General features: G+C 74.6%; 99 protein-coding genes, 1 tRNA gene and 2 pseudogenes (1 of these 102 only partly in view). 46 read left to right on the forward strand and 56 right to left on the reverse strand.

All coding sequences use genetic code 11. From position 1 onward, the window contains the following. Positions 1-144 precede the first annotated feature (144 nt). The 3 genes and pseudogenes from ABZW10_RS06575 to ABZW10_RS06585 all read right to left on the reverse strand — a co-directional run. A complete protein-coding gene (locus ABZW10_RS06575; protein ID WP_355360947.1) occupies positions 145-6351 on the reverse strand; it encodes a glycosyl hydrolase family 18 protein in 6207 nt (2068 codons plus the stop codon). Between the two features lie 205 nt (positions 6352-6556). Continuing rightward, positions 6557-7510, reverse strand: a pseudogene (locus tag ABZW10_RS06580) (chitinase); the annotation flags it as partial. A gap of 195 nt (positions 7511-7705) precedes the next feature. Then, positions 7706-8239 (reverse strand): annotated as a pseudogene (locus tag ABZW10_RS06585) (carbohydrate binding domain-containing protein); the annotation flags it as partial. A gap of 316 nt (positions 8240-8555) precedes the next feature. On the opposite strand from ABZW10_RS06585, the gene ABZW10_RS06590 reads away from it, so the two are divergent. Next, on the forward strand, positions 8556-9668 hold the full coding sequence (locus tag ABZW10_RS06590; protein ID WP_355360950.1) for a hypothetical protein: 1113 nt from the start codon (positions 8556-8558) through the stop codon (positions 9666-9668). Further along, complete coding sequence (locus tag ABZW10_RS06595; RefSeq protein WP_355360953.1) at positions 9665-10717, forward strand: polysaccharide pyruvyl transferase family protein; 1053 nt, start codon at positions 9665-9667, stop codon at positions 10715-10717. The genes ABZW10_RS06590 and ABZW10_RS06595 overlap by 4 nt, the downstream gene beginning before the upstream one ends. Positions 10718-10778: 61 nt before the next feature. Here the strand turns inward: ABZW10_RS06595 and ABZW10_RS06600 are convergent, their stop codons facing one another. From ABZW10_RS06600 to ABZW10_RS06610, 3 genes are read right to left on the reverse strand one after another with little or no spacing between them, the layout of a single operon-like run. Continuing rightward, entirely contained in the window at positions 10779-11765 is a 987-nt protein-coding gene (locus tag ABZW10_RS06600; protein ID WP_355360956.1) for an ROK family protein, read from the reverse strand. Next, a complete protein-coding gene (locus tag ABZW10_RS06605; RefSeq protein WP_355360959.1) occupies positions 11762-13888 on the reverse strand; it encodes a beta-galactosidase in 2127 nt (708 codons plus the stop codon). Before ABZW10_RS06605 ends, ABZW10_RS06600 begins: the two co-directional genes overlap by 4 nt. Next, on the reverse strand, positions 13885-14922 hold the full coding sequence (locus ABZW10_RS06610; RefSeq protein ID WP_355360962.1) for an alcohol dehydrogenase catalytic domain-containing protein: 1038 nt from the start codon (positions 14920-14922) through the stop codon (positions 13885-13887). The genes ABZW10_RS06605 and ABZW10_RS06610 overlap by 4 nt, the downstream gene beginning before the upstream one ends. A 49-nt stretch (positions 14923-14971) precedes the next feature. Between ABZW10_RS06610 and ABZW10_RS06615 the strand changes: the two genes are divergently transcribed. The 5 genes from ABZW10_RS06615 (at position 14972) to ABZW10_RS06635 (ending at position 20497) form a co-directional block, all read left to right on the forward strand. Further along, complete coding sequence (locus tag ABZW10_RS06615) at positions 14972-15862, forward strand: sugar nucleotide-binding protein (protein ID WP_355360965.1); 891 nt, start codon at positions 14972-14974, stop codon at positions 15860-15862. A 126-nt stretch (positions 15863-15988) separates the two neighbouring features. Continuing rightward, positions 15989-17374, forward strand: coding sequence for a rhodanese-like domain-containing protein (locus ABZW10_RS06620; RefSeq protein ID WP_355361527.1), 1386 nt, complete (start codon positions 15989-15991; stop codon positions 17372-17374). Between the two features lie 32 nt (positions 17375-17406). Then, positions 17407-17688, forward strand: coding sequence for a metal-sensitive transcriptional regulator (locus tag ABZW10_RS06625; protein WP_355360968.1), 282 nt, complete (start codon positions 17407-17409; stop codon positions 17686-17688). A gap of 72 nt (positions 17689-17760) precedes the next feature. After that, on the forward strand, positions 17761-18150 hold the full coding sequence (locus ABZW10_RS06630) for a DUF302 domain-containing protein (protein ID WP_355360971.1): 390 nt from the start codon (positions 17761-17763) through the stop codon (positions 18148-18150). A gap of 151 nt (positions 18151-18301) precedes the next feature. After that, a complete protein-coding gene (locus ABZW10_RS06635) occupies positions 18302-20497 on the forward strand; it encodes an MMPL family transporter (protein ID WP_355360974.1) in 2196 nt (731 codons plus the stop codon). A 175-nt stretch (positions 20498-20672) separates the two neighbouring features. Here the strand turns inward: ABZW10_RS06635 and ABZW10_RS06640 are convergent, their stop codons facing one another. Then, complete coding sequence (locus ABZW10_RS06640; protein ID WP_355360977.1) at positions 20673-20840, reverse strand: hypothetical protein; 168 nt, start codon at positions 20838-20840, stop codon at positions 20673-20675. 343 nt (positions 20841-21183) lie between these two features. Here ABZW10_RS06640 and ABZW10_RS06645 point away from each other — a divergent pair, with 343 nt between their 5' ends. The 4 genes from ABZW10_RS06645 to ABZW10_RS06660 are packed head-to-tail and all read left to right on the forward strand — an operon-like array spanning position 21184 to position 24651. Further along, entirely contained in the window at positions 21184-22020 is an 837-nt protein-coding gene (locus ABZW10_RS06645) for a hypothetical protein (RefSeq protein ID WP_355360980.1), read from the forward strand. Between the two features lie 41 nt (positions 22021-22061). Further along, entirely contained in the window at positions 22062-22862 is an 801-nt protein-coding gene (locus ABZW10_RS06650; RefSeq protein ID WP_355360983.1) for a hypothetical protein, read from the forward strand. Continuing rightward, positions 22859-23692 carry a hypothetical protein gene (locus ABZW10_RS06655; protein ID WP_355360986.1) on the forward strand — a complete coding sequence of 278 codons (834 nt, stop codon included), beginning with the start codon at positions 22859-22861 and terminating at the stop codon, positions 23690-23692. The genes ABZW10_RS06650 and ABZW10_RS06655 overlap by 4 nt, the downstream gene beginning before the upstream one ends. Then, positions 23689-24651, forward strand: a complete 963-nt coding sequence (locus tag ABZW10_RS06660; RefSeq protein ID WP_355360989.1) for a hypothetical protein — start codon at positions 23689-23691, stop codon at positions 24649-24651. The genes ABZW10_RS06655 and ABZW10_RS06660 overlap by 4 nt, the downstream gene beginning before the upstream one ends. Before the next feature lie 246 nt (positions 24652-24897). On the opposite strand, the gene ABZW10_RS06665 is transcribed toward ABZW10_RS06660, so the two are convergent. Beyond that, entirely contained in the window at positions 24898-25935 is a 1038-nt protein-coding gene (locus ABZW10_RS06665; RefSeq protein WP_355360992.1) for an LLM class flavin-dependent oxidoreductase, read from the reverse strand. Positions 25936-25998: 63 nt separating this feature from the next. Here ABZW10_RS06665 and ABZW10_RS06670 point away from each other — a divergent pair, with 63 nt between their 5' ends. After that, positions 25999-26559, forward strand: coding sequence for a GNAT family protein (locus ABZW10_RS06670; RefSeq protein ID WP_355360995.1), 561 nt, complete (start codon positions 25999-26001; stop codon positions 26557-26559). 66 nt (positions 26560-26625) lie between these two features. Here the strand turns inward: ABZW10_RS06670 and ABZW10_RS06675 are convergent, their stop codons facing one another. From ABZW10_RS06675 to ABZW10_RS06690, 4 genes are all read right to left on the reverse strand, one after another. After that, a complete protein-coding gene (locus ABZW10_RS06675) occupies positions 26626-27696 on the reverse strand; it encodes a phosphatidylinositol-specific phospholipase C domain-containing protein (RefSeq protein ID WP_355360998.1) in 1071 nt (356 codons plus the stop codon). Positions 27697-27888: 192 nt separating this feature from the next. Further along, positions 27889-28785 (reverse strand): glutaminase, encoded by an 897-nt coding sequence (locus ABZW10_RS06680; protein ID WP_355361529.1) that lies wholly within the window; start codon positions 28783-28785, stop codon positions 27889-27891. Positions 28786-28966: 181 nt separating this feature from the next. Next, positions 28967-30013, reverse strand: a complete 1047-nt coding sequence (locus ABZW10_RS06685; protein WP_355361001.1) for a cytochrome P450 — start codon at positions 30011-30013, stop codon at positions 28967-28969. 117 nt (positions 30014-30130) lie between these two features. Further along, positions 30131-30208 (reverse strand): tryptorubin family RiPP precursor, encoded by a 78-nt coding sequence (locus ABZW10_RS06690; protein WP_350540985.1) that lies wholly within the window; start codon positions 30206-30208, stop codon positions 30131-30133. 523 nt (positions 30209-30731) lie between these two features. On the opposite strand from ABZW10_RS06690, the gene ABZW10_RS06695 reads away from it, so the two are divergent. Further along, positions 30732-34658, forward strand: coding sequence for a tetratricopeptide repeat protein (locus ABZW10_RS06695; RefSeq protein WP_355361004.1), 3927 nt, complete (start codon positions 30732-30734; stop codon positions 34656-34658). A gap of 44 nt (positions 34659-34702) precedes the next feature. On the opposite strand, the gene ABZW10_RS06700 is transcribed toward ABZW10_RS06695, so the two are convergent. From ABZW10_RS06700 to ABZW10_RS06715, 4 genes are all read right to left on the reverse strand, one after another. After that, positions 34703-35545, reverse strand: a complete 843-nt coding sequence (locus tag ABZW10_RS06700; RefSeq protein WP_355361007.1) for an inositol monophosphatase family protein — start codon at positions 35543-35545, stop codon at positions 34703-34705. Positions 35546-35759: 214 nt separating this feature from the next. Continuing rightward, positions 35760-36110 (reverse strand): hypothetical protein, encoded by a 351-nt coding sequence (locus tag ABZW10_RS06705; RefSeq protein WP_355361010.1) that lies wholly within the window; start codon positions 36108-36110, stop codon positions 35760-35762. Positions 36111-36165: 55 nt separating this feature from the next. Continuing rightward, entirely contained in the window at positions 36166-36639 is a 474-nt protein-coding gene (locus ABZW10_RS06710; RefSeq protein WP_355361013.1) for a DUF3093 family protein, read from the reverse strand. An 84-nt stretch (positions 36640-36723) separates the two neighbouring features. Next, complete coding sequence (locus ABZW10_RS06715) at positions 36724-37122, reverse strand: nuclear transport factor 2 family protein (RefSeq protein ID WP_355361016.1); 399 nt, start codon at positions 37120-37122, stop codon at positions 36724-36726. Positions 37123-37313: 191 nt separating this feature from the next. Here ABZW10_RS06715 and ABZW10_RS06720 point away from each other — a divergent pair, with 191 nt between their 5' ends. The 4 genes from ABZW10_RS06720 (at position 37314) to ABZW10_RS06735 (ending at position 41383) form a co-directional block, all read left to right on the forward strand. Beyond that, on the forward strand, positions 37314-37481 hold the full coding sequence (locus ABZW10_RS06720; protein WP_355361019.1) for an SflA family class IV lanthipeptide: 168 nt from the start codon (positions 37314-37316) through the stop codon (positions 37479-37481). A gap of 93 nt (positions 37482-37574) precedes the next feature. Continuing rightward, on the forward strand, positions 37575-40247 hold the full coding sequence (lanL, locus tag ABZW10_RS06725) for a class IV lanthionine synthetase LanL (RefSeq protein WP_355361022.1): 2673 nt from the start codon (positions 37575-37577) through the stop codon (positions 40245-40247). Between the two features lie 70 nt (positions 40248-40317). Beyond that, positions 40318-40389 (forward strand) — tRNA-Glu (locus ABZW10_RS06730). Positions 40390-40471: 82 nt separating this feature from the next. Further along, on the forward strand, positions 40472-41383 hold the full coding sequence (locus tag ABZW10_RS06735) for an ornithine cyclodeaminase family protein (RefSeq protein ID WP_355361025.1): 912 nt from the start codon (positions 40472-40474) through the stop codon (positions 41381-41383). Between the two features lie 143 nt (positions 41384-41526). On the opposite strand, the gene ABZW10_RS06740 is transcribed toward ABZW10_RS06735, so the two are convergent. Next, the gene (locus ABZW10_RS06740; protein ID WP_355361028.1) at positions 41527-41880 is read right to left on the reverse strand and encodes a VOC family protein; all 354 of its coding nucleotides are present in this window, start codon (positions 41878-41880) and stop codon (positions 41527-41529) included. Between the two features lie 241 nt (positions 41881-42121). Here ABZW10_RS06740 and ABZW10_RS06745 point away from each other — a divergent pair, with 241 nt between their 5' ends. The 3 genes from ABZW10_RS06745 (at position 42122) to ABZW10_RS06755 (ending at position 45950) form a co-directional block, all read left to right on the forward strand. Beyond that, positions 42122-42850 (forward strand): 2OG-Fe(II) oxygenase, encoded by a 729-nt coding sequence (locus ABZW10_RS06745; protein WP_355361031.1) that lies wholly within the window; start codon positions 42122-42124, stop codon positions 42848-42850. Then, the gene (locus ABZW10_RS06750; protein ID WP_355361034.1) at positions 42840-43361 is read left to right on the forward strand and encodes a hypothetical protein; all 522 of its coding nucleotides are present in this window, start codon (positions 42840-42842) and stop codon (positions 43359-43361) included. The genes ABZW10_RS06745 and ABZW10_RS06750 overlap by 11 nt, the downstream gene beginning before the upstream one ends. Before the next feature lie 384 nt (positions 43362-43745). Continuing rightward, the gene (locus ABZW10_RS06755) at positions 43746-45950 is read left to right on the forward strand and encodes a hypothetical protein (RefSeq protein ID WP_355361037.1); all 2205 of its coding nucleotides are present in this window, start codon (positions 43746-43748) and stop codon (positions 45948-45950) included. Between the two features lie 95 nt (positions 45951-46045). On the opposite strand, the gene ABZW10_RS06760 is transcribed toward ABZW10_RS06755, so the two are convergent. Then, positions 46046-46252, reverse strand: coding sequence for a hypothetical protein (locus tag ABZW10_RS06760; protein ID WP_355361040.1), 207 nt, complete (start codon positions 46250-46252; stop codon positions 46046-46048). 285 nt (positions 46253-46537) lie between these two features. On the opposite strand from ABZW10_RS06760, the gene ABZW10_RS06765 reads away from it, so the two are divergent. Beyond that, entirely contained in the window at positions 46538-47689 is a 1152-nt protein-coding gene (locus tag ABZW10_RS06765; RefSeq protein WP_355361043.1) for an N-acetylmuramoyl-L-alanine amidase, read from the forward strand. 48 nt (positions 47690-47737) lie between these two features. Here the strand turns inward: ABZW10_RS06765 and ABZW10_RS06770 are convergent, their stop codons facing one another. Beyond that, positions 47738-49399, reverse strand: coding sequence for an AMP-binding protein (locus tag ABZW10_RS06770; RefSeq protein WP_355361046.1), 1662 nt, complete (start codon positions 49397-49399; stop codon positions 47738-47740). A 165-nt stretch (positions 49400-49564) separates the two neighbouring features. Continuing rightward, entirely contained in the window at positions 49565-51031 is a 1467-nt protein-coding gene (locus ABZW10_RS06775) for an MFS transporter (RefSeq protein ID WP_355361049.1), read from the reverse strand. A 157-nt stretch (positions 51032-51188) separates the two neighbouring features. Between ABZW10_RS06775 and ABZW10_RS06780 the strand changes: the two genes are divergently transcribed. Then, complete coding sequence (locus tag ABZW10_RS06780) at positions 51189-51644, forward strand: MarR family transcriptional regulator (RefSeq protein WP_355361052.1); 456 nt, start codon at positions 51189-51191, stop codon at positions 51642-51644. Between the two features lie 66 nt (positions 51645-51710). Next, entirely contained in the window at positions 51711-52778 is a 1068-nt protein-coding gene (locus tag ABZW10_RS06785) for a TIGR03617 family F420-dependent LLM class oxidoreductase (protein ID WP_355361055.1), read from the forward strand. A gap of 134 nt (positions 52779-52912) precedes the next feature. Here ABZW10_RS06785 and ABZW10_RS06790 read toward each other — a convergent pair whose 3' ends face one another. Then, positions 52913-53617 carry a ScbR family autoregulator-binding transcription factor gene (locus ABZW10_RS06790; RefSeq protein ID WP_355361058.1) on the reverse strand — a complete coding sequence of 235 codons (705 nt, stop codon included), beginning with the start codon at positions 53615-53617 and terminating at the stop codon, positions 52913-52915. A gap of 205 nt (positions 53618-53822) precedes the next feature. Further along, positions 53823-54227, reverse strand: coding sequence for a RidA family protein (locus ABZW10_RS06795; RefSeq protein WP_355361061.1), 405 nt, complete (start codon positions 54225-54227; stop codon positions 53823-53825). 211 nt (positions 54228-54438) lie between these two features. Here ABZW10_RS06795 and ABZW10_RS06800 point away from each other — a divergent pair, with 211 nt between their 5' ends. Continuing rightward, positions 54439-55035 (forward strand): NlpC/P60 family protein, encoded by a 597-nt coding sequence (locus ABZW10_RS06800; protein WP_355361064.1) that lies wholly within the window; start codon positions 54439-54441, stop codon positions 55033-55035. A 21-nt stretch (positions 55036-55056) separates the two neighbouring features. Here the strand turns inward: ABZW10_RS06800 and thrS are convergent, their stop codons facing one another. The 6 genes from thrS to ABZW10_RS06830 form a co-directional block, all read right to left on the reverse strand. After that, on the reverse strand, positions 55057-56313 hold the full coding sequence (gene thrS / locus ABZW10_RS06805; RefSeq protein ID WP_355361067.1) for a threonine--tRNA ligase: 1257 nt from the start codon (positions 56311-56313) through the stop codon (positions 55057-55059). 217 nt (positions 56314-56530) lie between these two features. Next, the gene (locus ABZW10_RS06810) at positions 56531-57262 is read right to left on the reverse strand and encodes a leucine-rich repeat domain-containing protein (protein ID WP_355361070.1); all 732 of its coding nucleotides are present in this window, start codon (positions 57260-57262) and stop codon (positions 56531-56533) included. 121 nt (positions 57263-57383) lie between these two features. Continuing rightward, positions 57384-58721: a hypothetical protein gene (locus tag ABZW10_RS06815; RefSeq protein WP_355361073.1), complete on the reverse strand. Its 1338-nt coding sequence runs from the start codon at positions 58719-58721 to the stop codon at positions 57384-57386. 170 nt (positions 58722-58891) lie between these two features. After that, complete coding sequence (locus ABZW10_RS06820; RefSeq protein WP_355361076.1) at positions 58892-59047, reverse strand: hypothetical protein; 156 nt, start codon at positions 59045-59047, stop codon at positions 58892-58894. Between the two features lie 259 nt (positions 59048-59306). Then, a complete protein-coding gene (gene lpdA / locus ABZW10_RS06825) occupies positions 59307-60719 on the reverse strand; it encodes a dihydrolipoyl dehydrogenase (RefSeq protein WP_355361079.1) in 1413 nt (470 codons plus the stop codon). A 163-nt stretch (positions 60720-60882) separates the two neighbouring features. Then, positions 60883-62367 carry a M28 family metallopeptidase gene (locus ABZW10_RS06830; protein ID WP_355361531.1) on the reverse strand — a complete coding sequence of 495 codons (1485 nt, stop codon included), beginning with the start codon at positions 62365-62367 and terminating at the stop codon, positions 60883-60885. Between the two features lie 235 nt (positions 62368-62602). On the opposite strand from ABZW10_RS06830, the gene ABZW10_RS06835 reads away from it, so the two are divergent. The 3 genes from ABZW10_RS06835 to ABZW10_RS06845 all read left to right on the forward strand — a co-directional run bounded on the left by ABZW10_RS06835 (position 62603) and on the right by ABZW10_RS06845 (position 64813). Then, positions 62603-62782 carry an antitoxin gene (locus tag ABZW10_RS06835; protein ID WP_355361082.1) on the forward strand — a complete coding sequence of 60 codons (180 nt, stop codon included), beginning with the start codon at positions 62603-62605 and terminating at the stop codon, positions 62780-62782. Between the two features lie 236 nt (positions 62783-63018). Continuing rightward, positions 63019-63504, forward strand: a complete 486-nt coding sequence (locus ABZW10_RS06840; protein ID WP_355361085.1) for a TrkA C-terminal domain-containing protein — start codon at positions 63019-63021, stop codon at positions 63502-63504. A 7-nt stretch (positions 63505-63511) separates the two neighbouring features. Beyond that, positions 63512-64813 (forward strand): cation:proton antiporter, encoded by a 1302-nt coding sequence (locus tag ABZW10_RS06845; RefSeq protein WP_355361088.1) that lies wholly within the window; start codon positions 63512-63514, stop codon positions 64811-64813. 55 nt (positions 64814-64868) lie between these two features. On the opposite strand, the gene ABZW10_RS06850 is transcribed toward ABZW10_RS06845, so the two are convergent. Further along, the gene (locus ABZW10_RS06850) at positions 64869-65072 is read right to left on the reverse strand and encodes a hypothetical protein (RefSeq protein WP_355361091.1); all 204 of its coding nucleotides are present in this window, start codon (positions 65070-65072) and stop codon (positions 64869-64871) included. Between the two features lie 74 nt (positions 65073-65146). Here ABZW10_RS06850 and ABZW10_RS06855 point away from each other — a divergent pair, with 74 nt between their 5' ends. Both ABZW10_RS06855 and ABZW10_RS06860 read left to right on the forward strand, forming a co-directional pair. Beyond that, positions 65147-65770 (forward strand): TetR/AcrR family transcriptional regulator, encoded by a 624-nt coding sequence (locus ABZW10_RS06855; RefSeq protein ID WP_355361094.1) that lies wholly within the window; start codon positions 65147-65149, stop codon positions 65768-65770. Then, positions 65767-67185, forward strand: coding sequence for an MFS transporter (locus ABZW10_RS06860; protein ID WP_355361097.1), 1419 nt, complete (start codon positions 65767-65769; stop codon positions 67183-67185). Before ABZW10_RS06855 ends, ABZW10_RS06860 begins: the two co-directional genes overlap by 4 nt. A 156-nt stretch (positions 67186-67341) precedes the next feature. On the opposite strand, the gene ABZW10_RS06865 is transcribed toward ABZW10_RS06860, so the two are convergent. The 4 genes from ABZW10_RS06865 to ABZW10_RS06880 form a co-directional block, all read right to left on the reverse strand. Next, positions 67342-67671 carry a hypothetical protein gene (locus ABZW10_RS06865; RefSeq protein WP_355361100.1) on the reverse strand — a complete coding sequence of 110 codons (330 nt, stop codon included), beginning with the start codon at positions 67669-67671 and terminating at the stop codon, positions 67342-67344. Between the two features lie 221 nt (positions 67672-67892). Continuing rightward, positions 67893-68399 carry a DUF4240 domain-containing protein gene (locus ABZW10_RS06870; protein ID WP_355361103.1) on the reverse strand — a complete coding sequence of 169 codons (507 nt, stop codon included), beginning with the start codon at positions 68397-68399 and terminating at the stop codon, positions 67893-67895. A gap of 166 nt (positions 68400-68565) precedes the next feature. Continuing rightward, positions 68566-69411, reverse strand: a complete 846-nt coding sequence (locus ABZW10_RS06875) for a class I SAM-dependent methyltransferase (protein WP_355361106.1) — start codon at positions 69409-69411, stop codon at positions 68566-68568. 20 nt (positions 69412-69431) lie between these two features. After that, positions 69432-69632 (reverse strand): hypothetical protein, encoded by a 201-nt coding sequence (locus ABZW10_RS06880; protein ID WP_355361109.1) that lies wholly within the window; start codon positions 69630-69632, stop codon positions 69432-69434. 436 nt (positions 69633-70068) lie between these two features. Here ABZW10_RS06880 and ABZW10_RS06885 point away from each other — a divergent pair, with 436 nt between their 5' ends. Together ABZW10_RS06885 and ABZW10_RS06890 are read left to right on the forward strand one after the other, a co-directional pair. Then, on the forward strand, positions 70069-71004 hold the full coding sequence (locus ABZW10_RS06885) for a class I SAM-dependent methyltransferase (RefSeq protein WP_355361112.1): 936 nt from the start codon (positions 70069-70071) through the stop codon (positions 71002-71004). Between the two features lie 146 nt (positions 71005-71150). After that, positions 71151-72107 (forward strand): acyltransferase domain-containing protein, encoded by a 957-nt coding sequence (locus ABZW10_RS06890; protein WP_355361115.1) that lies wholly within the window; start codon positions 71151-71153, stop codon positions 72105-72107. A gap of 44 nt (positions 72108-72151) precedes the next feature. Here the strand turns inward: ABZW10_RS06890 and ABZW10_RS06895 are convergent, their stop codons facing one another. Continuing rightward, positions 72152-72982, reverse strand: a complete 831-nt coding sequence (locus ABZW10_RS06895) for an oxidoreductase (protein WP_355361118.1) — start codon at positions 72980-72982, stop codon at positions 72152-72154. 114 nt (positions 72983-73096) lie between these two features. Here ABZW10_RS06895 and ABZW10_RS06900 point away from each other — a divergent pair, with 114 nt between their 5' ends. From ABZW10_RS06900 to ABZW10_RS06920, 5 genes are all read left to right on the forward strand, one after another. After that, positions 73097-74107 (forward strand): LysR family transcriptional regulator, encoded by a 1011-nt coding sequence (locus ABZW10_RS06900; RefSeq protein ID WP_355361121.1) that lies wholly within the window; start codon positions 73097-73099, stop codon positions 74105-74107. A 97-nt stretch (positions 74108-74204) separates the two neighbouring features. After that, positions 74205-75095 carry an isocitrate lyase/PEP mutase family protein gene (locus ABZW10_RS06905; RefSeq protein ID WP_355361124.1) on the forward strand — a complete coding sequence of 297 codons (891 nt, stop codon included), beginning with the start codon at positions 74205-74207 and terminating at the stop codon, positions 75093-75095. After that, a complete protein-coding gene (locus ABZW10_RS06910) occupies positions 75092-75388 on the forward strand; it encodes a hypothetical protein (RefSeq protein ID WP_355361127.1) in 297 nt (98 codons plus the stop codon). The genes ABZW10_RS06905 and ABZW10_RS06910 overlap by 4 nt, the downstream gene beginning before the upstream one ends. Next, complete coding sequence (locus ABZW10_RS06915) at positions 75385-76476, forward strand: bile acid:sodium symporter family protein (RefSeq protein WP_355361129.1); 1092 nt, start codon at positions 75385-75387, stop codon at positions 76474-76476. Before ABZW10_RS06910 ends, ABZW10_RS06915 begins: the two co-directional genes overlap by 4 nt. 142 nt (positions 76477-76618) lie before the next feature. Then, on the forward strand, positions 76619-77143 hold the full coding sequence (locus ABZW10_RS06920) for an AAA family ATPase (protein ID WP_355361131.1): 525 nt from the start codon (positions 76619-76621) through the stop codon (positions 77141-77143). A 187-nt stretch (positions 77144-77330) separates the two neighbouring features. Here ABZW10_RS06920 and ABZW10_RS06925 read toward each other — a convergent pair whose 3' ends face one another. From ABZW10_RS06925 to ABZW10_RS06965, 9 genes are all read right to left on the reverse strand, one after another. Further along, positions 77331-79307, reverse strand: a complete 1977-nt coding sequence (locus ABZW10_RS06925; protein WP_355361133.1) for a glycerophosphodiester phosphodiesterase family protein — start codon at positions 79305-79307, stop codon at positions 77331-77333. 278 nt (positions 79308-79585) lie between these two features. Next, positions 79586-80287, reverse strand: coding sequence for a type 1 glutamine amidotransferase domain-containing protein (locus ABZW10_RS06930; protein ID WP_355361135.1), 702 nt, complete (start codon positions 80285-80287; stop codon positions 79586-79588). Positions 80288-80386: 99 nt separating this feature from the next. Continuing rightward, positions 80387-81271 carry an SAM-dependent methyltransferase gene (locus ABZW10_RS06935; protein WP_355361533.1) on the reverse strand — a complete coding sequence of 295 codons (885 nt, stop codon included), beginning with the start codon at positions 81269-81271 and terminating at the stop codon, positions 80387-80389. 92 nt (positions 81272-81363) lie between these two features. Beyond that, positions 81364-81984, reverse strand: coding sequence for a cysteine hydrolase (locus tag ABZW10_RS06940; protein ID WP_355361137.1), 621 nt, complete (start codon positions 81982-81984; stop codon positions 81364-81366). Next, positions 81981-83150 carry an isocitrate/isopropylmalate family dehydrogenase gene (locus ABZW10_RS06945; protein WP_355361139.1) on the reverse strand — a complete coding sequence of 390 codons (1170 nt, stop codon included), beginning with the start codon at positions 83148-83150 and terminating at the stop codon, positions 81981-81983. Before ABZW10_RS06945 ends, ABZW10_RS06940 begins: the two co-directional genes overlap by 4 nt. A gap of 60 nt (positions 83151-83210) precedes the next feature. Then, the gene (locus ABZW10_RS06950) at positions 83211-83744 is read right to left on the reverse strand and encodes an EF-hand domain-containing protein (protein ID WP_355361141.1); all 534 of its coding nucleotides are present in this window, start codon (positions 83742-83744) and stop codon (positions 83211-83213) included. 159 nt (positions 83745-83903) lie between these two features. After that, entirely contained in the window at positions 83904-84797 is an 894-nt protein-coding gene (locus ABZW10_RS06955; RefSeq protein ID WP_355361143.1) for a hypothetical protein, read from the reverse strand. Beyond that, positions 84794-86728 carry a GMC family oxidoreductase gene (locus ABZW10_RS06960; RefSeq protein WP_355361145.1) on the reverse strand — a complete coding sequence of 645 codons (1935 nt, stop codon included), beginning with the start codon at positions 86726-86728 and terminating at the stop codon, positions 84794-84796. Before ABZW10_RS06960 ends, ABZW10_RS06955 begins: the two co-directional genes overlap by 4 nt. Further along, positions 86725-87114: a hypothetical protein gene (locus tag ABZW10_RS06965; RefSeq protein WP_355361147.1), complete on the reverse strand. Its 390-nt coding sequence runs from the start codon at positions 87112-87114 to the stop codon at positions 86725-86727. The genes ABZW10_RS06960 and ABZW10_RS06965 overlap by 4 nt, the downstream gene beginning before the upstream one ends. Positions 87115-87441: 327 nt before the next feature. On the opposite strand from ABZW10_RS06965, the gene ABZW10_RS06970 reads away from it, so the two are divergent. Then, positions 87442-88242, forward strand: coding sequence for a DUF4389 domain-containing protein (locus ABZW10_RS06970; RefSeq protein ID WP_355361149.1), 801 nt, complete (start codon positions 87442-87444; stop codon positions 88240-88242). On the opposite strand, the gene ABZW10_RS06975 is transcribed toward ABZW10_RS06970, so the two are convergent. The 4 genes from ABZW10_RS06975 to ABZW10_RS06990 all read right to left on the reverse strand — a co-directional run bounded on the left by ABZW10_RS06975 (position 88205) and on the right by ABZW10_RS06990 (position 93993). Further along, positions 88205-89389 (reverse strand): tryptophan 7-halogenase, encoded by a 1185-nt coding sequence (locus ABZW10_RS06975; protein ID WP_355361151.1) that lies wholly within the window; start codon positions 89387-89389, stop codon positions 88205-88207. The genes ABZW10_RS06970 and ABZW10_RS06975 overlap by 38 nt on opposite strands. Next, positions 89386-91368 (reverse strand): LodA/GoxA family CTQ-dependent oxidase, encoded by a 1983-nt coding sequence (locus ABZW10_RS06980; protein ID WP_355361153.1) that lies wholly within the window; start codon positions 91366-91368, stop codon positions 89386-89388. Before ABZW10_RS06980 ends, ABZW10_RS06975 begins: the two co-directional genes overlap by 4 nt. 215 nt (positions 91369-91583) lie before the next feature. Continuing rightward, positions 91584-93410: a S8 family serine peptidase gene (locus ABZW10_RS06985; protein WP_355361155.1), complete on the reverse strand. Its 1827-nt coding sequence runs from the start codon at positions 93408-93410 to the stop codon at positions 91584-91586. 208 nt (positions 93411-93618) lie between these two features. Beyond that, positions 93619-93993 carry a DoxX family protein gene (locus tag ABZW10_RS06990; protein ID WP_355361157.1) on the reverse strand — a complete coding sequence of 125 codons (375 nt, stop codon included), beginning with the start codon at positions 93991-93993 and terminating at the stop codon, positions 93619-93621. Positions 93994-94085: 92 nt separating this feature from the next. Here ABZW10_RS06990 and ABZW10_RS06995 point away from each other — a divergent pair, with 92 nt between their 5' ends. Next, entirely contained in the window at positions 94086-94574 is a 489-nt protein-coding gene (locus ABZW10_RS06995) for a MarR family transcriptional regulator (protein ID WP_355361159.1), read from the forward strand. Positions 94575-94659: 85 nt separating this feature from the next. Here the strand turns inward: ABZW10_RS06995 and ABZW10_RS07000 are convergent, their stop codons facing one another. Further along, a complete protein-coding gene (locus ABZW10_RS07000) occupies positions 94660-95415 on the reverse strand; it encodes an alpha/beta fold hydrolase (protein WP_355361161.1) in 756 nt (251 codons plus the stop codon). A 77-nt stretch (positions 95416-95492) separates the two neighbouring features. Next, positions 95493-96158 (reverse strand): AAA family ATPase, encoded by a 666-nt coding sequence (locus ABZW10_RS07005; RefSeq protein ID WP_355361163.1) that lies wholly within the window; start codon positions 96156-96158, stop codon positions 95493-95495. A 447-nt stretch (positions 96159-96605) separates the two neighbouring features. Between ABZW10_RS07005 and ABZW10_RS07010 the strand changes: the two genes are divergently transcribed. The 5 genes from ABZW10_RS07010 to ABZW10_RS07030 all read left to right on the forward strand — a co-directional run bounded on the left by ABZW10_RS07010 (position 96606) and on the right by ABZW10_RS07030 (position 100689). After that, complete coding sequence (locus ABZW10_RS07010; RefSeq protein WP_355361165.1) at positions 96606-96791, forward strand: hypothetical protein; 186 nt, start codon at positions 96606-96608, stop codon at positions 96789-96791. Between the two features lie 208 nt (positions 96792-96999). Further along, positions 97000-97815, forward strand: coding sequence for an aldolase (locus ABZW10_RS07015; RefSeq protein WP_355361167.1), 816 nt, complete (start codon positions 97000-97002; stop codon positions 97813-97815). A gap of 1 nt (position 97816) precedes the next feature. Then, a complete protein-coding gene (locus ABZW10_RS07020) occupies positions 97817-98707 on the forward strand; it encodes a dihydrodipicolinate synthase family protein (protein ID WP_355361169.1) in 891 nt (296 codons plus the stop codon). 289 nt (positions 98708-98996) lie between these two features. After that, entirely contained in the window at positions 98997-99503 is a 507-nt protein-coding gene (locus ABZW10_RS07025) for a hypothetical protein (RefSeq protein ID WP_355361171.1), read from the forward strand. A gap of 265 nt (positions 99504-99768) precedes the next feature. Next, positions 99769-100689, forward strand: coding sequence for a squalene/phytoene synthase family protein (locus ABZW10_RS07030; protein ID WP_355361173.1), 921 nt, complete (start codon positions 99769-99771; stop codon positions 100687-100689). Positions 100690-100722: 33 nt separating this feature from the next. Here ABZW10_RS07030 and ABZW10_RS07035 read toward each other — a convergent pair whose 3' ends face one another. From ABZW10_RS07035 to ABZW10_RS07050, 4 genes are all read right to left on the reverse strand, one after another. Then, positions 100723-101298 carry an XRE family transcriptional regulator gene (locus ABZW10_RS07035; protein WP_355361175.1) on the reverse strand — a complete coding sequence of 192 codons (576 nt, stop codon included), beginning with the start codon at positions 101296-101298 and terminating at the stop codon, positions 100723-100725. Positions 101299-101391: 93 nt separating this feature from the next. Continuing rightward, entirely contained in the window at positions 101392-102387 is a 996-nt protein-coding gene (locus ABZW10_RS07040; RefSeq protein ID WP_355361177.1) for an ABC transporter ATP-binding protein, read from the reverse strand. 64 nt (positions 102388-102451) lie between these two features. Next, a complete protein-coding gene (locus tag ABZW10_RS07045) occupies positions 102452-105268 on the reverse strand; it encodes an FtsX-like permease family protein (RefSeq protein ID WP_355361179.1) in 2817 nt (938 codons plus the stop codon). Beyond that, the gene (locus ABZW10_RS07050; RefSeq protein WP_355361181.1) at positions 105265-108591 is read right to left on the reverse strand and encodes an FtsX-like permease family protein; all 3327 of its coding nucleotides are present in this window, start codon (positions 108589-108591) and stop codon (positions 105265-105267) included. Before ABZW10_RS07050 ends, ABZW10_RS07045 begins: the two co-directional genes overlap by 4 nt. A 335-nt stretch (positions 108592-108926) precedes the next feature. Between ABZW10_RS07050 and ABZW10_RS07055 the strand changes: the two genes are divergently transcribed. Beyond that, entirely contained in the window at positions 108927-109658 is a 732-nt protein-coding gene (locus tag ABZW10_RS07055; protein WP_355361183.1) for an ABC transporter ATP-binding protein, read from the forward strand. 193 nt (positions 109659-109851) lie between these two features. Continuing rightward, entirely contained in the window at positions 109852-110145 is a 294-nt protein-coding gene (locus ABZW10_RS07060; RefSeq protein ID WP_355361185.1) for a hypothetical protein, read from the forward strand. A 1-nt stretch (position 110146) separates the two neighbouring features. On the opposite strand, the gene ABZW10_RS07065 is transcribed toward ABZW10_RS07060, so the two are convergent. The 3 genes from ABZW10_RS07065 to ABZW10_RS07075 form a co-directional block, all read right to left on the reverse strand. Then, positions 110147-111091, reverse strand: a complete 945-nt coding sequence (locus ABZW10_RS07065) for a DUF5996 family protein (RefSeq protein ID WP_355361187.1) — start codon at positions 111089-111091, stop codon at positions 110147-110149. Positions 111092-111152: 61 nt separating this feature from the next. Beyond that, positions 111153-111944: an AfsR/SARP family transcriptional regulator gene (locus ABZW10_RS07070; protein ID WP_355361189.1), complete on the reverse strand. Its 792-nt coding sequence runs from the start codon at positions 111942-111944 to the stop codon at positions 111153-111155. Between the two features lie 29 nt (positions 111945-111973). Continuing rightward, entirely contained in the window at positions 111974-112804 is an 831-nt protein-coding gene (locus tag ABZW10_RS07075; protein WP_355361191.1) for a mycofactocin-coupled SDR family oxidoreductase, read from the reverse strand. Positions 112805-112981: 177 nt separating this feature from the next. Here ABZW10_RS07075 and ABZW10_RS07080 point away from each other — a divergent pair, with 177 nt between their 5' ends. Beyond that, positions 112982-113217, forward strand: the 5' portion of a protein-coding gene (locus ABZW10_RS07080; RefSeq protein WP_355361193.1) for a PPOX class F420-dependent oxidoreductase. 148 nt of this gene lie beyond the right edge of the window; only the first 236 of its 384 coding nucleotides appear in the window; it begins with the start codon at positions 112982-112984; the stop codon falls past the right edge of the window.

The raw sequence follows: 113217 nt of genomic DNA on the forward strand, positions 1-113217 counted from the left end.
CCCCGCTCCACCTATATAACATGACAGCGCACCCCGGCCCCCACCTGGCAACCGGGCCCCCCCCCCGCCCCTGAGCCGGAGGGGCCGGCGGGGCACCGCACGTGGCGTGCGGCGCCCGGCCGGCCGGTTCTCCCGTGCCCCGGGTTACGGGACCGGGCCGAGCCGCTTCCAGGGCCGGCCGCCGTTGGCTTCGGCGGTGCCGGGGGTGACGGTGGTGTACCACTGGGCGTACCAGTAGGAGCCCTGGTACTTCACGAACGCGGCCGTCGAGGCGGCCGGATCGCCGGTGAGCAGACGGGTTCCCCGGGCGGTGGCTCCGCCGGAGGCCTCGATGTCGTTGCCGCCGGCGGACCGGATCTTGAACAGGCCGTTGTGCCTCGGTGCGCCGGGAGCGCCCTCGCTGCCGTTGTCGGCGACGGGCACGAGCCGCCACTTCTGCTCGCCGCGCCCGTCGCACGGGAGGGAGGCGACGTCCTGCCGGACGGCGGTAGCCGTCAGGCACCTGCCGCCGCTGCCGACGGTGTAGAGGCCGCCGCCCGCGTCCTGGAACTTCCAGTACTGGTTGGGGTTCTGGTCCATCAGCTCCACGAGGTGGGCCCGGGACTGGTCGGGGTAGTTGTCGATCATCATCGGCTTTCCGGCCGGGCTGTCGCCGTACTCGGCCATCCAGCCCTGGGCGCCCTTGTCGTACAGCCGCCACAGCCGTCCGCCGTCGGGCCGGTAGACCTGGCCCGACTGCCAGTCCGGCGCCTGGCAGGAACTGCCGGCCGCGGGGGCGGGCGGGGTGACGGTCCGCACCTCGCGGCGCTGGTCCCCGGTCGAGCCGAACTCGCGTCCGCCGATCCGGAAGGTGACGTTGGCGGGTCCGGTGACCGGCAGGTAGTACTTCAGCTCGATGTCCCGGGACTTGCCCGGCGCCAGGTCCTCGCAGTAGCCGAGGGTGACGGTCAGCCGGTGGAAGTCCCCCTGGAGTCCGCCTGTGTTGGGGCCGGTGTGGCCGGGGACGAGTCCCTTCATCGGCTTGTAGTCGTTGTCCTTGACGACGGGCGGCGTCGAGGTGGGCAGGTCGAGGGAGATCTCGGTGCCCTGGGCGAGGGTGACCCCGCTGTTGTTGGTGATGCGCAGCTTCGGCTGGACGGGGTAGAAGTCGTTCTCCCCGGTGGGGAACTCCACCAGTTCGGCCTTGACGTCGATCACCTCGGCCGGCTGCGGCCGCCCGCCCGCCTTGGTGTTGCCGGTGGCGCCGGCGCCCCGGAAGGCGTTGTCCAGCCGGGTGGTCAGGTCGTAGCCCATCCCCCACTCCCCGCCCGGGCGTTGGGCGTAGTCGCCGGACAGCTCCCAGATCATCGCGCCGCCGATGCCCTTGTCGACGATGTACCGGGCCTTGGCGTCCAGCGACTGCTCGTTCTCGGTGGACAGGAACACCTTCTTGGTGTCGTTCCACAGCCAGGACGCCCGCAGCGCGTCCGAGTACTTCGGCGTGTACGTCCCCGTCAGCACCCCGCTCGGCAGGTTGGTGTCCACCCCGTACGAGCGCAGGTAGCCGGGCGTGCGTCCGTCCTGGAGGTTCTTGGTGTGCCACAGCGGGTTGGAGCCCGCGCCGACCTCGCGCTCGTTCTCCAGGTCGTGCCAGAGGTTGTCGATCCCGACCGCGCCCAGCCCGCAGGACTGCGCGTTCGCGGGGCCGCGGCCGCCGGTGCCCAGCGGGCACTGCGCCTGGTCCGGCATCGCGGCCGTGCCCCACAGTCCGTCCGTGCCGCCCTGGACGCCGCGCCAGCCGCGGGAGTAGTACGGGATGCCGAGGTTGATCCGGCCGGCCGGCAGGGCGCCGCGGTAGTAGTGGTAGGCCCAGTCGACGTTGAAGTAGCCCTCCTTCTGGTAGTCCTTGGTGTCGGGCGCCGTGTCGTTGTAGATCCCGGCGGCCGCCAGCTCGTTGTCCCGCCCGTCGTCGTACAGCGGGGCCTGCGGGCCGACGAACTTGTTCCACGAGCCGTGCAGGTCGTAGGTCATGACGTTGACGTAGTCCTGGTACTGCAGCGCCTGCCCGGCGTCCAGCCCGCGCACCAGGTAGCCGGAGGAGGAGCCCGCCGAGGTCAGCAGGTAGTAGCGGCCCGACGCGGCGCCGGCCCGGTCCAGCCGCTCGCGCAGGGTCTTCATCAGCGCGTTGTAGCCCTGCTGGAGGCCCTTGCGGCGCGGGTTGGAGACGTCCCAGTCCAGCGGGCTGCCGGTGTTGGGCAGCGCGGTCGGGTACTCGTAGTCGATGTCGACGCCGTTGAACCCGTACCGGTCCAGGAACGCGGTGACGGAGTCCGCGAAGGTGTCGATGCCCGCCTGGTTCACCGAACCGTCGGCGTTGGTGGCCATCGCGTAGAAGTTCCGGGTGCCCTCCCAGCCGCCGACCGAGATCAGCGTCTTCACCGCCGGGTGCTGCTTCTTGTAGGTGTTCAGCAGGTTGAAGTTCCCCTTGTACGGCAGCGCGCCGTCCATGGCGTTCTTCGCCCCCGGCCAGGTCAGGCCGGTCGCCGGGTTGGCCGGGTCGTTCGGGTCGCCGATGCTGATCCGGTTGTCCTGCACGCCGGCGAAGGCGTAGTTGATGTGCGAGACCTTCGACCAGGGGATGTTGGACGCCAGGTACTTGGGGTCGCCGCCCGCGCCGGTGCGCCGGCCGTTGAAGTAGCCCACCACGCGCCGGGTGCGGTTGTTGCCGACCCACTCGCGGCCGGCGCCGTCGTACACGTCGCAGTACCGCGCCGACACGCCCGGGGTCGGGGTCATGCCCTCGGGGCGGCAGTCCCCCGCCGAGGCCGGCTTGGTGCCGCGGTCGTCCGGGGAGGCGTCGAACGGGTCACCCGCGTCGCCGCCCTCGGGCTGGCCCACCGGGCGGGCGGACAGCCGCCACTTCTGCGCGGGGCTCCCGGTGCAGTCCGAGATCTGCAGGGGCCGGGTGGTGTCGGCGCCCGGGACGTCCAGGCACTTGCCCGTGGCCGGGTTCTTCAGCTCCTGGCGCGCCGTGTGGATCCACTGCTGGGCGGAGCTCCCGGTGCACGTGTACAGCTGGACGGGCGTGCCGTTGGCGCTCCTTCCGCCGTCGACGTCCAGGCACTTGGCGAGCGACTGCAGCGTGCCGTCGGTTCCCACCGTCCAGGCCTGGCCGTCGGAGCCGGCGCAGTCCGCCAGCCGGACCGGGGTCCGGTCGTCGCGGCTGCCGCCGCGCGGCTCGACGCACTTGTCGCCCAGGCCGCGGATGGTGCCGGTCTCGGTGCCGGTCCCGTTCGCCCGGAACTTCCAGCGCTGGGCCGGGTCGTCGACGCCGCAGGGCGTCACCGCGAGTGCCTCGCCCTTGCCGCGGGCGGTCAGACAGCCGCCGTCGGTACCGCTGACCAGTGTGTACCAGCCGGTACCGGCGCCCTTGATCTGCCACACCTGGTTGGTGTTGCCCTCCTCCGCCCGGACCAGGTGGGTGGTGTGCGGGCCCGGGTTGTGGTCGACGACCATGTCCGGCGCCGCCGCGGCCGCGAGCCGCCAGTTGCCGCCGCCCAGCGAGCGCGTCACCCAGCGCTGTGCGGGCGAGCCGTCGGGGTCCTGCGCCTGGACGCCGGTTCCCGCGGTGGTGTCGCCGCCGCCGAGGGCCATGGCCACGCCGGTGGCCGAGCGCAGCTCCATCTGCTGGCCCTCGCGCGGGTTGGTGCTCCCGTCCGGCTCGCGCGGGGTGATGACGATCTCGTCGGGGTACTCGATGTACCAGGTCTGCATGTCCTTCATGCGGTCCTCGGAGCAGCCGAAGACGCTGACCCACTTCCCGTCCGCTGTGTCCGTCCCCGGGTCCTGCGTGAGGCACTTGGGCGAGTCGCCGATGGTCAGTCTGACCTTCTTGGCGTCCTCCTCCGTCGGAACGACGGTCCAGCCGGCTTCGGCGCCCGCCAGGTACGTCCACTTGGTGACGGAGCTCCGGTCCAGGAACCCGCCGTTGCGCTGGGACTGCAGGGAGATCTTCGAGCCCACGTTGTGGAGCAGCCACCGCTGGCCCGGACCGGCTTCGTCACGGCGGGTCAGGAGGTAGCTGTTCGGCTTCGTCCCTTCGTCGTCCAGCACCTCCCCCGTCGCGGTGTTGACCAGTCGGACGACACCCTCGCGCCGGGCGGACGCGTCGGGGGTGACGCTCATGCCGTCGCCCGAACCGGCGCAGTTGAAGATGTACTGCTTGGGGTCGGACGCCACGCTCCCGAACTCGGTCAGGCAGCGCGACAACGCCTGCTGACCGAACGCGTTCGGGTGGACGGCCTCCTGGACGTCGCCCTGGGCGGTGCCGCTGAGCCACCCGAGGTTGGGAACGTACGGCACCCACCGGACCCACTCGGCCTTCGCCATCGGCAGCGGCGCGCCGTTGCTGTTCGCGTCCGTCGCCTGCTCCGCGGCCTTCGCGCACAACTCGTGCCCGGCGAAGGCGTCCTGCACGTTCAGGAACTTCGCCCCGACCGACCCCGCCGCCTGCCGCAGCATGTCGGTGATGCGGGGCACCACCGAGTTGCGGGCCCACTCCGCGTCCACGTCGAGGAAGGGACAACCGCCCTTCTTGTACCGGTCGCTGAAGAGCACGCCCTGCGGGTAGCGGAAGTCGTCCTTGGCGGGGAGGGGGCTGGGGTACGACTGGAGCACGATCTTGTAGTCCGACTGGCCGGCGGCCGACATGGTGCTGCGGATCGCGTTCAGCGTCTTGGTGACCTCGGCCCGCACGCCGTTCAGCTCCCTGCCGAACCGCTCCTCCTCCAGATGCTTGCAGGAGGCGTCCAGTCCGAAGAAGGCGCGTGCGCACGTCGACATGATGTCGGAGAACCTCAGGTCGTTGCCCCCGATGGAGACGACGACCATCCGGATGTCGTGGCCGGCCGCGAGGTCGGCCAGTTGCTGGATCTGCGGCTTCTCGCCCTTGAACCCGTCCGAGAGGATGTTCTTGGTGGTGGCCCCCGAGCAGGCGATGTTGAACCGCTGCTCGGGCGGGATGTCCTCGAACTCCGTTCCCTTGATCGGGGCCACGTCGGAGCGGTCGCACGTGTTGCCCTTGAAGTCGTAGGACGTCGCGTCGTACACGCAGTCCTGCTCCGGCCGGCAGCGTGACCGCCGGTCGGTCCCCCAGACGTCCCCCTCCGGCTTGGTGAGGGCGTTGCCCGCCCAGCGGCCGCCTTCGCCGGAGATGTAGCTGTCGCCCATGGAGACGATCGCCGAGGGTCTCGGAGCGCAGGAGTCGCCGGCGAGGGCGGTGGCGACGCGGGCCACCGCGCCGGGAGCCGTGTACACCGTCTGGTTGTCCCACGGGGGCACGCACTCCGGGTTCGCTCGGTCCGCGGAGAAGCGCACCGGGAAGTGGTCGGAGCCGCTGTTGTAACGGGTGGTGGCGACGGTGAGCCGGGTGATCGGGTGGTTGGCCACCATGTAGTCCAGCGCCGCGCCGGCCGTGTAGTGGGTGGGCACGGCGGGACCGTCGGCGTTGCCGCCCTCCCTCGCGAAGTACGTGTGCGTATTGCCCCACCCGAAGTTCTCCGCCGTGCTGTTGAAGTCGCCGAGCGCGCGCCACGGCTCGTGGCCGACCGCGGCCTCGATGGCCTCCATCAGGTCCACGGAGTGCGGATTGGGGGTGGTGTTCGTCCGGATCGAGGCCGCGTGGATGTCGAAGTACCAGACGCCGTTCACCTTGATGCCGAGGGCCGGGCGGGACCTGATCCACCTCGTGGGCCGCCGCTGCAGCTGCGGGGTGACGATCCTGATGTCCTGGATCGCATCGACGGCCTCGCCCCGCACCCAGATCGCCATCGACTTCGTGGTGTTGTAGTCCGGGGCGGGCCGGTTGTCGGGGTCCTCCTCGTCGTCGGGGTCCCCGCCCACGGGCGGGTTCACGGCGGGGCCCCACTGGTTCTTGGGAAGGATCTTCAGGTAGTAGAGCTGTCCGCTCGTCCCCTGCCGCGCGGTCCCGCCCCACCGGGTGGTGTAGAGGCGGTACTTCAGGTTCGGCTCACCGTGTCCGTTCCACTGCTGATCCGCCAGGTTGTCCCTGATGGACTGACGGCCCGGCAGGTTCCTCAGCTCGAACGGAGGGGTGCTGACCTCCTGGAGCGCCACCACATCGGCGTCCTTCAGGAGCGCCGCTCGGACGAACTCCCACTTGTTTCCGCCTTGGGAGTTGAAGCTCACCGCCCGCTGCTGCATCGCCGTCTCGGCGACGATCGCCGCAGCCGGCCCGGGTGGCAGCAGCAGCGCCTGCAACAGACCCGCGATCAGGGCCAGCCCCAGTAACTGGCCCCACATCCGGCGTCGGCCCGGGCGGTGGGTCCGCCGGCTCAGCCCTTGCATGGTCATGTACTCCGTTCCTCAATGGGACCGCTCAGGAACGGATCGTCGGCGAAGCCGGTACGCAGCCGGTCGACACGGCGTCAATCGGCGTGGACGGCCACGGTCCGAACCCTCTCGCGCGGAGCGTCTCAACGCGGTCGGCCGGGCGAACGGCGGGGCCCCAGGAGCGGTGAACGCTCCCGGGGCCCCGCGTCGTCGGCTCAGCGGGTCATCAACGGCCCTGGAGGGACTTGACGTTGTCGCCGAAGGACCAGCCCTTCGAGCCGTCCCAGTTGATCGACCAGGTCATCAGGCCCTTCAGCTGGCCGCTGAAGGAGCTCCACGACTGGCTGACCAGGCTCGGCGCCATGTAGCCGCCGCCGGCGCCGGGCTGGGCCGGCAGGCCGGGCACCTGCTTGTCGTAGGGCACCTTGATGGTGGTGCCCTGGATGGTCAGGCCGTTGTTCAGGCAGGTGGTCTGCGCGGTGAAGCCCTGCACGGTGCCGGCCTGGTAGGAGTCACCGGAGCAGCCGTACATGCTGCCGTTGTAGTACTGCATGTTCAGCCACCACAGCTGGCCGTTGTCGACGTACTTCTTGATGATCGGAAGGTAGGAGCCCCAGATCGAGCCGTAGGTGACGCTGCCGCCGGTGACGTACGCGGTCTCGGGCGCCATGGTCAGGCCGAAGCCGGCCGGCATCTGGGCGAGCACGCCGTCGATGATGCGGATCAGGTTGGACTGCGAGGCGGACAGCGTGTTGATGCTGCCGCTGCTGGAGAGGCCGGTCTCGATGTCGATGTCGATGCCGTCGAAGTTGTACTTCTTCAGGATCGGGACGATGGTCGCCACGAACTTGTCGGCGACGGAGCTGGAGCTCAGGTCGATGCCCGCGGCGGCGCCGCCGATCGACATCAGGATCGTCGCGCCGGCGGCCTTGGCCTGGCACATCTCGGCGGGGGTGGAGACCTTCACGTTGGCGTCCATGCCGTCCTCCCAGAGGACGGTGCCGTCGGAGCGGATCACCGGGAAGGCGGCGTTGATGACGTTGTAGCCGTGCGCGGCCATCCGGCTGTCGGTGATGGGGGTCCATCCCATGCCCGGGTGGACGCCGTTGGAGGCGCCGTCCCAGTTCTCCCAGTAGCCCTGCAGCACCTTGCCCGAGGGCTTGGGCTTGGTCGGGCAGGTGGAGCCCGGCGGGGTGGTCGGCGGGGTGGTGGGAGGCGTCGTCGGCGGGGTGGTGGGCGGGGTGGTCGGCGGCGTCGTGGGAGGCGTCGTCGGCGGGGTGGTGGGCGGCGTGGTCGGGGGCGTGGTGGTGCCGCCGGGGCCGGAGAGCACCACGTCGTCCGCGTAGAACGCGGGCTGGCCGTACCAGCCGTGCAGGAAGACGGTCACCGAGGTGGTGGTCGCCCCGGTGGAGAAGTTGACGCTGAGCTGGCTGTACGACGCGCTGTTGCCCGTCCAGGTGGACGTCGTGCCGCCGAGGCCGGTGCCGGTGGCGCCCAGGTAGACGTAGCTGCCCTGGACGAACGCGCTCAGCGTGTACTGCGAGTTGGGCTGCACGCTGATGGTCTGGGTGCACTGGGCGGTGTCCTGGCCGGTCGGCGTGGCCTGGAGCGCCGAGGTGCCGCTGTGCACCGGGCTGCCGACGGTCGCGCCGGAGCCGCCGGAGCAGTTCCAGTCGGAGAGTCCGTTCTCGAAACCGGGGTTGGCCACCAGGTTGGGGGTGGCGGCACCGGCGTTGACCGTGCCGGCCACGGCGAGGCCCGCACCGATCACGGCGGCGGCGCTCACCACCGCGAGGGAGCGCATCAGGACGGTCGATCCGGGCTGGGCGCCGCTGGTCCTGGGCAGCTGCGTTGCGCGCTCCACGACCGCCCGCTGCGGCTGTGGGGTACGCGACCTCCGACGGAACATGCTGTGCTCGCTTCCCGCCGGGCGTCATGGACATGACCGTCGCTGTGGGGGCGCGGCGCCCGGCTCATGGGTGGGGACATGTGGGGATGTGCCGGTCCGGATCGTAGGAGCGACGGCAAGGCCAGTCAATAGGTCTGGACCAATGCCGGGTCGAACCACGGTACTCCCGGCCCGGATCGGCGACCGCCGGCGGTCACCGCGCGGGCGGGTCCGCGCGGGTGAACACCGGGCCCGCGGCGCGGCGGTGGCCGGGCGGACCGCCGCCGTCCTGCTACAAGCGGAGCGTGAACTTCCGACAGCGGGAAGGGCGGCGGGAATGATCGTCGAGGATGTCCGGAACGAACCCGTCGCCGCCGGCCGGCGCCTGTCGGCGGCGGTCCGGGCCACGGCCGAACTGCCTTCGGCGCGGCTCCACTTCACCGTGCCCGGCGGTGCGGACGACTGGCTGCCGGAGCGCGGTGACGCCTTCCTCGCCGCGCTGCTGATGCCGGCCATGAGCCTCGGCGAGGAGCTGGTGGTCGACGCCCCGGTCTCCGCCCGGCTGCTGCGGTCGGCGCGGACCGTGATGGAGATCTACGCGGCCTGGTGGGCCCGGTTGCGGGAGGTCCGGCTGACGGTGGGCGAGCCCGTCGAGGCGACGCGCGGGCAGGACGGCGTGGGGCTGTTCTTCACCCTGGGCGTGGACTCCTTCTACAGCCTGCTCGGGGACCGCGAGCGCCGTGCGGAGCCCGCCCACCGGCCGGTCTCCGAGCTGCTGTTCGTGAACTTCGAGCAGCACACCGGGCCGGACTACGAGCACCTGCTCGGCCGGGTCCGGCTGGTGGCCGGGCGCAGCGGCTGCCGGGCCGTCCCGGTGGAGACCAACCTGCGTGCCCTCACGGCCCCGCTGGTCCGCTGGGAGGACTACCACGGGGCGGCGCTCGCCGCCACCGCGCTGGCCCTGCAGGGCCTGCTCGGCCGCTGCCTGATCGCGGCCAGCTTCGAGTACCGGCATCTCCCCCCGTACGGTTCGCATCCGGTGCTGGACCACCTGTGGTCCACCGAGGCGCTGGACGTCGTGCACGACGGCGCCGGTGCCACCAGGACGCAGAAGGTGGCGCGCCGGCTGGCCCGCTCCGAACTCGCCCTGCGGCAGCTGGCGGTGTGCTGGCGCGGCCGGCCCGGGCAGAACTGCGGGGCATGCGAGAAGTGCCTGCGGACCATGGTCACCCTCGAGCTGGCCGGGGTGCTCGGGCGCTGCGGGACGCTGCCCGGCGTGCTCGACCTCGAGCGGCTGGGCAGCGTCCCGATGCACTCGGCGGACGCCCGGGAGGCGATGCGCGAGGTCGCCCTCGAGGCCCGGGCCGGCGGACGCCCCGAACTCGCCGAGGCGGCCGAGCTGGCGGCGGACCGTCATGGGCCCCTCCCCCGTGCGGCGGTGACGCGGTGACCGGGTTCGGCCGGTGGGCCGGCCTCGGACACCGGCTCGGCGAGGTGCTCGGCGCCCTGGTCGCGCCGTCGAGCCGCTGCGCGCTGCTGGGCTTCCCCGACTACGGAAACGTCGGCGACAGCGCCATCTGGCTGGGTGCGCGCACGCTGCTGGCCGAGCTGGGCGCCGAGGTCGTCTACACCGCCGACCACCACGACTTCGACCCGGCGGCGCTGGCCGAACGGCTGCCGAACGGCACCATCCTGCTCACCGGCGGCGGCAATCTGGGCGACCTGTGGCCGAGCCACCAGCGCATGCGCGAGCAGGTGATCAGCGCCTTCCCCGGGCACCGGATCGTCCAGTTGCCGCAGTCCGTGCACTTCGGCGACCCGGCTGCCCTCGCCCGGGCCCGGGCGGTCTTCGACGCGCACCCCGATCTGGTCCTGCTGCTGCGCGACGGACCGAGCCTGCGCGCGGCCCGCCGGGCCTTCCGCGCCCCCGCCCTGCTCGCCCCGGACTGCGCCTTCGCGATGAACGGCGTGCCCCGCCTCGCCCGGCCCGAGCGGCGGATCCTGTGGCTGCGGCGTGCGGACCACGAGTCGGCCGGCCACCCGGGGCCGGACCCGCACGCCGAGGTGCACCGGACCGACTGGACCGGGCAGGAGGGCGCCGAGCCGGGCTGGGCCGCCGAGGCCCTGGCCGTGCGGCAGCGGATCGCGGCGGCCTCGGCCGAGGTCCGCCGGACGGCGGCCGGCGCGGCGGTCGCCGAACTCGCCGCGGCCCAGGACCGCCATGCCGAACTCCAGCTCCGGCGCGGCTGCCGACTGCTCGGCAGCGCCGAGGCGGTGGTCACCGACCGGCTGCACGGGCACCTGCTGAGTCTGCTGCTCGGTCTGCCGCACGTGGTGCTCGACGACCGGAACGGCAAGGTCGGCGGCTACTGGCGGACCTGGGGGCACGAGCGACACCGGTCCGTCACCCGGCGGGCGCCGGACGCCGACCGGGCGCTGCGGGCCGCCGCCGCGCTGCTCGCCGACCCGGCCACGCCCCGGCCGGCCCGGGAGGGCTGAGCACCGGCCACCGGCGGGGGCTTCAGAGGGGGCGTCAACGGGGGCGTCAGCGGGAAGGGCGTCAGCGGGAGCGGTCGAGCGCCAGCAGCGCCGCGCCGATCGCGCCGGCGTCGTTGGCGAAGCGGGCCGCCAGCACGGGCACCGGCGGGCGGTCGCCGGGCGCGTAGAGCCTGCGGGCGAACTCGGCGCGCGCCGGGGCGAGCAGCAGGTCACCGGCGGCGACCGGGCCGCCTCCGACGATCACCACGGCGGGGTCGAACAGATTGGCCAGGGCGGCCAGGCCGACGCCGGTCAGCGTGCCGATCCGGCCCAGGATCTCCAGCGCCCGGTGGTCGCCGCGGCGGGCGGCCTCCGTGACGGCCTCTCCGGCGTCCGGCCGGCCCTCACCGGCCCGGCCGCGCGCGTCGATCGGGCCGCTCTCGCCGACCAGTCGGGCCAGTGGGGAGCCCGGGAGGTCCGCGGCGGCCTGCCGTCCGAGCCTCGCGATGGCGGCCCCGGAGGCCGCGACACCCCAGCACCCGCGGTTTCCGCACTCGCACCACGGTCCCCCCGGATCGACGGTCAGATGGCTGGCCTCGGCCGCGAAGCCGTGCGCGCCGTGCAGCGGCCGCCCGCCGACCAGCACCCCGCACCCCAGCCCCGTGCCCAGCGTCACCAGCACCAGGTGGTCGTGCCCCCGCCCGGCGCCGAGCCGGTACTCGGCCCACGCGGCGACGTTGGCGTCGTTGTCCGTCACCACCGGCAGCCCCACCGCGTCCGCGATCAGCTCCCGCAGCGGCGCCCGCGCGAACTCCAGGCCGGGCGCGAAGGCCAGCGCGCCGGTCCGGGAATCGACCATCCCCGGCAGCCCGACGCCGACCGCGGTGACCCGCTCGCCGCGCACCCGCGCCACGAGTCCGGCCACGGCGGCGACCAGTTCCTCCGCCGTACGGCGCGGCGTGGCACAGCGGGCCCGCGCCGACACCGCGCCGTCGGCCGTCACCCGCACCGCCGCGGTCTTGGTGGCGCCGACATCGATGCCGACCGCCTCGGCCGGGGAGGCGGTCATGCCGCCTCCGGCAGGACCACCCGGGCCCGGCCCGGCCCCGCGGCGGTCCGCACCTCGAAGCCGCCCGGTCCGCGCAGGGCGGACAGGTCGCACGGCCGATCGGAGGCCAGCAGATCACCGCCCACCCGGACCCGGACCGGCAGCCGGGCACCGCTCCGCTCGTCGATCCCCTTCACGTAGCAGGCCGCGAGCCGTCCGTGGGACACCTGGACGACGGCGCAGCCGCCGCTCACCAGGTCGGCGGTGACCGGGTGTTCCCCGCACACGGTGCGGGCCCGCAGGGGGGAGTCCGTGCGGTTGAAGAGGAAGACGAGCACCTCCTCGGGGTCCGCGGCGGTCCTGCGCAGTTCGAGCCACGGCCCCGGTCGGGCCCGCACGGGGGCGTCGTGGCTCCCGTGCAGCCAGTCCTCGACGGCCGCGCCGAGGGACCGCCCGCCGGGGGCCACCGTGCGCACGCGGCCGTCGCCGTGCCGGCGGACCGCGGCGGCCAGCTCGGTGCAGGAGCGCAGGTCCTCGTCCAGCGCGGGAGGTTCACCCACCAGGAGCAGCGCTCCTCCCCGCTCGGCGAACCGGGCGAGCCGCCGTTGCAGGGCCCGTTCCATGAACCGGCCCGACACGGTGACCAGCGGCCCCGACCCGGGGTCGGGGCCCGCCCGGCCGGTGAGCTCGGCCAGCCGGAAGGGCAGGTTCCGCCGCAGGCAGTGGGCGACGAAGGGCACCAGGGTGCGGGCGGCCGAGGGCACGGGCCGCTCGCCGTCCGCCGTCCCCTCCCACGCCCCGACCGCCGCGTACGGCGGGTGGACGCCCCAGCACACGCCGGGCTCCGGGCGGGAGAGGGCCAGCGGCTCCTGCCGTCCGGCCAGGAAGTGGGTCAGCACCCGCAGCGCGGCGAAGGCCGGGCCGGGGGCGGCGTCGAGGCGGATCGGGGCGGCGTCCCCGTACGGCGGAGAGAACTGCGCGGGGTCACCGGCCGGGCCGCCGAGCCGGGAACCGTCCACCGCGAGGTGCGGGCCCCAGCCCTCGGTGGCGCAGGCCGGGTAGACGCTGATGCCGGTCGCCCCGCAGGCCACGCCGAGCAGGGTCTGATGGATCGGCACCACCGGGAAGGCGCAGCCCGGATCCGCCCAGCGCAGCCCCCAGTTCTCCTCGATGTTGGGGCCGGGCCCGCCCTTGGCCGCCAGCACGTAGTTGACCAGGGCCTCCTCCTCGGAGAGCACCGGGCCGGTCCAGCTGGTGTAGGCGCGGGGCAGCCCGGTCGCCGCGCCCACCCGGTTCCTGGCCAGCCAGGCGTCGTGGCGTCCGGCGGCCCGGCCGGGCACGCGGTCCGCCCTGGCCGGCGGCGAGTAGCTGGTGAAGACGGGGAGGTCCGCGCCGAGCGCCTCGGCCAGCCGCGCCATCCCGGCGGTGAGCGATTCGGCGGACCACCGGCCCCAGCTCACCAGGGAGCGCAGTCCTTCGGCGGAGAGCCGGTCCTCCGCCCGGGTGGGCGCGGCCACGCCGGGGGCGAAGCCGTCGAAGCCGTCGGTGCCCGGCCGCGAGTAGTCGAGCGCGTCGATCGGCAGCGCGGTCTCGCCGTAGTGGCCCTCGTTGCCGATCTGGGCGGCGACGAGGGGTCCGTGCGGATGGGTGAACGGCCGCAGGAACAGGCCGACGGCGCGCAGCCAGTCCAGGGCGTCGGCGAGGAAGCCCGGGTCCAGGGCCGAGGGCAGTGTGTACCGGTCGCAGGGCAGCGGCCGGCCGTCGGCGGAGCGGGCGGCGGACCGCTCCGGGTCGAGCGTCGGGCTGAGCCGGTCGGGCAGCCCGCCGAAGGGCAGTTCGGCGTGCACATAGGGGCCGGGCTTCAGCACCGCGAGCAGCCCGGTCGCCGCGACCAGCTCCAGGAAGCCGGCCAGATCGCGGTTGCCGTCGCCGTCGAAGCACCACCGGCGGCCGTCGCTCCGGGCGATCTCGTGGTGGCGCCAGGGGACGTAGCTGGTCACGACCTCGATGCCGGCCTCGCGCATGGCGCGCAGCTTCGGCGCCCAGCGGCCCGGGCGGTCCCGGTAGTAGGGGTACTCGCCGGTGATCAGGAACCGGGGCCGGCCGTCCAGCCACAGGGTGCCGTCCAGGAAGCGGGGCCTCATGGGGCGGGGCTCCCGTCCGTGCCGAGCAGCACCTTCATGGCGCGGTACCCGTCCGCCTCCGGCCGGGCCGGCCCGGGCGGGACGACGGCCAGCAGCGCGAGGGCCTCGGCGTACCGTTCGAGCGGCAGCACATGGGTCACCAGCGTCTCCAGCGGCAGTTCCCGCGCGAGGTCCACCGCCAGGGCGAAGTCCGCCGGCCGGTACGGTCCCGCCCCCACCAGGCGGATCCCCCTGGTCACCAGGGACCGCAGCGGCACGGTGGCGACGCCGGCCTCCTTCTCGCCCATCACCACGACGGTGCCGCCGGCCGCCACCGTGCCGAGCACGTCCCCGGGCAGCGACCCGGTGGTGTCGACGGCGACGTCGGGCGTGCCCGACGCGGCCGCCTCCGCCGCGGCCAGCACCCGGACCGTGCGCGGCAGCAGCATCCGGGCGAGTTCCACCCGGCCCGGATCGCGCTCGGCCAGCGTGACCCGGGCGCCGCGCCGGGCCAGGACCAGTGCGCACAGCGCGCCGATCGGACCGGCGCCGACCACGAGCACCCGGTCGTCCCAGCGCGGCCGGGCCGCCGCCAGGTTGTTCAGCACGCAGGCGAGCGGTTCCACCAGGGCCCCGCGCCGGTAGGACACCGCGTCGGGCAGCCGGTGGACGAAGCGTTCGGGCGCGACGGCGAAGCCGGCCATCGTGCCGTCCCGGTCGACGCCGAGCTCCCGGCCCTCCTTGGCCCCGCAGTGGGCCGGCATGCCGCGTCGGCAGGGGCGGCACCGGTCGCAGTGGTAGGTCGGGTTGATCACCACCCGGTCGCCCGGCGCCACGGCGGTGACGCCGGCCCCGACCGCGGCCACCGCGCCGACCGCCTCGTGCCCGAGCACCACACCCCGCCGGGCGGGGAACTCGCCCAGCAGGATCGCCCGGTCCGTGCCGCAGATGCCGCTGACCGCCACCTCGACCAGGACCTCGTCCGCCTCGTAGGAGGGGACGGCGCGATCGTGGATGCCGGGCAGGCCCACGTCCTCGAACACGACGGCCTTCATCGCAGCCTCCCACCGGTTCGTCCCCCAACAGTGCCATAGGGTGTCCGATATGAACCGGTACGGGCGGCCGACTGGGTGGGAGGCACCGGCGGGCCCCGGTCCGAGGATCCTGCTGATCGGCGCGTCGGGGTTCGTGGGCGGCGGCCTCTGGAGCCACCTGGCCCCCCGCCACGCGGTGGTCGGCACCTACGCCACCCGGGCGGCCCCGGGCCTGGTCCGGCTGGATCTGCGCGACGAGACCGGGCTGGCGGCGCTCGCGGCCGACGGCTTCGACCTGGTCGTGCACGCGGCCGGCCTGGTCCCCCTGGAGGCGGCCGAGGCCGATCCCGCCCGGGCCCGCCTCCTCAACGTCCGCCCCGTCGAGGTGCTGCTGGACGCCCTGCGCGGCTCGGCGGCGAAGCTCGTCCTGCTGTCCAGCGACAACGTCTTCGACGGCACCCGCCCCCGGTACACCGAGGCCGACCCGCGCTCCCCCGTGAACGTCTACGGGCGGACCAAGGCGGCGGCCGAGGACCTGCTGCTCGCCAAGGGCGGACACCTGATCGTGCGGCTCCCGCTGGTCTTCGGGCGCGGCCCCTGGGCGAACAGCTTCCTGGCCCGTCTGGCCGCACCGACCACCCCCGCCCGCACCGACCTGGTCTGCGCCCCCGTCTACCTCCCCAGCATCGGCCCGGCCCTGGCCCGGCTGTGGCACCGCACGGGGATCCTGCACTACGGCGGCGCCGACGTGGTGACCCGCTTCGAGCTGATGTCCCGGGTCCAGCGGGCCCTGGACCTGCCGACCCGGGTGGTGCCCGCCCACGGCCCGCAGGCCCACGCCGAGTGCCCCCGCCCGCCGCGGCTCGTCCTGCGCAGCACCCGACACCGCCTGCTGGGCCCCACCCTGGACACCGCGCTCGCCCACCTGGCGGCCCTGGGCGGCGGTCCCGGCGCGTCGTGATCGACGGCACCTGGCTCCTCGGGCGTCCCACTTCGCCGAAATTTACCCCCGGGGGTATGGTGGAGAGCGAACGGATACCCCACTGGGTATTTGGAATCGGATCATCGGATGCAGGAGCGACCCACGGTGTTCTTCGCCCAGTACTACCTCGACTGCCTCTCCCAGGCCTCCTACCTGGTCGCCGACGAGACCACCGGCCGCGCCGTGGTGATCGACCCGCGCCGGGACATCGACGAGTACGTCGCCGACGCCGAGGCGCACGGCTTCACCGTCGAGGCGGTCATCAACACCCACTTCCACGCCGACTTCCTGGCCGGGCACCTGGAGCTGGCGGACCGCACCGGCGCGTGGATCGGCTACGGCCACCGGGCGGTGACCGAGTACCCGATCCGCAAGCTCGCCGACGGCGAGCGGATCGGCCTGGGCGAGGTCACCCTGCAGATCATGGAGACCCCCGGACACACCCCCGAGTCGATCAGCGTCCTGGTGTTCGAGCACTCCCGGGACACCGTCCCCTACGGCGTGCTGACCGGCGACGCGCTGTTCATCGGCGACGTCGGGCGCCCCGACCTGCTGGCCTCGGCCGGCACCACCGCCGAGGAGCTCGGCCGGATGCTCCACCACAGCGTCCAGCACAAGCTGATGGGCCTGCCCGACGAGGTCCGGGTCTTCCCCGCCCACGGCGCCGGCTCGTCCTGCGGCAAGAACCTGTCCACCGAGCGCCAGTCCACCATCGGCGCCCAGCGCGCCACCAACTACGCCTGCGCGCCGATGAGCGAGGACGCGTTCGTCGCGATCGTCACGGCCGGCCAGTCCACCGCGCCCGGGTACTTCGGCCACGACGCCGCGCTCAACCGGCAGGACCGCGGCCTGTTCGACCCCGCGCTCGCCCACCGCCCACTGACCGCCGAGGAGTTCGCGGCCCGCCGGCAGGACGGAGCTGTGGTGGTCGACGCCCGCAGCCCGCAGGAGTTCGCCGCCGGACACCTGCGCGGGGCCGTCAACGTGCCCGCCGACGGCCGCTTCGCCGAGCAGGCCGGCGCCGTGCTCCGGCCGGACGCCGCACTGCTCGTCGTCGCGCCGGACGGCCGCGAGGGCGAGATCGTCACCCGCCTCGCCCGCATCGGCTTCGACCGCACCGTCGGCCACCTGGCCGAGCCCGAGGCGAGCCTGCCCGCGCTCGCCGACCAGCTCACCCCCGCCGCCCGCCTCACCGTGGACCAGTTGCGCACCGCCCTCGCCACCGACCGCCCCCCGCTGGTGCTCGACGTCCGCACCTGCGGCGAGCGCGCCGAGGGCGCCGTCGAGGGCTCCGTGCACATCGCGCTCAACGAGCTCCCCTCCCGTCTCGCCGAGATCCCGCGGGACCGTGCGCTGGTCGTCCACTGCGCCGGCGGCCACCGCTCCTCCATCGCCGCCAGCCTGCTGCGCCACCACGGCCTCGACGAGGTCTCCGACCTGCTCGGCGGCTACGCCGCGTGGGACCAGGCGCACCGGCCGACGGCGGTCTGAGCCGCCCGCGCGAAACGATCGAGGAGGACGAGATGGCGGAGGAACCGACCGTACGGGTCGACGACGACGCGGTCGGCGCGGTGCTCAACCGCCTGCGCCGGGCGCAGGGGCAGCTCAGCGGCGTGATCGCGATGATCGAGTCCGGGCGGGACTGCCGGGACATCGTGACGCAGTTGGCCGCGGCCTCCCGCGCCCTGGACCGGGCCGGGTTCAAGATCGTGGCCGGCGGCATGCGCCAGTGCACGGCCGCGGACGGCGAGGCGCCGGCGATGAGTGAGACCGAACTGGAGAAGCTGTTCCTCACCCTCGCCTGACTCGTCCCCCGCCCACCAGGACAGCGGACAGCAGACAGCAGGACACCGAGCCACCCAGGAATGGAGCACCCCATGGAGTACGGGATCCCCGTCACCCTCGACCTGCCCTTCGCCGAGACCGTCGAACGGGTGCGGGCCGCACTCGCCGAGCAGGGCTTCGGCATCCTCACCGAGATCGACGTCCGCGCGACCCTGCGGGCCAAGATCGGCGAGGAGATCGAGGACTACCTGATCCTCGGTGCCTGCAACCCGCCGCTGGCCCACCGCGCCCTCCAGGCGGACCGGCACATCGGACTGCTGCTGCCGTGCAATGTCGTGGTCCGCGCGGACGCCGGGCGCACCGTCGTCGAGGCGATGGACCCGCAGCTGATGGTCCAGGTCACCGGGCAGCCCGCGCTGCAGGCCGTCGCCGACGAGGCCGCCACCCGGCTGCGCGCCGCCCTGGCCGCGCTGACCGGCTGACCGGCTGACCGGCCGACCGGCCGACCGGCCGCCTGACTTCTGAACGACGGGGCCCGCCCGGAGCGGGCCCCTCCCTTTCGGCCTCCCATATACCCCCACCCGTATTTTCGCATCCGCCCCCCGGCGGGGCGCACCAGGAACGGAGCAACCCGTGAAGCACCCGGACACCACCCTCGGCCGGCCGGCCACCGCCGCGCCGACCGAGCCGGCCCCGCCCCCGGGCCTGCTCGGACGGCTCGGCCTCTGGTCCGCCCGCCACTTCAAGGCCGTCCTGGCCGGCTGGCTGCTGGTCGTCGTCGGCCTCGGCGCGTTCGCACCGCAGGTGACCTCGGCGCTCTCCGGGGCCGGCTGGCAGGCCGACGGCTCCGAGTCGGTGAAGGTCCGGCAGGTCGCCGAGCAGCACTTCGCCGGCAACGCCTCCAGCGCGCTGCAGATCGTGGTCGCCGCCGACCGCCCGGTCACCGAGCCGGACGTCCAGCAGGTGATCACCAGGGCGAGCGAGCTCGCCGCGGCCGACCCCCGGGTCTCCACCGTGGTGGCGCCCCAGCCCGGCGCGACCATCGCCCAGGACGGCCGGACCGCCGTCCTGCTCGCCGGCGCCAAGGCCTCCCCCGACGACATGGTCCGCGCGGCCGACGACCTCAAGGGCCCGCTGAACGCCCTCTCCGGCAACGGCGTCGACGTGCACGCCACCGGCGCGTCGGTGCTGTGGAGCGACTTCAACAAGGCCAACCACGACGCCATGATGAAGTCCGAGATCATGTCCTGGCCGGTCACCCTGGCCATCCTGGTGCTCGCCTTCGGCTCCCTGGTCGCCGCCGGGCTCCCGCTGCTGCTCACCATGGCCGGACTCGCCGCCTCCGCCGGCTCGCTCGTCCTGCTCAGCCACCTGTTCCCGATCTCCGTCTGGGCGATGAACTTCGCGATGATGTTCGCGCTCGCCCTCGGCATCGACTACGCGCTCTTCCTGGTGGTCCGCTTCCGCAGCGCCCGGGCCGCCGCCGCCCGCCGGAACCCGGCACCGGGACACCGGCCGGGCAGCAGCGCGGCGGTCGCCGAGACCATGGACACCGCCGGCAAGGCCGTTCTGCTGTCCGGCGCGACCGTCCTGGTCAGCCTCTCGGCCGTGATGCTGGTGCCGTCCCCGGCGTTCCGGTCGATGGCCGGCGGCATCATGCTCGCCGTCCTGTTCGTGCTCGCCGCCACCCTCACCCTGCTTCCCGCCGTGCTCGGCCGGCTCGGCCACCGGGTCGACGCCCTCGCCCTGCCGTGGGTGAAGACCGGCGAGCACCGGTCGGCACGCTTCGCCGCCTGGGGCGAGCGGCTGTGGAAGCACCCGCTGCGCTACGGCGCACTGGCCCTCGCCGCGCTGATCGCGCTCGCCGCGCCCGTCATCGGACTGCGGACCGCCATGCCCTCGATCACCGTGCTGCCCGAGGACGCCAGCGCCCGCGCCGGCTACACCGCCGTCCAGCAGGCCTTCGGCCCCGGGGCGCCCGGCACCCTGCAGATCCTCACCCCGACCCAGGGCGCCGAGGGCGTCGCCGCCGACGTCGCCGCCACACCCGGGATCGCCGGCGTGATGCCCGCGCAGCCGGCCGCCGACGGCTCCGGCTGGTCGATGGTCCAGGCCGTTCCCGCCGTGGACCCCTCCAGCCCCGACCTGGGCCGCACCGTCGACACCCTGCGGGCCGAACTGCCGGCCGACACGCTGGTCGGCGGCGCCGCGGTGGAGAACCTGGACCTCCAGCACCTGCTGACCGAGAAGACCCCGCTGGTCATCGGTGTCGTGATGGGCCTGGGCTTCCTGCTCCTGCTGGTCGCCCTGCGCGCCCCGCTGATCTCGGCGCTCGGCACGGCCGCCAGTCTGCTCTCCACCGGCGCGGCCTTCGGCGTCGCCCGGCTGGTCTTCCAGGACGGCCACGGCGCGGGGCTGCTCGGCTTCACGCCGCAGGGCTTCCTGGACGGCTGGGCACCGGTGTTCTTCTTCGCGATGATCTTCGCCATCGCCATGGACTACACGGTCTTCCTGCTCGCCTCCGCCAAGGAGCACTACGAGCGCACCGGCGACCCGCGCGAGGCCATGGTCGGCGCGCTGGCCCACTCCGGCCGGGTGATCTTCGCGGCGGCGGGCGTGATGGTCGCGGTGTTCTTCACCTTCGCCCTGTCCGGGCCGCTTCCGCCCAAGGAGATGGGCATCGTGCTCGGCGTCGCCGTCCTGCTGGACGCCGCGCTGGTCCGCCTGGTGCTGCTGCCGGTCCTGCTCCGGCTCACCGGCGCCGCCGCCTGGCGCACGCCGACCTGGCTCGACCGCGTGCTGCCGAGGATCTCCTTCTCGCACGACTGAGCCCGGCCCGGTTCCGACGGCCCGGTCCGCCCCCGTGGCGGGCCGGGCCGTCGGCGTCGGTCACGGACGGCGGCCGAGCGCGGAGGCGCAGGCGGGCACGGAGGCGCAGGCGGGCACGAAAACGCGACGGGCCGTGCCGGGGATGTCCGGCACGGCCCGTCGCGGGTCCGTGGATTCAGCGGCGGCCGAGGAGCTTTGCGAAGAAGCCCCCGCCCTTCTGCGCGTTGCGGTCGCAGGCGCAGCGGTCGGCCTTGGCGACGCCGGCCAGCACCTGGTCGACGTGCATGCCGCACCCCGCGTAGGTGGCCTTGCCGCAGCTCCGGCACGTCGTACGTCGACACATCGCAGGACTCCTCACGTCCGGGGGAAACGAGGGATTCTCCCTCTCCTCCACTATACCGGTGGGGGTATCTTTCCGGTGCGAAAGGGACGGCTCCGGCGGCTGGGGAGCGCACACGGGCGCCCTGGGCATCGCTTCAACCCGCAAATCGATTTCGGTTCGATCACGGCGTGTCCCTTTGGTCGGATCTTGGGAGGGAGTGCGGTGATTGATCATGTTGGCGGCGGGAGCGGCGCGCTCTCATAATTCCAGCCATACGCGCGACGGGCGGCCGTGAGAGCCGCCGTGGGGTGCCCCTGAGAGGCCCGAGCGCACACTTCCCGATCCTTCCCTGGGGGGAATCCCTTTGTCCGCGCACGATCACGTGCCGCCCGCCGCCGACCCGGCCGTGGCCGCTCCGGCCGCCGGTGGCCCGCCCGCGGTCGACCCGGCCACCGGTCGCAAGCGTTCGCGTGCCGCCGCCGTCGCACTGGCCACCGCGGGCCTGCTCGCCGTCACGGCGGTCAGCGCCACCGTGACGGTGGCCGTCGGCAAGCCCGACGACCGGCCGGCCGTCACCGCCGCGACGACGGCCGCGCCGTCCTCGGCGAGCCCGACCACGTCGCCCACGCCCTCCGCCTCCGCTCCGGCGACCATCCCGCCGCCCGCGCCCGTCCCCGCTCCGACGAGCACCCTCAAGGGCAGCGTCAGCGGCGGCCGGCACGACGGCGACCTGCGGTACTTCCTGCTCCCGATCCCCGCGGGCGGCGAGTCCTACGGCCCGGCCGACGGCATGCCGTTGACCGACGAGGAGATGATCAAGGAGTTCGACGGCGGGGCGGAGGTCATGCGCGCCCTCCACACGCTCGGCTACAAGGACGCCGCCACCCGGACGTACCGCACGGCGGACGGCAAGGCCGAGGTCACCGTCACCCTGCTGCGCTTCGGGACCGCCGCGCAGGCGGAGTTCTTCGCCAAGAACGACACCAGGGACCTCCCCGCCGTCGAGGTCACCGGCGACCCCGGCGCCCACGGGTACATCAGCAAGCCCAAGCAGCAGGCGTACACCGGATCGCTGAGCGGCATCTCCAGCCAGGGCGACGTGCAGTACACGGTCGACGTCGAGGTGAAGGGCGATCCCGACAAGGCGCTGCTCGGCGAGCTGATGAAGCGCCAGCGCGACTGGCTGACCTCCGGCCGCTGAAGCCGACCGGCCCTCCTCTTTCTTCCTCTCTGGAGCCTTGCGTGACCACCGAACCCGTGGTGCCGTCGCCGGTCGACGGACCGCCACCCCCGCCGGCCGCACCGCCCGCGCCCGAACCCGCCACCGAACCCGCCACCGACCAGGTACCCGCCCGGCGCCCGCGCCGCCCGCGTCCGGTCCTGCTGCTGGTCTCCGGCCTGGTGCTCGGAACCGCCGCCGGCGGAGGCATCGGCTACGCCGTCCAGGCGGGCCGCCCTCCGACGCCGCTGCCGCCGGTCCAGGTGGCGCTGCCGGCGTACCCCTCCGGGGTGCAGGACCCGGCCGCCGCCGCGTCGACGCCCTCGCCGCTCGCCATCGACGGCGACCTGCGGAAGCTGCTGATCACCGCGCCGAGCGGCAGCAAGCCCTGGGACGACTACCCGGACACGCCGAGCTGGATCACGGTCGGCGAACACGCCGACACCTCCGGAAAGGTGGCTTCGGTCTTCACCGAGCTGAACCGGAGCGGATTCCGGCGTGCCGTGGAGGTCGACTGGCAGCAGGGCGACATGAGCGTGCGGGTCTCCCTGGTCCAGTTCGGGCCCGACTCCGCCGTCGAGGTGGAGAAGGCGGCCAAACGCGGCACGACCCGCCTGCAACCGTTCGCCGACCATGCCAACGGCGGCTACGAGGTCAGCGACAAGCCGGTCTACTGGGCCGAGACGACCGAGCAGTACTACCCCGGCGTGGCCGTCGCGCAGCGTGGCACCGTGCTGATGGAGATCGAGGTCTTCGGCGCGAAGCCGGTGGACGCCGAGTTCGTGAAGGGCCTGGCCAAGCAGCAGTGGGAGCGGCTGGTATGACCGACGACAACGTGACCGAGCCCCTGCTCCCCGGCCCGCAGACCGCGCCCGCCGCCACCGGACCCGCCGTCACCGGGGCCCCGGCGGCCTCCGCCACGACCCGCCTTGTCCTGCGCGCCGGCGGCGCGACCGCGGCGGCGGCCCTGGTCGGCGTGGCCATCGGCGTCGGCATCATCGAGGTCCGGTACGACGATCCGGCGCCCGCCGCGGCTCCCGCGCCCTCCACGGCCGCGTCGGCCCCGACAGCGACCGCCACGCCGTTCGGCGCGAAGTCCAACGGCAACCACTTCGGTTCGCTGCTCGACCTGATGCTGCCGGTCCCGGCCGACTTCGAGCCCGGGCCCGACGACGGCCCCGACGGCAACAACACCGAGCTGACGGCCGACCAGCTCACCGCCGCGTTCGACGACGACCTCGGGACGCTCCCCAAGGAAGAACGGGAGAAGCTCCGTCAGGCCTGGAAGGACCTGCACGTCAAGGCCGGTGGCGTGCGGACCTACAAGAGCCAGAAGGGCGACCTCGTCATCGGGATGAAACTGCACCAGTTCAACCAGCAGGAGGTGAAGTCGGCGAACGAGTACACGGCCGTGTTCACCGACACCGGCGTCTTCCGCCTCGGCCCTGCCGTCCCCGGCCACCCCGAGGCGCACTGCTACCTGATGCCCGCGCCGCCGTCCGCGCCGCTCGACCGCATGGAGTGCTCGGCCGCCGAGGGCGACCTCCTGGTGGTGATGAACGCCGAGGGCCTGGCGCCGCTGCCCAAGGACACGATCGTCGCCCTCCTGGCCCAGCAGCTCGACCGCCTCGCCCGCCCGGGAGCCTCCGTATGACCGACAGCAGCGACACCCCCGCCGTGCCAGACGCCCCCGCGGTGCCGGACGTCCCCTTCGCGGCCGACGTCCCCGTCGTGGCGCCCGCGGCCGGAGCACCGACCGAGGAGGAGCGCGCCCGCGGCAGCCGGCGCCGCAAGGCCGCGCTGCGGTGGGGCGCCGCCGCCGTGGTGTGCGCGCTGGCCGGGACGGGCAGCGCGCTCGCCGTCACCGCGCAGGACCGCACCGACCTGCCGGGGCTGGCCACCAGGAGCGACGGGCGCTACACCTTCCCGGCGCTGGTCCTGCCACCGCTGCCCTCCGGCAAGGCCGCGCCCAAGGACAACAAGAGCCGGCACGCGGCGGACCTGCGGCAGCTGCTGCTGCCCGTGCCCAAGGAGGCGGGCGGCTCGCTCACCCCGACGGGCCACCCGGCAGCGCTCGCGGTGAGCGGCGGCGGAACCCCGAGCGCGAGTGCGAGCCCGACCACCTCGGCCTCCCCCTCGGCCACGGCCACCACCGCCTCCCCCGCGCCCGGAGCGGCCGCCGGCCCGGGAGACTGCGACGCCTTCGTCGCCGAGCAGGCGAACCAGGTCGAGGCCCGTGCCCTGCTGCTGCAGTACGCCTGCCGCGCCGCCGTCGTCCGCGAGTGGACCGCCGCCGACGGCACCCGCACGCAGATCCGTCTGCTCTCGTTCGGCTCCTCCGCCGAGGCCTTCTCCGCCTTCGCCGGCCTGCGCGACGGCAAGGGCCCGAAGGACGTTCCCACCGTCGGCGAGGCCACGCCCACGGGCTGGGACGAGGTCTACGGCGTCACTCTCGCGACCCGGACCGCCACGCCCCATGACGCCCCGCCCGTCCGGGTGGCATACCTGGCGGCGGGCGACCTCGTGGGTGTCATCACCCTGTCCAACCCGAAGGGCGTGCCCGCCGCCGCGTTCCGGCAGGTGGTGACGCTCCAGTCGGACCTGCTGGCCTGAAACCCGCCCCTGGACGTGCGCCCGGTCGACAGCTCGGCTCGCGAGGGCTCGCCGCGGCGCCCGGGCGCGGCGGCGAACGTGGACGGGCGGCAGCTGCCGACGGCCCGGGAGCGGTTCCTCGTCGGCACCGGCCGCCGCCCGCCCCAGCGCTACCGCACGCCGCGCTGCGCCGTCCGGGTCCGGGTCGCCGTGCCCGGGCACGGCGGGTCGACGGGTGACCGGGGACGCGGCCGGCGCCGCCGGGGCTCAGGACAGCCCGGCGGCCTCGGCGAGCAGCCGGTAGGAGGCCAGCAGCTCCGCCCGGTCGTAGGTGCTGGTGGTGACCAGGTACTCGTCGGCGCCGGTCCGTTCCATCAGCGCCGCGAGTTCGGCGACGACGCGCCCGGGCGTGCCCGCCAGGTGGCCGGTCAGGGCCTGCTCGAAAGCGGCCCGCTCACGCGGGGTCATCGACCGGGCCAGGACCTCCTCGGCGGGTTCGAGCGGGGAGAACTCCCCGTGGGTCCGGCTGTGGGCGCTCGACCAGGCCTCCGGGACGAGCAGCGCCCGGGCCCGCTCCTCGCTCCCGGCGACGGCGACCGTCCCGGAGACCACCACGTAGGGCCGCCCCGCCCGGGCGGAGGGGCGGAAGCGCTCGCGGTAGCGGTCGATCGCCGCCCGCATCGCCTCCTCCCCGCGCACCGCCGCGATCACCAGCGGCAGCCCCGCCTCGGCGGCCACGTCCGCGCCCGCACCGGTGGCCAGCACGAACGCGGGGACGTCCAGGCCCTCGGCGGGGCGGGCGTGCACGCCCCCGGGACCGCGCGCGGCGGGGTCGAACCAGGAGAGCAGGTCGGCGAGCTGCTCGGGGAAGCGGTCCGCGGCGTCCTTCTCCCGGCCCAGGGCCCGGCGCACTCCGTCGGTGAAGCCCACCGACCGGCCCAGGCCCATGTCGATCCGGCCCGGGAACAGCGCCTCCAGGACGCCGAACTGCTCGGCGACGACGAGGGGCTGGTGGTTGGGGAGCATCACCCCGCCGGTGCCGACCCGGATCCGGGACGTCGCGGCGGCCACGGCGGCGGCCAGCACCGTCGGCGCCGAGCCGGCCACCCCCGGCACGCCGTGGTGCTCGGAGACCCAGAACCGGTGGTAGCCCAGCCGCTCGGCCTCCACCGCGAACGCGACGGTGTCGCGCAGCGCCCGGGCGGGCTGCTCCCCCCGGCGCGTGCGGGAACGGTCCAGGACGGAGAGGCGGAGGGCGGGCGCGGCGGTCACCTCGGTGCCAACGGCCGACCGGCGCACCGTCATTCCCCGGGATTCCGGGCGGAAAATCGGTTGCGGGGCAGCAGTGACCCCTGTTAACCATGTGACATGCTACAGACCTCGCGCATCGCGCTCCGCGCCCGGCACGACGACGACATCCCGCTGCTGCACACCGAGCTCTACGACGACGTCGTCACTCGTTCGCGCGCGGACACCCGCCCCTGGCGCCCCCTCGCGCCCGGCTCCCCGGAGTCCCCGTTCGTCGTGGGCCAGGGCGACGACGGGGTCGCCTTCTTCTCGGTGGTGGAGCTGTCGTCGGGCGAGCTGGCCGGGGAGGCGCTGGTCTGGGGCATCGACGCCCACCAGCGGCGCGCCCACCTCGGCCTCGCGCTGCGGCCCGGGTTCCGCGGGCGCGGCCTGGCCGGTGACCTCGTGCGGCTGCTCTGCCGCTACGGGTTCACGGTGCGCGGGCTGCAGCGGCTCCAGGTGGAGACGATGGCCGGCAATGTGCCGATGATCAAGGCCGCCACGGGGGCGGGCTTCGTGGTCGAGGGCACGCTGCGGCGCGCCGCCTGGGTGTGCGGGGCGTTCGAGGACGAGGTCATCCTCGGGCTGCTCGCCTCGGAGTGGATCGACGAGCCGGAGCCGGCGGCCGACGCCCCGGCCTGAGTCCGCCCGAGCAGAACGCTCGGCCGGGAGCCCCGGCCGAGCGTCCGCGCTGCGGAGTGCCGGGCGTCAGCCGCGGGTGAGGACGAGTGACTGGACGTCGGGCAGCTTGCGCCAGTCGCTGGAGACGATGGTCGCGTGGGCGCGGGCGAGCTGTTCGGTGCGGCCGCGGGCCTGGTCGGCGGTGGGGTCGGTGTTGCTGATCGCGGGGGCGACGTTGTGCGCGTCGGTCATCGTCAGCAGGTAGTGGTTGGTGTCGTACCAGCCGGTGTCGATGCCGTTGAGGTAGGTGGCGGCGTCACCGTCGAAGACCACGAACCAGGGGCGGATCGAGGTCTCGCTGTACCGGGTGCGCGGGTCGCCGGCCGCCGCGCCGAGCGCGGTGGGGAACATCCGGGCCTCGCCGATCCGGCCGGCCGCGGCCAGGTCGCGCAGGTAGCGGCCGTACTCGACGTCGGTGTGCAGGGTGTCGAACGGGTTGTCCAGCTCGACGGTGCCGGGGATCACGTACACCAGGGCGCGCCCGGCCAGCGCCGACCTGGTCGGCCAGTTGCCGGCGCGGACGGCGTCGTCGAGGCTCGGGTAGGAGCCGCCGCCCGGCTTGGCGAGCAGGTCGGCCGGGCGCAGCGCGGCGGAGCCGAGGTGGGCGGCGATCACCGCGTCGAGCTGGGCGGGGCCCATGCCGAGGTTTCCGGAGAAGCCCGGCTTGAGCTCCAGCTTGATCACCAGCGGGCCCGCACCGGGGTGGGCGCCGAGCCAGATCCGCACGTCGTCCAGACAGGCGTCCAGGTTCTTGTTGGTGCCGCCGGAGTAGAGCTGGGCGGCCGAGGTGGCGCTGACGCAGTTGTTGGTATTGCCCAGCGGGTTGGAGTGGCTGACCTTCCACTCCTTGGTGACGACGTTCGGCCAGGTGTCCAGCTCGATCATGCCGGTGCCGGTGTCCAGGCCCTGGGCGAGGTAGCCGAAGGCGGCCGGGTCGTAGGTGTTGTGCAGGCCGACGGTGGTCGCGGAGGCGAACGGGAGCTCGCCCGGGGTGCTGCCGCCGGCGGCCTGCGCGTCGGCGCCGACGGGCAGGACGGCGGCGGCCGCGGCGAGCAGCCCGGCGGCGAGGGTGCCGATGAGGGTACGGCGGACGGTCACGGTGTCAGTCCCCTTGTCAGTGCGCCGGCGGGCCGGCGCGCCTTCGGCGGTGGCTCCCGCCGGTGCAGAGCATGACCCGTCCGGCCGTCGAACCGGTGAAGAGGACATAACAAGTTCGTGACCGTCAGCTTCCGGACCGTCACCGGACGGAGCTGTCCGGGCCGGCTGCCGGGGCCCGCGGCCGTGCCGCCGTCAGAACACCGACCAGCCGGTGGCCGTCGTCAGGGCGTCCAGGGCGGCGACGCCGAGCACCGAGTTGCCCGCGGCGTCCAGACCGGGGCTCCAGGTGCAGACCGCGCCCCGGCCGGGCAGGACCGCGAGGATGCCGCCGCCGACGCCGCTCTTGCCGGGCAGGCCCACCCGGTAGGCGAACTCGCCCGCCGCGTCGTAGGTGCCGCAGGTGAGCAGGACGGCGTTGATCCGCTTGGCCTCGCTGCGCGAGAGCAGGCGCGAGCCGTCGGCGCGCACGCCGTGGCGGGCGAGGAAGAGGCCGGCCAGCGCCAGGTCCCGGCAGTCGGCCTCGATCGCGCAGTGCGCGTAGTAGTGGGCGAGCACGTCCTCGACGGGGTTGCGCAGGTTGCCGTAACTGGCCATGAAGTGCGCCATGGCGGCGTTGCGGTGGCCGTGCTCGGCCTCGGAGGCGGCCACCGACCGGTTGACGTCGACGGTCGGATCGCCGGACTCCGCGCGCAGCAGGTCCAGGACGGCACCGGCCGCGTCGCCGGTGAGGTCGAGCAGCCGGTCGGTCACCACCAGGGCGCCGGCGTTGATGAAGGGGTTGCGCGGGATGCCGTGCTCGGACTCCAGCTGGACGAGCGAGTTGAACGGGTTGCCGGAGGGCTCGCGGCCGACCCCGGTCCACAGGCCGTCACCGCCCTCGGCGAGCGCCAGGGCGAGGGTGAACAGCTTCGACACCGACTGGACGGAGAAGGGCCGCCGCCAGTCCCCCGCCCCGAAGACCCGGCCGTCCACGGTGGCGATCGCCATGCCGAAGGCCGCCGGGTCGGCCTCGGCGAGTGCCGGGATGTAGTCGGCCACCCGGCCGCGCAGCGGCGAGCGCACGGCGGCGGCCATCGCGTCGCGCACCAGCGCCTGGTGGTCCGCACCGGCGCCGTCGGGGTCGTTCGGACCGGTCAGCTCGGTCAGGCCGCTCGTGTCGTTCACCGCGCCATTGTCGTCCTTGCCGCCCGGCGGGCCGCGGGCGGGGTCGGCGGCGCGCCGGGGTGTCGGCCCCGGCGCGCGGTGCGCCCGACGCGCCCCCGGGTTCTCCTCAGCGGCGGACCATCCGGACGCCCGAGACCTCCAGCAGGCCGTCCAGCTCGACCCGGCCGACCCGCTGCTCCGGGCTGACCACCAGCCCGTCGCGGCGGACGATATCGAGGATCCGCTCGGCCAGCGGCATCACCATGTGCCGCCCCCAGCAGCGTTCGTTGGCGTGCCCGAACGGCAGGTAGCCGGGCTGGGTGTCGGGGTCGAGGTCCTTCCAGCGCTCCGGGCGGAAGGTCTCCGGGTCGTCCCACAGCCGGGGGTCACGATGGCTCAGCAGCGGAAGCATCAGGATGTCGTCCTTGCGGCCGATCCGGCCGTCGACGGCGCCGAACTCCGGGGAGGCGACCCGCAGGATGTTCCAGGACGGCGGCAGCAGCCGCAGCGCCTCCAGCAGGACGTCCCGATTGGGCACGTCGTCGTCGAAGGGGGCGCCGAGCCAGACCGCGTTGGTCACCAGCGCGGCCACGGTGAAGCAGATCGGCCCCGCCACCCGCCGGTAGAGGTACATCGCGTAGCGGCGGTCGTCGTACGTCTCGGCGTCCAGCACCCGGGCCGCCAGATTCGACAGCGGAATTTCGGTACCCGGCTTTCCGAGCATCGCCGTTCCGGCCGCGACCGCCATCCAGGTCAATTTCGGGGTGAGTTCCAGCCGGCGGTCGACCAGGACCCGGAATCGGAAACTCTCCCGGCCGAAAACGAGGTCCCGGAGATAGACGTGCGGAGTGTGCGGCCATCTCCCGGAGAGGTCCGTCCGCTCGCCCAGCGGTTTCTTCAGCGCCGCCCGGACATCGGCCGAGACGGCCTGCATGAGCGCGGCGGCGTCGGCCCGGGTGACCGACCGACCCTGCACGGGCTTGAAGGTCGGGCGCTCCTCGGCGTTGGCCGGCCGGCTGCGCAGCAGTCCGTCCATGAGGTCGACGCCGGCGACCCCGACGGTGTCCGCCTCCAGGCGGAACAGGTCCTGACCTCGGTACCTGTGCAGGAGCTCGTCGATCCGCGGCGCGAAGAGGGTGACCCGGGCGCTCCGGCCGGTGCTGGACATGGCCATCCGTTACTCCAAGGGTGAGCGGCTGTGGTGGCCGGCTCGCGGTGAGCGGCCCGTGCCCGGCGAGTGCGGGTGGCACTCGCCGGGCACGTGTCCGACGGCGGAAGAACCGCCGGGGAATTAGATCCAGCCGTACCAGGCGTAGGCCTTCAGGCTCTTCTCCGGCATGACCTTCTTCACGAAGTGAACGAGCTTCATGACAGCACCTCCATATCGACAGGGAACGATGGCGAACAACTGTTCGGCGAGCGGTCGGCGAGGACGGGCCCCGGGGGGTTCCGAAGAATTCGACCCCCCGCTTTCCGCCGCCGGAAAAAGTGAATCCCAGCCGGAAAACCCGGTCAAGTGACGCAGCTCACCCGGAGTACGGCCGACCGGCGGGTTTGGCGTCTCCCGGCCCGCCGGAGCGATCTTGACGCGAGCGCGACAGCGCTGGTCAGAGCCGCGCCCGCCGATGACCCCCAGGTGAACGCGGCCTTCCGCGCGGAGGTCGGGGAGGGGGCGAACGCTCCCGACGAAACGTTCGGTCTGCCCTTTGGGGCAACCCGCCTGCCCCTTCCGTTCCGCACCCCGCCGCACGGGCCCGCGACGGGTCGTCACCGCGCACTTCGCCCCCGGGCGCCCGCCTTCGGTGGCGACGCCGCTACCCTGTGCTCCGCAGCGGAACGGCCGACCGGCCGCCAAGCACTCGCTGGGGGCGATTGTGGTCGAACGTCTGGTGGTGGATCTCCACGCCGACGGCCGGATGTCCGTGACGGAGTGGCTCCCGGGGGCCGACGTCCCGGCGCCCGCCGTCGACGCCGGATGGCTGCGCAGGCCCCTGGACGACACGGCCCTGGAGGACCTCCGCTGGTACCTGGAGGACCACCTGCGCACCCCGTTCGGGGCGTACGGCGAGCGGGGCCCGCACATCGCCCGCCAGCTCCCGGACTGGGGGGCGCGGATGTTCTCCGCGCTGCTCGGCGACGGCCCCGGCCGGGACGCCTATCTGCGGGCACGGGCCCGCGGCGGCCCACTGGAGCTCGTGCTGCGCTCGGACTCCGCGCCGCTGCTCGGCCTGCCCTGGGAGCTGATGGCGGACCCGGGGCGCCGGGCCCCGCTGGTGCTCGACGACGTGACGGTGAGCCGCTGCCCGGCGGACGCCGATCCGCTCCACGTGCTCGACGCGCTCGACCCGCTCACCGCGACCGACGGGTCCCGGCTGCGGGTCCTGCTGGTGGTCACCCGGCCGGACGCCGCCACCGACACCTCCGCGAACGCCGCCGCGGCCGGGACCGCCCTCGACGCCGCCGCACGGACGAGCGCCCTCCCCCTGCTGCGGCGGCTCGGACCGGGACGCGACGCGGTCGAACTCCGGGTGCTGCGCCCGCCGACCCTCGCCGCGCTCGGCGAGACGCTGCGGGAGGCACGCGAGGAGGGCCGCCCGTTCCGGATCGTGCACTTCGACGGACCCGGCGTGCTCTCCGGCACCGGCGACCTCTCCGGTCCCGCCCACGCTCCGCAGGCCTCCCGCGGCCACGACCCCGGCGACGCCCTGGTGTTCGAGCATCCGGACGGGGGCCCGGACCCCGTACCGGTCCAGCGGGTCGCCCGGCTGCTCGCCGCCGCCGCGGTCCCGCTGGTGGTCCTGAGCCCCCACCGGTCGGGGAGCCCGGCCGGACAGGCCGGGGCCGCCGCGGCCCTCCGGCTGCTCCGGGAGGGCGCCGGCGCCGTGCTCGCCCTGCCCTACGGCCCCGGCCCGACGGCCACCACCGCGTTCCTCACCGTGGTCTACGAACGCCTCCGTCGCGGCGAGCGGATCTCCCTTGCGGTGGCGGCCGGCCGTCGGCACCTCGCCGAACAGGACCGGCGCGCCTCCGTCAGGGGCCCGCTGCCGCTGGCCGACTGGACGGTCCCGGCCCTCTACCGCCGCACCGAGGTCGCCTTCCCCGCACTGGCGGCCGAGCGGTCCGCACCGGAGCACGGCGACCTGCCCGACGCCCTCGCGGCCGGACACGGGAGCGCCGTGGACCGCGACGCCCGGGACGGTCTGGAGGGCCTCGCCCCCGTCGGGGCGTTCGTCGGCCGGGACGGCTTGCTGCTCGACCTGGACGCGGGCGCCCGGCGCCACCGGGTGGTCGTCCTGCACGGCCCCGCGGGCGTCGGCAAGACCGAGCTGGCGAAGGCCTTCGGCCGCTGGTGCCGGGACACCGGCGCGGTGGACGGACCGGACGCCGTCGTGCTGCACTCCTTCGAACCCGGCGTGGCCTCGTTCGGACTGGCCGGGGTGGTCGACCGGATCGGCCACCGGCTGCTCGCCGCCGAGGAGTTCGACCCGCTCACGCCCGTCGAGCGCCGGGAGGCCGTCGAGCGGGAGCTCGCCGCCCGGGACGTGCTGCTGATCTGGGACGGCGTGGAGTCCCTGCACACCCTGCACGACCCGGCGGGCGGCACCCCCGCTCCGGGCGAGGAGGAACGCGCCGAACTGCGGGCGTTCCTCGGCCGCGTGGCCGGGCACGGGCGCGGCGCGCTCGTGCTCACCAGCCGGACCCCGGAGGACTGGCTGGGCCCCGAGCCGCTGCGGATCGAGGTGCCGGGCCTGGCCCCGGAGGAGGCCGTCGAGTACGCCGAGAAGTTCCTCCCCGCGGACCCCGAAACCGCCCGCAAACGCGGGCTGCGGGTGTTCGGCCAGTTGCTGGAGTGGCCGGACGGGCACCCGTTGACGCTGCGGCTCGTGCTGGCCTCGCTCGACGCGCACGAACCCTGGCACGCCCTGGACACCCTCACGCGCGACGCCGAGGCGCGGCCGGGAGGAAGCGGGCATCCGGCACTCACGGTGAGCGCCGCCCACGCGCTGGACCGGCTGACCGCCGCCGACCGGCGGGCGCTGGCCGCCGTCACGCTCTTCCGGGGCACCGCCGACGCCACCGTGCTCGCCCTGCTCTCCCGCCAACCGTTGGCGCCCGAGCGCTTCCGGGACCGCGGCACCGAGGAGTGGCAGCGGCTGCTGGAGCGGGCGGCCGGGCTGGGCCTGCTCACCGCCCGCACCGGCACCGCCTTCCTGGTCCACCCGGCGATCGCCGACGTGCTCACTGCCCGGTGGCGGGCCGAGGAACCCGGCTTCGCCGAACAGCGGGCCGCCGCCGAGCAGGCCCTGCTGGGCGCCCAGGTCAACTTCTGCCTCCTGCTCACCCGCGAACTGCAGGGCGGCAGCACCGAGTTCGTCCTGACCGCGCTCGACCTCCAGCGGCGGACCATCGGCGGCCTGCTCGGCCGGGCCGTCGAGCAGGGGCTGTGGCTGCAGGCCCTGGCGCTCGTCCGGCCGCTGCACGCCCACTGGAGCGCCCACGGGCTGGACGCCGAGGCGCGCGGCTGGACCGACCGGGTGCGGACCGCCCTGGAGGCCGTCGACGGCGGACCGCCGGCGGCCGACACCCCGGCCGGCGCGCTCTGGCTGTCCGTGCTCGGCGCCGACGCCCGGCGCCTGGTGCGGGCCGGGCGCACCGAGGAGGCCGAGCGGACCTTCCGGGAGATCCACCACGCCGTCGACCGGCGGACCCCGGCCCCGGACCAGCTCGACGACCTCGCCGACGGCTACCAGCAGCTCGGCCGGATCGCGGTGGACCGCGGCGAGTTCGCCGAGGCCGAGCAGTGGTACCTGCACTCGCTCGCGCTCCTGGAGCGGCTCGACGACGCCCACGGCATCGCCATCGGCCACCACCGGCTGGGGGTGATCGCCCACCGCCTCGACCGCCCGGAGGACGCCGAGCGGCGGACCCGGGAGGCGCTCGACGCCTTCGAGCAGCAGGGCGAGTCCCGGTGGGCCGCCGCCTGCCGGCACCAACTCGGCGTACTGGCCCAGGAACAGGGCCGCTTCGAGGACGCCTACCTGTGGTACGGGCGCGCCCTGGCCGACGCCGACCAGCCGGCCGACCGGACCTTCGCGACGGACCTCCACCACCGGCTCGCCGCCGTCGCCGCCGAACTGGGACGCCTCGCCGCGGCCGAGAAGTGGTGCACGGAGGCGCTGGCCCTCGCCAAGGAGTCGGGCAGCCTGCCCGACACCGCCCGCGGCTACCACCAGCTCGGCGTGCTGGCCACGGCCCAGGAGCGGTTCGAGCAGGCCGAGACCTGGCACCGCAAGGCGCTGGAGATCCGCCAGGACCTCGACGACCGGCCCGGCACGGCCGCCAGCCAGCACCAACTCGGCGTCGTCGCCGCCCGGCTCGGCGACCTGGACGGGGCGGAGGCCTGGCACGCGCGGGCCCTGACGGTCCGGGAGGAGCTGGGCGACCAGGCCGGGGTGGCGGTCAGCTACCACCAGCTCGGGGTGACCGCCCAGACCGGCGGCCGGGCGGCGGACGCCGAGGCCCGGTACCGCAAGGCGCTGGACGTCTCGCACCGGATCGGCGACGCCCCGGGGCTGGCCCGGACCTTCGGGCAGTTCGGGCTGTTCGCCGCGGAGCAGGGGCGGCCCCGCGAGGCGATGGAGTGGCTGGTGCGCAGCATCACCTGCTTCGAGGAGTTCCCGCACCCACTGACCTGGCCGAGCGTGGTCAACCTGGGGCTGCTGGCGCGGGACCTCGGCCCGCGGGCCGTGGAGCGGGCCTGGCGCTCGGTCACCGGCCGCCGGCTGCCCGACGCCGTCCGGGACCACGTCGGCGGCTAGCGTCTGCCTCTCGGATCCTGGCCCGGGAGAGGAGCGGCTCGCGGCTACCGGACGGGACGGTCGCCGAGCAGGAGGCGGCGGACCCGGCCGACAGTGGCCGCGTCGCGGGCCGTGGTGAACGGCAGGAGGTTGCCCCCGGCGAGGCGGAAGGGCGTGCCGTCCAGGGTCGCGTGGGCGCCGCCCGCCTCGGCGACCAGGAGCAGGCCGGCCGCGTGGTCCCAGGCGTTCTCCCAGGCGAACACCGTCGCGTCGAGGGCGCCGCGGGCGATCGCCACGTACTCCAGCCCCGCCGAGCCCGCGCACGGCCGGGTGTGCACGCCCTCGGTCCGCAGGTGGGCCAGCGCGCGCTTCGCCTCGGGCGTGGCCTGGAAGGGGAAGGAGGCGGCGATCTCCAGCGGCGCGCCCTCGGCCGGGGAGCCCGTCCGCAGCGGGACGCCGTCCAGGCGGGCGCCCCCGCCCCGCAGGGCCGTCGCCATCCGGTCGTGGACCGGGGCGTACGTCCAGGAGGCCAGCAGTTCGCCGCGGTGGGCGAGGGCGACCAGCGTGCAGAACCCCTCGTCGCCGCGGACGAAGGTCCGGGTGCCGTCGATCGGGTCGACGATCCAGACCGGGCGGTCGCCGGCCAGCTCCGCGTACAGGCCGGGGTCCGCGTCGACCGCCTCCTCCCCCACCACGACCGAGCCGGGGAGCAGCGCCGTCAGAGCCGCCGTCAGGTGCGCCTCGGCGCCCCGGTCGGCGACGGTCACCAGGTCATACGGGCCGTGCTTCTCGGCCACCTGGTCGGCCGTCAGCGCGCGGAAGCGCGGCATGATCTCGGCGGCGGCGGCCCGCCGGACCGCCTCCTCCACCGGGCCCAGGCAGTCCGCGGCGAATCGTTCGTCGATCATCTGTCCATCACATCACAGCTTGGGCTCTCCGGATCCCGACCGAACAGCCGGACGGTCCTGGCGGCCCGGCCGGTCCGGCCCGTCCGGCGCCCGCGCCGCCGCGGACGGCGTGCGGACGCACGGCGCGGCGCCTCGGACGCGACGGGCGCCCTGCCCCCCGCACATCACTTCGTCGCCACGGCCGGGGGAGCCCCACGTCGTGTCGGGGCCGGGATCAGCGCGGGGTACGGCCCAGGGCCCGGCGCAGCGCGAGGTGGGTCAGCCAGGCCATGCCGAAGGTGAACGGCGCGGCGATGTCGTCGGCGGGTCCGGGGACGAGCGAGCAGAGCACCATGACGGCGAGCGGTATCCAGACGCGCAGCAGCGCCCGGCGGACGACCGGCCGCCCCGGGGCGAGCGCGGCCGCCCACGGCACGAGCAGGCCGAGCACGGCGAGCGGGGCGGTGAGGCCCGCGTGCTTGACCGCCTCGAACACGGTCCAGGCGAGCAGCAGGATCCCGAGCGCTCCCCAGGCGGTCCGTTCGACGGCCAGCGCGGCGGCGCGGTCGGCGGTCCTCCGTGTCATGGCGGCTCTCCCCCTGGATGTCGTGCGCCCGGTCCGGCCCGTACCGTACCGGGCGTCAGCGGCCGGTGGCGGCCGCGAGCGAGCAGTGGTCGCGGGCTTCGGCCAGGGCGGCGGCCAGGGCCTCGGGCCGGCGGGTGGAGAGGTACAGGTAGGGGCAGAGCAGGGAGGGTTCGGCGACCTCGACGCGGACGGCGCGCGGGAGGTAGCTGCGGATCAGCAGACGGGCCCGGGGACCGGCCAGCCGGGTGCGCCAGGCGAAGGCGGCGGCCTGGTCGAGGACTTCGACCGCGCCCGTGTGCTCGCCGCGCAGCACGATCGGCCCGGCCACCAGGACGCCGTCGCAGACCCGGATCCGGACCGCGCCGTAGCCGTTCAGCGCCGGGGCCACCAGCGCCAGCAGCAGGGCGCCGGCGGCCAGCGCGGGCAGCGGACCGAGCGGGGCCAGCGCGCAGGTGAGCGCGGTGGCGGCCGTCAGGGCGGCGAGCCACCAGCGCAGCGGGACGGAGAGTCGTTCGTCGTAGATCACCACATCCGGGATGCTGCCACGCCGCGGCCCGGTCCCGGCAGCCGGGCCGCCCGGCGCGGTGCGGGCGTGGCGCGGCGGCGCCGGGGCTCAGGCCTCGTCGTACCAGGAGAAGGCGGCGATCCGCCAGCCCTCGGGGGTGCGCACGAACTGGAAGGTCTTCGTCCCGCCGCCCCCGTAGGACTCGCCGTCCAGGGTGCCGGACTTGCGGTACTCGCCGGTGCGCGAGGCGACGGCCCCCACGATCTCGGTCCGCTCGGAGGTCTCCCACTCCGAGAAGCCGACCAGCCGGCCGTCGTTCAGCAGGCGCTCGCGCGGCTCGACGAACTCCTCGACGGAGTAGACCGTGAACGTCGGGGCGGTGCAGACGATCACTCCCTGCGGGAGCATCAGCCGCCGGAGCCGGGCCACATCGGCGCCCTGGCCGGCGCGGTTGTCGAAGGCGCCGAAGAACTCGGCGGTCAGCTGGTCGATCTCGGTCTTGGACATGGGCCCGACCGTAGCACCGGGCGGTCCGCCGGTCCGCGCCGCGGTGATCGGTCACGCACCGTCAACGGAGTTCCCGCTTCCGGGTGTTCCGGATGTGACGATGTCGCGCCCCTATGGTGAACGCGGATCGCTGGCTAGCATGAACATGCCGTCGAAAGGTATCCGCCGACCCTCTACAGGAGGAGCCCATCATGAGCGCACAGGTCCTGGAGATCCGCGACGCCGGCCTGCTGGACATCGACGAGGACACCATCGCCTTCGAGGACGAGTTCGACGCGGACCTCGCGCCGGTGGCGTGCATCGACGACCCGTGGGTCACCTACGTCCCCACCCGGTTCGAATGCGGGCTCAACTCCTGACCTCCACCGAGCGGTCCGCGTAACCGGCCGCCGGGCGGGCGCCCGCCCGGCGACCCCAGGGCACGGCGGACCAGGGAGGGAGCGGCGGAGGCCATGGCGACAGCGGCACCACCGGGCCGGGAGCCCGGCCGCGGAACGGCCGAGGACGTGCGCTCCCGGATCGCGGCCCGGCTGGCCGCGCCGGACGGCGCCGCGCACCGCCGGCTGCACGCCGGCGACGGCTGGCTGTATCTGCACGACCCGGAGATGCCGGCCCTCGCCCACGGCTGGAAGCTCCACCTCTCCGCCCGCCCCGAGCACCTGCCCGACCTGGTCGACCTGGTGCTCCCCGTCCTGCTCCGGCACCGCTGCGACGCCAAGTTCGCCGCCGACGCCGCCGTGCTGGGCCGGCTCAACTCCGGGCTGCGCGGCGCCGCCGCCGTCGGCAAGGCGGTCACGGTCTACCCGGCCCCGGGCGGGATCGAGGCGCTGGCGGCCGAGCTGGCCGAGGTGCTGGCGGGCCGCCCCGGCCCCCGGGTGGTCAGCGACCGGCAACTGCGGGCGGACGCCCCCGTCTACTACCGCTACGGGCCGTTCCGGGTCACCGGCGACGACCCGGACCTCGTCATGACCGGCCCCGCCGGGGAGGCCTTCCCCGGCCTCGCCGACGGCGCCTACCGCCAACCGCCCTGGACGGCCGACCCGTTCGCCGCCCGTGCCGCGCGGCGGGAGGCGACCACCCGGGTCGGCGACGGCCGCTACCGGATCACCGGCGGGATCACCCGCTCACCGAACGGGCACGTCTACCGGGCGGTCGAACTCGCCACCGGGCGGGCGGTGGTGGTCAAGCAGGCCCGCGCGTTCGTCGCCGAGGACCCGTCCGGCACCGACGCGCGCGGCCGGCTCCGGCACGAGCGGCGGGTGCTCGACGCGCTCGACGGAGTGCCCGGAGTGCCGCGGGCGGTCGACTACTTCCGGCACGGCGAGGACGAGTATCTGGTGAGCACCGTCCGCGGACCGCACGACCTGCGCCGCGACGTCCTCACCGCGGGCCCGTACCCCGTCGGGACCGGGGACGCGGGCGGCCGGGGCTGGTGGGCGCTGGCGCGCGGACTGTTGGCCGTCCTGGACGCCGTGCACGCGCGCGGCGTGGTGGTGTGCGACCTCAAGCCCGCCAACGTCGTGCTCGACGGCTCGGGCGGCTGCTCGCTCGTCGACTTCGGCGTCAGCGCCCTCGCCGGCGAACGGCCCGAGGGCGCCACCCTGGGCTACGGCCTGCCCGGCGCCGGCGCGGCACGGCCCGCCGACGACTACTACGCGCTCGGCGCCACCCTGCACTGGGCCGCCACCGGACTCGACCCCGTGGTGATCGACCCGGACCCGGCCGTCAACCGCGAGCGCACCCTCGCCTGTCTGGCCGGCGCGCTCCCGGGGCACGCGCCGGCGGACACGGACGCGGACGCGGTGGTGACGGTGGTGGCCGGGCTGCTCGCTCTCGACGCCGGGGCACGGACCGCGGCCGCCGCCGAGCTGCGGCGCAGCGGCACCGTCCGGTCCGGCCTCCGTTCCACCCGCCGGGCCCACCGACCGCCGACGGTGACCGGGAAGCTGCTCGACGAAGCCGTCCGGCACACCCTCGACCGCTGTGTCCGGATGGCCCACGACCTGGTCGACGCCGACCCCCGGGGCGGGCGGCCACGCACCCTGCTGTCGTTCTACGACGGCGCCGCCGGACTCGGCCTCGAACTGCTCCAGCACCCGGACCGGCCGCGGGCCCGCGCGGCCGCCACCGCCCTCGCCCGCTGGACGGCCGCCCACCCCGCGCTCGGCCGGCTCGGCCCGGGGCTGTACGACGGCCGGGCCGGCGTCGAGCTGTTCCTCGCCCACGCGGCCCGGCCGCTCGGCACCGAACGACCCTCCGCGTGGGGCGAACCACTCGGCGACGACCTCCCGGCCGACCAGATCTCCGGGGCCGCCGGGGTCGGCACCGCCCGGCTGCTGCTGGCCCGCGCGGCCCGCGCCGACGGCCGCCCGGAGGAGGCCGAACGGCACCTGGCCGTCGCCGCCGAGTGCGCCCGCCGGCTGACCGACGGCCGCCCCACCGGCCCCCGGGAGACCCCCAACCCGGGTACGGCGGCGCTTGTCGAGGGCTTCGCCCACGGCCGGGCCGGGCCGGCCCACTTCCTCCTCGCCCTGCCCGATGAGTCCAACGAGTCCAACGGGTCCGACGGGTCCAATGAGCCCGACAAGTCCGACAAGCCCGTGGAGGCCGCCCGGCGCCTGGTCGACGGCCTCGCCGCCGACGTCCCCCGGCTCGCGGCGGCCGCCGGCGCCCCCGGAGCGACCCGCCGCTACGGCTCCTGGTGCCGCGGGCTCGCCGGGATCGGCACCGTGCTCGTCCAGGCCGCCCACCGCCTCGGCGACCCGGCGCTGCTCACGCCCGCCGCGGAGGCGGCGCAGGCCTGCCGCGCGCTGGCGCCGAGGATGGGCATGACCGGCCAGTGCTGCGGCCTGGCGGGCGTCGGCGAACTGCTGGTCGACCTGGCCGCGGCCACCGGGGACGAACGCCACCGGCGCGCCGCCGAGGAGGTCGCGGGCCTGATCCTGGCCCGCGCCGGCGGCCCCCGGGGTCGTCCGCTGCTGCCCGGCGCCGATCCCACCGCCGAGTCCCACGCCTGGGCCACCGGCACGCCCGGCGTGCTCGCCTTCCTGCGCCGTCTGCAGCACGGGGGCGGCCCGCGTCCGGGCCGGCTGTTCCCGGCCCGACCCGACGATTTTGGTTTCTGATCATCCGTTGGTAGTTTTTTCCTCGTCGAGAGGGCGGGCCGCGCGAGACGCGGAAAGCCCGGTCGGCCAGGCGTCGGTGGTGCATTGGCAGCACGCCCGCTTTCAGCGGGAAGAGTTCGTTCGATTCGGGCCCGGCGCTCCATCCTCGGGGGTGGCATCCGTATGACGGGTGCCACCCCCGGCCCGTTTCCCACGTCCCCCGTGCCGGGAGGAGACTGCTCCCCGTGACCCTGCTGCTCTCCCGCACGGACATCGAGGCCGCCCTGGACATCCCGGCCGTCCTGGCCGCCCTCGACGCGGGCTTCCGCACGACGGACCGGCTCCCGGCCGCCCAACGGGTGGGCGCCCGCCTGCCCGGCCCCGGAACCGCCATGTGCCTGATCCCGGGGCTGCTCCCCGACGTTCCCGCGTACACCGTGAAGGTCAACGCCAAGTTCCCGGCCGCCACGCCCGCCCTGCGCGGGATCGTCTGCCTGCACGCCCTGGCCGACGGCGAACTGCTCGCACTGCTCGACTCCGCCTCCGTCACCGCCTGGCGCACCGGACTGGCCGCCGCACTGGCCACCCACACACTCGCGCCGCGGCGCGCGCGGACGGTCGCCGTCATCGGCGCCGGCGCGCAGAACCGGACCGCACTCCGGGCCCTGCGCACCCTGCGGCCGATCGACGAGGTGTACGCCTACGACCTGGACCCGGAGCGCGCCGCGGCCGTCGGCACGGTGATGCCCAGCGCACGGGCCGCCGCCACGGCGGCGGACATCGTCCTCACCGCGACCTGGTCACGCGAGCCGCTGCTCGACGCCGACGTCCTGCGGCCGGGCCTGCACCTCACCAGCCTCGGCTTCGACGAGCCCGGCAAGACCGAACTCTCCCCCGCCCTGCTGCGCGCGAGCCGCCTCGTGGTGGACGACCCCACGCTCGCCGCCACCTCCGGCGTCCTGCACGGCACCACCGTCGACCCGGCCCTCGCCACCCCGCTCGCCGACGTCCTGCGCGGCACCGCCCCGGCCCGCCCCGACGACCGCCCCACCGTCTTCGCCCCGGTCGGCCTCCCCTGGCAGGACCTCGCCCTCGCCTGGCCCGTCTACCTCGCCGCCCGGTCCGACGCCGCGTCGCCCTCCTTCACCTTCCACTGACCGGCCGTGCCGGGTCGCCCCCGGGAGGCGCCCCGGCGGCGAAACCGCCTGGCAACTCTCCTGGTCCCCGGTGGCCACCATCCCCCTCACCGCCTGACCCGGCACCCGCCGCGTCCCGCTCGGCGGGCAACCCTGACCAGCCGTCAGGCGGCCTGCCAGAGCTCGATCCGGTGGCCCTCGGGGTCGGTGACCCAGCCGAAGCGGCCGATCCCCGCCAGCTCCTGCGTCCGCTCGTCCACCGCCGCGCCCTTGGCCCGGAGCTGGGCGAGCATCGCGTCCAGGTCGCGGACGCGGAAGTTGAGCATGGTCTGCTGCTCCCGGGAGCCGAAGTAGTCGGTCCCGGAGTCGAAGGCGGCGAACACCGTCGGGCCGGCGTCCTGCCGCCAGAGGCCGTTGTCGTCGGCGTCCAGGCCGAGGCAGTCGCGGTACCAGGCGCTCAGCGCCGCCGGGTCGGCGGCACGCAGGAAGTAACCGCCGATTCCAAGCACACGTTCCATGCCCGCCATCCTGCCAGGACGGCGATCGGTCGGCGGTCGGTCGGCGGTCGGCCACCCCGGGCGTGTCGGGGGGCCAGGAGCCGGTGGCCACGATGTGCCCGACGATCCGGAGCGCCCCGGCGAGCGGGACGCCGTCCCGGACGGCGCGGAACGCGAGGGCCGATTTCCGCCAGCCCGGCCCGGGGCGGGAGCGCAGAGTGGGAGGCGTGGGACGGGTCGGACGAGTGACCGGAGAGCGGACGTGAGCGTGCACACCAGGAGCGGGACCCCCGCGCAGCGGGTCGGCGAGGCCGACTGGGCGGCGATCGGCGAGGAGGTCGAGGAGCACGGGAGCGCGCTGACGCCGCCGCTGCTCGACCCCGCCGAGTGCGCCGAGGTGGCCGGGCTCTACGACGAGGTGGAGCGTTTCCGGAGCACCGTCGACATGGCGCGGCACCGGTTCGGCTCCGGGCAGTACCGGTACTTCCGCGAGCCGTTCCCCGCGCCGGTCGCCGCCCTGCGGGAGGCGCTCTACCCGCGACTGCTGCCGATCGCCCGGGACTGGGCGGCCAGGCTCGGCCGGCCCGCACCGTGGCCGGACGGCCTCGCCGAGTGGCTGGAGCAGTGCCACGCCGCCGGGCAGACCAGGCCCACGCCGATCCTGCTGCGCTACCGCGCCGGCGACTGGAACGCGCTCCACCGGGACCTGTACGGCGACCTGGTGTTCCCGCTCCAGGTGGTGATCGGCCTCGACGCCCCCGGGGTCGACTACACCGGCGGCGAGTTCCTGACCGTCGAGCAGCGCCCCCGGGCCCAGTCGCGCGGCAATTCCGTCGCCCTTCCCCAGGGCCACGGCCTGGTCTTCACCACCCGGGACCGCCCCGTGCGGTCCGCCCGCGGCTGGTCGGCGGCCCCCGTCCGGCACGGCGTCGGCACGGTGCGCTCGGGACTGCGGCACACGCTCGGCCTGGTGTTCCACGATGCCGCCTGACGCCCTCCCCCCAGGCCTCGCCACGCCCTGGCCCGAGCCGCACACGGCGGCCGAACTCGACGCCGTCCTGGGACTGGTGGCGCCGGACGCCTCCGTGGTGATCGGGCACGGCCGCGACGAGGCCTCCGTCGCGGCGGCCCGCGCGTTCGCCCGCGCCTTCGCCGAGCGCCGGCGGGCCTGCGGCGGGAGCGTGCTCGACGTCGTCGACTGGCCCGAGGAGGCCGCCTCCTGGCTGCGCCAGGCCCGCCGGTTCACCGCCCCCGCGCCGGACGCCTGGGTGGTGGCCGCCGGGCCGCGCGGCTGGGCGGGCATGAGCCGGCGGCTGCGGCGCAGCACCGACTGGGACCCGGCGCGGACCGTCGGCTTCGCGTCGACCGGCAGCGCCCTCGCGCTCGCGCTCGCCGGTCCGGGCACCCTGGACGGCCTGCGCGGCGCCACGGCGGACGGCCGGACCTGGCAGGTGGGCGGCGGCGGGAGCCACGGCGCGCCTCCCGCCCCGCCGCAGCGCTGAGCGGCGTGGCCGCCCCGGCTGCCGCCCCGGGGGAAACCTCGGTCACAGTCGGCCGATTCGGGGCGGTCGGCGGGCCGGGATCGTGACGTAGGGTCGGCCCCGGGACGGCCGCGCGGGTGGGGGTTCGCGCCGGAGCCGTCCCCGGTGCGGCCGTCGTTCTCGCGATCGGTCACGGTACGGCCGCCCCGGGCACCGTGGTTCACCGTTGCTCACGGACGTTCACCGTTGCCCGCGCCGTTCACCGCTGCTCCTCGCTCTCCGACGCTCCGACGTTCCGTCACTCCGGGCCGCGGCCCGCGCCGCGGCCCCGGCACCGCGCCACCGCGCCACCGCGTTCGGCCGCCCGTCCCGGGTGACGCACCGCAGCACGCCGAAGGGATTGTCATGCCCGAGTACACCGACCCGTCGCCGAGTTCCCCCGGCGACCCGCTCCCCGTCTCCCGGATCGGCCGCCGACGCCTGCTGCGCGCCGGGCTGGCCACCGGCGGCGCGCTGGCCGCCGTCCGGCTGCTTCCCGCGACGGCCGCCGGCGCCGCGCCCACCGTCGCCGTCCGCCCGCCCACCGGCGGGTACGCACCGGCACCGGCCGCCGTCCCCGCCGCGTGGCCGGACTGGGCGCGGTTCGCCCGGCTGGCCGACGGCACCTTCGACGAGGTCGCCGACATGCAGGGCACCATCGACACGCTCAAGGCCCAGAACGTCAGCGTGATCGAGCTGGACACCGTGCTGTCCGACTGGCACACCGACGCCGAGTTCACCGCCCACGCCGCGCTGGTCAAGACCTTCGCCGGCAAGGCGCACGCGGCCGGTCTGAAGGTCGTCATGTACTACCCGTCCCTGGAGGTCATCTCGCCCGGCGGCGAGAAGGGCCGCTCGTTCTACAAGAACGACCAGGGCCGCAACTGGGTCCAGCGCTCCCTCGACGGCAAGCCCAACGTCTTCTACGGCAGCGTGGTGGTCTGGGTCGACCCGGGCGACGAGAGCTGCTGGGTGAGCCCCAACTCCCCCTGGCGGGACTACTACCTGAAGCGGATCAAGCAGCTCGCCGGCACCGGCGTGGACGGGATCTGGCCGGACGTGCCGATCTACTTCGACGGGGTGCTCACCTGGTGCGACGCCTCCACCTGGGGCGCCGCCGCGTTCACCGCGGACACCGGACTGCCCGCCCTGCCCAAGGCCGCGAACGACAACGACCCGGTCTTCCGCCGCTACGTCGAGTGGCGCCACCGCAACCTGCTCCAGTTCCAGCTCGACATCGCCGCCGCCGGGCGCAGCGTCAACCCCGACCTGGTCACCTTCGTCGAGACCGTCTCGATGGACTACCGCTACGCCACCTCGATCGGCCTGGACGGCGCCTACCTGCGACAGGCGGCGGGCAACGTCAGCCAGGTCTGGGAGGTCGACATCCTCGCCAACGAGGACGGCATGCGGCACGCCACCGCGACCGACTGGACCTGCCTGATCTCGATGTACAAGTACGCGCGGGCGGCCAGCGGCAGCAAGCCGGCCTGGGCCTTCTCCTACGGCTGGAAGGCCGACGACGCCTCGCTGGTGATGTCGGAGCTGATCGCGGCCGGCTGCAACCCGTACGAGGTGAAGACGCCGTACAAGAACGACACCACCGACGCGGCGATGCGCACCCGGATGTTCGGCTTCGTCAAGGCCAACGAGCGGCGGCTCTACGACGCCGTCTCGGCGGCCGAGGTCGGCGTCTACCACTCCAGCGCCTCGCGCGACTACGTCGGCCCGGGCGAGGGCAACGGCATGTACGCCAACGCGACGGCGCCCGCCGGGATCCTCGACTGGTGGGGCGGCGACGACGCGGCGATGAGCTGCACCACGATGCCGTGGCTGGGCGACTTCCGCGGCACCGTCAAGGCCCTGGTGTACGCGCACATCCCGTTCGACACGGTGACCAGCCCGGGGCTCGCGGCCGAGGACCTGGCGCGGTTCAAGGTGGTGCTGCTGCCGAACCTCCAGGCGGTCTCCGACGCGGAGGCGGCGGTGCTGCGCGGGTACGTCGCGGGCGGCGGCACGATCGTGCTCACCGGGCCCGCGCCGACGGGCCTCGACGAGTACGGCACGGCCCGCGCCGAGTACGCGCTGGCCGACGTGCTGGGGCTGCGCCGGGCCGATCCGCTGCCGGCGGCCCGGCGCACCGCCTTCGGCGCGGGCGTCTGCTGGTACCTCGGCGGCGAGCTGCCGGGGCTCGCCTATCTGCGCACCGCCGACCAGGCCGCGGGTGACCGGCTGCTGGCCCCGGTCCGGGAGGCCGCGCCGCCCTCGCTGGGCCTCTCCGGCGACCGGCGGATCCACCTGGAGGCGCGCCGACTGGGTGCGGAGACCGTCGTCCACCTGGTGAACTTCAGCAACTTCGGGGACACCCCGGCGGCGTTCCGCACCACGCCGGCGTCCTGCACCCTGACGTACGCCGTCCCGGCCGGGCGCACCGTCGCGGCGGTCACGGTGGCCACCCCGGACGGGACCGATCCGGCGCCGCGGCCGGTGCCGTTCACGGTGACCGGGGCGGTGCTGAGTGTGCCGCTGACGGTCGCGCAGTACGCGGTCGTCGGCATCACCGTGAGCTGATCCCGCGCGCCCCCGGCCGGCCCGTCCGGGGCCGGCCGGGGTGCGGGCACGCGAACGCCCCGGAGCCGACGGCTCCGGGGCGCGGGGCGGAAGGATCAGCCGTTGCTGCTCTCGAAGGCCGCCAGCCAGCTGAGACGCGGGCCGACGAGGCCCACCGCGGCGTTGCCGGCCTCGAGGCCCGCCGAGTAGGAGGGCTGCTCGCCCCCGCCGTGCGCCACCGCGGCGGTCGGCGCGATCACGGCGGCGGCGGCCACGACGGTGGCGACCACGGCGAACTTGCGGAGCTTTCCACGAACCGACATCTCAGGTACTCCTTGATGGTTGGTCAGCAGTCTGCGCCGGCCGTCGCGTGGGACGGCCGGGCGGCACACACGTTGGCACACGAAGGTGGGGGGCCGGACGCATTCGCAACCCGACGCGGGCGGCGGGGCGGGAAGTTCCCCCGGGAGGGTGAAACGGGGGGCGGGTGCCCGTTCGGGCAGACGAATCTTCCGAAGCTGCCACCGGAAACCAGCATGTGGGTACATTCAAGATCGACTTCCGAGCAGTCGGACCGCGCTCCCCGCACGCACCGAGACAGGATCCCGATGACCGAGCCCAGCTCCGCCGTCAGCCGCCGCACCCTGGTGACCGCCATCGGCGCCACCGCCGCCGCGCTCGCCACCGCCCCGGCCGCACACGCCGCCGCGCCGGGCGCCCCGGCCACCGCTCCGGCTGCCCCGGCGCCGGCCGGAACGCCCGCCCGCACCGTCACCGTGCCGGCCACCCGGGCCCGCTCGGCGGCCGGTCGCGCGGCCACCGCCGCACGCACCGACTTCCCGATCCACTACGTCGGCGTCAGCTGGGACGGCCCCCGGCGCGGCGGCTCGATCCGGCTCCACCACGAGGGCACCGGCCCCGGCGCCTGGCAGCCGCTCACCGCCGGCTGCGCGGGCGGCCCCGACCTGCCGGCCGGCTCGGCGGGCGCCGACGCCTCCCGGCGCGCGGCCGTGCTGGTCCCCGCCGGCGGCGCGGTCGGCTACGACCTGCGGCTGCCCGACGGCGCCACCGACGCGCGCTCCACCGCCCTGGACACCACCCAGGGGCCGGCCCGCACCACCACGCTCTCCCCGACCGCACCGGTCACCCTCTGCGGCGTCCAGTACCTCAGCCGCGCCGCCTGGGGCGCCGACGAGTCCAAGCGCTTCAAGAACGGCGTCGAGAACTCCCCGGCCAAGTACTACCCGCTGCAGACCCTGACGGTGCACCACACCGACACCCCGAACGCGGACGCCGACCCGGCCGCCACCGTGCGGGCGATATACGAGTACCACGCCGTCACCCAGGACTGGGGCGACATCGGCTACCACTTCCTGATCGACGAGGCCGGCCGGATCTACGAGGGCCGCTGGTCCGGCGACGACGGCCTCCCGGCGCACGACGCCAACGGCAACGTGGTGACGGCCTTCCACACCTCCGGCTTCAACTCCGGCAACCTCGGCATCGCCCTGCTCGGCACCCTGACCGGCCAGGAGCCCACCGCCGCGGCCCGCCACTCGCTCACCCTGCTGCTCGCCCTGCTGACCCGCACCCACGGGCTCGACCCGCAGGCGCACGTCACCTTCGTCAACCCGGTCAACGGCGTCACCAAGCCGGTCGACCTGATCAGCGGCCACCGCGACTGGCTGGCCACCGACTGCCCCGGCGGCACGATGTACGCCACCCTGCCCGCCCTGCGGGCCGAGGTCGCCGCGCTCTGACGGCCCGGCCCGGCCCGGGGTCCCCCGCCCCGGGCCGGGCCGGACGGCTCAGGCGTGCTCGACGCCGCCCGCGCCGCCGTCCAGGCCCAGCAGGCCGACGGCCCGCTCGCGCATCTCCACCTTGCGGATCTTCCCGGTGACCGTCATCGGGAACTCGTCCACCAGGTGCACGTAGCGCGGCACCTTGTAGTGGGCGATCCGCCCCGCGCAGTACGCGCGCAGCGCCTCGGCGGTCAGCTCGGGCGCGCCGGGGCGCAGCCGGACCCAGGCCATCAGCTCCTCGCCGTACTTGGCGTCGGGCACCCCGATGACCTGGACGTCCTGGACGTCCGGGTGGGTGTACAGGAACTCCTCGATCTCGCGCGGGTAGATGTTCTCGCCGCCGCGGATCACCATGTCCTTGAGCCGGCCGGTGATGGTGAGGAAGCCCTCCTCGTCCATCACCGCGAGGTCGCCGGTGTGCATCCAGCCCTCGGCGTCGACCGCGTCGGCGGTGCGGTCGGGCTGGTCCCAGTAGCCGAGCATCACCGAGTAGCCCCGGGTGCGCAGTTCGCCGGGCGTGCCGCGCGGGACGGTCTCGCCGCTCTCCGGGTCGGCCACCTTGACCTCCAGGTGCGGGCCGACCCGCCCGACGGTGGAGACCCGCCGCTCCAGCGGGTCCTCGGCGCGGGTCTGGGTGGAGACCGGCGAGGTCTCGGTCATGCCGTAGCAGATGGAGACGTCCCGCATGCCCATCCGGTCGACGACCTGCTTCATCACCTCGATCGGGCAGGGCGAGCCGGCCATGATCCCGGTGCGCAGGCTGGACAGGTCGTGCTCCGCGAAGCCCGGGTCGTTGAGCTCGGCGATGAACATGGTCGGCACGCCGTAGAGCGAGGTGCAGCGCTCGGCGGCCACCGCGCGCAGGGTGGCGACGGGCTCGAAGGCCTGGGCGGGGATCACCACGCAGGCCCCGTGGGAGAGCGCCGCCAGGTTTCCCATCACCATGCCGAAGCAGTGGTAGAAGGGCACGGGCACGCAGATCCGGTCCGCTTCGGTGTAGTCGCAGAGCTCACCGACGAAGTACCCGTTGTTGAGGATGTTGCGGTGCGAGAGCGTGGCGCCCTTGGGGAAGCCCGTGGTCCCGGAGGTGTACTGGATGTTGATCGGGTCGTCCGGGCTCAGCCCGGCCCCGATCGCGGCCAGCCGGTCGCGGTCGCCGCGCTCCCCCGCCGCCAGCAGCTCGTCCCAGCCGGCGGAGCCGATCAGCAGCACGTCGCGCAGTCCGGGGCAGCGCGGGCCGGCCTCGGCGAGCATCGCCGCGTAGTCGGAGGTCTTGAAGGCGGGCACCGCCACGACCGTGCGGATCCCCGACTGCCGCAGCACGTACTCGACCTCGTGGGCGCGGTAGCCGGGGTTGACGGTCACCAGGATCGCGCCGATCCGCGCGGTGGCGTACTGGGTGAACACCCACTCCGGGCAGTTCGGCGCCCAGATCCCGACGCGGTCGCCGGTCCGCACCCCGAGGCCGAGCAGCCCGAGCGCGACCCGGTCCACCTTCGCCGCCAGTTCCCGGTACGTCCACCGCCGGCCGCTCGGCACGTCCACCAGCGCCTCCCGGTCGGGGAAGGCGGCGACGGCGCGGTCGAGCGCGGCACCGATGGTGTGCTCCAGCAGCGGCACCGAGGTGTCACCGGTGCTGATGCTGGGAGACGGGGAGGGCGAGGTCATGGTGAGGGCTCCTGGACTCGTCCGGCGCAGGTCGACCGACTCTACGCCGCCCGTCCCGCCCCGTCACCCACGCGCGCACCACCCTTTCCCCACGGGCGACGGACGACCGGCGGCGGGTGCCGTGCCGGGGCCGCCGGTGCGGCCGGCCCCGGCGTCCCCCGCCCGTCAGGCGGAGGCGGCGTCACGCACCGCGGTGCGCTCGGGGGCGCCGGGGGCGGCCTTCGGGGCACCCTGGCCGGGCGGGAGCGGGATGGTGGCGGCCACCGCCGCGGCGACCAGCGCCACCCCGCAGCCGATCAGCAGGCCGACCCGGAAGCCGGTCTCGGAGGGCAGCACATGGCCGCCCATGGTGGTGGTCAGCTGGGCGAGCACCACACCGACCACGGCGGCGGAGAGCGAGGTGCCGAGCGAGCGCATCAGGGTGTTGAAGCTGTTCGCCGAGGCGGTCTCGGACATCGGCACGGCGCTCATGATCAGCGCCGGCATCGCCCCGTAGGCGAGGCCCACACCGGCGTTGCAGACCAGGGTCACGACCAGTACGCCCCAGGTGGAGCCGATCAGCAGCATCGACAGCCCGTACCCGGCGGCGATCGCCAGGGCGCCGACGACCAGGGTGAACTTCGGGCCGCGCGCCGTCGAGAGCTTGGCGCCGAGCGGCGAGACGACCATCATCATCAGGCCGGAGGGGGCCATCCACAGGCCCATGGCCAGCATGGACTGGCCCAGGCCGTAGCCGGTGGCCTCGGGCAGCTGGAGCAGCTGCGGGATGATCAGCGCCTGCGCGTACATCCCGAAGCCGACCAGGACGGACGCGGCGTTGGTCAGCAGCACGCGCGGGCGGGCGGTCACCCGCAGGTCGACCAGCGGCTCGGCGATCCGCAGCTCCCAGACGCCCCAGCCGAGCAGCAGCACCACGGCGGCGGCGAACAGGCCGAGCGTCGTTCCGTCGGTCCAGCCCCAGTCGCCGCCCTTGGAGACCGGCAGCAGCAGGCAGACCAGGCCCGCGCCCAGGCCGAGCGCGCCGAGGCCGTCGAAGCGGCCGCCGGCCGGCGGGGTGGCGGGGGCGGGCACCAGGAAGCGGATCATCGCGGCGATCGCGACGGTGAGCACGGCCGCGCCCCAGAACAGCGCGCGCCAGCTGGCGTACTGGGCGACCGCCGCCGAGATCGGCAGGCCGAGGCCGCCGCCGATTCCCATCGAGGCGCTGACCAGGGCGATCGCCGAGCCGAGCCGCTCGGGCGGGAGCACCTCGCGCAGCAGGCTGATGCCGAGCGGGACCACGCCCATGCCCATGCCCTGCAGTCCGCGTCCGACGATCATCGGCAGGACGGAGGAGGTCAGCGCGCAGATCACCGAGCCGACCAGGAGCGGGGCGCAGCAGGCCAGCAGCATCCGCCGCTTGCCGAGCAGGTCGCCGAGCCGGCCGCTGATCGGCACGAAGACGGCGGCCGACAGCAGGGTCGCGGTGATCACCCAGGAGGCGTTGGACGCGGAGGTGTCCAGGATCTTCGGCAGCTCGCCGATCAGCGGGGTGACCAGGGTCTGCATGATCGCGGCCACCGTACCGGTGAGGGCGAGCGTGGCGACGATCCTCCCGGTCCGGTCGGGGGCGGTGGTCTGTGGGGCGGCCATGGGCGGGGGCTCCTCGGTTCCGTACGACGGTCGACGGATATGCATCCTACACATGATATGCATGATGCATAAAGACTCCGATGGGCGCACACCTGCCATACTGTGCGCAAACATCGCAGGTCAGGGCACCGACGCCAGGGGCGGGAAGGACGACGTCATGAGCGGACCCACGGACGAGGTGGCGTTCGAGTACATGGTGCTCAGCCGGCACCACTACCTCAGCCCGGTCGGCGTCCGGCCGCACGGCAGCGGTCTCGACCGCAGCGCCTACATCCTGCTGAGCCGGATCCGGATGCAGGGCCCGATGTCGATCGGCGAGCTCAGCGACGCCTTCGGACTCGACGCCTCGACCCTCAACCGGCAGACCGCCGCGATGACCCGGGCCGGGCTGGTCGAACGGATCCCCGACCCGGAGGGCGGGCTGGCGCGCAAGTTCCGCATGACCGAGGAGGGCGAGCGGCGGCTCGACGAGGACCGCGCGGCGCACGCTCACGCCCTCGGCCTGGTGATGGAGGACTGGCCCGACGAGGACGTCGAGGCCTTCGCCGGGTTCCTGCGGCGCTTCAACACGGGCATCGAACGGCTCGACGGGCGGCCCTGGCCCCGCCCCTGACACTCCCTGACGCTTCCGGACACCGCCGCCCCGCCGGACTCGACCGCCCCACCAGGAGCCCGACAGATGGACCGCCCGCAGGCCCCCGCCCTCCTCCTCGACGCGCTCGCCCCCGCCCATCCGGCCGGCATCCTGGACGCCGCCGAGCAGGCCGAACGGCGGGGCGCGGACCGGCTGGTGGTCTCCGAGACCGCCTACGACCCGTTCCTCCAACTGGCCCGCGCCGCCGACCGCACCAGCTCGATCGAGCTGGCCACCGGAGTCGCGGTGGCCCTCGCCAGGACCCCGATGACCCTCGCCTACCAGGCCTGGGGCCTGCACGCGGCCTCCGGCGGACGGGCCGTCATCGGGCTCGGCTCGCAGGTCAAGCCGCACATCGAGAAGCGCTTCGGGATGCCCTGGGACCGGCCCGCCGCACGGATGCGCGAGTACGTGCACGCGGTGCGGGCGATCTGGCACAGCTGGCAGACCGGCGAACGGCTGCGCTTCCGGGGCGACTTCTACACCCACACGGTGATGACGCCGGTCTTCTCCCCCGATCCGGTCCCGGCCGGGGTGCCGCGGATCCTGCTGGCCGGCGTCGGTCCGCTGATGGTGCGCACCGCGGGCGCGGTGGCGGACGGCTTCCTCAGCCACCCGTTCACCTCCGTCGACTACCTGGCCCGACAGGTGCTGCCGGCGCTCGCCGAGGAGCGCGAACGGGCCGAGGCCGAGGGCGCGGCCTGGACCGGGCGGCCCTTCGAGGTCGTCGGCAGCGTGCTCACCGCGACCGGGCGCACCGAGGAGGAGCTGCGCGCCAACCTGGCGGCCACCCGTGAGCGGCTCGCCTTCTACGCCTCCACGCCCGCCTACCGTCCGGTGCTGGCCCAGCACGGCTGGGAGGAGCTGCACGAGGAGTTGCACCGGCTGTCGCTGCGCGGCCGCTGGCCCGAGATGGCCGCGCTGATCGACGACCGGGTCCTCGACACCTTCGCCGTCACGGGCACGGTCGAGGAGGCCGCGCGGGAGATCCACCGCCGGTACGCGGGCCTGGCCACCCGGGTCTCGGTCAGCCTCCCGGAGGACGCGGCGCCGGACCTCGGCCTGGACGTCCTGGACGCCCTGCGCGCGATCGATCGACCCGCGCCGCGCTGAGGCCCTGCGGTCGACGGGCCGTCAGCTCCACGCCGTCCAGAATCCGCTGACGGACCGTCGAACCGTCCGGCCGTGGCTACGCTCCGCAGCCGCCGCCGAAAGGGCCGACGGGCAGGGAAACCGGACAAGCGGTATCATTCGACGACTTTGCCGACCTCGCCGGCCTCGCGGGTGACTGCACCCTCCGCCTCGGCGCCGCCGCGCGCGGCGACCATCTCGGCGTACACCCGCGCGCCCCGGTCCGGGGCCAGGTCAAGGCAGGCCAGCACCCCGGGGACGGCGATGCTCGGCATCAGGTGCCGGTACAGCGTGGCGACCCGATCGGCGAGGTCGGCCCGGCCGGTGAAGCGCTGCGACTGGAGCTGCACGCCCACCCAGGAGGCCGTCATCAGCCCCGCCGTGTCGGCCGGCACCACGTGCGGCAGCAGCTCGCCGCGCTCGCCCGCCGTCACCAGCAACCGCTCCAGCCTGGCGATCCACCCCGGCGCGGCGTCGAACCCCAGATGGCCCTCCGCGCCCTGGTCCACCGAGAGCCGCACACCGGCGCTGACCAGCGGGTCGATGGGCACCAGATGGGTGACCACCATCCCGGTGTCCACGAACTCCTGCAGCCTGCACGAGCGCTCCGGCACGGCCTCGGCCTCGAACTGCTCCTCGATGACCCCCTGCGCCAGCTCGCGCTTGGACGCGAAGTGGAAGTAGACGGCACCCCGGGTCACACCGGCCCGGGCGACCACCTCGCCGATAGTCGCGCGCTCGTATCCGCACTCGTCGAACACCGAGGCCGCGGCCTCCAGAATCAGCCGCCGCGTCCGCAGCGCCCGCTCCTGTCGCGCCACCACGACCACCCCCGCCCACACGCACCGCAACAAACCAAACAGCCCGTATCTTACCCGGGGCACCGAACCGGCCCGGGGCGCTCCCCGGCGCGGCCCCGGGCACGCGGTGTCAGAGGATACCGACCGAGCGGTCGGCCCCGGCCCGGCACCCCGGTGCTCCGGCAGCCCCCTGCCCGCGCGCTCCGGGCGCTCCGGACCCCGGCGGTCAGCCCAGCACGGCGACCGCCTCGACCTCGACGAGCTGGTCGTGGTACCCGAGCACGGAGACACCGAGCAGGGTGCTCGGCACGTCGTGCTCGCCGAGGTACTCGCGGTAGACCTCCCAGACGGCGCCCAGGTCCGCCTGCCGGGAGGAGGCGACGTACACCGTGGTCCGCACCAGATCGGTGAGCGCCGCGCCCTCGTCCTCCAGGACGGTCAGCAGGTTCCGCATCACCTGGTGGGCCTGGCCGACGTAGTCGCCGACCGCCACGGTGCGCCCCTCGGCATCCAGCGGACAGGCGCCGGCCAGCCAGAGCGAGCGGACCGGCGCGTCGACGGCCGCCGCGTAGGCGTAGTCGACCGCCTGGGTGAGGCGGTGGTTGCGGATCAGCCTGACGGACTTGCTCATGGGTCCCTCCCGGACGGTCGTTCGGCCCTGCCGCGCCCCATCGTTGGATCCTCGCGCCGGAGCGTCAACCGATTTCCGGGCGTCGCCCCGGGCGGATCGGGGCCGGCGGCCGGCGAATTCACCGGTGCGGGTGATGGCGGGCCGCCCGCTCCGGCCGGGATCCTGGTGGCTCGCCCGGCTCGCCCGGTTCGTCGACGATCGAGGGGTCCACATGCCGTTTCCGCACCTCCCCGGGGTCTGGGGCCGCCGCCGGATGCTGGGACTCGCTCTGGGGGCCGGCCTCGCCCCCGCCCTCGGCACCGGACCCGCCGTCGCCCGCCCCGGCGACGAGGGCGGGGACCTCGCGCTCGGCCACCGGGTGGCCGCCGTGGCCGCCGCGCAGATCGGGGTGCCCTACGCCTGGGGCGGCGGGGACCGGCTGGGCGCGAGCCTCGGCTTCTGCGACGAGGAGAACGGCTACCTCGACGGCCAGTGCCTCGGCGAGAGCACGGTCGGCTACGACTGCAGCGGCCTGTCACTGTACTGCTGGTACCGGGCCAGCGGCGGCGCCGTCGAGCTGGCGCACTACACCGTGGCCCAGTTCCACCGCTCCGCCCCGGTGGAGCGGTCCGCGCTGCTCCCCGGCGACCTGCTGTTCTTCTCCCGGCCCGACGCGCCGCTGCACCACGTGGGCCTGTGGACCGGGGACGGCGCGATGATCCACGCCGAGCACACCGGCACCCTGGTGGCCCGGCTGGAGGGCGTGTTCGACGTCCCCCGCTGGTCCCGCGAATTCGCCGGCGCCCGCCGCCCGTTGCCGTCGCCCTGAACGTCCGGAGGACGCCCGGCCCTACGCCTCGTCCCACAGCTCCGCGGAACAGGCGTCCACCTGGGCGCGGATCCGGGCCAGCGCCGCGGCCGCCGGCAGCGGGCCGGGCCGGCGGCCGTCGCGCAGGCGCAGCGCGAGCAGGTCGTCCGCCGCCTCCCGGGGGCCGATGACCGCCTGGTAGGGCACCAGCCGCGCCTCCCGGATCCGGGCGCCGAGACTGCCCCGCTCCGGTCCGGCGACCTCGACCCGCAGCCCGAGGTCCAGACAGCGCCCGCGCACCCGCTCGGCCCGCTCCCGCTCGCCCTCGGACAGCGGCAGCAGCACCAGCTGGGTCGGCGCCAGCCAGGCCGGGAAGGCCCCCCGGTACAGCTCGATCAGATGGGCGACCACCCGCTCGACGCTGCCGATGACGCTGCGGTGGACCATCACCGGCCGGTGCTTGTTGCCGTCCGGCCCGGTGTAGCGCAGGCCGAACCGCTCCGGCTGGTGGAAGTCGATCTGCACGGTGGAGAGGGTGGACTCGCGCCCGGCGGCGTCGGCGATCTGGACGTCGATCTTCGGTCCGTAGAAGGCCGCCTCGCCCTCCGCCGCCTCGAACGGCACCCCGGAGCGCCGCAGCACCTCGGTGAGCAGCGCGGTGGCCCGCTCCCAGAGCGCCGGGTCGGCCACGTACTTGCCGCCCTCGCCCGGCAGCGAGAGCCGGTGGCGGACCGGCCGGATGCCGAGGGCCCGGTGCGCCTCGCCGATCAGCTCCAGAGCGGCGACCGCCTCGTCGGCGGCCTGCTCGGGGGTGCAGAAGACGTGCGCGTCGTTCAGCTGGATGGCCCGCACCCGGGTCAGCCCGCCGAGCACACCGGACGGTTCGGAGCGGTACATGCCGCCCAGCTCGGCGATCCGCAGCGGCAGCTCACGGTGGCTGCGGGCGCGCGAGCGGTAGATCAGGGCGTGGTGGGGGCAGAGGCTGGGGCGCAGCACGACCTGCTCGGTGCCCAGCTCCATCGGCGGGAACATGTCGTCGCGGTAGTGCTGCCAGTGGCCGGAGATCTCGTACAGCTCGCGCTTGCCGAGGACGGGCGAGTAGACGTGGCGGTAGCCGGCGCGCCGTTCGCGGTCGCGGATGAACTCTTCCAGGGCGTGCCTGATCGCGGCGCCGTCGGGCAGCCAGTACGGGAGGCCGGAGCCGATCAGCGGGTCGGTGTCGAAGAGTTCGAGTTCCCGGCCCAGCCGGCGGTGGTCGGCGACGGCGGCCGCCGGGGGTGCGACGGGGTTGCTGCTCATGGCGGTGGTCTCCACTCGGCTCGGCGGGCGAGTGGACCGGTACGGCGAAGCCCCGGGGCACTCGCCCCGGGGCTTCGGACTAGGTCAGCAGTCAGCGCGCCGGGACTCTCTCCGGCGTCGTCGTGAGGACGGCTGCGGCGCGCTTCATGACATCGACGCTAGCACCCGAACGCCCGCCGGGCGAGCGGTTTCCCCGGACGGACCCGCCCGCGCGGGCTCAGTGCAGCACCACGCAGCCGCGCGCCGCCAGCGCCGACAGCAGTGCGGGGGCCGGCTCGACCGCGTTCCAGCGCAGGTCGAGCTTCTCCAGCGCGGGCAGCGCCGCCGGGTCCGCCAGCCAGTCCGGCAGCCCGGTGATCCGATTGCCCCGCAGGTCGAGCCGGCGCAGCCGCGGCAGCCCGGCCAGCACCGCGGGCACCTCCGGGAACGCGTTCTCCCGCAGTTCGAGCTCGCGCAGCTCGGCGAGGCCGGCGAAGGAGTCCGGCAGGGCGGTCAGCGTGTTGCCGCGCAGCCAGAGCTCGCGCAGCGCGTGCAGGCCGCCGAGCGATCCGGGCAGCGCGGTGAGCGCGTTGTGCTGGGCGCGGAGTTCCACCAGGCCGGCCATCGCGCCGAGGGCGTCGGGCAGTTCGGCGATCCGGTTCTCGCCGATGTTGAGGTAGCGCAGCGCGGTGAGCCCGCCGAGGGCCGCCGGGAGCGCGGTGAGCGCGTTGTCGTGCAGGTAGAGGAAGTCGGTGAGGCCGGTGAGGCCGCCGATCTCCTCGGGGAGTGCGGCGATCCGGTTGTGGCCGAGGTCGAGGGTGCGCAGCCGCCGCAACCGGCCGATGGCGGCCGGGACTTCGGCGATGCCGGTCTCCGCGAGGATGAGCACCGTGAGGTCGGTGCGGTCCCAGACGCCGGCGGGCACGGCGTCGGGGTGGCGGCGCCAGAGATTGAGGATGGTGTCGGTCACCCGGCCATCCTGCCGCACCCGCACCCGCCCGCGGCCGTGGTCCGCACGTTCCCTCCCCGGCCGTCCCGGCCCGCGCGGAACGGGCCGGGACGGCCGGGTGGGTGCGGTCACCCGCCGACGGTCAGGGGCGCAGGACGCGGGAGGGCGCGGCGGCGTTGTCGGCCGCGGCCTGGGAGCGGAGGGCGGGGGTCACGCAGACGTCGTCGCCGGGCCAGGCCTCGCGCCAGACGTAGCCGTTGACGCAGGTGTGCGGCCCGTAGGGGCCGGAGACCCAGCGGCTGGCGCGGACCGCGTTGTCGGCGGCGGTCTGGTTCCGGTTCGCCGGGGTCACGCAGGTGTAGTCACGGTTGTCGCCGTCCCGCCAGACGTAGCCGGCGGCACAGGTGTTGGGACCGTAGGCCGCCACCGAGGTGGCCGAGTAGACGGTGACACCGGCGGTGCCGCCGCTGATCGAGGTCGAGATCGAGTCGCCGTTGGCGTTGAGCGAGCTGACGGGCAGCCGGGCGCCGCCGTCCAGGGTCCGCTGGAGGTAGGGCGTGCCGTTGACGATCTCGTGGATCAGCACGACGTCGTTGGGGATGCCCGCGGAGTAGCCGAGCTTCCGGGTGAACTCCACGGTGTAGTAGTGGAACGGGTCCGTTCCGATCGGCACCCGCAGCAGCTGCGGGTGGGAGCCGTCGTCGCTCTGGAAGGAGGTGAGGGTGTAGCTGCTCCAGCCGGCCGGGGCGACCGCCACCCGGCTGTGGTCCACCCAGCCGAGCTTGTCGAGGTGGTAGGCGGCCAGGCCGACCGGCCGGGCGTTGCCGTAGGTGCTGCCGACGCCCGGGCTGTAGACGTTGGCCGCGCTCATCTCGTCCCACGGGTCGTCGTACTCGCCCGGCTGCGACCACGGGGCGTTGCGGTAGCCGGTGTCGTTGGAGTAGGAGTGCCCGAGCCCGTATCCGTGCAGCATCTCGTGGGCGACGGAGACCGAGGAGAGGCCGGTGCCGTCCAGGTAGATCGCGTTGGTGCTCCCCCACCAGTCGATGCCGACGTTGGTGACGACGATCGTGCGGTGCCCGGCCGGGACGGTGTACCCGCCGGCGCGCGCGGCGGCGACGCAGTCCTGGAAGCGGGTGCCCCGGTCGCGGCCCTGCTCCTGCGCGAGGGTGTACGGCATGGTGTACCAGCCGGCGGCGTTGGAGTTGCGGATCTGCACGGCGCCGGCCGAGATGCTGTTGAAGTAGTCGTACATGCCGCCGGTGCCCGCGCCGGAGTCGGTGAAGAAGTTCCGCAGCCAGCCGGCGGTGTGCGGCTCGGAGGCGTTGTCGGAGACCTTGCACATGAGGATCGACCAGCCGGTGTAGCCGCGGACCGGCACGGCCCCGGCGCCCTGCGGGAGGCCGAGCAGCAGCAGGAGGACGGCGGCCAGCAGGGCCGTCCCTCTGGCGCCGATCCGGCGCATTCGATGTGTGCGCATGGAGGCGTTCCCCCCTCGTCCCGGTGTTCCGGGGCCTGCCCCCGGACGGGTCAGGCACCCGTACCCAGGCAACGATGAGCAATAAACTCCTTACAGGCAGCGGTAGTTGAAGGAGATCGAGGGTCCGGTCGGCGGTTCGCCGACCCGGCGGCCGGAGGGCCGGCGAACCGTCAGTCCCGGTAGTCCATGGCGTAGCGGCAGTGCGCGGGGGCCGTGCGGCGCTCCTCCGGCGCGGACTCCTCCCCCGCCCCTTCGACGGCCGCCTCCGCGGCCTCGTGCGGGCGGTGGTCGCGCGGGTCCTCGGAGAGCGGTCGGTACTCGGTCATGGCGCGGACGTCCTTCCGGTCGCGGCGGCGGCCCCGGTCGGCCCCGCCCACGGTTCCAGTCCATCCCCGCGAACGGCCTGGCGCACCGGCTCTTGACGCCCCGGCTACGCGGATCCGCCCCGCGTTGACGGCACTTTGACGACGACCGCCCGTGGCCCCGGCCCCACGCCCCGCACCCCGTGCCCCCGCTCAACAGGAAGGGCCCGTCCGGCGGAGGGCGGTCCCCCCGCCGGACGGGCCCGGCACCGGAACGGTGCGATCACATGTTGATCATGTGACCGGCCAGTCCGTGGATCGCCTCCTTGACCGCCTCGCCCAGGGTCGGGTGGGCGTGCACGTTGCGGGCGACCTCGTGCACGGTGAGGTCCCACTGCTGGGCCAGCGTCAGCTCCGGCAGCAGCTCGGTGACCTCGGGCCCGATCAGGTGGGCGCCGAGCAGCTCGCCGTGGGTGTTGTCGCAGATGACCTTGACGAAGCCGGTCGGGTGGCCGAGGCCGTGCGCCTTGCCGTTGGCGGTGAACGGGAACTTGGCGACCTTGACGTCGTAGCCCAGGTCGCGGGCCTGCGCCTCGGTGTAGCCGAAGCTGGCGATCTGCGGCTGGCAGTAGGTGGCGCGCGGGATCATCGCGAAGTCCACCTCCATGGTCTCCGCGTCGCCGATCGTCTCGGCGGCGATCACGGCCATCGCCTCCGCGGCGTGCGCCAGCATCAGCTTGGCGGTGACGTCGCCGATGGCGAAGATGTGCGGGACGTTGGTGCGGCCGCGGCCGTCGACCGCGATGGCGCCGCGCTCGGTCAGCTTGACCCCGGTGTTCTCCAGGCCGTAGCCGTGCACCCGCGGGGCGAAGCCGATCGCCTGGAGCACCTTGTCGGCCTCCAGCACCTGCTGCTGCCCGTCCTTGGCGGTGACGATGACCTTGACCTTGGCGGCCGGGTCCTTGTCGTCGATCGAGTCGACCCGGGTCGAGGTGAGCACCTGGATGCCCAGCTTGCGGTACTGCTTGGCGAGCTCGGCGGAGACCTCGGCGTCCTCCAGCGGCACCATCCGGTCGAGGAACTCGACGATGGTGACCTGCACGCCGTAGTTGTGCAGCACGTAGGCGAACTCCACGCCGATCGCGCCGGCGCCGGCGATGATGATGCTGCCGGGCAGCTGCTCGGTGAGGATCTGCTCCTCGTAGGTGACCACGCGCTCGCTCAGGCTGGTGCCGGGCAGCAGCCTGGTGGTGGCACCGGCGGCGATGACGCAGTGGTCGAAGGTGACGACCTCGAAGCCGCCACCGTTGAGGGCGACCTGCAGGGTGTGGTCGTCGACGAAGGTGCCGCGGCCGTCGTACTCGGTGATGTCGTTCTTCTTCATCAGGTAGTGGACGCCCTTGACGCGGCCGTCGGCGACGGTGCGGCTGCGCTTGAACGCCTCGCTGTAGTCGAAGGTCACCTGGCCCTCGACCTTGATGCCGAAGGTCTTGGCCTCCTTGGTCACGATGTGCGCGAGCTCCGCGTTGCGCAGCAGGGCCTTGGAGGGGATGCAGCCCACGTTCAGGCAGACCCCGCCCCAGTACTTCGACTCGACGACGGCGACCTTCAGGCCGAGCTGCGCGGAGCGGACGGCCGCGGTGTAGCCGCCGGGGCCGGCGCCGAGGACGACGACGTCGTAGTGCGTGCTGCTCATGGTGCTGACTCCTCCGAGGGTGTCACGGTGTCGTGATCTCGGTGCCATGGTGTCAGGCCCCCGCCCCGCGCACCCATCGGACCCCTACCGCCGGGCGCCCGACCGGGTTGCCGGCCCGGCCCCCTGCCCGCCGGGCGGGGCAAGGGGGCCGGGCCGGACCGGATCAGACCTCGACCTCGTGCGCGTGGCCCTCCTGGAGGCCGCCGCCCTCGGTGCGCTGCGGCGGGACGGGGGTGTGCAGCGAGGAGAGGTCCCAGGCGTAGGTGCCCACCGAGTCCGCGATGACGTCGATGTTGACGTCGAAGGCGGTCAGGTCCAGGTTGCGGAGGTCGTCGCAGGCCTTGTGGTAGCAGGGGTCGAAGGCCTGGCCGGCGGTTCCGCCGTACTTGGCGGCCTGGGCGGGCGTCTTGATCACCTCGGCGCCGGTGTCGGTGCCGCCGGCCGGGATGCCCGCGTCGATGAACGGACCGTAGTCGGAGCGGCCGGTGAAGTCCGTGCCCTCGTGCGGCAGGCCGCGGCGGTCGAGGTAGTCGGTGATGTGCCGCTCCAGCTGCGCGGAACCGTCCGGGCCGGGGCCGGAGCCCACGTGGTCGGAGTCGTCGCCGTCGTAGACGAACTGCGCGGAGTTGGGCGAGGCGATCATGTCGAAGTTCAGGTAGAGCTTGATCTTCTTGCGGTCGGCCTCGGAGAGCGACTTCACGTACGCCGCGGAGCCCCGCAGACCGAACTCCTCGGCGGACCACCAGGCGAACCGGACCTTGTTCTTCACCGGACGGTGGGCGAGGTTCCTGGCGACCTCGAGGATGCCGGCCGTGCCGGAGGCGTTGTCGTTGATGCCGGGGCCGGCCTGCACCGAGTCGAGGTGCGAGCCGATCACGACGGTGTTGTCCGGGTCGCCGCCGCGGGTCTCGGCGATGACGTTCCAGGTCGTGCGCTTCTCCATGAAGGTGCGGATGTCCAGGGCGACGGTGACCGGGCCGGCCGCGGCCTTGGCGGCGAGCGCCTGTCCGGCGGCCTGGGTGATGCCGCCGACCGGGATCCGCCCGAGGCCCGGCTCGCCGAGGGTGCCGTTGAGGTCGCCCTCGACGTTGTTGTAGATCACCGCGCCGAGGGCGCCCGCGTCGGCCGCCGCGGCCTGCTTGACCGCGAAGCTGCAGCCGCCGCGCCGGATCAGCGCGATCTTCCCGCTGACCGCGCCGGAGGCGTAGTCGGCGGCCTCGCAGCCGGTGGTGGCATCGACCGGAACCACCACGAGCGCCGCGGTCAGACCCGTGTCCGGGCCGCCGACCGAGTAGGTCATCGCCTTGATCACGACGTCCTCGGCCTGCGGCGAGACCACCGAGAGCCGCTCGGACAGCTCCTGGAAGTACGTGTACTCGAACTGCTGCCTGGACACCTTGAGCCCGGCCCGGCGGGCCTGCTCGTAGACGTAGCTGGCGGACTGGTCGTGGCCGGACGTGCCCGCCACCCGGTTGCCGCCGTTGCGGCGGGCGATCCGCTGGAGCGCCTCCAGGGTGTCGTAGGCGCCGTCCGCACTGCTCTCCTCCACCAGACGGGCGGCCAGCTTCGCCCCCTTGCGGGCCGGGTCCGGGTCGGCGGCGGCGCTGCCGGTGCCGACCAGCAGCAGCGGGGTGACCAGCGCCGCCACCGCCAGCGCGGCGCCCGCCGTCCGGCGGGCGGGGGCGGTGCGGGCGCGGAGGGTGGCGGCCGGGCGACCGGTCCGAGCGTTCAAGGCTTGTCCTTCCGACGGTCCGTGGGACTCCCGATTTGACATGTTCCTCGCCCCCTTGCCAAGCCCGGCGCACAAGCTGACCGGATGCGGACACCCCGGTGTGCGGCGATGCTGGGAGAGGTGGGGCCGTCTCATCCGGGAGTGTGACCACATGTCCATGTTCGACAAGCTCAAGAGCATGCTCAAGGGCCATGAGGACCAGGCCGAGAAGGGCGTCGACAAGGCCGGTGACATGGTCGACGAACGTACCCAGGGCAAGTACAGCGGCCAGGTCGACACGGGCCAGGAGAAGCTCAAGGACCAGCTGCGCGACGACCGCCCGCCGCAGTAGCCCCCTCCCCCGAACCCGGGCCGTCACGCAGTCACCGGCCCGCCGCCCCGGTTCGTGTGCGCGCTTCCCGGCGCACCCACGGACCGGGGCACTATTTTCAGACTTTACATACTCATTACTATTAGTCCGGTTGCGCGTTCGCGTCTCATACGCGGTCAGGCGCCGGCGTCCCGTGCTCCGGCGTGCCCGCGCCGTGCGCAGCCTCTGGGAACCGCCCTGACGAGAGGACAGCCGCCGTGTCGATCGCCCGTGTCCGGACCACCCCGCTCCCCGGTGTCGGAGTCCAGTACGACCTCACCACCCGAGAACAGCGGCACCTGTCCGTGATCGCTCACCGGGACGGCTCACGCAGCCTCAACGTCTACCGCTCGGACGACCCCGACGCCTGCTCCCAGGCCTTCCGGCTGACCGCCGAGGAGTCCACCGCCCTGGTCGACGCCCTGACCCCGGCCCACCACAACCCGGCCCTGCTGCACACCACCGACCTCGGCCTGGTCGCCGAGCGGCTCCCGGTCGACGGCACCTCGTACTGGAACGGGCGACTGCTCGGCGAGACCCGGATGCGCACCGAGACCGGCGCCTCGATCGTCGCCGTGCTGCGGCGCACCGGCGCCGTCCCCTCCCCCGCGCCGGACTTCCGGCTGGCGGGCGGCGACACGCTCATCGTGATCGGCACCCGCGAGGGTGTGGACGCGGCGGCGGCGATCCTGGAGCGGGGGTGATCGGGGGGTGCACACCGCGACCGTCTTCATCGAGCTCGGCTCGGTCATCCTCGTCCTCGGACTGCTCGGCCGGATCGCCGGCCGCTACGGCTTCTCCCCGATCCCGCTCTACCTGCTCGGCGGGCTCGCCTTCGGCACCGGCGGGCTGCTGCCGCTGAGCGCCAGCGAGGAGTTCGTGGCGACCGGCGCCGAGATCGGCGTCGTCCTGCTGCTGCTGATGCTGGGTCTGGAGTACACCGCCGCCGACCTGGTCACCAACCTCAAGGCCCAGTACCCGGCCGGCGCGGTCGACTTCCTGCTCAACGCGACACCCGGCGCCGTCGCCGCGCTGCTGCTCGGCTGGGGACCGGTGGCCGCCGTGGTGCTCGCCGGCGTCACCTGGATCTCGTCCTCGGGCGTCATCGCCAAGGTGCTCGGCGACCTCGGCCGGCTCGGCAACCGGGAGACCCCGGTGATCCTCAGCATCCTGGTGCTGGAGGACCTCGCGATGGCGGTCTACCTGCCGATCCTGACGGCGCTGCTGGCCGGGGCCGGCCTGCTCGCGGGCTCGATCACGCTGGCCATCGCCCTGGCCACCGCCGGCGCGGTGCTCTTCGTCGCGCTCCGCTACGGCCGGGTGATCTCCCGGTTCGTCTCCCACGACGACCCGGAGAAGCTGCTGCTGGTGGTGCTCGGGCTGACCCTGCTGGTCGCGGGCATCGCGCAGCAGCTCCAGGTGTCGGCGGCGGTCGGCGCGTTCCTGGTGGGCATCGCGCTCTCCGGCGAGGCCGCCGAGGGCGCGCACACCCTGCTCAGCCCGCTGCGGGACCTCTTCGCGGCGGTGTTCTTCGTCTTCTTCGGCCTCAGCACCGACCCGACCAGCATCCCGCCGGTGCTGCTCCCGGCCCTGCTGCTGGCCGTGGTCACCGCGCTCACCAAGGTCGCGACCGGCTACTGGGCGGCCCGCCGCGCCGGGATCGCCACCCGCGGCCGGTGGCGGGCCGGCGGGGCGCTGGTCTCGCGCGGCGAGTTCTCCATCGTCATCGCCGGGCTCGCCGTCACGGCCGGCATCGAGCCCGGCCTCGGCCCGCTGGCCACGGCGTACGTGCTCATCCTGGTGGTCACCGGCCCGCTCGCCGCCCGGTACACCCAGCCCGCCGTGGAACGGCTGGGCGCCGTGCTCGCCCGGCGCCGGCGTCCCTGGGCTCCCGAGGCGCGGACCTCCGAGGCGCGGATCCCCGTGCAGGGCACGTCGGCGGACGCCGCGGAGCCGGTGGAGGATCCGCTGGACGAGGGGTCCGGGCAGCCGCTCGACGGCCTGTCGCGCTGACCAGGTCCTGAACGGCGCGCCCGCGCGCCGACCGCACACCCTGCCCCCGGGCGGGTCACCTCCGGTGGTCCGCCCCGGGGCTTTCCGCGTCCTCGGCGCGCTCGTCCTCGGCGCGCTCGCTGTCCGACGGCACGCCCTCGGTGGCCCGCGCACCGCCGCCGCAGTGCTCGCAGGGGCCGGGGCCGGACCGCTCGCGCAGCCGCCCGCACGCGTCGCACACCCGGTCCAGCCAGCAGGCCGACTCGCCGCCCTCGTCCATGCCGCGATTGTGCCCGCCGACCGGGCCCGGACGCGAGTAGACAGTGTCTACTCGGCCTTGGTAGAAACTCCCCCATGACCGAACAGGACAACCCCGCCGGCCTGCGCGCCCGCCTGGTCGCCGCCGGGGTCGAGCTGCTCACCCTGGAGGGCGTGCACGCGCTCACCCTGCGCGAGATCGCCCGCCAGGCCGGGGTCTCGCACGGAGCCCCGCGCCGCCACTTCGCCACCCACGCCGAACTGCTCGCCGCCATCGCCCGGCACGGCTTCGACGACCTGGCCGGCACCCTCGGACTGCGCGGCGACGGCGCCCACGAGACGACCGCCGTCCACGGCCCCGCCGAGGCCCGCGCCCGGCTCGAACGGCTCGCCCGCGGCTACCTGGCCTTCGCGGCCGACCGGCCGGGCATGTTCGAGCTGATGTTCCGTCACGACGTCCTCGAAGGCAGCGGCGCCGAGCTGCGGCGCACCTCGCTCCCGCTGTTCGACGCCCTCACCCGCCTGGTCGCCCTGGTCCACCCGCCCGCCGCCGACGGCGACCCCTCCCCGACGACGGCCGCGGCGGCGCTCTGGGCCAACCTGCACGGCCTCGCCCAGCTCCACGCCTGGGGCAGCCTCGCCCTCACCACCGGAACCGACGCCCTGGACCCCGTCCTGCGCGCCACGCTCGACGCCCACCTCGGTCCGGCACCCCGGTGAGCGAAACCCGCGTGGCGAGCGGGGCCGGCACGGTGACCGGGACCGGCGCGCGGCGGCTCACCCTGACCGGCAGCATCCTCGGCGCCGCGATCGTCGCCCTCGACGGGACGGTGCTCACCGTCGCCCAGCCCAGTCTCCAGCGCGACCTGCACGCCTCCCTCGCCGCCGTCCAGTGGACCAGCACCGCCTACCTGGTCACGGTGGCGGCCCTGCTCGTCCTCGCCGGGCGGCTCGGCGACCGCTACGGCCACCGCCGGGTCTTCGCGGTCGGCGTGCTCGGCTTCGGCGCCGCCTCGGCCGCCATCGGGCTCGCCCCCGGCATCGGCTGGGTGATCGGCCTTCGGGTCCTCCAGGGCGCGGCGGGCGCACTGCTCCAGCCCGCCACCCTGGGCCTGCTGCGCGCCGCCTACCCGGCCGACCTGCTGGGCCGGGCGATCGCGCTGCGCACCAGCGCGATCGGGCTCTCGGCCGCCGCCGGCCCGGTGATCGGCGGCGCCCTGACCACCCAGCTGGGCTGGCGGTCGGTCTTCCTCCTGACCCTCGCACCGGCCGCCGTGGCCGGCGTGGCCGCGCTGCTGGTCCCGCTGCCCGCCACCGCCACCGCCGACGACGCCGACGCCGACGGCCGTGCGACCGGCCGCACGGTCGGCCTGGACCTGCCGGGCGCCGCACTGCTCGGCTGCGCGCTGGCCTGCCTGGTCTTCACCTTGACCGGCCTGCCGGACCGGGGCCCGACACCGGGCAGCGGGCTCGGGCTCGCGGCCTCGGCCGCCCTCGGCGCGGCCTTCGTCCGCCACGAGCGCAGCGCCCGGTCGCCGTTGCTGCCACCGGCCCTCCTCCGGACCCCGGCGGTGACCCCGGCACTCGGCGTACTGCTCGCCGCCTCGGCCACGCTGTTCGGCACGCTCTTCCTCGCCACCTACTTCCTGCAGGACGTACTGTCCCTCGATCCGCTCGCCAGTGCGCTCCGGGCGCTGCCGCTGGCGGTGGCGATGGTGGCGGCCGCGCCCGCGTCGGCCCTGCTGACCCGGCGGCACGGGCCGCGCCGCACGGTCGTCGCCGGGATGTGCTCGATCACGGCGGGCGCCCTGACGGTCGCGGCCCTGCGTCCGGGCACTCCGGCGCTCGTGCTCGGCGTGGCGTTCCTGCTGCTGGGCGCCGGCTTCGGGGCGGTGATGGCGACGGCGACGGCCGCGCTGGTGCGCGCCGCCCCGGTGCACGCGGCCGGGGTGGCGGGCGGATTGCAGCAGACCGCGATGAACATCGGGCCCGCGCTCGGTGTGGCCGCCGCCACCACCCTCACCGCCGGCCGCCCCCTGGTCGACGCCCTCCCTGTGGCCCTCGCCGTGCTGGCGGCCACCGCCGCCGGCGGAGCGCTGCTCGCCACCCGGCTCCCGGCGGTCCGCATCGCGTGACCGGCCGTCGGTCCGACCGACCGACCGGCCACGGGGCACCGAAACGGCTCGGCCCGACCGCGTTTCCGCGATCGGGCCGAGCCGGGCGACGGGGCCGGGCCTACCGTGAGGGGGCGCGGCTCCCGGCGGGTTGCCGTTCGGTGCCTCGCACCGGCATCAGTTCGTCGGCTGCTCGACGGACGCACCGGCGACGGGCGTGGGAGCGTCCGTGCCGAGCGCGGCCCAGTTGGAGTCCGCCCCGTCGGCCGGCCAGGCCGCGTCGCCCGTACCGAGCGCGGCCCAGGGGGACTCCGCGCCATCGGTGGTCCACTGCGCACCGGTGCCGAGGGCGGCCCAGTTGGAGTCCGGCCCGTCGGTGGGCCAGGCCGCGTCGCCCGTACCGAGGGCGGCCCAGTTGGGGTCCGTGTCGGCCGCGGCGGCGGCGCCGACACCGGTCAGGCACAGGATCGTGGCGGCGGCAGCGGCAGCGCAGAGCAGTCGTTTCATGGGAGGTCCTCCTCGGTGGGGTTGGAACTCCGCCAACAGTTCCCACACGATCCGTCAGGGTAACCGCCCATTCGCATGACCATGTCGTACCGGCGGCCACCACCGTCCGAGCGGCGGATCGGCAGCGGGTGTCGGCACTGCGTCAGCGATCAGACACCGGGTTGCGCGGGGAAGAGCGCGTCGAGGCGGGGTGTCCCGGCCCGCACGGCGGCCGCTGCGGCTCAGGTCTCTTCCTCGGGCGCCGCCCATGCCTCCTGGACGGCGTCCAGAGCCTCGTGGAACGCCTCGCAGCCGTCGTCCTCCTGGCCCGTCAGCTCGCCGAACGCCTCCTGGGCCACGTAGTCGAGCTCCTCCCATTCCGGCCACTCGTCGTCATGCCACTCCCGCAGGTCCCGTCCCGCCAGGGCCCGCACCTCGGCAACGTCGGCGAGGGCGTCCGGATCGGCGAGCACGGCCTGGTACGTCCCCCGCCCCTGGGCCACCAGCCAGAGCGCGAAGTAGTCGAAACCGTCGTCGGAGCACAGGCCGCCCTCGATCCGGCGCACCGCCCGCCACAGTGCGTCCGTGCCGACCGCCGCGCACGCGGCCTCCAGATGTGCCTGGAACTCCACCGCCTCCGCGGCCGGTCTGCGCCGCAGGCTCCCGCGCAGCCACTCCAGCCGTTGGTGCCGGTCACCCGGCTGACTGCTCAGCTCGTCCATGAGCGCCCAGAAGGTCGTGTCGTCCATGCCGCACAGGATCGCAACCACCACTGACACATTCGAGAGCCCCCCGGGAACCGCGACAGCGGCTCTGCCAGGACGGGCCTGCCTGTCGCACCTCGCGAACCGTGCGCGTCCGCCCGAAGCCGACCGAGCACGTACAGGTGGACGCCGACAACGGATCAGCGGCGTTTCAGCGGCGGACGAAGAAGGTGGCGGTGTCGTGGTTGCCGAGCCAGCGCAGGGTCAGCGGGCAGCGGGACACCGGGCGCCAGTGGGAGGCGAGTTGTGCGAAGAAGGCCGGGTCGGCGCACAGGCCACCGGAGCGGTCGCCGAGGTAGAGGACGCCGGGGCCGCGGTAGGCGCGCAGGGCGTCGGCGGCCATCGGGTCGCGGTGCGGGGGCCAGAGCAGCGCGAGCACCCGGTCGGGGTGGGCGGCGGCGTCCTCGGCGGCCCGGCCGGGGCGGACCTCGGTGTACTGGAAGCGGTCGGTGAACCCGTTGTGTCCGGCGTCGGCCACGGCGTCCGTGGCCAGCACGTCGATGCCGCGGGCGCGCAGCAGCCACGCCCAGTAGCCGCTCCCCGCGCCGACCTCCAGCAGACCACGGCCGTCGAGACGGTCGGCGATCCAGTCCACGGCGGTGCGGGAGGCCAGGGCCCAGCTGTAGACGCGGGAGAGCTCCTGCCGCCGGGGCAGCGGCGGGCCGGACCCGGCGGGGAGGTGGTCGAACACATCGATCACCGGCCTCGCCCCACTGCCGTGGCGCAGCGCCGGGTACCAGAGCAGCGGCACCATCTGCGGGTTGTGCGCGGCGAACTCGACGTCCTGCGCGGGCAGCAGGTCACCGAGTTGACGGAAGGGCCGTGCCCACCCGGGGTGGTGCAGCTCGGGCCGTCCGTCCCAGAGACGGATCAGCCGCTCGGCCGTCGCGGCGACCATCCGGGCGGTGGGGTCGCCGGGGCCGGCGGTACCGTCCGGGTGGTCGCCGGGAGCTTCGGGCAGCACCGTCGGCACGGTGAGCGTGGTCGGCGCGGTCACGAGCGCTGTCCGGTGGCGGGTCAGAGCGCTATGTGGTCCTGGACCGCGAGCCCGTCCGGGCCGCCACCGGCCTGGCCGAGCATGCCCATGTGCGCCTCGACGACGATGCCGGGAGCATTGGCGGGCTCCTGGACGGCGCTCACGCCGCTCACCACCGCCGCGGCGGCGAGCGCCGCGGTGGCCGCGCCGATCAGGGCGGTGTGACGAGTACTCGACTCCATGGCTCCACCTTCGCTTTCGGGAGATCGATCGTGTGCAGCTTAAGCAGTCGCCCTTCGATCGCTCAAGCGAATTTCTGACGCCCGTTCAGCGGCACCGGCGGCGGGCCCGGCGCCACCCGCGTCCGACCGGGGGCGGGGCAGCAGGAGGCGAAACAGGGCGAGTTGGACGAGGGGGCCGATCGTCACACCGGCCCGGATCCCGCCGACACCGAGCGGGCGTGGCCGGCCGAGACGCTCGCCGGGCCGGAGGGCGACGCGCCGAACGCGTGAACAGCGGCCGGACGCTCCGGTCGGAACCGGTCCGGCCGGGTGCGGCGTGACTATGATGAGCCGCCATCCACCACGGCCGATCCGTCCGGTACCACGGCACCGCCGCGCGTGACCAGGGCACGGGCCCGCCCCGCGCCCGCCCCGTCCCGTCCCGAGGGAGACCGCCGTGCCCAGTGCCGAGACCGCCGCCTCCGACCAGCCGGCCGCCCGCCGCCCCGCCGTCCGTCCCGCCACCACCCCGGACACACCCCGTCCGGCGCGCCCGGCGGACATTCCCGGCTGGTTCTTCCGGCTCGACCAGGAGGCCTTCCGCCACCTGCTCACCGCCCAGAGCGCGGCCGGACTCACCGGCGACATCCTCGAACTCGGCAGCTACCTCGGGCGCAGCGCCGTCCTGCTCGGCGACCACCTCCGGCCGGGCGAGCGGCTGACGGTCTGCGACCTGTTCGACTCCGAGGCGGGCGACGCCGACAACGACGCCGAGATGACGATGTCCTACCGGTCCTCGCTGACCAGGCGCGGGTTCGAGGCCAACTACCTGGCGTTCCACCCGGAACTGCCGACGATCGTGCAGGCGCCGACCTCCGTGCTGGCCGACGGCCGCATCCCGGCCGGCAGCTGCCGCTTCGTCCACGTCGACGCCTCCCACCTCTACGAGCACGTGGCCGGGGACATCGCGGTCGCGCGGCAGGCGCTGGCCGCGGACGGCCTGGTGGCGCTGGACGACTACCGCTCGGAGCACACCCCGGGTGTGTCGGCGGCGGTCTGGCAGGCGGTGTTCACCGGTGGGCTGCGGCCGGTGCTGCTGACCCCGATGAAGTTCTACGGGACGTGGGGCGATCCGGAGCCGGTCCGCGAGGCCCTGCTCACCCGGGACTGGCGGGCCGAGGGGTTCACCGTCGACGAGGACGCCATCGCGGACCGGCGGGTGCTGCGGCTGAACGTCGCCGCACGGCCGCCGGTCCCGCACTCGGGTCCGCGCCGGCTGCTGCTCGACCTGCTGCCGCCCGCGGCCACCCGGGCCGTCCGGCGCGGGCTGCGGGCGCTGCGGGAGCGGCAAGGGGCCCGTCCGGGCGGGGCCGGTGGCCGGCGGGGCCGGTAGCCGCTCTCTCGGCAGCGTCATCGCGCTGGTGTTCACGCTGCTGCGCCGATCCCGCTGCTCGGACGCCCCCCGGCGGACCGCGGATAGGGTCGGCCGGTACGCCCGCCGACCCCGTCGGCGGAGCGATCCCGCACCGTGGAGGCCCCGTGGAACCACGACCGCCGCACCCGTCCGACCAGCCGCACCCCTCCGGCCCGCCCGAGGGCCCCTACCTTCCGGCCGACGAGGACCTGGCCGAGGCGCTGCTGGCACTGGCGGTGCCGTTCGAGGAGGTGAACGGCCTGCTGGCGGCCCGCACCCGGCTGGCCCGGGACCGGGGAGTGCGGGCACTCTTCGAGGAGACGCTGCAGGCCCAGGCGGGCGCCGTGGGAACGCTCGGGGAGCCGGCCGGCATCGACCGCGACTGGCCGGCCGGCGTCGTGGACGGCGCGGGCCTCGCGACGCTGCTCTTCACCGCACTGGCCCCGTACACCCGGGCCCACCACCGCGCGCTCGGCGTCCCACCGGAGGTGACCCGGTCGACGCTGGCCGACCTCGGCCGGCAGCTCGTGGTGAGCCGGTGGCGCGGCCACTCCGGGCTGGGCAATCCACGCTGGCTGACGCTGCACTTCCGGGGCGAGCTCTTCCAGCTCGGCCGACTGCAGTTCCAGCGCCGCCGACCGACCGGGGCGGACGCCGAGGCGGCGCGGGCGGCGGAGGCCGGCGAGTGGACCCTCCAGGTGCACATCCCCGACCACTGCGGCCCGCTCTCCCCCGAGGCGTGCGACCGCGCGCTGGACCGGGCCCGGGCGTTCTTCCCCCGGTACTTCCCGGGCGAGCCGTACCGGAACGCCTGCGTCTTCTCCTGGCTGCTCGACCCGCAGCTCGCCGACTACCTGCCGGAGGACTCGAACATCCTGCGCTTCCAGCGGCGGTGCGCCCCGCTGCGGCGGCCGAGCCGACCGCACGTGCCCGAGGACACCAATCCGCTGCGGTACGTCTTCGGCGACGTCGACCGGCCGCTGGAGTCGCTCCCCCGGGACACGGTCGTCCAGCGCGCCCTGGTCGACCACCTGCGGGCGGGCGGCCACTGGTATGTGTGCGGCGGCCGGCTCGCGCTCTGATCGGCCGCCGCCACCCGATCGGCACCGGTCGGCTCCTGGTCGGCTCAGACGTCGAAGGCCGTGGCCGTGGACCGCTCCTCCCAGGCGGCGACGTCCTCCCGGACCTGGTCGAGGTGGGCGAGGACGGCGCCCACCGAGTCCTCGCCGAGCGGCAGCCGCAGCGGGGTCGACTCCGCCTCCAGCGCGGCCAGGATGACCGCCGCCGCCTTGGCCGGGTCGCCGGGCTGCGAGCCGTCCCCGCCGGCCACCAGGGCGCGGGTGTCCTCCACCTTCGGGTACACCCCGCTGTCCGCGCTGACCCCGGCCCGGCCGGTCTCGAACAGCGAGGTCCGGAAGGCGCCCGGCTCCACGATCAGGACCTTGACGCCGAACTCCCGCACCTCGTCCGCCAGCGCCTCGGACAGGCCCTCCAGCGCGAACTTGGTCCCGCTGTAGGCGCCGAAGCCCGCGAAGGACAGCTGCCCGCCCACGCTGCTCATCTGCACGATCGCGCCCGAGCGCCGCTCCCGCATGTGCGGCAGCACCGCCCGGACCAGGGCCGCCGGGCCGAAGAAGTGCACGTCGAACAGGCGGCGCAGCTCCTCGTCGGTGGTCTCCTCGACGGCGCCGACGTGGGTGCGGCCCGCGTTGTTCACCAGTACGTCGATCCGTCCGTGCCGGGCCACGACGCCCCGGACGGCCTCCTCGATCGCGGCCGTGTCGGTGACGTCCAGCCGCAGCGCCGCCACCTGGTCGGGATGCGCGGCCACCAGGTCGTCCAACGCCTCCGGGTGCCGGGCCGCGCCGACCACCACGTCGCCGGCGGCGACGGCCGCCCGGGTGATCGCCCGCCCGAAGCCGCTGCTCGCACCGGTGACCAGCCACACCTTGTTCATGACGAACTCCCCGTTGGATCCCGTGGATCCCCTCGATCGGACAACTCCTGACACCGATCAGGGTGCCCCCGAATTCCGTTGCCCGTCCAAGACCCGCGGTGATAGCCAACGGTAATGACCATGGACGTCCACGCGCGAGACCTCCGCTACTTCGTCGCCGTCGCCGAGGAACTGCACTTCACCCGTGCCGCCGAACGGCTGTACCTGTCGCAGCCCGCGCTGAGCAAACAGATCCGGACGCTGGAGCGGCGGCTGGGCGCGGAACTGTTCCGGCGGGACCGGCACGGAGTGGCGCTGACGGCCGCCGGCGGGGCCCTGCTGCCGCACGCGCGGCGGGTGCTGGCCGCCTGGACGGAGGGCGCGGCGGCGGTGGAGGCGGCCAAGGCGGAGCAGCGCAGCACGCTCGTGGTGGGCATGAGCACCAGCCCGGCCCGGGGCGGCCTGCTCCCGGCCGTCCGCTCGCGCTTCGGCGCCGCGCATCCGGAGGCCGCCACCCGGCTGCGCCAGACGAGTTGGGAGGACCCGACGGCGGGCCTGGCGGACGGCAGCGTCGACGTCGCCTTCGTCTGGCTTCCGCTGCCCGACGAGGAGCGCTTCGGATGGACGGTGGTCGCCGAGGAGCCCCGGCTGATCGCCCTGCCCGACACGCATCCGCTCGCCGCCCGCACCGGGATCGACTTCGCCGAGCTGGCAGACGAGCCGTTCCTCGCCCTGCCCCCCAGCGCGGGACCGCTGCGGGACTACTGGCTGGCCCTGGAGGCCCGCGCCGGCCGGCCGCCGCGCATCGGCGCCGAGATCGCCGGCGTGGAGGAGACGTACGAGGCGCTGATCGCCGGCCTCGGCGTCTGCCTGGTGGCGGCGGGCAACGCCCCGCTGATCACCCTGGGCGGTGTCACCACCCGCCCGGTGAGGGGCGTCGGGGCCTGTCACTACGTGCTCGCCTGGCGCCGTGAGGACGAGCACCGGCCGCTGGTGCGGGCCTACGCCGACGCGTGCCGGGCCACGGTCGCCGGATGGCGGCGGACCGACGAGGCGGCGGCGAATTCATCATATTTCTCGCACTCATATGACCGCATTCACCCTAACGAGGGAACTTCATTTAAAGATTTGCCCACGGAACATTAAAGAGCGCATAGTGATGGCGTCTCAGTTGGCTCTAGGAATGGCCAACTTATGGCAAAGGACCGCGCGTGTCCCGCACGGGCCCCTGGCAGACGAGGAGATGGCGTTGCGTCACGGGAACATTCACGACGGCTACGGGCAGCGGCTGCGCGAGCGGATCGCCGCCCCGGGGACGACCCCGCTCATCGGTGTCTACGACATGTACTCCGCCTCCATCGCGGCCGCGCACTACGACGGCATGTTCGTCTCCGGCTTCGGCTTCGCGGCCTCCTACTACGGCCTGCCCGACATCGGCTTCATCGCCTGGCCGGACATGGTCGCCTTCGTCGAGCGACTGCGCGGCGCCTTCCCCCGGCACCACCTGCTGGTCGACATCGACGACGGCTACGTCGACCCCGAGGTGGCCTGCCACGTGGTGCGGCGCCTGGAGCGGATCGGCGCCTCGGGCATCATCCTGGAGGACCAGAAGCGGCCGCGCCGCTGCGGCCATGCCGACGGCAAGCAGGTCCTGCCCCTCGACGAGTACCTGGAGAAGCTGGACCTGGTCCTCGCCGCCCGCACCGACCTGGTCGTGGTGGCCCGCACGGACGCCACCGAGGAGGCCGACATCCTGCGCCGGGCCGAGGCCCTCGCCGCCACCGACGCGGACGTGGTGCTGGTCGACGGCGTGCGCAGCGAGGAGTGGATCCGGCGGATCCGCCGGGTGGTGGGCGACAAACCGCTGCTGTTCAACCAGATCGCCGGCGGAAAATCGCCCCGGCTGTCGCTGTCCGAGCTGGGCACGCTCGGGGTGGACGTCGCCATCTACAGCACGCCCTGTCTGTTCGCCGCCCACCAGGCGATGGACGAGGCGCTCACCGGGCTCAAGGTGGCGGACGGACGGTTGCCGGCCGCCGCCGGGCAGCGGCCGGAGATCGGTGTGCGCGAGTCCACCGAGCTGCTGGAGCGGAACATCCCGCGCCCGCCCGCCCGTGAGGAGGTGGGCGTGTGACGCTCCGGCAGCCCGGCTCCCCCGGGCTCGCCACGACGACCGGGCTGGCCGGAGTCCTGGCCTGGGCGGTCATCGGCTGCGCCCTCGCACCGGAGGCCTCCGCCGAGCGCAGCCTCGTCACCGTGATCGACAACTCCCGGGCGGACTCGATCATCGAGATCGACCGAACGGCCGACCTTCAGATCGGGCGCGGCTCGGCCGGCAGCGACCATGACGGCTCCACCGCCGTGGCGACCGGTCTGCTGGGCACGGCCCTGGCGCTCCCGGAGACGGAGGAAGGGGGTGGGGAATGACCACGGCCCGTCAGCACCGGGCACCGCCCGCGACGCGGGGCCGGGGCCGCCCGCCCGGTGGCGGTGAGCGGCGGCGCCGATGGTGGCGCGCGCTCGACCCGTATGTCGCGGCGCTGGCCGGGGCGGTGGCGCTGGCCGCAGTGCTGCCCGCCACCGGAAGGGCGGCGCGCGGCGCCGAACTGGCCTGCGGCCTCGCGGTGGCGCTGCTCTTCTTCCTGTACGGCGCCCGGCTCTCCGCCCGTGAGACGCTCGCCGGGCTGCGCCACCTGCGACTGCACGGGCTTGTGCTGTCCTGCACCTTCGTCCTGTTCCCGGCGCTCGGGGCAGCCGTGACGGCGCTCGCGCCGGGCGCACTCACCGAGCACCTGCGGGCGGGTGTGCTGTTCCTCTGCGTGGTCCCGTCCACGGTGCAGTCCTCGGTGGCGCTCACCGGCGCCGCACGCGGGAACGTACCGGCGGCGATCTGCGCCGGCACCTACTCCGGTCTGGTCGGCCTGGTGCTGACACCACTGCTCGCAGCCTGGCTGCTGGGGGCACACGCCGCGCTGTCGGCCGACGGCCTGCTGCGGATCTGCGCCCAGTTGCTCGCACCCTTCCTGCTCGGGCAGCTGCTACGGCCGTGGATCGGTGGCTTCCTGGGCCGGCACCGCCGGGTGCTCGCCCCGGTCGACCGGGGGTCGATCCTGCTGGTCGTCTACACCGCGTTCGGCGGCGCGGTGACACAGGGCGTCTGGTCCACCGTGACGCCGCCCGCCCTGCTCGGACTGGGAACGGTCCTGCTGGTCCTGTTCGCGGTCGTGCTGACCATCGTCCGGCTCGGCGCGCGTCTGCTGGGCCTCGACCGGGCCTCCGGGATCGCGGCGGTGCTCTGCGGGTCGCAGAAGAGCCTGGCCGGCGGTCTGCCGATGGCCACCGTCCTCTTCGGCCCGCAGGCCGGGCTCCTGGTCCTGCCGCTGATGATGTACCACCAGCTCCAACTCGTGGCGGGCGCCCTGCTCGCCGGCCGCTGGGCCCGGGCACCGGACAACGACGAACCGGCCGACGAAGAGTCACCCCCTCCCACCCGTGCCTCCCCCGAGGCCGCCTGACGCCCCCTGGCTACGCGGGCGGGCCCCTCCTGGCCCGCCCCCACCCAACCCGGCCGAGTTCGACACGCCCAACCCCGTCCCAGAGCCGTCCCTTGCTGCGATTGGCACCAATTGCGGGCTGAACACCGCTAGCGTCGGACCCATGATCGTATGGCTCAACGGCACCCACGGCGCAGGCAAGACGACGACCAGCGCCCTCGTACAGCAGTTGATCCCGGATTCACGGGTGTTCGACGCCGAGAAGGTCGGCGAGACGCTCATGGACATCACGCCGGGGCTGCCCGGGACGGACAACTTCCAGCACTGGCCGCCGTGGCGGCCACTCGTGGTCGAGACCGCCCGCCGCGTACTCGACTACACCGGCGGGACCCTGGTGATGCCGATGACTGTCCTGGTCGAGCAGTACTGGCGCGAGATCAGCGCGGGACTCGCCCAACACGCCATTCCAGTACGGCACTTCGTCCTCCACGCCGACCAGGAGACCCTCCGCGGACGCATCGCCGGAGACACCGTCGTCGGCCCCAACTCCTGGTTCCGCCTCAAGTACCTTGAGCCCTACGCCGAAGCGGCCCGTACCTGGCTGCACGACGAGGCCGAAGTCGTCGACACCACGCACCTCACGCCCGCCCAGGCCGCCCGGCAGATCGCGGAGGCGGTCAACGGCTGAGGCTCGATCGCTGCTCGCCGAGGAATCGTTGAAGTGCCGGTTGGGGGCACCCGGAGTCGGTACAGGCCTCGTCGGCCGATCGATCGGGGGCCACGAGGCAGGAGGGGTGGACGGGCCGGAATGGGTGGGGACCTCGGGCCGTGGTGGGCGGCGCGAGGTCCCCGGGGTGGAGCGGGGGGTGCGGGGGTCAGCTTCGCGGGGCGGCGTCCAGGGCGCGGGCGTCGGCGGCGATCAGGCGGGCGCGGTCGGCGGGAATGGTGCGGCCGGCCTGGTTGTCGGCCCAGTGGGCGAGCGGCTGGTACTGGCCCTGGCCGAGCATCACGGTGAGGGTGGCGACGGCGTTGCGCTCGGCGCCGGAGGTGAGCACCAGCGAGGCCAGGCCGGTCGGGGTGGCCGTGACGGTGAACTCGGTGCTCGTCTCGGCGCGGCCACCGGGGCCGGTGGCCTCGGCCCGCAGGGTGTGCTTGCCGAGCGTGAGCGCGGTGGTGTCGAGCGGCGAGCCGGCCGGCAGCTCCTTGCCGTCCAGGGTGAGCCGGACGGTGTCGGCGCCGCTCGCCTGCACGGCGGTCACCGGCTGCTGGGCGCGGTCCAGGGTCGCGCCGGAGGCCGGCGAGGTGATCGCCACGGTGGGTGCGGCCGGCGGGGTGGTGACGGTGCCGCCCTGGAGCCAGGCGGAGTTCCAACCGGCCAGCTCGGCCGGGCGGTTGGTGATGATGCCGTCGACGCCGGCGGCCTCCAGGGCCTTCCAGCGGGCGGCCGAGTCGACGGTCCAGACGTTGACCGCGACACCGGCCGCGTGCAGGTCCTTCACCACGCCGGGGCGGGAGGCGAGGGCGCCGTCGGCCGGGTTGTAGGCGGACAGGCCGAGTTCCTTGGAGATGGCCACCGGGTCGGCGTCCAGGTCGCCGCGCAGCAGGCCGAGGGGCAGCTCGGGGGCCAGCTCGCGGGTGTAGCGCAGGGCGTCGACCTCGAAGCTCTGCACGAAGACCCGACCGGTCATGCCGTGGTCGCGGACCTCCTTGACGATCCGGGCGACCTCGTCGCGGGTGTGCGCGCCCTTGATCTCCAGCAGCAGGCTGCCGCCGCGGGTGCGCAGGTCCTCCAGCTGGGCGGCGAGGCTCGGCACCCGGGCGCCCGCGTACGTCGGGCCGAACCAGGAGCCGGCGTCCAGCGCGTCCAGCTGGGCGGCCGTCAGGTCGCGGATGCGGCCCTTGCCGTTGGTGGTGCGGTTCACCGTGTCGTCGTGCAGCACGTAGGGGACGCCGTCCTTGCTGGGCTGGACGTCGTTCTCGATCCACTCGGCGCCACCTCGCCGGGCGACCTCGTCCGAGTCCAGGGTGTTCTCCGGGGCGGCGGAGGAGGCACCGCGGTGGGCGAACACGGTGAGCGGCGAGCCGGCGGGGCGCAGCCAGCCGCCGGGGGCGAGCGCGGTCACCTTGAGGTCGTCGAAGGAGACCTTCGAGCCGTTGACCACCAGGGCCTGGCCGCCGTCGGCGGTGCGGGCGACCTGGGTGGTGCGCATCACCTCCTTGCCGTCGAAGATCCAGCGGGCGGTGGTGCCGTGCACCTCGACGGCGATGCGCACGTCACGGCCGGTGCCGGCGGCGGTCGGCGCGGAGCCGGTGTTGGTGACGTTCCAGCTGTTGGCGGGGGTGCGCTGGGCGAACTCGAGACCGTTGCTCGCGGTGGTGCCGGAACGCATGGTGGCGATCGACCACGGGGTGGCGCCGCTCGCGGGGACGTCCAGGCCGAAGGCGGTCCAGCGGGCGGCGTCCTGGACGCTCTCGAAGCGGGCGGTCGCCTCGATGCGGAAGTCGTCGAGGTGGCGGCCGAAGGTGATCCGGCTCTGCTGACCGGAGTTGGCGGAGGTGCCGACCAGCCGGCCGTTCTCCACCTTCCAGTCGCCCTCGACGGCGTTCCAGCCGGCGGGGAGGGCCGGGCCGGCGAAGTGCTCGTCGACGACGACCTCACCGGCGGCCGGAGCGGCGGGCGCCGCGGCGAGGGCGGCCTCGGCCGGGGCGGCGGGCTCGGCGGAGGCGGCGGGCTCGGCGGAGGCGGCGCTCGGGGAGGTCAGCGCGACGGTGGTGAGGCTCAGTGCGGAGGCGACGGCGGCGGCCAGCAGACCGGTTCGACGTGCACGGTGGGGGCGGTGACTCTGTGTCATGGGCGGCACGCTAGGGACGGCGACCGAACCGGAAGCCACCACTCCGAAAACCGCTCGTGACCATTGTGCGTGCGATTGGCGGCGGTGGCGGATTCCTTGCGGTCCATGGCCGGTTCGCTTCCGCACGATGACCCGGGCGGTCCTTGCGGCACTCCGGCGCCGCAGTGCCCGGCGGACCAGCGACGTTGCGCTCCGTGCAACACGCCGGACGGTACAGACCGACGGCCAACGCCGCGCCGGACCGGACGGGCGGCGTCCGCAGCCCGCGCCCGGACCCGTCAACCGGACAGCCTCCTCAGCAGTTCGACGGCGAGCGGGGCCGCGGAGGCCGGGTTCTGACCGGTGACCAGGTTGCGGTCGACCACCACCTTCGGCGCCCAGGGCTCACCGACCTGCACCTCGACACCGGCCTCGGCGAGGCGGTCGGCCAGCAGCCACTTCGCCTGGTCGGCGAAGCCGGCCTGCGCCTCCTCCTCATTGCTGAACGCCGAGACCCGGTAGCCCTTGAACGCATTGCCGCCGTCCTCCTCGACCGCGGCCAGCATCGCGGCCGGCCCGTGGCAGACGACGCCGAGCGGCCTGCCGGACTTCAGCGCGCGGACCAGCAGCCGGCCGGAGTCGGCGTCGACCGCCAGGTCCTCCATCGGGCCGTGACCGCCCGGGTAGTAGACGGCGTCGTAGTCGTCCACCCGGACGTCCGCCAGCCCGATCGGGCGCTTGAACTCCTCGGCGCCGGCGAGCACCTCCGCGACCCTTCGCGCGCCCTCCTCCCCGCCGTTGAAGTCCGGGGCGAGGCTGGCGGCGTCGACGGTCGGCACCACACCGCCCGGCGTGGCCACCGTGACGGAGTGCCCGGCGGCCTTGAACTCCTCGTACGGCGCGGCGGCCTCCTCGGCCCAGTAGCCGGTCGGGTGCCGGGTGCCGTCGGCCAGCGTCCAGTGGTCGGCGCCGGTCATCACGAAAAGGATCTTCTTCGACATGGTGGGTTCTCCGGATCGTCGGCCGGTCGTGCTCGACTCGCTCGTGCCCTCGACGGTAGGCCCGCCCCGGGGTCCGCACCAATCGGAAAGCCCGGCGGGTCAGCCCCTGGCCCGCCGGCGGCGGGGGCCGGGCAGCAGGCCGCGCGCGGCGAAGGTCCAGCGGTTGGCGGCGAGCGCGTCATCGGGCTCGGGGCGGGGACCGCGGCCGTAGTGACGGGTGAAGTCGAAGGGCGTGCGGGTGACGGTGGACCAGCCCCGGGCGGTCAGGTCCGCGGCGGTGTCGGGCCGGGGCTCGTCGTCGAACAGCGCGAGCAGGTCGATGCCGAGACGGTCGCGCGCTGCGAGGTACACGGGGTTGCGGCGCACCGCGGAGGGCTCCATGCCGAGCTTCACCTCGTAGGCCAGGCTGCTCCCGGCGGCGCTCAGCCGGTCGACGGTGGCGACCAGCCGCCGCTCCGCCGCCGCGGGCAGGTAGAGCAGCAGGCCCTCGGCGAGCCAGGCGGTCGGCTCGCCGGGGCGGAAACCGGCGGCGGTCAGCGCGCCGGCCCAGTCGAGGCGCAGGTCACAGGCCACCGGTACCCGCCGCGCCGTCGGCCGCGCGCCGATCCGGTCCAGGACCTGCTGCTTGAAGGCGAGCACCCGGGCCCGGTCGAGCTCGAAGACGGTCGTACCGGACGGCCAGTCCACGCGGTGGGCCCGGGCGTCCAGCCCGGCACCGAGCAGCACCACCTGCCGGGCCCCGAGCCGGGCGGCCCGCAGCAGGTGGTCGTCCAGGGTCCTGGTCCGCAGCGCGAAGTACCCGCCGAGCCGCCCCCAGAGCGGATCCTCCGCGCCGTCCCCGCCGTCCCCACCACCCGGGACGTCCCGGGGGTGGACCGGCCAGTGCGCGGACGCGCGGGCGGCGCGGACGAAGTGCTCGGCGAGCGGGTCCCGGGCCAGCGCGCCGGGGCGGTGGCTCTCGATCGCCCGGGCGGCGGCGACCATCAGCGCGGTCCGTCCGACGCCCCCGTCCACGCCGGTGGCGGCCCCGGGCGAGGTCGTGACGGCGCTGGTGCCGGGGGCGGCCGCGGCGGTGGTCATGGTCGCTCCAGATACTCGGGAAGCCGTGTCCAGACGGCGGGTCGGTCGTGGGTGGTGACGCGGGCGCCGTAGACGCGGCCCATGAAGCGCAGCACGTCCTCGTCGGGGTGGTGCAGGGCGGCGGTGCAGTCACGGAGCACCGTCACGTGGAAGCCCTTCTGGAAGGCGGTGCGCGCGGTGCTGTCCACACAGACGTCGGCGAAGACGCCCGCGAACACCAGGTGCCCGATCCCCCGCCCGGTGAGGTACGGGCCGAACCCCTCCGTGAGGAAGGCGTCGAAAGTGGCGTGCTTGGTGAACACCTCCTCGCCGGGCTCCGGCGCCACGCCGTGGAACTCGGCGCCCCAGCTCCCTTCGAGGCACTTGGGGCGCTTGCCCAGCACGGCGTCCCGGTGGCGCCAGGCGGCGCCCTGGTGCACGGGGTCGCCGAGGAAGCGGACGAAGACCACCTCGGTACCGTGCGCGCGGGCCGTCCGCACGGCCTGGGCCGCGTTGGCGGCGACGGTGGCGAGCCGCTGCGGATCCCCGGGGTAGCGGGCGGCGGCGACGGGGCCGGCGCAGAAGTCGTTCTGCAGGTCGATCACGATCAGCGCGGTCCGCTGCGCAGCGGCACTCACGAACGGTCCGCGAGCGTGCCGACAGGCGGCGTGCCGACGGGCGGCGTGGCGACGGGCGGCGTGGCGACGGGCGGCGGGCCGGAGGAACGGGGGGCGCCGACCGACGGCGGACCGGCGGACGCCCGCGCCGTCAGGGCGTCGAGCACCGCGTCGACCACCGCCGTGGTGGAGTGCCGTCCGCCGAGGTCGGGGGTGCGTATGCCCTGTTCCTCGGCGACGGCCAGGGCGCCCTCGACGGCGGCCACGGCGCCCGGGCAGCCGGCGTGCCGCTCGGCGACGACGGCGGCGGCACGCAGGGTGGCGACCGGATTGACGGTGTCCTTGCCCGCGAGGTCGTCGGCGGAGCCGTGCACGGTCTGGTACTCCACCAGCTCCGCCAGCTCCGGGTGGAGGTGGACGTTCTCCGTGCAGCGGCTCTCCTGCCGCTCACCGCCGAACCGGTCGAGCAGGACGACGTGCATGATGTCGGCCCACTCGTTGCCCGCCAGGATGACCGTGCGGTCCCCGAGGCCGTGCGTGATCAGATTGCGGTTGACCGTGTCGGGCTGGAACAGCCGCACCTCCACGCCGAGGCCCCGCCCGAGCTCTTCCACCCAGTCGTCCAGGGCGCCGTCCAGCAGATGGAACTTGTAGGCCATCACCACCCGGGCGGGCCCGCGGTCGGGCCACTGCCGCCAGGCGCGCCGGACGGCGTAGTCGAGCACCTTGCCGGTGATCTCCCGGCTGAACTCCATGGTGCGGGTGACCACGCCCGGGGCGTGCCGGTTCTCCCCGGTGTAGAAGCCCTGGGCCTCGTCCCGGACCAGCAGCAGCGAGGCGTCCCCGGCCGCGATCGGCTCGACCTTGACGGCCTGCAGACGCTGGCGGACCAGGTAGAGCGACTGGGCGTTGACGGCCGTCCGGAAGACGGCCGTCGTGCCCGCCCGCGCCAGCTCGCGGCAGAACCGCTCGTAGTGGCCGGCGTCCTCCTCGGTGAGCCGGCGGATCCGCTCGGTGTCGCCCACCTCCTGACGGAGCGAGACGTACGAGTGGTAGGTCCGCGGGGACCTGACGATCTCTATCCCGGCGCCGTGCGGGGCCACGATCCGGTGCAGGGCCCGTTCGAAGACGGCGGCGAGCTCCACGCCCGTTCCCCGGCCCACGGCGAGTCCGACTGCTGGTTTCACACTGCTCCTCGGCTGGTCGTCGACTGGTCCGGTACGGGCGGGATGCCTGCGCCGGACTGATCAGGTGGTCGGGCTGCCCACCAGGCGGTCGCCCGGGATCCCGGCCTTGTCCGGGGCGTAGTAGTCGCGGATGCCCTCCGCCCAGGTGGCCACCGGGATCCGGTCGTCGGCGGTCGGTCCGAAGGCGTCGAAGAGGGCGTCGATGTTGGCGTGTCCGAAGCCGATCGCGGTCATCAGCGCCACGAACCGCGGGCGTTCGACCAGGCCGTCGCCGTCCGGGTCGCCGAGCGCGGCCAGAGCGTCGGCGAACTGTCCGATCGTCGGGCCGAAGCGCTCGGGCGACAGGACGAAGCCGCGGAACTCCTCCCGGGTGACGACGCCGTCCCCGTTGGCGTCCAGCTCCGTCTCCAGGACCACCCAGTAGCGCCGGAAGGCGGCCCGGATGGCCTCCTTGGCAGTCTCGTCCGAGTCGGCGGCGGCTTCGACCACGCGCTTGGACATCAGATCGAAGTCGCCGATGTCGATCACGCCGTTGCGGTTCGCGTCGAACAGTTCGAAGACAAGCTCGACCCGCTGGGTGGCCTCGTTCCGCATGTGCCGCTCCTTCTCTCCGTACGTCGGGGCTCGGTGCCCGATCGGTCCTACTATCGGCGAGCGGTGCCGGGGCGGACGGGCCACCGCCGTCTGCTTCACCTGATGGAGTGAAGCGCTCCGGCTCGGCCGACGGTCGGTGCGGTGCCGGGCCGTCCCGGGTCAGCGGACGTAGTACGGGCGGTGGTGCGCGGCGACCGGGGCGGACTGGTACGTCCACACGCCGGCGGCGGGTGCGTCCCCGACCAGGCGGGCGAGGTCGGTGGCGGCCTCCCGGCTGCGGTCCCCCGGCTCCGGCCCGGACTCCGGCCCGGACTCCGGACCCGGCCGCTGCCGCCCGGGGGTGAGCCGGATCCGGTCGGCGGTGCGGGTGTCGAGCGGGTGGAAGCGGTAGGGCTGGTGGACGGTCAGCGGACCGGCGAGCAGCCGCCCGGCGGAGTCGGTGCCGTAACCGGTGACCGGGGTGTTGACCACCGGCTCGCCGTCGAGACCGGCGAGGTCCGCCTCGACCCCGAAGAGCTCCTCGTCGTACCGCCGCAGGCCCTCCGGCCCGAGGCCTGCGCGGTGGCAGACGAAGGACCAGCGGTCGTGCACGGCGGCCGCGTTGAGCGAGGGCAGGACGGCGGTGAACCACCCGGGGTGCTTGGGCTCGGCGTAGAGGCGGGTGCCCGCGTCGATCGCGAGCGGGTTGTCGCAGAGCACGTGGAGGCGGGCGATGCCGAGCAGCCTGGTCTGGTCGTGGCCGCGGGCGTACTGACCGTAGTCGACGGCCGGCAGCCGGTCGGCGGCGGACGCGGGGTGGGCGATGACGTTGATCTCCACCTCCTCGGTGATCCCGCCGCCGGTCGGGTACTGGGCGAAGTACAGCTGGTAGTTGAGCGAGACGCAGGCCCGGCCGCCGAAGTCGGCGGCGGCCAGCGCGGGATGCCGCTCGGCGAGCAGGGCCCGCACCGGTCCGGGGTCGACCAGGAAGTCCACACCGATGTTGTGCAGCGCGCCGTAGTGGAAGGGCAGGTAGTACGGCTCCGGCACGGGCGGCAGCGGCAGACCGGTCATGAGAGCTCCCTGGACGGCGTCGGGGACGAGGTCGGTGACGGAGGAGACGGAGGAGACGGAGGGGACGGAGACGGGGACGGAGCGGCGAGGGTGGCCGGCCGTCGCAGCGCCGTCAGCTCCCGGTGCATGCGGTCGGCGCTGCGCAGGGCCAGCGCGGCCATGGTGAGCGAGGGGTTGGAGGTGCCGAGGGAGGGCATCGAGCCGCAGCCGACGGCGTACAGGTTGGGGTGGTCCCAACAGCGCTGCCACGCATCGACCACGGAGCTGCCCGGCGCGTCGCCCATCACATGGGTGCCGCCGGCGTGCCCGGCGCCCCGGTAGCCGTGGACCCGGCCACGGTGTTCGAGGCGCCCGGGCCAGCCGGGGCCGGCGTCGTAGCGGGTGTGGTCCTCGGCGCCGAGCAGGGCGAACAGCTGGTCGGAGACGGCCCGGGCGGAGGCCATGCCCTGCCGGACGTAGCCCGAGAGGTCGTAGTGCAGGGCGGGCCTCGGCAGTCCGAGCCGGTCGCGGCGGCCGTGGTCGAGGGTGACCCGGTTGGCCGGGTCGGCGGGCTGCTCCAGTTCGAACTGGAGCGAGAACTGGCGGCCGAGGCGGTCGCCGAGACGATCGCGGAGCTCCTTGCCGCGCAGCCCGGCGCGCAACAGGTCCGCGGTCTCGACCCCGGGCGGACGGCCGGCCCAGGACCAGCCCCAGTTGCCGATCTCGATCCGGAAGGGTGCCCGGCGGGCCCGGGCGGCGCCGAACCGGAAGGCCTCCAGGCCGCTGGTGGAGCCCGGTCCCCGGTAGGGGCCGGTCGGCTGCGGCAGCAGGCCCCAGGTGAGCAGCACCGGGTGGTCCATCAGGTTGCGGCCGACCTGGTCGCTGCGGTTGGCGAGACCGGACAGCAGCAGCAGCCGGGCGTTCTCGATCGCGTGGGCGGCGAGCACGACCAGCTCGGCCCGGACCCGGTGGGTGGCGCCCCCGGTGTGGTACTCGACGCCGGTGGCGCGGCCGGTGCCGTCGACCAGGACCCGGCTCACCACGGCGTCGGTGCGCAGCCGGACGCCGGGGGCCCAGCGGGCCTGGGTCCGCAGCGGGGTGTACTTGGCACCGGTGGGGCAGACCGGGACACAGGCGGCGGCGCCCTGGCAGAGCGGGCCCTCCGGGTGGTGGGGGCGGTCGGCGCGATCCGCGTCCTGGGTGGACCGGTGGGCGCCGTCCGCATCGCGCGTCGGCCGGGCGTTGCGGGCGTGCGGGGTGGTGCTGACGGTGAGCCGGGTCTCGCCGTCCGCCGCCGGGTCGCGGGCGGTCCGGCCGTCGAGGGCGCGGGCGACGAGCCGGTCGAGGTGGCTGGCCGGGACGGGGCGCATCGGGAAGGCGTAGTCGTCGGGGATGGGCAGGCCGACGGCGCGGCGTTGCTGCGCGGCGTCGGCGGCGACGCCGAGTTCCCGTTCGGCCTGGCGGTAGTACGGTTCGAGGTCCGGGTAGCCGATCGGCCAGTTGCGGCCGTGGCCGAGGTCGGCGGTGCGGAAGTCCTCGGGGTGCATGCGCGGGGTGAGGCCGGTCCAGAGCAGCCCGGTGCCGCCGTTGGCCCGCAGGTAGCCGCTGGCGTAGGGCAGCGGGCCGTGCTGGACGAGGTGTCCGGTGGCCGTGAACCCGCCGCCGGGCAGGCCGGTCAGGTCGTCGACGTCCGGGGAGGGGGCGTCGGCGCTGCGCGGGTAGGGCGAGGTGGGGGTGCCGCCGCCGGCGGCCCGGTGGGCGGTGCCGGTCGCGGCGGCGCCGGGGACGGCGGGGCCGGCTTCCAGGACGAGCACCCGGTGGCCGTGTCCGCCGAGGCGGTGGGCGACCAGCGAGCCGGCGAAGCCCGCGCCGACCACGACGACGTCCCAGGGGCGGTCGCCGTCGGCGTGGTCGGTGCCGTCGGCGTGGCGGTCCGGCGTCGGGCGGCTCACCGGTCGCCGCCGTCGTGCGGGGCGCGGGCCCAGCTGCCGTGGCCGGGGGCGGTGCTGCCGGGGGCGGCGCCGTGGAAGGTGCGCCACATCAGGCCCCGGTCGTGGGCGCGGGGTGACGAGGGCGGTTCGTCCGGCCAGGCGCCGACGTACCAGAGGTGGAGCAGGGCGTGTTCGTCGCGGACGTGGTGGGCGAGCAGGGTGCGGTGGTGCTCGTGCGCCATCCCGGTGCCGCGCAGCTCGGTCTCGTCGAAGCCGGTCAGGTCGGCGGAGACGCGCAGGAAGGCGTCGAAGTCGGCGAGGCCCGGAAGGCCGTCGGCAGCGGGCATGCGGACCTCGCCGGCCGCGTCGGACCGGTAGTCGTGGTCGTGGTCGTCGATCGCTGGCAAACCGGCACCTCCGTGGTGAGCACGCCCCGAACATGACAGCCGATCGGCGGGAACCCGATCGCGTTGGGAGCGATGCTGCCCCGCCGACCGCCTCCCGAGGTGTTCCGACCGCAATCGTTCGAACCTGCCGGTCTTCTGTCCGACACCTCGCCGAATGGCCGCCAAGCGCTTGTCGGATCAGATGTCGAAATGATCGGAGCGGACCGCCCGGCGCGCTCCGCCGGATGGAGCAGCGCAGCGCGCGGACAGCGCGGCGGGGCTGCGATCTTCGGAGCACGCGCGGCCTCGTCGCGCCGTCCGCCCGGTGCCGAGATCTGGAGGCCCCCGATGTGGCAGGCTCCCCCCGAAGCCGTCCGCTACCCGCCGGAGTGGCTGCCCCCGCTCGACCTGCCCGCCCCCGGACCGCAGAACCGGCTGACCGTGCTGTTGCGGCTGCTGCTGCTGATCCCGCAGTTCATCGTGGTCTGGGCGCTGTCGGTGGTGGCCTTCTTCGTCACGGTCGTCGGCTGGTTCGGCGCGCTGGTCCTGGGCCGGCTGCCCGGCTTCGCCGCCGACTACCTCTCGGCGTACCTGCCGTACGAGACCCGGGTGACGTCCTCCCTCCTGCTGACCCACGACCGCTATCCGCCCTTCGCCTTCCGCACCCCGGACTACCCCGTCCAGGTCGAGCTGCGGCCGGGCGAGCTCAACCGGCTCGCGGTGCTCTTCCGGCTGGTCCTGGTCATCCCGGCGGCCGTCGTGCAGGGGCTGCTGTTCGCCGGCTGGTGGGTGGTCGGCTGGATCAGCTGGCTGGTGGTGCTGATCCTCGGGCGGATGCCGCAGCCGCTGTTCGAGGCGACGGCGGCGGTGCTGCGCTACCGCATGCGGTACCTGGCCTATCTGATGATGCTGACCCCGGCCTACCCGAAGCAGCTCTTCGGCGACGAGCCCGGCTCGGAGCCCGGCGGCCCGGTGTCGGCGACCCGGCCGCTGGTGCTCAGCGGTGCGGGCCGAGGGCTGCTGGTGGCCTTCCTGCTGCTCGGCCTGCTGTCCAGCGCGACCGGCTCGATCACCGCGAGCGTCAACGACGACGACCAGGAGGTCAAGGAGGTCACCGGACCGCTGCTGCCGGGCCCGCCGGCCGGCTGACGAACGGGTCCGGCGCGGGCCCGGCCGCCGCGGACGGGTGGCGGCGCCGCCAGAACGGCCGGGCGGGCCAGCGCCGTTCGAGGCCGTAATGCGCGGCGTGGTTGCGGCGGTAGGCGGTGACCACGCCGGCGACGGCGGTGGCGTAGCGGTCGAGCGCGGACGGGTCGCCGGTGAGCACGGCGTCCACCGCGAGGCCGGCGGCGCGGCCGGTCCACAGCGCGGTGAGGATGCCCTGGGAGGACAGCGGGTCGAAGGCCGCGGCGGCGTCCCCGGCGGCGGTCCAGCCGTCGCCGTGCACGCGGTCGAGGCGGGCGGTGTGCGCCGGGGCACGGACGGGCGAGGCGCGTGAGGAGGACGAGCCGGACGGGGCACACGACGGGAACCGGTACCCGGCGGCCCGGACGGCGGTGGGGCCGGTGGCGCCGAGCCGGTGCCGGAACGCCTCCGCCCCTCCCCGCGCGGCCGGCAGGTCGCCGTCGGTGAAGAAGGCCAGCAGCAGCCGGCCGCCCGGCAGCGGCGCGCTGTACCACCAGCCGTCGGGCCCCGCCTCGACGAGCGTGGTGCTGTCCGCGGCGGCGCCCGCCCCGGGCCCGAGCACCAGGTGCAGCGCGACCAGCCGGTCGCCGACGAGCCGGCGGGCGCCGTGGGTGGTGGCCACGGCGGCCCGGCGTCCGGTGGCGTCGACGACCCAGCGGCAGCGCACCACCACAGCGGGACCCGCGCCGCCGTGCAGGGCGAGCACCCAGCTGCCGTCGGCGTGCCGCCGCACGGGGCGGGCCCCCGCCGTGCGGACCTCCGCCCCGGCCGTCGCGGCGGCCTCGCGAAGCCGCCGGTCGAACAGCCGCCGGTCGAGGTGCCAGCCGGGACCGTGGGGGTCGCGGATGCTGTCCACCGAGGCCGGCACCGCCGATCCCCACACCGAGCGGTTGCCGTAGCAGGGCAGGTGCCCGTCGCCGGGGACGGTGCCGGCGGCGCCGAGGTCGCGCAGCAGCATCCGGGCGGCGGCGGGCAGCGCCTCGCCGATCGCCGGCGGCCCGCCGGGGGCATCGGCGAGCAGGACGCCGCGTCCCCGGCCGGCCAGCGCGAGGGCGGCGGCCGCACCCGCCGGACCGCCGCCCACCACGACCACGTCGTACGACGGCGTCACGAGCCGCCCTCGGCCGGCCGGCCGGCGTCCACGCCGAAGGGGTCGACCTTGTCGAAGTAGCCGATGACGACGTCCTCGCCGGACAGGCCGGTGTGTTCCAGGACCACGCTCGCCGTCTGCGCGGTGTAGGCGTCCAACCCGACGACCGCGGCGGGGACGTGGACGGCGACCAGGTTGCGGTTGTCGGAGACGCCCGTGAGGTCGAAGCCGGGGACGGACTCGACCTGGATCCGGTCCGGGAAGCGGCCGTCGCCCACGGTGTAGGCGCGGACCTCGACGATGCCGAACTTGTACCACTCGGCGGCGGCCTGCGTGAGCTGCTGGTCGTGGTCGCCCTTCAGGCCGCGCAGCCAGGAGGCGCGTTTGGCGAACGCGGCCTCGCGGCCGTCCTCCTCGGTCGGGGTGGTCTCCTTGTTGACGATCAGGAAGTCGCTCTCCTTGAGGACGTGGTTGGGTACCCGTGCGGGCCAGAAGGTCGGCAGGTAGGGGTCGTAGCGCGGGCCGAGGTTGGCGAGGGACTCGTAGCCGGAGCGGCAGCTGGCGGTGTCGGTCTGCCAGGGCACAGCCATCCAGCGGGTCAGGTCGCCCGGCCCGGACTGGTGCAGCGGGCCGTCGGCGCCGAGCGCCCGGGCCTGGCTGAGCTTCTCACCGTAGTCCGGTTCGACGGTGCCCGCGGGGCGCGGGCGGATCCGCAGCGGTTCGCTGTACATGGTGGTGTGGCGGATCGGCCAGGTGACCTCGCAGCCGGGGTGGAAGGCGTCGGCGAGGCAGAAGTCGAGGGCGGCGCGGTCCAGCAGGCCGGGCCGGTCGGCGACCGGCGCGCTCTCCAGGTCGGTCGGGAAGCCCGGCCAGGGCGTGGTCTCGAACTCGCCCTTCATCCAGGCGAGCAGGACCGAGTCCTGGGTCGGGGAGAGCGTCAGGTACTGCAGCAGCGCGGTGGGGATCGGCTTGCTCACCATGCCGTCGCCGTAGATCCAGGGCCAGGGCACCGGGGAGATGCCGTCGCGCTTCGGATCGCGCAGCGACGTGTAGACCTGACGGCGCAGCTCCTCCTGGGTGGCCGACGGGCTGCCGAGCCGGGCGAGGTGGTCGGGGGCCAGGAAGTACTCGGGCCCGCCGAAGCCGAAGTGGGTGGCGAAGCCCTTGTTCACCCATTGGAGTTCGCAGAAGCGGTGGAGGATCGGTTTGACGTCCCGGTCGAAGTTGACGGTCTTCGGCGGCTCCAGCCCGCCCTCGGTGACGAAGAGGTCGTAGAGCACGTCGTACAGGGTCCGCACGGTCTTGACGTCGGGCGCGTAGTTGGGCGGGGCGACCACCACCCAGGCCGGGTCGACGCGCAGCGCCTTGCCGCCGAGGGTGACGGTGGCGGTGACCGGGCCGTCGGAGGTGTCGTCGCACCAGCCGTCGTTGTTGCCGTAGGAGTGGAGTCCGTCGCCGTTGGGGTTGCGGGACTTTCCGAGCCCGCCGAGCACCACCAGGCGGCCGGCCGGGTCGGTGTGCATCCGGCCGAGCGGGACGGCCGTGCCGAGGAAGGAGCCGCCGGTGAACTCGACGACGTCCGTGCTGCCGGCTGCCAGCTTCTTGGCGCCGGGATCGATGATCAGGCTCGCACGGTCGGCGACCGCGGCGTTGCGCCGGGGCTCGGGCTTGTCCTTCATGTCGGGGATGTCCAGCGGGAGGCTGAACTCGTACCAGGCGGCCTTCTTGTTGGCCACGTGCACCGACCATTCGATCGTCACCTGCGGGTCGGTGGCGGTCAGCTCGCGCACGGCCCGCCCGTCGGCGGCGTAGCCGTAGATCCGGAAGCGGGCGGCCTGGCGTTTGATCGCGCCCTGGTCGTCCTTGTAGAAGCCCGCCTGCTCGGCAGGCGGGTCGGGGACCTCCGGGCCGTAGAACCAGCCGTCGTCGCGGGTGCTGTTGCCGACCCGGGCGATGCCGATGGCGGGGTGGATCCTGGCGTAGGCGATGTCGTCGGTCAACGGACGGTCCTCTCGGCGGCCGGGGGCGGGCGGGCCGGCGGCGCCGGAGTGCCCCACTGCCCTGGTTCTTCGGTAGACGAACCAGGGCAGTGGAGGGCGCACCCGGGTGAAGCGCGCGCCGCGCCGGGCCCGTCCGCGCTGCCCGCCGGACGGGTCAGCCGTCGGAAGGACCGGATGAATCGGGAGGACCGGGTGGATCGGGAGGACCGGAAGGATTAGAAGGTCAGGTTCCAGGCGTCGATGGTGCCGGTGTCGCCGGCGGCGCCGTCCTTGACGCGCAGCTTCCAGGTGCCGTCGGCCGGGCTCGCGGAGGCGTTCACCGTGTAGGTCTTGACGACGTCGTCGGCGCTGTCGCCGTTCGGGAAGTCCTCCAGCAGGTGGACGGTGCCGTTCGGGGCGACCAGGGAGACGACCAGGTCGCCGCGGTAGGTGTGCTTGATGTCGACGCCGACCTTGAGCGCCGCGGGGGCGCTGCCGCCGACGCCGGTGACGGTGAGCGGGCTGTCCACGGTGGCGTTGTCGGTGATCGCCACGTCGGTCAGGGTCTCGAAGTACTTGCCCGCCGGCGGGGTGCCGCCGCCGACGGCCTTGAGCGCGTCGACCTGGCCCTCGCCGAAGAAGGAGTTGACGGCCGTGGTACCGGTGCAGCGGCCGTCGGACGCGGGGCAGGCCACGTCGTTGGCCTGGGCGGCGAGCCTGGCCCGGAGGTCGGCCGGGGTGAAGGCGGGGTTGGCGCTCGCGATCAGCGCCGCGACGCCGGTGACGTGCGGGGAGGCCATCGAGGTGCCGCTCTTGGTGCCGTACTTGCCGCCGGGCAGGGTGGAGTAGACCCCGGTGGCGCCGTCCCCGCCGGGCGCGGCGACGTCGATGACGCCCCGGCCGTAGTTGGAGTAGGAGGCCTTGGCGGTGCCGCTGGCCATCGCGGAGACGGTCACCACGCCGGGCAGCTCGGTCGGGATGTCCAGGCAGGCGTTGGTGATGCTCCGGGTGACCTTGGTGGAGTCGTTGGGGCTGTCGCTGTCGGTGGTCTTGTTGGCGAGGTCGTAGTTGGAGTTGCCGGCGGCGGCGACCTGCAGCGAGCCCTTGCCCTCGGCGTACTCCTGGGCGCGGCGGACGCCTTCGATGATGGCCGCCTGGTCCAGGTTGTCCGGGCAGTTGAACTGCCAGGGATCGGTGTAGTAGCTGTTGTTGGTCACCTTGAAGCCGTGGTCGCCGGCCCAGACGAAGCCGCAGACGGTGTTCTCGGCGAAGAACAGCGTGCTGGTCGGCTCGGCGATGCGCACCGAGGCGATCCTGACGCCGGGGGCCACGCCGACGACACCCTTGCCGTTCTTCGCGGCGGCGATGGTGCCGGCGACGTGGGTGCCGTGGGTGTCGACGTCGCGCCAGGCGCCGGTGCGGGTGTCGGGCCTTCCGTACGCGCAGGAGACCGAGTCGGCGGCGTCGAAGTTGGGCGCGAGGTCCTGGTGCTGGTCGTCGACGCCGGTGTCCAGCACACCGACCTTGACGGCGGAGGAGCCGGTGGAGACGGCCCAGGCCTGGTCGGCCTTGATCTGGGTCATGTCCCAGCGGTTGGTCTCGGTGAGGGTGGTGGCCGACTGGGCGGGGTTGGCCGGCAGCGCCGGGTTGTAGGCGTCGGCCGGGACGTCCGAGGTCCGGGTGGCGCCGACCTGCTGGATGCCGGGCACGGCGCGCAGGGTGGCGGCGAAGGTGCCGGCCGTCGCGTGCGCGACGACCACGCCGATCGCGTCGTAACTCGCGAAGACCGTACCGCCGTTGGCGGTCACCGCGGCCTTGGCGGCGGCGACGTCGGCGGGGGCGCTGATCACCAGGTAGGCGCGGGTCCCGGCGGCCCAGCCGGCGGCGGCCGACGGAGCGGTCACCGTGGCCGGGGCCTGCGGGGCGGGGGCGGCCGGGGCGGCGGCCGGGACCGGTCCGGCCGGGGTGGCGGACGCCGTGGTGGCCAGGGTCGCGGGAACGGCCAGGGCCGCGGCGGCGAGGAGGGCGAGCGCGGCGGTGGGGCGGCCGACCTGCCGGGACATCCGACGGGATATCGGACGGGATATCAGGGGTGACACGTGCGTCCTCCGATCGGCCCGTGTTCGAGGGGGTCACACGGGGTTGAACGCAACATGCCAGAACGGCGCATCCTTGGGGAAGGCTTTACGCACGCCCCGCTGTCACAAACGTGTCAACATTTGATTTCCCGCGACCGATCCCGCCCATCCCCGACCACCCCTTGACCGTCCGTTAGAACGCGTACGGCCCGAACCGCCCCCAGGCCACAACCGCCGCGAGGGCCAGCAGCGCCACGTTGACCACCACGCTGCGCCCCTCGCCGCGTCGGCCGTGCACGACGGCGGCACCGACCATGACGATCCCGAGCCCGGTCGCCGCGACCGGCACCAGGCCGGGCGCGATGTCGACGGCGGCCGGCAGGACCAGGCCGATGCCGCCCAGGATCTCCAGCAGGCCGATCACCTTGATCGCGGCGGGCGGGTAGTTCACCGCCCAGGTGCCGGTGGCCTCGATGACCTTTTCCTTGGACTGGAGCAGCTTGGGCGTGCCGGCCGCGAGGAAGAGGGCGGCGAGGAGGCCGGCGAGGACCCAGAGAAAGACGTTCATGTCACTCCGATATTTGAGTTGAAGCTTCAAGCAAAATACGCCGAGCCTACTTGAAGCGTCAAGTGAATGTTCGGGTTACTAGAGTGATCGCCATGAACAGGGACGAACCGCGCTGGCTCAGCGCATCCGAACTGGAGGCCTGGAAGGCGTTCAGCGCGATGATCATCAAACTGCCCGCCGCCCTGGACGCCCAGCTGCGGGCCGACTCGGGCCTGAACCAGTTCGAGTACCTCGTCCTGGCCGGCCTCTCCGACGCCCCGGACCGCACGCTGCGCATGAGCGACCTCGCCGTCCTCGCCAACGGCTCGCTCTCGCGCCTGTCGCACGTGGTCACCCGGCTCGAAGGGCAGGGCTACGTACGCCGCGAGCGCTGCCCGGGCGACGGCCGCGCCACCAACGCCGTGCTCACCGAGGAGGGCTTCCGGAAGCTGGCCGACAGCGCACCCGGCCACGTGGAACAGGTGCGGTCCCTGGTCGTCGACCCCCTGGACCCCGAACAGCTCGAACAGCTGCGCGGGATCTGCCTCCAGGTCCTGCAGGCCATGGACCCCGGCCTGTCCTGGCCCCCGTCCCGGCACTGAGCCCCGGCGGCGCCGGCCCGCGACAGCACCGGTACGCCCGGCGCGGCGCCCTCGGGTAGCCGCGCCGCGCCGGGGCCCGGCGCCGTCAGGCCCGCAGGTGGGAGGTCACGACGTCCAGGACGGCGCGGCGCTCGGGGGTCAGGTAGAAGTGACCCCCCGGGAAGACGTGGATGTCGAAGGCCCCGGTGGTGTGCGCGGCCCAGTCGTGCGCCTGCTCGACCGTCACCCGCGGGTCCGCGTCCCCGGTCAGCACGGTGACCGGTACCGCGACGCCCTCCGCCCGCTCGGCCAGGTACGTCTCGATCGCCGTGTAGTCGCCGCGCAGCGACGGCAGGATCAGCGCCCGCAGCTCCGGATCGGCCAGCAGCCGCTCGTCGGTGCCGCCCAGCCGGGCCAGCTCCGCGATCAGCCCCTCGTCGGGCATCAGGTGCACCGCCGAGTCACGGGGGTGGGACGGCGCCCGGCTGCCCGAGACGCACAGCCGCACCGGGCCGCTCACGCCGTCGCGCTCGAAGCGGCGAGCCACCTCGAAGGCGACCGCCGCACCCATGCTGTGCCCGAACAGCACCAGCGGCCGGTCGGCCCACGGCCGCAGCGCCGTGTAGACGCGCTCGGCGAGTTCGGTCAGCGAGTCCAGGGCCGGCTCGTCGATCCGGTCCAGCCGGCCGGGGTACTGCACGGCGAGCACGTCGGCGTACGGCGAGAGTTCGGCCGACCAGTCCCGGTAGAAGCCGGCCGAGCCGCCCGCGTGCGGGAAGAACACGACCCGGGCGGGCGCCGCGTCGAAGGGGTGGAATCGGCGGAACCAGAGGCTGTCGGTGACGGCGGTGCTGCCGGACATTCAGGGCACTCCCTCGTGGCTGACGGGTCGACAGGATCATCTTTCGCCCCAGTGTCCCCGGCCGACCCGCACCCGCGTCAACCTTGGGCCGTACCGACATCCGGGCCGGTGGCGGAGTCGGTGCCCCGGCCGGTGCCGGAGCCGAACCGCGCCTCGGCCGCCCGGGACCGGGAGACGCCGTCCAGCAGCAGGACCGACACCGCCTCCGGCACGGGCGTCACGGCGGTGCCGCGCGCGTGCGCGCCGAGGGCGGCGCGCAGCCGGCCCAGGCCCCTCCGGTGCCGGGCGAAGGCCCGGCGCGAGGCCCGGCGCCCGCGCGCCCGCTGACCGTCCAGGGCAGTGGCCGCGCCCACGTCCAGCAGGACGAGGTGCAGCTCCCTCCCCTGCCGGGCCGCCTCCCGGGCGAGCCAGCGGCGCATCCACGCCCGGCTGCCGCAGTCGTGCACCAGCAGCGGTCCGCCCCGGCGCACCGAGCGGCGCAGCAGGCGGAAGTGCTCCAGCCGCGCCCACGGCCGGTAGACCGCGTACGGCAGGCGGGCCGGCATGACGGCGGCGCAGGCCTCGTGCACCGCCCGCGGGTCGACGGTGACGGCCTGCGGGGCGCGGGCGGACCAGCGGCGCAGCAGGGTGCTCTTGCCGCTGCCGGGCAGTCCGGAGACCACCACGACCGCGTCGCCCGGGTAGTGGACGGCGAACGGTGCACCGTCCTCGCCGCGCAGGTCCACCAGGCCCCGCGGTTCCATCCCCGCCCCCGTCGTCCGTCCCGCACCGGGCGGGACCGCCCCCGGCCCGTCCATGATGGCCGACCTGTCCATGCCGCCCCCTCACCCCTTCCGTGTCCGACCCGGAACGATAACAATCCACACCCGCGGACCCCCGTTCGGTTCCCGGTCCGGGCGCCGGTCACCGCCCGCGGCCGGGCCTCACCCGAACGGGTCCGTCCATTACCCGCGGCCGGTCCGGGCGCCCTAGGGTGGGCGCCGTTTGGTGAGGTTTCGTCAGTTTCCAGGGGTGTCCCGGGGCGTGCGGGCGGGTCCGGCGCACACCGTTCGCGCTACGGCCGCCCGCGTGCGCGACCGTGCGCGCGGGCGGGCGGCCACCGGAACCGCCCGTGGATGCTCGACCCGACGGACCGGTCTGCCGATATCACCGGCGGCACTTGCTCACGCGTCCTTCTGGAGGCACCTTCCGTGACCTGGCTCCGCGTCCTGGCCGCCCTCGGCATCCTCGCCGCGGCGGCGAGCGCCCTGCTCGTCTTCGCCCTCTGCACGGCCGCGGCCCGCGGCGACCGTTCCACCCGTGACACCCCCGGCGGCGATCTGCGGTCGGACGCCGAGCGTTCCGGGCTGATCCGCCGCACGGGCGGCGACAGCTGAGCCGGGGAACGGCCGCCCCGAGGGTCCACCGAAAGGCCCGTCGGAGGGTTCGGCCCCGGTTCTCCGTCGACACGAGGACACAAGGTGTCCTATGGTGAACAACGTGTCCAACGGTCGGTCCCCCGGCCGCGGGACACCGGCGTGCCGCCCTGCCTCCCCCGAGGCAGGGCGGCACGCGGCCCCCACCCGGACGAAGGAGAATCCCGGCATGGCCGACACCATGACCACCGCCAAGGCGGAGCTGGTCGACCTCGCGCACCGCAGGATGCGCACCGCCATCCCCGACAACGGCTGGACCATCCGCCAGAAGCTCGCGCTCACCTGCCGGATCCTGTTCGACGCCGGCCATGACTCCGGCCTGGCCGGACAGATCACCGCCCGCGCCGAACAGCCCGGCACCTACTACACCCAGCGGCTCGGGCTCGGCTTCGACGAGATCACCGAGGACAACCTGCTGCTGGTCGACGAGGACCTCGAAGTCCTCGACGGCGAGGGCATGGCGAACCCGGCCAACCGCTTCCACAGCTGGGTCTACCGGGCCCGCCCCGACGTGAACTGCATCATCCACACCCACCCGCTGCACATCTCGGCGCTGTCGATGCTCGAAACACCCCTGGTCGTCTCGCACATGGACCTCACCCCGCTGTACGACGACTGCGCCTTCCTGCCCAGCTGGCCCGGCATCCCGGTCGGCAACGAGGAGGGTGAGCTGATCTCCGCCGCGCTCGGCGACAAGCGCGCCCTGCTCCTCGCCCACCACGGCATGCTGGTCGCCACCGGCGGCGTCGAGGAGTCCTGCACCCTCGCCGTGCTCTTCGAACGGGCCGCCCGGCTCCAGCTGCTCGCCTCGGCGGCCGGCCGGATCCAGGAGATACCCGAGGCACTCGCCCGCGAGGCCCACGACTGGACCTCCACCGCCAAGCGCAGCCAGGCCAACTTCGGCTACTACGCCCGCCGCGCGCTGCGCGCCGGTCACGGCGACGCGCTCGGCGTCGCCGGCGCCCGCACCGAGGGTGGTGCCTGAGATGGCCGGACTCGTCCTGGAGGGGATCATCGCCTACCCGGTGACCCCGTTCACCCCCGGCGAGGCAGGCGGCGTCGACACCGTCGCGCTCACCGCCCTCGTCGACCGGCTGATCGACGCCGGCTGCCACGCCGTCGCCCCGCTCGGCTCCACCGGCGAGAGCGCCTACCTGGACGACCAGGAGTGGCACACCACCGCCGAGGCCGCGCTCGCCGCCGTCGCCAAGCGGGTGCCCGCCGTGGTCGGCGTCGCCGACCTCACCACCCGCAGCGCCGTACGGCGCGCCCGGTTCGCCGAACGGGCGGGCGCGGACGCGGTGATGGTGCTGCCGCAGTCCTACTGGAAGCTCGACGAACGCGAGGTGGTCCGGCACTTCACCGAGGTCGCGGACGCCGTCTCCGTCCCGGTGATGATCTACAACAACCCGGCCACCAGCGGCATCGACCTCTCCCCCGAGCTGATGGTCTCGCTGGTCGACCGGGTGGAGAACATCACCATGGTCAAGGAGAGCAGCGGCGACGTGCAGCGGATGCACCGGCTCGCCCAGCTCACCGACGGCGCGCTGCCGTTCTACAACGGCAGCAACCCGCTGGCGCTGGAGGCCTTCGCCGCCGGAGCGGCCGGCTGGTGCACCGCCGCGCCGTGCCTCATCCCCGGCCCGGTCCTGGAACTCCACCGCGCCGTGCGCGCCGGGGACCTGGACACCGCCCGCGAGGTCTTCTACCGCCAGCTCCCCGTCCTGGAGTTCATCCTCCGCGGCGGTCTGCCCACCACCGTCAAGGCCGGCCTGGCCCTGCTCGGCCTCGACGCCGGCGCCCCGCGCCGCCCCCTGCTCCCGCTCGACGAGCCCGGCACCGCCCGTCTCGCCGAACTCCTCGCCACCATGGCCTGAGCCACCGGCACGGAACGACACCCGGCCGCGTGCGGCGGTGGCTCCGGGCCGCCGCCGCACGCGGCTTCACGGTGCCCCGGGGCGTTCCGGCCCCGGGGCACCCGTAAACCGGCTCACCGGACGGGACCGTACCGCTTTCGTTGTCGGTCGGTTTCGCTCCAGGCGTTGCGGTCCTGCGGCTCGACCGAGCCGGGCGGCCGTGTTCCGGATTTGGTGGCTCTATTTCTCAAGTCGCCCTTCCGGGTGATGTTCTGGGCCAATCGGTGATCTTGGGATCTCCGCTGTATTAGTGTCCGGGTCCGACGGCGTTCCGCTGCCGAGGCGGAACGGGCCGGAGAACGTCGTGCCCATCCGCCGAGGCCTGCGGATGGGCACGGTCACGGCCGGTGTCCCGGTTGCCGTCATCGCGGGATCCCACTGGTTCGAACTCTCGGAGGAGCACACGATGGCGACTGCGCGCTTCGGTCTCGAAGCAGCCCCGAACGATGACGAGTTCGTGTTCCGACTCGATGACGAAGAGCGGATCAGGCAGGCCCGGGACATCCTGGCGGGAATCGAGACGTCAAAGGTCCACGTCCAGGGGCGGGTCGTCGCGGAGAAGTCGGACCACAACCCGGACTGGAACTTCCATCTGGACCCCGGCAGCATCACGTTCTTCGACGAGGCGGACGAGGACTGCGACGCCTCGGCGCACTACGTCGCGATGCAGTTGGACCGCGTCGGCGAGGAGGGCTTCCTGCCGGACAACATCTGGGCCCCCACGCGTTCGAAGATCACCCGCGAGTTCGACGTCTGAGCGCTCCCGCTCCGTCCACTCAGAACCTCCGCCCGCACAGGGCCGAAAGACGGCGCCGTGGTCCACGCCGACGACACCAACGGCGGAGGCTGGTCCGACTGGTCCGACTGGTCCACGGTCGTCCGACGGTCCGCCCCGCGGCAGCTGCGGCCCGTACGCACACCGTCCGGCCCGGGACGCCACCGGGCCGGACGGCCTGGGTGATCTTCGAGCGGCTAGGCTCGGGCCTTTCGGCGCGTCGGGGACGAAAGGAACGGTGGGACGGGTGGGCCGGTGGGAGCGGGCGCTGGACGCGGCGGGGGTCCGGGAGGCCGGGTTGCGGGCCGAGTACGGGCGGCAGCGCGAGCAGGTGACCCGCTACCGGCGGGAGGTCGCGGTGGCGGCCGGGCTGCTGCTGCCCGAGCGCACCGTCCCGCACGTGATCACCGCCGCCGCGTTCATGCACCGCACGGACACCCTGCTCGACAGCGGTCCGGTGGCCGGCCGGCGGGAGGCCGCCGCCCGGTGGCGCCAGCGGGTCACCGACGGCCTCGCCGCCGGCCGCACCGACGACCCCGGGCTGCGCCCCCTGCTGCACAGCGCGGCAGCCCACCCCGTCCTGCGCGAGCGGGTCCTGGACTACCTGGCGGCGGCGGACGCCGACCTCGACTTCACCGGGTTCGCCACCGAGGCGGACTACCAGCGCTATGTCGACGGGTACTCGCTGCCGGGCTTCATGGTCGTCGCCGCGCTGCTCGGCCCGGCCGGCGACCAGAGCGCCTACCGGGCCGCCTGCCGGACCTTCATCGACGGCAGCCAGCGGCTCGACTTCGTCAACGACCTGGCCGAGGACCTCGCCGAGGGCCGGCTCACGATCCCCCGGCAGGCGCTGGAGCGGCACGGCGTCACCCGGGACGACCTGGAGCAGGCCCGCGACCGCCCGGCCGTCCGGGCCCTGCTCGGCGAACTGCTCGACACCGCCGACCGCACGCTGGCCGAGGGCCGGGCCGTCGTCGAGCTGGTGCCCGCCGCGCACCGGCCGATGGTCCGCTGCGTCGTCGAGGTGGAGACGCTCACCAGTGCCGCCGCCCGGGCCGACCTCGGGGCGCTGCTGCACCGCTCCGCGAGCCCGGCCAAGCCGGCCGCGCTGCGGCTGCTCGCCCGGGAGTACCTGCGGGCCCGGCGGGCCCACCGCCACCAGCGCTGACCGGCCGGGACGGCGTCAGCGGCGTCGACGGCGTCAGGGCAGGGTCGGGACGCGGTCGCCGGGACCGGCCGGGTCGTCGTGGATCACCACGAGGATCGCGGCCGGTGCCCCGCCGGTGGAGCGGCAGCGGTGCGGCAGCGCGGCGTTGAAGTAGACGCTGTCCCCCGCGGCGAGGGCGACGGTCCGCTCCGGGAACTCCAGCTCGGCGGTGCCCTCGTGGACGAAGAGGAACTCCTCGCCCGCGTGGGACTTGAACGGCGCGTCGGCGGGCTCCAGCGGCGGGTGCATCATGAACGGCACCATCTGCTTGCCGGCCAGCCCGGTGGCGATGCCCTCGTAGCGGGCACCGCCCGGGACGGCGCCCGCGGTCATCGGGGTCCGCTCGCCGGCCCGCACCACCGTGACCAGCTCGGGCTCAACCTCGTCCGAGAAGAGCCGCCCGACGTCCACGTTGAGCGCGTGCGCGAGCTTCAGCGCGGTGGAGATCGACGGGTCGCTCAGGCCGCGCTCCACCTTGGAGAGGTAGCTCTTGGTGACGCCGACCTGCGCCGCCAACGCCTCCAGGCTCAGCCGGTTCTGCTTCCTCAGCACCCTCACCCGGCTGCTCACGGGCCGCCCCTCGCCACCTGTCGCCACCTGCCACCGCCTGCCGTCGCCGCGGAACGTTCCGGTCCAGTATCCCAGCACCGGATCGCCGGACCGTCAGTGCCCTTCGAGGTCGTCGGGGCGCACCGCGATGTGGTCCGGGGCGAGTTCGACGGCGACGCGGTGCTCCATGCCGAGCGCCTCCAGGAACTTGGCCGGGAGCTGGACCCGGCCGGTGCGGTCCAGCATCACGTACTCGGTCTCGTTGACCGACTCCTCGCCGTGCTCGTCGGTGAGGGTGCGGCGGAGCACCTCGCTGCTGGTACGGCCGTCGCGGATGGCGACGGTGCGGCGGACCTCGCCGGCCACCATCGGGTCGTGGGTGACGATGACGACGGTGGCGCCGAGTTCCCGGTTGACGGTGCGGAAGGCCTCGAAGATGCTCGCCCCGGTCTCCGAGTCCAGCTCACCGGTGGGCTCGTCGGCGAGCAGCACCGGCGGGTTGTTGGCCATGGCGACGGCGATGGCGACGCGCTGCTGCTGGCCGCCGGACATCTCGCTCGGCCGGCGGCGGGCGAGCTCGCCGATCTCCAGGGCCTCCAGCAGTTCGGCGACCCGGGCGGCCTGCCCGCGCGATCCGCCGTGCGTCCGGCGGCCACCGCGCAGCTGCATCGGCAGGGCGATGTTCTCGGCGGCGGTGAGGAAGGGCAGCAGGTTGCGGGCGGTCTGCTGCCAGATGAAGCCGACCACCTCGCGGCGGTAGCGCAGCCGTTCGCGCGGGGACATCTCCAGCAGGTCGCAGCCGGCGACGGTGGCGGTGCCGGCGGTCGGCACGTCCAGCCCGGCGAGGATGGTCAGCAGGGTGGACTTGCCGCTGCCGGAGGCACCGACCAGCGCGACCAGGTCGCCCTGGCGGATGGTCAGTTCGAGGCCCTGCAGGGCCTGCACCTCGACTCCCTGGGCGCTGAAGATGCGCACCAGCCGGTCGCAGACGATCGCGGCGTCCGCGCCGTGGGCGCCCCTGGGCCCGGCCGCGGCGGCGCGTGCCCGCTCCTGGAGTTCCTGGAAGGTGGGGGCCTGGGCGGTCCGCTGCTCCTGGGCGCTGCCGTTCACCGCGGCTCTCCTCTCGTCGGCGCTGGGGTGGTGGTGGTGTCGGTTCCGGTCGGGCACGGGGGCGTCATCGCTGGTCCCCCGCCCGCAGTTCGGTGGTGATCTGACGCCGGCCGGCGATCAGCGCCTCGGCGACGACGCCGGCCGCGACCAGGGCGGCGAGACCGGCGGTCTGCAGCAGGACCGGCGGGACGTCGACCGGCAGGCCGCGCGCGATCTCGGCGCCGACCAGGATCGACAGGTCGAAGGACGGGCCGAGCAGGGCGACCGCGGCCAGCGCGACGAGGCCGCCGCCGACCGCCGCGACCAGGGTCTGCGGCAGGGTCTCGACCAGGATCAGCGCCAGGCCCTGCCGGGGACGCAGGCCCATGGTGCGCAGCCGGGCGAGCAGGGCGGTGCGTTCCGGCGCGGCGCGGACCAGGGTGAGCAGGACGGCGAGCAGGGCGAGCGCGCCGGAGCCGAGGACGGCGGCCCAGAACAGCCGGGCGGCGGAGTCCTGGAGCGGGTCGTCGGCGAGTTGGGCGGTGACGGCGGCGCTGGTGCGCACGGTGTAGCCGGCCGGCAGGCCCTCCCCCTGGCCCGCGGACCCGGCGATCGTGGCGCGTGTGGCGCGTTCGGCGTCGCCGGCGATCCGTTCGCGCACCAGGCGCCGCAGTTCGCCCTCGTCGACCGACCCGGTGGCCAGCCAGAGGTTGGCGCGGCCGAGTTCGGGGGCGGCGGCGACGGCCGGGGCGGCCGGCAGGACGACGAACAGCCGGTCCTCGCCCTGCAGGGCGGGGGTGGCGTCGACGGTGCCGGCGGTGGAGGTGAGCAGTTCGCCGCCGTTCGGCAGGCGCAGGCGGTGGGTGGCGTCCCCGCCGAGCTGCTTGGCGAGTGCGGTGGAGACCAGGACGGGCACGGCCGCGTCGGGTCCGCCGGCGCCGCCGGACAGCACGGCGGGGTCGAAGGCGCCGCGCCCGAGCGAGCGGGAGATCTCCGCGTAGGAGGCGGGATCGGCGACGACGGCGAACACCCGGGTCGTGCCGTTGCCGCCGAGCACGAACACCTCGGTGTCGGCCCAGACCGGGGCGGAGGCCCGGATGCCGGGCAGCTTGGCCGCCTCGTCGGCGAAGGCGCTCGACACGGTGACACCGATCGGCACGATCACGGAGGCGTCGCCGCCGACGCTCAGCCGGGCCGCGCGGGTGCGCCCCGTGTCGACGGCGCCCAGGACGGTGGCGCCGAAGCCGGCGGTGGTGACCGCGAGCAGCAGGGCGAGCAGCGGCAGCACGGAGGTGCCCTGCCGGCCGCCGGTGCCGCGGGCGGCGCGGGTCAGACCGAGGAACCCGACGGCGCCCGGGCGCCGGGCGGCGACCCGGGTGAGCGCGCCGACCAGCAGCGGCTGGAGGCGGGCGAGCAGCAGTCCCCCGGTGAGGGCGAGCAGCAGCGGGGCGACGACCAGCAGGGGGTCGGCGCTCTCGCCGGTGGTGGCGACGCCGCGCCGCCGGACCTCCGCCACGGCGGTGATCGTCAGGGCCAGGACCGCGAGTTCGCCGACCAGGCGGCGCCGGCCGAGGCCGGGCCGGGGACGCGCCCACAGCCGCGCGGCGCGCAGCGGGAGGGCGAGCAGGGTGAACAGGGCGACGGCCGAGGCGGCCAGCAGGGCGCCGCCCCAGCGCGGGGCGGGCAGCAGCCACAGGGCGAGCGCGGTCGCGAGGGCGGAGGCCGGCAGGACGGTCACCGCGCCCTCGCCGAGCAGCCGCAGCAGGACGCCGGATCGCGAGCCGCCGCGGGCCTGGAGCAGCCGCAGTTCGGCGGCGCGCCGGTCGCCGGTGAGCGCGGCGGCCAGGCAGAGCACGACCACGCCGACGCCCGCGAGGCCGGCCGGGCCGATCGCGGCGAGCGGCGCGGCGGCCTCCTGCCGCTCGGTGGCCTGGCGGAACAGCGTGGGCAGCTGGGAGACGAAGTGCAGGTCGGGGCGGCGGCTGGCGTTCGCCAGCGTGTTGGCGGTGGGTCCGGTGAGGTAGGAGGCGACTTCCCGGTCGGTCGCGGCGAGCCGGTCGGCGCGCAGGCCGTCGACGTCGACGGGCAGCCGCCAGAAGTCCTGCGCGCCGGTCTGCCAGGTCCGCAGCGGCTGGAGGGCGGAGCCGTCGACGAGTCCGGCGATGTGCCAGTAGGCCGCGGGCTCCTTGCCGGTGGTGTAGTTGAGGCAGGCCCGGCTGGGGCAGGGCAGCTCGGTCCAGTAGGGGTCGTCGTGGTCGTTGACGTCGAGGATGCCGACCACCTGGGCGCTGGGCGACTTCTCGCCGCTGGTGGCCGAGGAGGTCTGCAGGACGTCGCCGAGGCGGATGTGGACGGTCTCGGCGACGTCGCGGCTGATCGCGATCGGGACGGGTCCCACCGCCGAGGGGGCGCCCGGCCAGCTGCCCTCGGCGAGCGTCACGTGCTCGCGCAGGCCCTGCAGGTAGAGCAGGTCCATCATCGGATCGGCCTTCTCGGGCCTGGCCAGGCCGGGGTTGATGAGGGGGCGCGGCTTGCCGCTGCGGCTGCCGTAGACCGGTCCGCCGGGCGCGACGCGGAAGGTGGCTCCGGTGTGCGCGGTGAGCAGGGCGGCGTCGCGGTCCAGGCTCTCGGCCTCGCCGCGCAGGTCGGCGGTGGCGAGGATGCTGGTCGCGGCCGGGCCCCGGTCGCGGAGGAACTCGCGCAGGCCCTGGTCGGCGCTGCGGTCCAGCATGCGCGGGAAGGCGGCCGCGAGGAAGACGGTGCCGAACGCGAGCACGGCGGTGAGCAGCGCGGCGAGCGGGGTCGCGCGCAGCCGGGTGCGCACCCACGCCGCGGGGCGGTGGGCGCTCTGCGGTCCGGCGTCGGCGGGCCGGGGGGCCTCGGATCCGGCCGGGCTGGTCACATCTCCTCCAGGTGCCGCAGGCGTTGGGCCACGTCGCGGCGGCGACGGCCGCCGAGCAGGGCCGAGAGCAGGGGGACGGCGGCGATCGCGGCGGCCAGCAGCACGGCGGTGCCGAGCGGCAGGTCGACGACGGCGTCCGGGACGGGGCGGCGGGCCTCCGGGGTGAGCACCACGAGCGGCACGATCAGCCGCACGATCAACGCGCCGAGGGCGAGGCCGACGACGGTGCCGAGGCCGACCAGGACGGCCTGCTCGGCGGTGGCCGTGCGGACCAGACGGCGCCTGGGGGCGCCGAGGGCCAGCAGCAGCGCGGAGTCGCGGGAGCGCTCGGCCGCGGCGGCGGCCGAGGCGGCGCCGAAGCCGATCGCGGCGAGCACCGTGGTGACGAGGGCGATGGCGGCGAGCGCGTTCTGCGGGGCGGCGCTCAGCGGGTCGCCGAGCAGGTCGGCGGCGACCTCGTCGCGGAGCTGGAGTCCCGGGGTGTTGGGGGCCGCGCGCAGGGCGGCGGCCGCCTGGGCGGGGGCCGGGTCGTCCGGGCCGGCGGCGGGCAGCCACCACTCGGTGGGGAGGGGGGTCTCCCGGCCGGTGGCGGCGAGCGCCCGGCCGGCGGCGCCGAGATCGACCAGCAGGGCGTTCCCGCCGACGACGGGCAGCGATTCGACCTCGCCGGTGATCCGCACCTGCACGGTGGCGAGGCCGAACGGCACCCGCACGGTCGAGCCGACGCCGGAGCCGGTGGCGGCCAGGTAGCCGCGGGTGGCGACTCCGGTGATCTCGGTCGGCGGCTCGGCTCCGGCCGGGGTGATGACGGCGCGCTGCGTGCCGCGGTTGCCGGTGACGGCCCAGTAGCGCGCGCTCAGCAGCGTCCGGTCGTCGGCCCGGCCGGGGAGGAGTTCCACGTGGGCGTCGTGGTCGGTGCCGTCGCCGGGGTTGGCCCAGCCGAAGCCGGCGGGGACGGCGGCCGGCACGGCGGGGGACGTCGCGTCGTCGGCGGCGGCGAGCCCGCGGAGGGTCAGCGTGCCGCCGTCGGTGGGGCCGAAGGAGAGGGTTACGCCGACGACGGTCAGCGGCGCGGACACCGAGCTGCGTCCGCCGTCGGTGAGCCAGGCGAGGTTCGCGGTGGCGCGGCCCTCGCCGGAGGCGGGGATGCCGCGCAGCGGGGCGACGAAGGAGACGTTGTGGCGGTCGCGCAGCAGCAGCCAGGCGTCCGGGGCCCTGACCGGTGGCGGCATGGCCTCGCCCGGCTCCGGCCGCCACGCGTTCGGAGTGAAGGTGACGTCGGCCTCGATGCGCTGCGGACGGCCGGGCAGCGGGATTCCGGCCGCGGCCCCGGCGGGCGCGTTCGCGGCGAGCGGGGTGAACAGCCGCTTCGGGTCCTGTCCGTCGAGCAGGTCGGAGCGGACCGGGACGCGCTCGGCGAAGGCGGCGGCGTCCACGGCGAGGATCTGTCCGTGGCCGCCGTCGGGCAGTGACTGCTCCTGGCGGCTGACGGGGATGATCCGGTCGCCGCCGGGCAGGGCGGCGAAGCGGCTGCCCTGGCCGAGCGGGTCGGTGTGGAGGCTGTGGATGCGCAGGCCGCCGGCGGTGGCGAAGGAGGCCTGGTCCTGCTGGGAGGTGTTCCAGGTGTCGTGCTGGCCGAGGGCGAGGACGCCGGTGGAGACGCCGAGCACCAGCAGCAGGACCGGTCCGCCCGCCTGGCCGGGGCGGCGGGCGAGCTGCCAGCCGACCAGGGCGGGCCCGAGGCCGCGGCCCCGGGCGGCGATCCGGGCGCCGAGGCGGGCCGCGAGCGGCAGCAGGCGCAGCGCGAGCAGGGTGCCGGCGCCGAGGGCGAGGGTGGGGGTGGCGATGAGGACCGGGTCCAGGCCGAGGCGGCCGTCGGCGTCCGGCGACAGTCCGCCGCTGTACTGGGAGAGCTGTTGGTAGGCGAGGACGGCCAGCGCCAGCAGGGCGAGGTCGGCGCCGGAGCGGGCGGCGCCGGCGGCCAGGGCCTGGCGGCTGCCGGCCCGGCGCAGCACGGCGGCGCCGGCCCCGCGCAGCAGGGCGGGCACGGCGGCGAGCAGGACGCAGCCCAGCGCGCAGGCGACGGCGACCGGCCACAGGGTCCAGCGCAGCGAGGTGTCCAGCGGCACGTGGCGCAGCGGGCCGAAGCTTCCGAGGAGGCTCAGCAGCGGCGGGGTGAGCAGCGGGGCGAGCAGGGCGGCGGGCAGCGCGAGCAGCAGGGCCTCGGTGGCGCTGAAGGCGCCGAGCCGCAGGCCGGAGGCGCCGCGGGCGGCGAGCAGCGCGTTCTCGGCCTGCTGGCGGGTGGCGATCAGGTGGACGACGAGCAGCAGGGCGGCGGCGGCCAGCACGATCAGCTGGAGGGCGCCGATGAGCAGGGTGGAGCGGGCGACCATGGCACTGGAGTCCAGCTCGCGCAGCAGGTCGGCCAGGTCGGTGCGGGCGATCAGCCCGCCGTTCCTGTTGAGGTCGTCGCCGGCCGGGGTGATCCGCTCGCGCAGGGCGTTCACGGCGCTGGCACCGGCGGTGGTGAAGTCGGCGTCGACCAGCCAGCTGCGGCCGTTCTGCGGGATGCCGGCGGCGGTGAAGGCGGTGTCGTCGACGAGCAGCGGGCCGTAGGTGGTGAAGCCGCCGACCAGGACCTCGCGGCCCTGCAGCGGGTCGAGCCGCCAGTAGAGGTCGCCGGGGTCGGTGGCGCGGTAGACGCCGGTGATCCGGACGGTGAGCGGGGCGCCGCCGTAGCGGTCGGTGAGCCGGACCTCGGCGGGGAGGGCGTCGGCGGCGAGGCCGAGGCGGGCGAGCGCGGCCTTCGGGACGGCCACCTGGACCGGGACCGCGGTGCCGGACGCGGCGGGGGCGGGCCAGGCGCCGGCGAGCAGCTGGACGTCCCGGCGGTCGAGGGCGGCGAGGACCGTGAGGTCGTCCTCCTTGGCGGCGCCCGGCCCGCCGGCCGCGGCCGCGTTGCTCGTCTGCTTGTCCGCCGGGGCAGTCTGCGCGCCGCCCGCCGGGGCGCCGGGCAGGCCGTAGGAGCGGCTGCGGGACAGGCCGCGGGTCTCGGTCGGCAGGTCGCCGAAGAGGGCGCGGGCGTAGTCGCCCACCGCCGCGTCGTCCTTGGCCCGCCGGTCCAGCCCGTGCTCGGAGTTGACCACCACGGTGGTCCTCGGATGGCCCTGGCCCTGGAGGGCCTGGCGCTGTCCGATCTCGCCGACGGTGCGCTGGAAGGCGACCAGCGCGGTGAGCACCGCCGTCGTGATCAGTACGGTGAGCAGGGCGGCGGCGGCCAGGGGCAGTCGCCCGCGCAGACGGCGCACGACAAAGCCGAGCATCCTGTTCCTCCCCCGGTCCTCAGGAATGTCCGCGCCGTACCGCGCCGCCCGGACCGGGCGCGCGTCTCCCACTGCGCGGAGGGGCGCCCACGGGCGCCGCAAGGTGATCTCCGGCGCTTGATCACCGGATAGCGGACGATGCTGTCAGATCCGGTCAAAGAAGGGAAGGGACTTGCGCGAAGGATGCAAGTAATGAGCAAATGCTCCGAACCACGACCGGACCATGCCTGACGGCACGTCGGCTCTTACCGGATTCGCGCAGCCATGGACACTTCAAACAATCCGGCGCCGCCCCGTCGGCGGGACGCGCCGGAGCCCGCCCAGGGGGACGCCGTATGACGCAGCAACCGGCCGGCACCGCGACCGCTCCCATGGTGACCGTCACCGACGTCCACCGCAGTTTCGGAACCGGCGAACGGGCCGTGCACGCCCTGCGCGGCGTCTCCTTCACCATCGGCCGCGGCGAACTCACCGCGCTCAAGGGCCGTTCCGGCTCCGGCAAGACCACCCTGCTCAACCTGGTCGGCGGCCTGGACAGCCCGAGCGGGGGCACCATCACCCTGGACGGCACCGACCTCGGCGGTCTGGACGAGGACGGCCGATTGGCGCTGCGCCGGGACCGGCTGGGCTTCGTCTTCCAGTCCTTCGGCCTGCTCCCGGTGCTCACCGCCGCCGAGAACGTCGGCGTGCCGATGCGGCTGCGCAAGGTGCCGGCCGCCCAGCGCGAGGAGCGCGCCCGCGACCTGCTGGCGCTGGTCGGCCTGGCCGACCACGCCAACCAGCGCCCCGGCGAGCTGTCCGGCGGCCAGCAGCAGCGCGTCGCCGTCGCCCGGGCCCTGGCCAACGAGCCCGACCTGATCATCGCCGACGAGCCGACCGGCCAGCTGGACTCGGAGACCGGCCGTTCCATCATGGAGCTGCTGCGCGCCGTGGTCCGCAGCGAGGGCGTCACCATCCTGGTCGCCACCCACGACCCGAACCTCATGGAGCTCGCCGACCGCGTGGTCGAACTCCGCGACGGCCGCATCGTCGAGGACGCCCCGGCGGCCGAGGCGCCCGTCGGCTGAGGCACCGGCGGCCGAAGCCCCGGCGGCCGAGGCCCCGGGCGCGCACCGGCGCACCGGCGCGCCCGCGCGACCGTCCAGCGACGCGCCGACCGGGCCCCCGAGCGGCCGACACCGCCGTCACGCCGACCGGGCGTTAGCATCCATGCGAGGTACGGCCGCACGGCCCTGCCCACGTGGAGAGGCGGAGAGCGCCATGGCAGTCGAGATCCAGGTCGAGTCCCTGGGCGACCACGAGCACCTGGTCCGGGTCCGCGAGGGGGCCGCCGAGGCCGAGACGCGGATCCGGGTCACCGACGGTGTGCTCGACCACCCGCGGATCACCGCGGCGGGGGCCGACGAGACCCGGATCGTGCACGAGACGGTGGCCTTCCTGGTCGAGCGCCAGCCCGTGATCGATATCCCGCCGATGATCGACCTCGACGACCTCGCGGACGCCTACGGCACCCCGTACCTGGACGACCTCGGCCGCCGCCTCACCGCGCGGTAGATCAGCCGGCGCCGCGGGCGGCCACCGGGTCGGTGACGCCGCCGGGCGAGGCCTCGCCGCCGATGTTCCAGTCGGCGAGGCCCGCCGCGGACTGGTAGACGGACTCGTAGAAGTCCAGCACCGCCGCCCGCGGGTCCTCGCCGCCGCGCACGTCGTCGTACTCCAGGACGGCCAGGTGGCTGCCGTTGCGCTCGACCCAGCCGGCCGCGCCGGGGCGCAGCGGGCGCTCGGCCAGGCCGGCGGGTTCGGGCGCCGCGTAGGAGTAGAAGGCCGGCCGGGGGAAGGTGTCGTCGCCGAACCAGAAGCCGGCGCTGATGACCTCCCGGGAGTAGGCCTCGCGGGTCACCGGGTCGACGCTCGGCGGCTGGTCCACCCGGCGGCCGGAGAAGCGGCTGACCGCGATGTCGAAGGTGTGCCAGAAGTGGTGCACCGGGCTGATCTTCCCGCAGAAGCGGGCGGCGAACTCCTCCAGCACCAGGGCGACCTGGCCGAGCACCTGCCAGTAGCGGTTGACCCAGAACGGGTCGTACGCGGCGTGCTCGGTGTCCTCGGTGAACGGCCGCCCGGCGTCGGGCAGGTCGAAGGGGTGCGGGTGCGGGAGGGCCACTGGCACGCCGACCACCGCGAGGGCGTCGAGCGTCTGGCGGTAGAACGAGGCCACGGACTGCCCGGTGAGCGGGAACGAGACCCGGCGGCCGTCCGAGGAGCAGACCACCAGCCGGTGGTCGACGAAGTCGAAGTCGACGCAGAAGGTCCCGCCCCCGTCGGGCAGGGCCATCGGCCGGGTGGTGATGCCGCGCCCGGTGAGGTAGTAGGGGACGTTCCACCAGTGGTTGCGCCGCACGCTCTCCGCCAGGCGGATCTTGCCGACGACCTGGGCGAACCGGTGCACGGTCGCCTTGGAGTCCTGCCACCGCGACAGCGGGATCGGAGGAAACAGCTCCATGGGGCCACGCTAGGCCCAGCCGGGCGCTCCCGCATCCGCGCCCGGCGCGCGGCGGCCGGGGTCAGGGCCGGGCGTCGGCACCCACCTCGTACGGGTGCGGTCCCGGGACGGGCTCGCCGGCCACGATCGCCCGGTGCACCTCGCGCAGCTGCCGGCCCGGGCCCAGGCCCAGCTCCCGCCGCAGCGTGGCCCCGGCCCGCCGGTAGGCCCACAGCGCCTCGGCCCGGCGCTCCGAGGCGTACAGGGCCCGCATCAGCTGGGCGTGGAACGCCTCGTGCAGGGGGTGCTCGGCGACCAGGGCGGAGAGGAGCCCGATCAGCGAGCGGTGCCGGTCCAGCGCGAGGCCGACCTCGACGTGGTCCTCCAGGCACTGCAGCCGCCGGGTCCTCGCCCAGGCGGCGAACACCCCGATCAGCGGGCCGTGCCGGCGCGGGTCCGGGAGCGGTCCGCGCCACAGGGCGACCGCCCGGGCCAGCGCGCGGGAGCTCTCCTCCAGGTCCCCGGCCGCCCGGGCGGCCCGGGCCAGGCGGGTGAGCTGTTCCAGCTCGCCCCAGTCGGTGTCGGCCGGATCGACCGCCAGCAGGTAGCCGGGGTGCTCGGTGACGATCGGCGAGGGTCCGGGCGCGGCCCGCGCCAGCAGCTTGCGCAGCTGGGAGACGTAGACGTGCAGGCCGGCGGACGCGCGGCGGGGCGGGGAGCCGTCCCAGAGCTCGGTGATCAGCGCCTCCTTGGAGACGACCGTGTTCGCCCGGACCACCAGGGCGGTCAGCAGCGTCGCCACCTTGGGCGCGTTGACGGTCAGCACGGTGGCTCCGGCGGTGACCCGCAGCGGGCCGAGCACCTCGTACCGCATGACGGCCTCCCCCGGGACCTACCCGCCGCTCACGCCGTGTACTGGGCGTTCCAGCCGGCGGCCACGTCGAGCGAGACGCCGCTGATGTGCCGGGCCGCGTCGGAGGCCAGGAACAGCGCGGCGTCCGCGGCCTCCGAGGGCTCGATGTACGGCACGCGCATCGGCATGAGGCTCGCCCAGGCCGCGGCGGCGGCCTGCGGGGTGGGGTCGTCGGGGCTGAACTGGCGGTAGTTCAGCTCGTTGTTGATCATCGCGGTGTTGGTGAAGCTGGGCGAGACGGCGTTGACGGTGATGCCGTACGGGCCCAGTTCCAGCGCGGCGGACTTGAGCAGGCCGAGCACGCCCCACTTGGCCGCCGCGTAGTGGGTCATGTTCGCCGCGCCGACCCGGGAGGCGACCGAGCCGGTGACCAGGATGCGGCCGCCGCGCTGCGGCACCATGACCCGGGCCGCGGCCCGGAAGGTGTGGAAGACGCCGGTCAGGTCGGTGTCGATCATGTCGCGCCAGACCTCGTCGGTCATGTCCAGCAGCGGGGAGGTGCTCCACAGGCCGGCGTTGGCGCAGACGACGTCCAGCCGTCCGAACTCCTCCACCGCCGTGTCGACGACCCCGTCCACCTCGGCGGAGACCCGGACGTCGGCCGTCCGCACGGCGCATTTGGCGCCGATTTCCTCGACCGCCCGCCGGGTTTCCTCCAGGTCCTTCGAGGTGCCCATCGGAATCGGCACGGAATCGATCTGGGCCGCGATGTCGGAGAGGACGACGTGCGCCCCCTCGGCGGCAAAAGCGAGGGCGTAGGAACGGCCGATCCCGCGGGCCGCCCCCGTGATCGCCACGACCTTTCCGGTGAACCTGGACACGCCGGACCCCCTTCGCACGATGACGTTTCGACCGAGGCTAGGGGCCGGCGCACAAGGCCCGCACAAGGCTCACCCGAGGCCGCTGCGGCGCTGCTGGACAGGCCGGACCGCGGTTCGCCAGGATCTCGACCGATGTCGGGAGTTCCGTCCGAACGCGCGGAGAGAAGGGTAGTCCCCGTGATTCCTGAGAGCCATCGAGACCTGCTGGAGCGGCCACTCTTCGCGCATTTCGCGACGGTCCGGCCGGACGGTTCCCCCCAGGTGAACCCGACGTGGTTCGCGTGGGACGGGAACCACCTGTGGTTCACCAATTCGACGCTGCGGCGAAAGTACCTGAACATCCAGGAGAATCCCGCGGTGGCGGTTTCGGTCATCGACCCGGATCAGCCCTACCGCTATCTGGAGATCCGGGG

Origin of the sequence: Kitasatospora sp. NPDC004723, from assembly GCF_040609255.1 — a bacterium.
In the GTDB taxonomy this organism is placed as follows: domain Bacteria; phylum Actinomycetota; class Actinomycetes; order Streptomycetales; family Streptomycetaceae; genus Kitasatospora.

Excerpts from the sequence above, each read along its gene's own strand:
- ABZW10_RS06575 (WP_355360947.1), bottom strand. The coding sequence starts at position 6,351 with ATGACCATGCAAGGGCTGAGCCGGCGGACCCACCGCCCGGGCCGACGC.
- ABZW10_RS06590 (WP_355360950.1), top strand. The coding sequence starts at position 8,556 with ATGATCGTCGAGGATGTCCGGAACGAACCCGTCGCCGCCGGCCGGCGC.
- ABZW10_RS06600 (WP_355360956.1), bottom strand. The coding sequence starts at position 11,765 with ATGACCGCCTCCCCGGCCGAGGCGGTCGGCATCGATGTCGGCGCCACC.
- ABZW10_RS06605 (WP_355360959.1), bottom strand. The coding sequence starts at position 13,888 with ATGAGGCCCCGCTTCCTGGACGGCACCCTGTGGCTGGACGGCCGGCCC.
- ABZW10_RS06610 (WP_355360962.1), bottom strand. The coding sequence starts at position 14,922 with ATGAAGGCCGTCGTGTTCGAGGACGTGGGCCTGCCCGGCATCCACGAT.
- ABZW10_RS06615 (WP_355360965.1), top strand. The coding sequence starts at position 14,972 with ATGAACCGGTACGGGCGGCCGACTGGGTGGGAGGCACCGGCGGGCCCC.
- ABZW10_RS06625 (WP_355360968.1), top strand. The coding sequence starts at position 17,407 with ATGGCGGAGGAACCGACCGTACGGGTCGACGACGACGCGGTCGGCGCG.
- ABZW10_RS06630 (WP_355360971.1), top strand. The coding sequence starts at position 17,761 with ATGGAGTACGGGATCCCCGTCACCCTCGACCTGCCCTTCGCCGAGACC.
- ABZW10_RS06640 (WP_355360977.1), bottom strand. The coding sequence starts at position 20,840 with ATGTGTCGACGTACGACGTGCCGGAGCTGCGGCAAGGCCACCTACGCG.
- ABZW10_RS06655 (WP_355360986.1), top strand. The coding sequence starts at position 22,859 with ATGACCGACGACAACGTGACCGAGCCCCTGCTCCCCGGCCCGCAGACC.
- ABZW10_RS06660 (WP_355360989.1), top strand. The coding sequence starts at position 23,689 with ATGACCGACAGCAGCGACACCCCCGCCGTGCCAGACGCCCCCGCGGTG.
- ABZW10_RS06665 (WP_355360992.1), bottom strand. The coding sequence starts at position 25,935 with ATGACGGTGCGCCGGTCGGCCGTTGGCACCGAGGTGACCGCCGCGCCC.
- ABZW10_RS06670 (WP_355360995.1), top strand. The coding sequence starts at position 25,999 with ATGCTACAGACCTCGCGCATCGCGCTCCGCGCCCGGCACGACGACGAC.
- ABZW10_RS06685 (WP_355361001.1), bottom strand. The coding sequence starts at position 30,013 with ATGGCCATGTCCAGCACCGGCCGGAGCGCCCGGGTCACCCTCTTCGCG.
- ABZW10_RS06690 (WP_350540985.1), bottom strand. The coding sequence starts at position 30,208 with ATGAAGCTCGTTCACTTCGTGAAGAAGGTCATGCCGGAGAAGAGCCTG.
- ABZW10_RS06700 (WP_355361007.1), bottom strand. The coding sequence starts at position 35,545 with ATGATCGACGAACGATTCGCCGCGGACTGCCTGGGCCCGGTGGAGGAG.
- ABZW10_RS06705 (WP_355361010.1), bottom strand. The coding sequence starts at position 36,110 with ATGACACGGAGGACCGCCGACCGCGCCGCCGCGCTGGCCGTCGAACGG.
- ABZW10_RS06715 (WP_355361016.1), bottom strand. The coding sequence starts at position 37,122 with ATGTCCAAGACCGAGATCGACCAGCTGACCGCCGAGTTCTTCGGCGCC.
- ABZW10_RS06720 (WP_355361019.1), top strand. The coding sequence starts at position 37,314 with ATGAGCGCACAGGTCCTGGAGATCCGCGACGCCGGCCTGCTGGACATC.
- lanL (WP_355361022.1), top strand. The coding sequence starts at position 37,575 with ATGGCGACAGCGGCACCACCGGGCCGGGAGCCCGGCCGCGGAACGGCC.
- ABZW10_RS06740 (WP_355361028.1), bottom strand. The coding sequence starts at position 41,880 with ATGGAACGTGTGCTTGGAATCGGCGGTTACTTCCTGCGTGCCGCCGAC.
- ABZW10_RS06750 (WP_355361034.1), top strand. The coding sequence starts at position 42,840 with ATGCCGCCTGACGCCCTCCCCCCAGGCCTCGCCACGCCCTGGCCCGAG.
- ABZW10_RS06755 (WP_355361037.1), top strand. The coding sequence starts at position 43,746 with ATGCCCGAGTACACCGACCCGTCGCCGAGTTCCCCCGGCGACCCGCTC.
- ABZW10_RS06760 (WP_355361040.1), bottom strand. The coding sequence starts at position 46,252 with ATGTCGGTTCGTGGAAAGCTCCGCAAGTTCGCCGTGGTCGCCACCGTC.
- ABZW10_RS06765 (WP_355361043.1), top strand. The coding sequence starts at position 46,538 with ATGACCGAGCCCAGCTCCGCCGTCAGCCGCCGCACCCTGGTGACCGCC.
- ABZW10_RS06770 (WP_355361046.1), bottom strand. The coding sequence starts at position 49,399 with ATGACCTCGCCCTCCCCGTCTCCCAGCATCAGCACCGGTGACACCTCG.
- ABZW10_RS06775 (WP_355361049.1), bottom strand. The coding sequence starts at position 51,031 with ATGGCCGCCCCACAGACCACCGCCCCCGACCGGACCGGGAGGATCGTC.
- ABZW10_RS06780 (WP_355361052.1), top strand. The coding sequence starts at position 51,189 with ATGAGCGGACCCACGGACGAGGTGGCGTTCGAGTACATGGTGCTCAGC.
- ABZW10_RS06785 (WP_355361055.1), top strand. The coding sequence starts at position 51,711 with ATGGACCGCCCGCAGGCCCCCGCCCTCCTCCTCGACGCGCTCGCCCCC.
- ABZW10_RS06795 (WP_355361061.1), bottom strand. The coding sequence starts at position 54,227 with ATGAGCAAGTCCGTCAGGCTGATCCGCAACCACCGCCTCACCCAGGCG.
- ABZW10_RS06800 (WP_355361064.1), top strand. The coding sequence starts at position 54,439 with ATGCCGTTTCCGCACCTCCCCGGGGTCTGGGGCCGCCGCCGGATGCTG.
- thrS (WP_355361067.1), bottom strand. The coding sequence starts at position 56,313 with ATGAGCAGCAACCCCGTCGCACCCCCGGCGGCCGCCGTCGCCGACCAC.
- ABZW10_RS06815 (WP_355361073.1), bottom strand. The coding sequence starts at position 58,721 with ATGCGCACACATCGAATGCGCCGGATCGGCGCCAGAGGGACGGCCCTG.
- ABZW10_RS06820 (WP_355361076.1), bottom strand. The coding sequence starts at position 59,047 with ATGACCGAGTACCGACCGCTCTCCGAGGACCCGCGCGACCACCGCCCG.
- lpdA (WP_355361079.1), bottom strand. The coding sequence starts at position 60,719 with ATGAGCAGCACGCACTACGACGTCGTCGTCCTCGGCGCCGGCCCCGGC.
- ABZW10_RS06835 (WP_355361082.1), top strand. The coding sequence starts at position 62,603 with ATGTCCATGTTCGACAAGCTCAAGAGCATGCTCAAGGGCCATGAGGAC.
- ABZW10_RS06850 (WP_355361091.1), bottom strand. The coding sequence starts at position 65,072 with ATGGACGAGGGCGGCGAGTCGGCCTGCTGGCTGGACCGGGTGTGCGAC.
- ABZW10_RS06855 (WP_355361094.1), top strand. The coding sequence starts at position 65,147 with ATGACCGAACAGGACAACCCCGCCGGCCTGCGCGCCCGCCTGGTCGCC.
- ABZW10_RS06865 (WP_355361100.1), bottom strand. The coding sequence starts at position 67,671 with ATGAAACGACTGCTCTGCGCTGCCGCTGCCGCCGCCACGATCCTGTGC.
- ABZW10_RS06870 (WP_355361103.1), bottom strand. The coding sequence starts at position 68,399 with ATGGACGACACGACCTTCTGGGCGCTCATGGACGAGCTGAGCAGTCAG.
- ABZW10_RS06880 (WP_355361109.1), bottom strand. The coding sequence starts at position 69,632 with ATGGAGTCGAGTACTCGTCACACCGCCCTGATCGGCGCGGCCACCGCG.
- ABZW10_RS06895 (WP_355361118.1), bottom strand. The coding sequence starts at position 72,982 with ATGAACAAGGTGTGGCTGGTCACCGGTGCGAGCAGCGGCTTCGGGCGG.
- ABZW10_RS06900 (WP_355361121.1), top strand. The coding sequence starts at position 73,097 with ATGACCATGGACGTCCACGCGCGAGACCTCCGCTACTTCGTCGCCGTC.
- ABZW10_RS06905 (WP_355361124.1), top strand. The coding sequence starts at position 74,205 with ATGGCGTTGCGTCACGGGAACATTCACGACGGCTACGGGCAGCGGCTG.
- ABZW10_RS06915 (WP_355361129.1), top strand. The coding sequence starts at position 75,385 with ATGACCACGGCCCGTCAGCACCGGGCACCGCCCGCGACGCGGGGCCGG.
- ABZW10_RS06920 (WP_355361131.1), top strand. The coding sequence starts at position 76,619 with ATGATCGTATGGCTCAACGGCACCCACGGCGCAGGCAAGACGACGACC.
- ABZW10_RS06925 (WP_355361133.1), bottom strand. The coding sequence starts at position 79,307 with ATGACACAGAGTCACCGCCCCCACCGTGCACGTCGAACCGGTCTGCTG.
- ABZW10_RS06930 (WP_355361135.1), bottom strand. The coding sequence starts at position 80,287 with ATGTCGAAGAAGATCCTTTTCGTGATGACCGGCGCCGACCACTGGACG.
- ABZW10_RS06935 (WP_355361533.1), bottom strand. The coding sequence starts at position 81,271 with ATGGTCGCCGCCGCCCGGGCGATCGAGAGCCACCGCCCCGGCGCGCTG.
- ABZW10_RS06950 (WP_355361141.1), bottom strand. The coding sequence starts at position 83,744 with ATGCGGAACGAGGCCACCCAGCGGGTCGAGCTTGTCTTCGAACTGTTC.
- ABZW10_RS06955 (WP_355361143.1), bottom strand. The coding sequence starts at position 84,797 with ATGACCGGTCTGCCGCTGCCGCCCGTGCCGGAGCCGTACTACCTGCCC.
- ABZW10_RS06970 (WP_355361149.1), top strand. The coding sequence starts at position 87,442 with ATGTGGCAGGCTCCCCCCGAAGCCGTCCGCTACCCGCCGGAGTGGCTG.
- ABZW10_RS06985 (WP_355361155.1), bottom strand. The coding sequence starts at position 93,410 with ATGTCCCGGCAGGTCGGCCGCCCCACCGCCGCGCTCGCCCTCCTCGCC.
- ABZW10_RS06990 (WP_355361157.1), bottom strand. The coding sequence starts at position 93,993 with ATGAACGTCTTTCTCTGGGTCCTCGCCGGCCTCCTCGCCGCCCTCTTC.
- ABZW10_RS06995 (WP_355361159.1), top strand. The coding sequence starts at position 94,086 with ATGAACAGGGACGAACCGCGCTGGCTCAGCGCATCCGAACTGGAGGCC.
- ABZW10_RS07000 (WP_355361161.1), bottom strand. The coding sequence starts at position 95,415 with ATGTCCGGCAGCACCGCCGTCACCGACAGCCTCTGGTTCCGCCGATTC.
- ABZW10_RS07005 (WP_355361163.1), bottom strand. The coding sequence starts at position 96,158 with ATGGAACCGCGGGGCCTGGTGGACCTGCGCGGCGAGGACGGTGCACCG.
- ABZW10_RS07015 (WP_355361167.1), top strand. The coding sequence starts at position 97,000 with ATGGCCGACACCATGACCACCGCCAAGGCGGAGCTGGTCGACCTCGCG.
- ABZW10_RS07020 (WP_355361169.1), top strand. The coding sequence starts at position 97,817 with ATGGCCGGACTCGTCCTGGAGGGGATCATCGCCTACCCGGTGACCCCG.
- ABZW10_RS07050 (WP_355361181.1), bottom strand. The coding sequence starts at position 108,591 with ATGCTCGGCTTTGTCGTGCGCCGTCTGCGCGGGCGACTGCCCCTGGCC.
- ABZW10_RS07055 (WP_355361183.1), top strand. The coding sequence starts at position 108,927 with ATGACGCAGCAACCGGCCGGCACCGCGACCGCTCCCATGGTGACCGTC.
- ABZW10_RS07060 (WP_355361185.1), top strand. The coding sequence starts at position 109,852 with ATGGCAGTCGAGATCCAGGTCGAGTCCCTGGGCGACCACGAGCACCTG.
- ABZW10_RS07065 (WP_355361187.1), bottom strand. The coding sequence starts at position 111,091 with ATGGAGCTGTTTCCTCCGATCCCGCTGTCGCGGTGGCAGGACTCCAAG.
- ABZW10_RS07070 (WP_355361189.1), bottom strand. The coding sequence starts at position 111,944 with ATGCGGTACGAGGTGCTCGGCCCGCTGCGGGTCACCGCCGGAGCCACC.